The sequence below is a fragment of the Pseudomonas sp. WT-JTC genome, from assembly GCF_056711565.1.
This window is the reverse complement of record NZ_CM160042.1, coordinates 5,253,912-5,369,254: the sequence shown is the minus strand read 5'-3', so window position 1 is coordinate 5,369,254 and position 115,343 is coordinate 5,253,912. Positions and strand designations below refer to the sequence as shown.

The 115,343-nt window shown below is 59.8% G+C and carries 97 protein-coding genes, 1 tRNA gene and 3 pseudogenes (2 of these 101 cut by a window edge); 56 read left to right on the top strand and 45 right to left on the bottom strand.

The window, feature by feature from the left end; all coding sequences use genetic code 11:
- Both AC06G5_RS24330 and AC06G5_RS24325 read right to left on the bottom strand, forming a co-directional pair.
- Positions 1-4,522 carry the 5' portion of a SpvB/TcaC N-terminal domain-containing protein gene (locus AC06G5_RS24330; protein WP_480458483.1) on the bottom strand. Its footprint begins 113 nt before the window's first position, so only the first 4,522 of its 4,635 coding nucleotides appear in the window; it begins with the start codon at positions 4,520-4,522; the stop codon falls past the left edge of the window.
- 208 nt (positions 4,523-4,730) lie between these two features.
- Positions 4,731-6,254 carry a fumarate hydratase gene (locus AC06G5_RS24325; RefSeq protein WP_413425234.1) on the bottom strand — a complete coding sequence of 508 codons (1,524 nt, stop codon included), beginning with the start codon at positions 6,252-6,254 and terminating at the stop codon, positions 4,731-4,733.
- Positions 6,255-6,568: 314 nt separating this feature from the next.
- Here AC06G5_RS24325 and AC06G5_RS24320 point away from each other — a divergent pair, with 314 nt between their 5' ends.
- The 3 genes from AC06G5_RS24320 to AC06G5_RS24310 are packed head-to-tail and all read left to right on the top strand — an operon-like array spanning position 6,569 to position 9,381.
- Positions 6,569-7,675, top strand: coding sequence for a GGDEF domain-containing protein (locus tag AC06G5_RS24320; RefSeq protein ID WP_413425236.1), 1,107 nt, complete (start codon positions 6,569-6,571; stop codon positions 7,673-7,675).
- Complete coding sequence (locus tag AC06G5_RS24315; protein ID WP_413704091.1) at positions 7,668-8,603, top strand: iron-sulfur-binding ferredoxin reductase; 936 nt, start codon at positions 7,668-7,670, stop codon at positions 8,601-8,603. Before AC06G5_RS24320 ends, AC06G5_RS24315 begins: the two co-directional genes overlap by 8 nt.
- 28 nt (positions 8,604-8,631) lie before the next feature.
- Complete coding sequence (locus AC06G5_RS24310) at positions 8,632-9,381, top strand: enoyl-CoA hydratase-related protein (RefSeq protein ID WP_413425240.1); 750 nt, start codon at positions 8,632-8,634, stop codon at positions 9,379-9,381.
- Between the two features lie 208 nt (positions 9,382-9,589).
- On the opposite strand, the gene pyk is transcribed toward AC06G5_RS24310, so the two are convergent.
- A complete protein-coding gene (pyk, locus tag AC06G5_RS24305; protein WP_413425242.1) occupies positions 9,590-11,041 on the bottom strand; it encodes a pyruvate kinase in 1,452 nt (483 codons plus the stop codon).
- Positions 11,042-11,250: 209 nt separating this feature from the next.
- Here pyk and AC06G5_RS24300 point away from each other — a divergent pair, with 209 nt between their 5' ends.
- The 5 genes from AC06G5_RS24300 to AC06G5_RS24280 all read left to right on the top strand — a co-directional run bounded on the left by AC06G5_RS24300 (position 11,251) and on the right by AC06G5_RS24280 (position 15,828).
- Positions 11,251-11,634: a tetratricopeptide repeat protein gene (locus tag AC06G5_RS24300; protein ID WP_413425244.1), complete on the top strand. Its 384-nt coding sequence runs from the start codon at positions 11,251-11,253 to the stop codon at positions 11,632-11,634.
- Positions 11,635-11,866: 232 nt separating this feature from the next.
- A complete protein-coding gene (locus AC06G5_RS24295; RefSeq protein WP_413704092.1) occupies positions 11,867-12,226 on the top strand; it encodes a PilZ domain-containing protein in 360 nt (119 codons plus the stop codon).
- A 168-nt stretch (positions 12,227-12,394) separates the two neighbouring features.
- Positions 12,395-12,730, top strand: a complete 336-nt coding sequence (locus AC06G5_RS24290) for a hypothetical protein (protein WP_413425248.1) — start codon at positions 12,395-12,397, stop codon at positions 12,728-12,730.
- Between the two features lie 298 nt (positions 12,731-13,028).
- A complete protein-coding gene (locus AC06G5_RS24285) occupies positions 13,029-14,429 on the top strand; it encodes a Tc toxin subunit A (protein WP_480458480.1) in 1,401 nt (466 codons plus the stop codon).
- Positions 14,430-14,505: 76 nt separating this feature from the next.
- Positions 14,506-15,828, top strand: coding sequence for an Ig-like domain-containing protein (locus tag AC06G5_RS24280; RefSeq protein WP_480458479.1), 1,323 nt, complete (start codon positions 14,506-14,508; stop codon positions 15,826-15,828).
- A 113-nt stretch (positions 15,829-15,941) separates the two neighbouring features.
- Here AC06G5_RS24280 and AC06G5_RS24275 read toward each other — a convergent pair whose 3' ends face one another.
- On the bottom strand, positions 15,942-17,273 hold the full coding sequence (locus tag AC06G5_RS24275) for a DUF58 domain-containing protein (RefSeq protein WP_413425256.1): 1,332 nt from the start codon (positions 17,271-17,273) through the stop codon (positions 15,942-15,944).
- Complete coding sequence (locus tag AC06G5_RS24270; protein WP_413425258.1) at positions 17,270-18,271, bottom strand: AAA family ATPase; 1,002 nt, start codon at positions 18,269-18,271, stop codon at positions 17,270-17,272. The genes AC06G5_RS24275 and AC06G5_RS24270 overlap by 4 nt, the downstream gene beginning before the upstream one ends.
- 1,137 nt (positions 18,272-19,408) lie before the next feature.
- Here AC06G5_RS24270 and AC06G5_RS24265 point away from each other — a divergent pair.
- Entirely contained in the window at positions 19,409-21,919 is a 2,511-nt protein-coding gene (locus tag AC06G5_RS24265) for a putative bifunctional diguanylate cyclase/phosphodiesterase (protein WP_413425260.1), read from the top strand.
- Positions 21,920-22,207: 288 nt separating this feature from the next.
- Here the strand turns inward: AC06G5_RS24265 and AC06G5_RS24260 are convergent, their stop codons facing one another.
- From AC06G5_RS24260 to AC06G5_RS24245, 4 genes are read right to left on the bottom strand one after another with little or no spacing between them, the layout of a single operon-like run.
- Positions 22,208-23,371, bottom strand: coding sequence for a DUF4350 domain-containing protein (locus AC06G5_RS24260; protein ID WP_413425262.1), 1,164 nt, complete (start codon positions 23,369-23,371; stop codon positions 22,208-22,210).
- Positions 23,368-24,912 (bottom strand): DUF4129 domain-containing protein, encoded by a 1,545-nt coding sequence (locus tag AC06G5_RS24255; protein ID WP_480458476.1) that lies wholly within the window; start codon positions 24,910-24,912, stop codon positions 23,368-23,370. The genes AC06G5_RS24260 and AC06G5_RS24255 overlap by 4 nt, the downstream gene beginning before the upstream one ends.
- Positions 24,899-25,876: a stage II sporulation protein M gene (locus AC06G5_RS24250; RefSeq protein WP_413425266.1), complete on the bottom strand. Its 978-nt coding sequence runs from the start codon at positions 25,874-25,876 to the stop codon at positions 24,899-24,901. The genes AC06G5_RS24255 and AC06G5_RS24250 overlap by 14 nt, the downstream gene beginning before the upstream one ends.
- The gene (locus AC06G5_RS24245) at positions 25,873-26,598 is read right to left on the bottom strand and encodes an RDD family protein (protein WP_413704095.1); all 726 of its coding nucleotides are present in this window, start codon (positions 26,596-26,598) and stop codon (positions 25,873-25,875) included. Before AC06G5_RS24245 ends, AC06G5_RS24250 begins: the two co-directional genes overlap by 4 nt.
- Positions 26,599-26,796: 198 nt before the next feature.
- Between AC06G5_RS24245 and sbcB the strand changes: the two genes are divergently transcribed.
- The gene (gene sbcB / locus AC06G5_RS24240; protein ID WP_413428827.1) at positions 26,797-28,227 is read left to right on the top strand and encodes an exodeoxyribonuclease I; all 1,431 of its coding nucleotides are present in this window, start codon (positions 26,797-26,799) and stop codon (positions 28,225-28,227) included.
- Between the two features lie 98 nt (positions 28,228-28,325).
- Here sbcB and mvaT read toward each other — a convergent pair whose 3' ends face one another.
- Positions 28,326-28,703: a histone-like nucleoid-structuring protein MvaT gene (mvaT, locus tag AC06G5_RS24235; RefSeq protein ID WP_007933316.1), complete on the bottom strand. Its 378-nt coding sequence runs from the start codon at positions 28,701-28,703 to the stop codon at positions 28,326-28,328.
- A 336-nt stretch (positions 28,704-29,039) separates the two neighbouring features.
- Here mvaT and purU point away from each other — a divergent pair, with 336 nt between their 5' ends.
- Positions 29,040-29,888, top strand: a complete 849-nt coding sequence (purU, locus tag AC06G5_RS24230) for a formyltetrahydrofolate deformylase (protein WP_007993692.1) — start codon at positions 29,040-29,042, stop codon at positions 29,886-29,888.
- Positions 29,889-29,974: 86 nt separating this feature from the next.
- Complete coding sequence (locus AC06G5_RS24225; protein ID WP_413428828.1) at positions 29,975-30,151, top strand: hypothetical protein; 177 nt, start codon at positions 29,975-29,977, stop codon at positions 30,149-30,151.
- Between the two features lie 51 nt (positions 30,152-30,202).
- Here AC06G5_RS24225 and gpgD read toward each other — a convergent pair whose 3' ends face one another.
- From gpgD to AC06G5_RS24205, 4 genes and pseudogenes are all read right to left on the bottom strand, one after another.
- Complete coding sequence (gene gpgD, locus AC06G5_RS24220) at positions 30,203-30,979, bottom strand: N-acetylglucosaminyl phosphatidylglycerol deacetylase (protein WP_480458474.1); 777 nt, start codon at positions 30,977-30,979, stop codon at positions 30,203-30,205.
- Positions 30,972-32,084 carry an N-acetylglucosaminyl phosphatidylglycerol synthase gene (gpgS, locus tag AC06G5_RS24215; RefSeq protein WP_480458473.1) on the bottom strand — a complete coding sequence of 371 codons (1,113 nt, stop codon included), beginning with the start codon at positions 32,082-32,084 and terminating at the stop codon, positions 30,972-30,974. The genes gpgD and gpgS overlap by 8 nt, the downstream gene beginning before the upstream one ends.
- A gap of 198 nt (positions 32,085-32,282) precedes the next feature.
- Positions 32,283-33,047, bottom strand: a complete 765-nt coding sequence (locus AC06G5_RS24210; protein ID WP_480459926.1) for a methyl-accepting chemotaxis protein — start codon at positions 33,045-33,047, stop codon at positions 32,283-32,285.
- A gap of 93 nt (positions 33,048-33,140) precedes the next feature.
- A pseudogene (locus AC06G5_RS24205) lies at positions 33,141-34,172 on the bottom strand (HAMP domain-containing protein); the annotation flags it as partial.
- 188 nt (positions 34,173-34,360) lie between these two features.
- On the opposite strand from AC06G5_RS24205, the gene AC06G5_RS24200 reads away from it, so the two are divergent.
- A complete protein-coding gene (locus tag AC06G5_RS24200; protein ID WP_413425947.1) occupies positions 34,361-35,848 on the top strand; it encodes a helicase HerA-like domain-containing protein in 1,488 nt (495 codons plus the stop codon).
- A 133-nt stretch (positions 35,849-35,981) separates the two neighbouring features.
- On the opposite strand, the gene AC06G5_RS24195 is transcribed toward AC06G5_RS24200, so the two are convergent.
- Positions 35,982-36,437 (bottom strand): DUF721 domain-containing protein, encoded by a 456-nt coding sequence (locus AC06G5_RS24195; protein WP_057396259.1) that lies wholly within the window; start codon positions 36,435-36,437, stop codon positions 35,982-35,984.
- 306 nt (positions 36,438-36,743) lie between these two features.
- Here AC06G5_RS24195 and secA point away from each other — a divergent pair, with 306 nt between their 5' ends.
- From secA to AC06G5_RS24175, 4 genes are all read left to right on the top strand, one after another.
- Entirely contained in the window at positions 36,744-39,479 is a 2,736-nt protein-coding gene (gene secA, locus AC06G5_RS24190; protein WP_413425949.1) for a preprotein translocase subunit SecA, read from the top strand.
- Between the two features lie 120 nt (positions 39,480-39,599).
- Entirely contained in the window at positions 39,600-40,817 is a 1,218-nt protein-coding gene (argJ, locus tag AC06G5_RS24185) for a bifunctional glutamate N-acetyltransferase/amino-acid acetyltransferase ArgJ (RefSeq protein WP_413425951.1), read from the top strand.
- A gap of 160 nt (positions 40,818-40,977) precedes the next feature.
- On the top strand, positions 40,978-41,604 hold the full coding sequence (locus tag AC06G5_RS24180) for a glutathione S-transferase family protein (protein ID WP_413425953.1): 627 nt from the start codon (positions 40,978-40,980) through the stop codon (positions 41,602-41,604).
- Positions 41,601-42,545, top strand: coding sequence for a Nudix family hydrolase (locus AC06G5_RS24175; RefSeq protein ID WP_413425955.1), 945 nt, complete (start codon positions 41,601-41,603; stop codon positions 42,543-42,545). Before AC06G5_RS24180 ends, AC06G5_RS24175 begins: the two co-directional genes overlap by 4 nt.
- Positions 42,546-42,651: 106 nt before the next feature.
- Here AC06G5_RS24175 and AC06G5_RS24170 read toward each other — a convergent pair whose 3' ends face one another.
- From AC06G5_RS24170 to AC06G5_RS24160, 3 genes are read right to left on the bottom strand one after another with little or no spacing between them, the layout of a single operon-like run.
- Positions 42,652-43,233, bottom strand: coding sequence for a cob(I)yrinic acid a,c-diamide adenosyltransferase (locus AC06G5_RS24170; RefSeq protein WP_413425957.1), 582 nt, complete (start codon positions 43,231-43,233; stop codon positions 42,652-42,654).
- A gap of 2 nt (positions 43,234-43,235) precedes the next feature.
- Positions 43,236-45,272: a sensor histidine kinase gene (locus tag AC06G5_RS24165; protein ID WP_413425960.1), complete on the bottom strand. Its 2,037-nt coding sequence runs from the start codon at positions 45,270-45,272 to the stop codon at positions 43,236-43,238.
- A gap of 45 nt (positions 45,273-45,317) precedes the next feature.
- Complete coding sequence (locus AC06G5_RS24160; protein ID WP_413704098.1) at positions 45,318-46,235, bottom strand: putative 2-dehydropantoate 2-reductase; 918 nt, start codon at positions 46,233-46,235, stop codon at positions 45,318-45,320.
- Between the two features lie 135 nt (positions 46,236-46,370).
- Between AC06G5_RS24160 and AC06G5_RS24155 the strand changes: the two genes are divergently transcribed.
- Complete coding sequence (locus AC06G5_RS24155; protein WP_007977344.1) at positions 46,371-46,856, top strand: YajQ family cyclic di-GMP-binding protein; 486 nt, start codon at positions 46,371-46,373, stop codon at positions 46,854-46,856.
- A gap of 135 nt (positions 46,857-46,991) precedes the next feature.
- Entirely contained in the window at positions 46,992-47,834 is an 843-nt protein-coding gene (locus AC06G5_RS24150) for a mechanosensitive ion channel family protein (RefSeq protein ID WP_057398966.1), read from the top strand.
- Between the two features lie 144 nt (positions 47,835-47,978).
- On the opposite strand, the gene AC06G5_RS24145 is transcribed toward AC06G5_RS24150, so the two are convergent.
- Positions 47,979-49,307 carry an OprD family porin gene (locus tag AC06G5_RS24145; RefSeq protein ID WP_413425965.1) on the bottom strand — a complete coding sequence of 443 codons (1,329 nt, stop codon included), beginning with the start codon at positions 49,305-49,307 and terminating at the stop codon, positions 47,979-47,981.
- A 911-nt stretch (positions 49,308-50,218) separates the two neighbouring features.
- Between AC06G5_RS24145 and AC06G5_RS24140 the strand changes: the two genes are divergently transcribed.
- Positions 50,219-50,644, top strand: coding sequence for an HIT family protein (locus tag AC06G5_RS24140; RefSeq protein ID WP_413426002.1), 426 nt, complete (start codon positions 50,219-50,221; stop codon positions 50,642-50,644).
- A gap of 3 nt (positions 50,645-50,647) precedes the next feature.
- Positions 50,648-50,854 carry a SlyX family protein gene (locus AC06G5_RS24135; RefSeq protein ID WP_322614660.1) on the top strand — a complete coding sequence of 69 codons (207 nt, stop codon included), beginning with the start codon at positions 50,648-50,650 and terminating at the stop codon, positions 50,852-50,854.
- 64 nt (positions 50,855-50,918) lie between these two features.
- Here the strand turns inward: AC06G5_RS24135 and AC06G5_RS24130 are convergent, their stop codons facing one another.
- Positions 50,919-51,521, bottom strand: coding sequence for a cold shock domain-containing protein membrane protein (locus tag AC06G5_RS24130; protein ID WP_413425967.1), 603 nt, complete (start codon positions 51,519-51,521; stop codon positions 50,919-50,921).
- A 273-nt stretch (positions 51,522-51,794) separates the two neighbouring features.
- On the opposite strand from AC06G5_RS24130, the pseudogene AC06G5_RS24125 reads away from it, so the two are divergent.
- From AC06G5_RS24125 to AC06G5_RS24040, 18 genes and pseudogenes are all read left to right on the top strand, one after another.
- Positions 51,795-51,894: pseudogene (locus tag AC06G5_RS24125) on the top strand (DNA starvation/stationary phase protection protein); the annotation flags it as partial.
- A gap of 218 nt (positions 51,895-52,112) precedes the next feature.
- The gene (locus AC06G5_RS24120; protein ID WP_413425969.1) at positions 52,113-52,448 is read left to right on the top strand and encodes a ribbon-helix-helix domain-containing protein; all 336 of its coding nucleotides are present in this window, start codon (positions 52,113-52,115) and stop codon (positions 52,446-52,448) included.
- Between the two features lie 136 nt (positions 52,449-52,584).
- On the top strand, positions 52,585-52,806 hold the full coding sequence (locus AC06G5_RS24115; RefSeq protein ID WP_007977333.1) for an FmdB family zinc ribbon protein: 222 nt from the start codon (positions 52,585-52,587) through the stop codon (positions 52,804-52,806).
- A gap of 119 nt (positions 52,807-52,925) precedes the next feature.
- On the top strand, positions 52,926-54,701 hold the full coding sequence (aspS, locus tag AC06G5_RS24110; protein WP_413425971.1) for an aspartate--tRNA ligase: 1,776 nt from the start codon (positions 52,926-52,928) through the stop codon (positions 54,699-54,701).
- A 128-nt stretch (positions 54,702-54,829) separates the two neighbouring features.
- A complete protein-coding gene (locus tag AC06G5_RS24105; RefSeq protein ID WP_007995641.1) occupies positions 54,830-55,576 on the top strand; it encodes a YebC/PmpR family DNA-binding transcriptional regulator in 747 nt (248 codons plus the stop codon).
- Between the two features lie 158 nt (positions 55,577-55,734).
- Positions 55,735-56,259 carry a crossover junction endodeoxyribonuclease RuvC gene (gene ruvC, locus AC06G5_RS24100; protein ID WP_008015799.1) on the top strand — a complete coding sequence of 175 codons (525 nt, stop codon included), beginning with the start codon at positions 55,735-55,737 and terminating at the stop codon, positions 56,257-56,259.
- Positions 56,260-56,373: 114 nt separating this feature from the next.
- A complete protein-coding gene (gene ruvA / locus AC06G5_RS24095) occupies positions 56,374-56,982 on the top strand; it encodes a Holliday junction branch migration protein RuvA (RefSeq protein WP_007995640.1) in 609 nt (202 codons plus the stop codon).
- Positions 56,983-58,044 carry a Holliday junction branch migration DNA helicase RuvB gene (gene ruvB / locus AC06G5_RS24090; protein ID WP_057398972.1) on the top strand — a complete coding sequence of 354 codons (1,062 nt, stop codon included), beginning with the start codon at positions 56,983-56,985 and terminating at the stop codon, positions 58,042-58,044. It abuts the gene before it with no gap.
- A gap of 127 nt (positions 58,045-58,171) precedes the next feature.
- Entirely contained in the window at positions 58,172-58,639 is a 468-nt protein-coding gene (gene ybgC / locus AC06G5_RS24085; RefSeq protein WP_085714501.1) for a tol-pal system-associated acyl-CoA thioesterase, read from the top strand.
- Positions 58,629-59,324 carry a protein TolQ gene (gene tolQ, locus AC06G5_RS24080; RefSeq protein WP_007977321.1) on the top strand — a complete coding sequence of 232 codons (696 nt, stop codon included), beginning with the start codon at positions 58,629-58,631 and terminating at the stop codon, positions 59,322-59,324. The genes ybgC and tolQ overlap by 11 nt, the downstream gene beginning before the upstream one ends.
- 23 nt (positions 59,325-59,347) lie before the next feature.
- Positions 59,348-59,800 carry a protein TolR gene (gene tolR, locus AC06G5_RS24075; RefSeq protein WP_162130292.1) on the top strand — a complete coding sequence of 151 codons (453 nt, stop codon included), beginning with the start codon at positions 59,348-59,350 and terminating at the stop codon, positions 59,798-59,800.
- Positions 59,800-60,879, top strand: coding sequence for a cell envelope integrity protein TolA (tolA, locus tag AC06G5_RS24070; protein WP_008015803.1), 1,080 nt, complete (start codon positions 59,800-59,802; stop codon positions 60,877-60,879). The genes tolR and tolA overlap by 1 nt, the downstream gene beginning before the upstream one ends.
- 17 nt (positions 60,880-60,896) lie before the next feature.
- Positions 60,897-62,177, top strand: a complete 1,281-nt coding sequence (tolB, locus tag AC06G5_RS24065) for a Tol-Pal system beta propeller repeat protein TolB (RefSeq protein ID WP_177323544.1) — start codon at positions 60,897-60,899, stop codon at positions 62,175-62,177.
- Between the two features lie 52 nt (positions 62,178-62,229).
- The gene (gene pal / locus AC06G5_RS24060; protein WP_003178634.1) at positions 62,230-62,727 is read left to right on the top strand and encodes a peptidoglycan-associated lipoprotein Pal; all 498 of its coding nucleotides are present in this window, start codon (positions 62,230-62,232) and stop codon (positions 62,725-62,727) included.
- Positions 62,728-62,733: 6 nt separating this feature from the next.
- Entirely contained in the window at positions 62,734-63,573 is an 840-nt protein-coding gene (ybgF, locus tag AC06G5_RS24055) for a tol-pal system protein YbgF (RefSeq protein ID WP_413425977.1), read from the top strand.
- Between the two features lie 166 nt (positions 63,574-63,739).
- The gene (gene queE / locus AC06G5_RS24050) at positions 63,740-64,387 is read left to right on the top strand and encodes a 7-carboxy-7-deazaguanine synthase QueE (protein ID WP_413425979.1); all 648 of its coding nucleotides are present in this window, start codon (positions 63,740-63,742) and stop codon (positions 64,385-64,387) included.
- Position 64,388: 1 nt separating this feature from the next.
- On the top strand, positions 64,389-65,081 hold the full coding sequence (gene queC, locus AC06G5_RS24045; RefSeq protein ID WP_057398977.1) for a 7-cyano-7-deazaguanine synthase QueC: 693 nt from the start codon (positions 64,389-64,391) through the stop codon (positions 65,079-65,081).
- Positions 65,082-65,144: 63 nt separating this feature from the next.
- A tRNA-Lys gene (locus AC06G5_RS24040) sits at positions 65,145-65,220 on the top strand.
- A gap of 98 nt (positions 65,221-65,318) precedes the next feature.
- Here the strand turns inward: AC06G5_RS24040 and AC06G5_RS24035 are convergent.
- A complete protein-coding gene (locus tag AC06G5_RS24035; protein WP_413425980.1) occupies positions 65,319-66,275 on the bottom strand; it encodes an alpha/beta fold hydrolase in 957 nt (318 codons plus the stop codon).
- Between the two features lie 352 nt (positions 66,276-66,627).
- Here AC06G5_RS24035 and nadA point away from each other — a divergent pair, with 352 nt between their 5' ends.
- Entirely contained in the window at positions 66,628-67,686 is a 1,059-nt protein-coding gene (nadA, locus tag AC06G5_RS24030) for a quinolinate synthase NadA (protein ID WP_008019227.1), read from the top strand.
- 150 nt (positions 67,687-67,836) lie between these two features.
- Here nadA and AC06G5_RS24025 read toward each other — a convergent pair whose 3' ends face one another.
- The 12 genes from AC06G5_RS24025 to arcD (AC06G5_RS23970) form a co-directional block, all read right to left on the bottom strand.
- On the bottom strand, positions 67,837-68,325 hold the full coding sequence (locus AC06G5_RS24025) for an RDD family protein (RefSeq protein WP_413425982.1): 489 nt from the start codon (positions 68,323-68,325) through the stop codon (positions 67,837-67,839).
- A gap of 95 nt (positions 68,326-68,420) precedes the next feature.
- Positions 68,421-68,633, bottom strand: a complete 213-nt coding sequence (locus tag AC06G5_RS24020; RefSeq protein WP_007931076.1) for a cold-shock protein — start codon at positions 68,631-68,633, stop codon at positions 68,421-68,423.
- A gap of 402 nt (positions 68,634-69,035) precedes the next feature.
- Positions 69,036-70,160, bottom strand: a complete 1,125-nt coding sequence (gene gcvT / locus AC06G5_RS24015) for a glycine cleavage system aminomethyltransferase GcvT (RefSeq protein ID WP_413425984.1) — start codon at positions 70,158-70,160, stop codon at positions 69,036-69,038.
- Positions 70,161-70,196: 36 nt separating this feature from the next.
- On the bottom strand, positions 70,197-71,573 hold the full coding sequence (locus AC06G5_RS24010) for an L-serine ammonia-lyase (protein ID WP_413425986.1): 1,377 nt from the start codon (positions 71,571-71,573) through the stop codon (positions 70,197-70,199).
- A 202-nt stretch (positions 71,574-71,775) separates the two neighbouring features.
- Entirely contained in the window at positions 71,776-74,643 is a 2,868-nt protein-coding gene (gene gcvP / locus AC06G5_RS24005; protein WP_480458464.1) for an aminomethyl-transferring glycine dehydrogenase, read from the bottom strand.
- 11 nt (positions 74,644-74,654) lie between these two features.
- Positions 74,655-75,038 carry a glycine cleavage system protein GcvH gene (gcvH, locus tag AC06G5_RS24000; protein WP_480458463.1) on the bottom strand — a complete coding sequence of 128 codons (384 nt, stop codon included), beginning with the start codon at positions 75,036-75,038 and terminating at the stop codon, positions 74,655-74,657.
- A gap of 430 nt (positions 75,039-75,468) precedes the next feature.
- Positions 75,469-76,977 carry a sigma-54-dependent transcriptional regulator gene (locus tag AC06G5_RS23995; protein WP_413704101.1) on the bottom strand — a complete coding sequence of 503 codons (1,509 nt, stop codon included), beginning with the start codon at positions 76,975-76,977 and terminating at the stop codon, positions 75,469-75,471.
- 203 nt (positions 76,978-77,180) lie between these two features.
- Entirely contained in the window at positions 77,181-77,543 is a 363-nt protein-coding gene (locus tag AC06G5_RS23990) for a DUF5064 family protein (protein WP_008019233.1), read from the bottom strand.
- A 12-nt stretch (positions 77,544-77,555) separates the two neighbouring features.
- Positions 77,556-78,485, bottom strand: coding sequence for a carbamate kinase (arcC, locus tag AC06G5_RS23985; RefSeq protein WP_413425993.1), 930 nt, complete (start codon positions 78,483-78,485; stop codon positions 77,556-77,558).
- Positions 78,486-78,673: 188 nt separating this feature from the next.
- A complete protein-coding gene (locus tag AC06G5_RS23980; protein ID WP_413425995.1) occupies positions 78,674-79,684 on the bottom strand; it encodes an ornithine carbamoyltransferase in 1,011 nt (336 codons plus the stop codon).
- A 24-nt stretch (positions 79,685-79,708) separates the two neighbouring features.
- Positions 79,709-80,965, bottom strand: a complete 1,257-nt coding sequence (arcA, locus tag AC06G5_RS23975; RefSeq protein ID WP_480458461.1) for an arginine deiminase — start codon at positions 80,963-80,965, stop codon at positions 79,709-79,711.
- Positions 80,966-80,998: 33 nt separating this feature from the next.
- Entirely contained in the window at positions 80,999-82,426 is a 1,428-nt protein-coding gene (gene arcD, locus AC06G5_RS23970) for an arginine-ornithine antiporter (RefSeq protein WP_111279889.1), read from the bottom strand.
- A 440-nt stretch (positions 82,427-82,866) separates the two neighbouring features.
- On the opposite strand from arcD (AC06G5_RS23970), the gene arcD (AC06G5_RS23965) reads away from it, so the two are divergent.
- The gene (gene arcD, locus AC06G5_RS23965; protein WP_413426005.1) at positions 82,867-84,294 is read left to right on the top strand and encodes an arginine-ornithine antiporter; all 1,428 of its coding nucleotides are present in this window, start codon (positions 82,867-82,869) and stop codon (positions 84,292-84,294) included.
- Positions 84,291-85,157 carry a DNA-3-methyladenine glycosylase family protein gene (locus AC06G5_RS23960; RefSeq protein ID WP_480458458.1) on the top strand — a complete coding sequence of 289 codons (867 nt, stop codon included), beginning with the start codon at positions 84,291-84,293 and terminating at the stop codon, positions 85,155-85,157. Before arcD (AC06G5_RS23965) ends, AC06G5_RS23960 begins: the two co-directional genes overlap by 4 nt.
- A 129-nt stretch (positions 85,158-85,286) precedes the next feature.
- Here the strand turns inward: AC06G5_RS23960 and AC06G5_RS23955 are convergent, their stop codons facing one another.
- The 10 genes and pseudogenes from AC06G5_RS23955 to gap form a co-directional block, all read right to left on the bottom strand.
- Complete coding sequence (locus AC06G5_RS23955) at positions 85,287-86,636, bottom strand: CoA transferase (protein WP_480458457.1); 1,350 nt, start codon at positions 86,634-86,636, stop codon at positions 85,287-85,289.
- A gap of 171 nt (positions 86,637-86,807) precedes the next feature.
- Positions 86,808-87,563: a methyl-accepting chemotaxis protein gene (locus AC06G5_RS23950; RefSeq protein WP_413427435.1), complete on the bottom strand. Its 756-nt coding sequence runs from the start codon at positions 87,561-87,563 to the stop codon at positions 86,808-86,810.
- A 102-nt stretch (positions 87,564-87,665) separates the two neighbouring features.
- Positions 87,666-88,682 (bottom strand): annotated as a pseudogene (locus tag AC06G5_RS23945) (methyl-accepting chemotaxis protein); the annotation flags it as partial.
- Positions 88,683-89,146: 464 nt separating this feature from the next.
- On the bottom strand, positions 89,147-89,536 hold the full coding sequence (locus AC06G5_RS23940) for a YbaN family protein (protein WP_413427416.1): 390 nt from the start codon (positions 89,534-89,536) through the stop codon (positions 89,147-89,149).
- Positions 89,537-89,697: 161 nt separating this feature from the next.
- Positions 89,698-90,300, bottom strand: coding sequence for a biliverdin-producing heme oxygenase (locus AC06G5_RS23935; RefSeq protein ID WP_413427417.1), 603 nt, complete (start codon positions 90,298-90,300; stop codon positions 89,698-89,700).
- A gap of 113 nt (positions 90,301-90,413) precedes the next feature.
- Entirely contained in the window at positions 90,414-92,981 is a 2,568-nt protein-coding gene (locus tag AC06G5_RS23930; RefSeq protein WP_413427418.1) for a TonB-dependent receptor, read from the bottom strand.
- Positions 92,982-93,103: 122 nt separating this feature from the next.
- Positions 93,104-94,069 (bottom strand): FecR family protein, encoded by a 966-nt coding sequence (locus AC06G5_RS23925; protein ID WP_413427419.1) that lies wholly within the window; start codon positions 94,067-94,069, stop codon positions 93,104-93,106.
- Positions 94,070-94,155: 86 nt separating this feature from the next.
- Complete coding sequence (locus tag AC06G5_RS23920) at positions 94,156-94,683, bottom strand: RNA polymerase sigma factor (RefSeq protein ID WP_480458455.1); 528 nt, start codon at positions 94,681-94,683, stop codon at positions 94,156-94,158.
- Positions 94,684-94,760: 77 nt separating this feature from the next.
- Positions 94,761-95,225 (bottom strand): methylglyoxal synthase, encoded by a 465-nt coding sequence (locus AC06G5_RS23915; protein ID WP_057398999.1) that lies wholly within the window; start codon positions 95,223-95,225, stop codon positions 94,761-94,763.
- Positions 95,226-95,375: 150 nt separating this feature from the next.
- Positions 95,376-96,377 carry a type I glyceraldehyde-3-phosphate dehydrogenase gene (gene gap, locus AC06G5_RS23910; RefSeq protein ID WP_413427421.1) on the bottom strand — a complete coding sequence of 334 codons (1,002 nt, stop codon included), beginning with the start codon at positions 96,375-96,377 and terminating at the stop codon, positions 95,376-95,378.
- Positions 96,378-96,597: 220 nt separating this feature from the next.
- On the opposite strand from gap, the gene edd reads away from it, so the two are divergent.
- The 11 genes from edd to AC06G5_RS23855 all read left to right on the top strand — a co-directional run bounded on the left by edd (position 96,598) and on the right by AC06G5_RS23855 (position 110,242).
- Positions 96,598-98,424 (top strand): phosphogluconate dehydratase, encoded by a 1,827-nt coding sequence (gene edd / locus AC06G5_RS23905; protein ID WP_413427422.1) that lies wholly within the window; start codon positions 96,598-96,600, stop codon positions 98,422-98,424.
- On the top strand, positions 98,421-99,380 hold the full coding sequence (locus tag AC06G5_RS23900) for a glucokinase (protein WP_413427423.1): 960 nt from the start codon (positions 98,421-98,423) through the stop codon (positions 99,378-99,380). Before edd ends, AC06G5_RS23900 begins: the two co-directional genes overlap by 4 nt.
- 186 nt (positions 99,381-99,566) lie before the next feature.
- A complete protein-coding gene (locus AC06G5_RS23895) occupies positions 99,567-100,298 on the top strand; it encodes a response regulator (protein WP_007996002.1) in 732 nt (243 codons plus the stop codon).
- Between the two features lie 31 nt (positions 100,299-100,329).
- Positions 100,330-101,757, top strand: a complete 1,428-nt coding sequence (locus AC06G5_RS23890) for an ATP-binding protein (protein WP_413427436.1) — start codon at positions 100,330-100,332, stop codon at positions 101,755-101,757.
- A gap of 236 nt (positions 101,758-101,993) precedes the next feature.
- Positions 101,994-103,253, top strand: coding sequence for a D-mannose isomerase (locus tag AC06G5_RS23885; RefSeq protein WP_413427424.1), 1,260 nt, complete (start codon positions 101,994-101,996; stop codon positions 103,251-103,253).
- 117 nt (positions 103,254-103,370) lie between these two features.
- A complete protein-coding gene (locus AC06G5_RS23880) occupies positions 103,371-104,669 on the top strand; it encodes an ABC transporter substrate-binding protein (RefSeq protein ID WP_413427425.1) in 1,299 nt (432 codons plus the stop codon).
- Positions 104,670-104,826: 157 nt separating this feature from the next.
- Entirely contained in the window at positions 104,827-105,735 is a 909-nt protein-coding gene (locus AC06G5_RS23875) for a carbohydrate ABC transporter permease (RefSeq protein ID WP_413427426.1), read from the top strand.
- The gene (locus AC06G5_RS23870; RefSeq protein WP_480458451.1) at positions 105,728-106,573 is read left to right on the top strand and encodes a carbohydrate ABC transporter permease; all 846 of its coding nucleotides are present in this window, start codon (positions 105,728-105,730) and stop codon (positions 106,571-106,573) included. The genes AC06G5_RS23875 and AC06G5_RS23870 overlap by 8 nt, the downstream gene beginning before the upstream one ends.
- A 4-nt stretch (positions 106,574-106,577) precedes the next feature.
- Positions 106,578-107,738 (top strand): ABC transporter ATP-binding protein, encoded by a 1,161-nt coding sequence (locus tag AC06G5_RS23865; RefSeq protein ID WP_413427428.1) that lies wholly within the window; start codon positions 106,578-106,580, stop codon positions 107,736-107,738.
- Positions 107,739-107,926: 188 nt separating this feature from the next.
- Positions 107,927-109,273 (top strand): carbohydrate porin, encoded by a 1,347-nt coding sequence (locus tag AC06G5_RS23860; RefSeq protein ID WP_413427429.1) that lies wholly within the window; start codon positions 107,927-107,929, stop codon positions 109,271-109,273.
- A 114-nt stretch (positions 109,274-109,387) separates the two neighbouring features.
- On the top strand, positions 109,388-110,242 hold the full coding sequence (locus AC06G5_RS23855) for a D-hexose-6-phosphate mutarotase (protein ID WP_413427430.1): 855 nt from the start codon (positions 109,388-109,390) through the stop codon (positions 110,240-110,242).
- A gap of 141 nt (positions 110,243-110,383) precedes the next feature.
- On the opposite strand, the gene AC06G5_RS23850 is transcribed toward AC06G5_RS23855, so the two are convergent.
- Positions 110,384-111,244: a MurR/RpiR family transcriptional regulator gene (locus AC06G5_RS23850; RefSeq protein WP_170948639.1), complete on the bottom strand. Its 861-nt coding sequence runs from the start codon at positions 111,242-111,244 to the stop codon at positions 110,384-110,386.
- A 228-nt stretch (positions 111,245-111,472) separates the two neighbouring features.
- On the opposite strand from AC06G5_RS23850, the gene zwf reads away from it, so the two are divergent.
- From zwf to AC06G5_RS23835, 3 genes are read left to right on the top strand one after another with little or no spacing between them, the layout of a single operon-like run.
- Positions 111,473-112,942 carry a glucose-6-phosphate dehydrogenase gene (gene zwf, locus AC06G5_RS23845; RefSeq protein ID WP_413427431.1) on the top strand — a complete coding sequence of 490 codons (1,470 nt, stop codon included), beginning with the start codon at positions 111,473-111,475 and terminating at the stop codon, positions 112,940-112,942.
- Positions 112,929-113,642 carry a 6-phosphogluconolactonase gene (pgl, locus tag AC06G5_RS23840; RefSeq protein WP_413427432.1) on the top strand — a complete coding sequence of 238 codons (714 nt, stop codon included), beginning with the start codon at positions 112,929-112,931 and terminating at the stop codon, positions 113,640-113,642. Before zwf ends, pgl begins: the two co-directional genes overlap by 14 nt.
- A gap of 17 nt (positions 113,643-113,659) precedes the next feature.
- A complete protein-coding gene (locus AC06G5_RS23835) occupies positions 113,660-114,325 on the top strand; it encodes a bifunctional 4-hydroxy-2-oxoglutarate aldolase/2-dehydro-3-deoxy-phosphogluconate aldolase (RefSeq protein WP_008019264.1) in 666 nt (221 codons plus the stop codon).
- A 302-nt stretch (positions 114,326-114,627) separates the two neighbouring features.
- On the opposite strand, the gene AC06G5_RS23830 is transcribed toward AC06G5_RS23835, so the two are convergent.
- On the bottom strand, positions 114,628-115,343 hold the 3' portion of the coding sequence (locus AC06G5_RS23830) for an aminotransferase class V-fold PLP-dependent enzyme (protein WP_413704106.1). Its footprint extends 466 nt past the window's final position; the window shows 716 of its 1,182 coding nt (coding positions 467-1,182); its start codon lies beyond the right edge, outside the window; the stop codon is at positions 114,628-114,630.

The following is a 115,343-nucleotide window of genomic DNA, read 5'->3' as shown; positions in this document are numbered from 1 at the left end:
TTTCTTCTGGTGGATTGCCCTGCAGCATTTTTTTCGCCAGCACAGTGTGTGTCGGCCGGCCGGCGGCGTCGTAGAACTGCTGGTCGTGGTAGCCCGACTCGCGGATCGAGGCGTCGTTGATGTAGCGGTAGGCGCTGGCGAAGTAGGGGCGATAGATCCGCACGGTTTCGCCTTTATTGTTGTACTCGACCCGTTCGCTGACCCGCCAGCGCCGGGCCGCCTGTTCTTCCTTGGGGCGACCGTTTTCGTCGGGCTCAAGTTCGCCTTTGTCGTTGACCACCCAGGCCAGGCCGGGTTCGACCTCCTGTTTGGTTTGCAGGGAGCGTCCGAAGCCATCCCAGCAGGCGATGGCCGCGCGGATTTGCAGCTCCGGATCGCCGGGGTAGCGGTCGGCCTGCAAGGTGACGACATGCACGGGTTCGCGATGCGCGTTGTCGAGGTATTGCTGAAGCTGCCGTTCGTTCGCGGAAGGATTTTGCAGGCCTTCAAGGTGCACACGTGCCCGGCTGCAAAGATGGCCGTCGGGCAATACGAAACCTTCGGCGCGGGCCCAGGCCAGCCAGGGCGCGGGCGCTGCCGGGGGGATTTTGCCCATCCAGCTGAAGGGCGCGGAGAAGTTGGCCGTGGCGTAGTTGTCGATGGCTTTGTTCTTGTCGGCGATAGCGCCTGCCGGGGTGCGGTCCTCAGGTGGCTGGTAACCGCTGAGCGGATGGAAACCGACCTCGACGCCCAGTTCCGTGCCGTAGAAACTGGTCACCAGCACTTCGCCGAACGCGTTGTAGCGAGCCTCCTGGGTGTTTTGATTGGGGTCGATGATGCCTGCTGGCAGGAACGATCGGTAGTCGATATCGAGGATGCCTGTGGTGCAGCCATCCGGCAACGTGACGGCGGTACTCAGGCACCAGTGCTCGTCATACGCGACTGAGGTGATGCCATGGCTTTTGGTCTGCTGGAATTTTTCGACGTTATGGAACCCTTCCAGGCCGTGGTAAGTGGGGAAGCTCTTGCGCACGGACCACAGATAGTTCTTGGCATCGGTCGGGTCTACGGGGTCACCCGCGGGAGCATCCGGCAGGAACAGATCCATGATGTGGTAACCGACTTCGGGTGATTGGAGTTTCTCCTTGAGGTTGAACGGCATGTTGCCGTTTTCGTCCTTGAGCTTGTCGTAGGCGCTCAGGGCGGCGGCATCCAGTTCGGCGGTTTCCAGGTAGTCGGGCAGGGCGGTGAAAATCAGTCGGTCCGGGTCCAGCAATTGGCCGGTGGCCGGGTCCTGATAGCGTTGCAGCGACAAACCGGTCAGCACCGCTTTGCCTGCCCAGGCTCCTGCGTCGGCGGCCCACTCAAGGAGCTTCTCATGGTGGATGTCGACAGGTTTGAGTTCGTTTTTTTCCAGGACCAGCGCATTGCCGCGCTGACGATAGGGCAGGCCCAGGCGCCAGCCGTCAGTGTTTTCCAAATGGCAATGCTCGGCTTTCGCCTCGGTCAGATACCAGCATTGTTGCGCTTCGTCGTGGGCGTCCAGCCACCATTTGTTTTCGTAGTCTTCATCGCTTTCGTCGCCGGGCTGATCGACGTGGAAGGGCGGATTGTCCTTGTCGGTTTTACGCCGGGCGTAGTGCACGACAAAACCATGAGTCAGGCTGCCGAACTTGTCCCACTCCAGGTTGATCGTGTGCTGGACCAGCGGGTCGTCGGCGAGTGTTTTTTCGTACTGGTAAGCGATGCTTTCCAGCGCCAGTGACTGCAACACGGCATAGGGGTGATGTTTACCTTTGGGGCGCAACTGGCGAATGAGAAAGCGGTTCTCCTGCACTGTATAGGGCACAGCCGTTGCGGGATCATCGTCAGCGGCAAAAACCTCTGAGCGCAACACAGAGCCGCTGAGGGCGCGGGCCATCTCGCGGACGAGTTCTTCGTCGGGCTCGATCACTCGTCCCGCCGCGTCGCTGAGGTGATACTCGTGCAGCAGGGTTGCGCGCAAATCGACGGCGTTGGTGTCCCCCCGGTAGTAACTATCGTCACGCATGTCTATGGCTTTGCCCGTATGGAACCAGGTCTTGCTGAGAATCGGCGCAGTGAAGCCCAGGCTTGAACGTTCGGCCACCGAAGCCTCAGTATCGGTTTGCAGCAGCAGGCCAAAACCACGGAACTCACGTTCGAAACTGTCGTAGAAACCCTGGCGGTAAGTGAAGCCCTGGGTCAGTCGATTGCCGGTGATTTCATCGAGCTGGGTCTGCTGGCTGACCAGATGCATGGCAAACGGCAGGTGCGAAACCGGGGCTTTGCCGGCCGCGATCAGCTCGGCTTTTTCATCCAGCCATTCCTGGGCCGAACTGCGGTAGCTCACGCCCGTCACGGCGCCCATATTGTTGTGGCTGGCACTCACCAGATACGGCTTGGCGCTGACGAAATCGTAGCGCCAGTGCCGGGGCTCCATGTGCGGTACGGTCAGGATCAGGCTGGAACAACCCAGCCCTTGCAGGTCGGCGATGCTCACCTGGCAGAGGCGGTCGTAACGCACGCCTTGCGGCCACGGCATTGTCACCGAGGCTTCATCGAAGCCTTCGCCGCCGTGGTTCATGAACACCCGGAATCCGTCGGACTCCAGGTAGATCAGGTCAACGGCACCCGAGCCGTCCAGGTCTGCCAGTCGTACCCGCGATGCATCGAACTCGGCATAGTCGAAGGGCAGGTCGCAAAGCACGAAGCCTTTGCCGAACTTTCCATGACCCAGATTCGGCCAGCATTTGACTTCGTTGTGACGGATGCGCACCAAGTGCTGCGTGCCGCTGCCCAGTGGGTCGCTGAACGCCACCAGTTCGGTCTGGGCATTGCTCAGCAGCGGCAGTGAGTCTTCACCGTGAGGGACGTCGGCCCCTTGGCTGAACCCGACTTCACGACGGCTGGAGTACAACCGCACACTCCGCGGGCCGATCAACGCCAGGTCAGTCAGGCCGTCGCCCACCAGGTCGGCGAGTTGCGCCTTGGGATGAAAAAACTCCGTGGGAAATGCCGCGTAGGCCACGAAGTTCGACCAGGTTCGGTCGGGATTGAGGGTGAAGAAACCGGACAGACCGGGCTGGGCGATGACCCAGTCGAGCTTGCCGTCGCCCGTCAGGTCGCTGAGGGACTGGCGAACCGGTTTGCTGCTGTCGGCCACGGGAATGCCGGGCAATAGCGCCCAGTCGCCATAACTCACTTCATTGCCGCCACTGGCGGCGCGTAGCGGTTCGCGGTAATACCAGGCCTTGTCGCTGCTGAACAGCACGCCGGGCATGCCTTCGCCATACAAGTCCACCAGTTGATAACGCTGGCCATCATTGAGACCGGGCATCTGCGGGAACTCGCGGTAACCCTCGCGCTGCGGATCGAGTTCGAACGGGTTATAGAAGAACTCCATGGGCGGCCGGCTTTCCATCTGTCCCTGATTGTCATACGCCTGGATGTGGGCGGCGGTCAGATGGTTGTAGCCCAGCGGACTCTGGCGATGCTCGAGCAGCAGGCGCTGGACCAGTACCGGGTCGTTACCGAGCTCTTCGGCGAACTGATGAAACATCAGGACCTGACGGCACAGGCGCCGGGAGCCCAGTTCAAAACCGTAGGCGTAGTTCCAGAATGGATCCTTGCGTGGTTCGCCCCAGTCTCCGCGCTCTATACCGGGTAGATCGTACATCGGCACTTGCGTCAGGTCGGCACTGCGTTCGCCGTAATCGAACAGCAGGTGGAAATGCCAGGCCACGTCTTTCCAGCCATTGGCTTTCCATGCATACAGGTTGGCGCTGGCCTGGGCGTTGCCGTACAAGACCCGACGCAGGTAGCGCTGGGCACGGTAGTCACGCAACTGTGGGGCGGTCGGCACATCGACTTCTGCCTGGTACAGGTACACCACATGTTCGCCGCGCAGGTTCAGGCTTTCATCGATCAGCCACACACCGACGCGGGACTTGTCGTTCGAATCGGCCCGGCGTGACGCCTCGGTTTTGCCGTAGCAGTGCAGGCTGCCGTCGGCACCGTGGATCAGCCAGAAGCCCGCCGGATTGTCCGCATCGCCCTCTTTGGTCCAGTGCTCGATCAAATCGAAAGCGCCTTCGACCCGCGGCCAGTAGCGCACGACCTGATGCATGCCGATCTGGACGCCGTTGTACCCGGACACCGCCCTGGAGATCAGTTTGCCGTCATCACTCTTCTCGGGCATCCACACATCACCGCCGGGGCCAACCACCTGGTCGCTGCCATCGTACTTCGGCACGCCTTTGGTGGTGCGCAGGGTGATCGCATTGGTGGTCAGGCGCCAGCCGATGCCGAACGGACTGTTACCGACATCGCTGCTGTAACCCAGGCCCAGGGCCGGGACCATGTCACGATTGGGCGCCTTGCTGATGGGCAGTGGCAGCTCCAGCGACGCCGCACCGGTGGTGCCGACACCGCCCCAGCCCTTGCCGATGCTCTGGATGGCGCCGCCGCCTTTGGGCAGGGCGGGTGCGTTGATTTCGAGGGTGCCCTGCTGTTCAGTCGCCATGGGAGTGTCCGCCGTGACAGAGAATGCATCGAGTGCATTCAAGCTATCAGCGACACGGGCGGCTGTAACCTGTCAGATCTGACAGGTCAGCCGGGATTTATTAGAACAAACGATGCGTGAGCTTCAGCCTTCGATCGCTTTTTATCAGGCGTAAAAAAACCGGTCTGCCGTTGCCAGCAGACCGGTTCTTACTGTGCGCTGTCAGTGCTTACTGAACTTCCACCGCCAGGCTTTCACTGATCTTTTTCTGCCAGATGGCAGGACCGGTGATGTGTACGGACTCGCCCTTGCTGTCGACCGCAACGGTGACCGGCATGTCCTTGACCTCGAACTCGTAGATCGCTTCCATGCCCAGTTCGGCGAACGCCAGCACCTTGGACTTCTTGATCGCCTGGGCGACCAGGTAAGCGGCGCCGCCGACGGCCATCAGGTACACGGCCTTGCTGTCCTTGATCGCTTCGATCGCGGTCGGGCCGCGTTCGGATTTGCCGATCATGCCCAGCAGGCCGGTCTGCTCGAGGATCTGACGGGTGAACTTGTCCATCCGCGTCGCGGTGGTAGGGCCAGCCGGGCCAACCACTTCGTCACCGACCGGATCGACCGGGCCGACGTAGTAGATGAAGCGACCCTTGAGGTCAACCGGCAGGGTTTCGCCCTTGTTCAGCATCTCGACCATGCGCTTGTGCGCGGCGTCGCGACCGGTGAGCATCTTGCCGTTGAGCAGGACGGTTTCGCCCGGCTTCCAGCTCTGCACTTCTTCCGGGGTCAGGGTGTCGAGGTTGACGCGACGGGCCGACGGACCGGCTTCCCAGACGATTTCCGGGTAGGCGTCCAACGGTGGCGCTTCCAGCGAGGCCGGGCCGGAACCGTCGAGCACGAAGTGCGCGTGACGGGTGGCGGCGCAGTTGGGGATCATGCACACCGGCAGGGAGGCGGCGTGGGTCGGGTAGTCCATGATCTTCACGTCGAGCACGGTGGTCAGGCCACCGAGGCCCTGGGCGCCGATGCCCAGCTGGTTGACCTTCTCGAACAGCTCCAGGCGCATTTCTTCAATGCGGTTCTGCGGACCACGGGCTTTGAGCTCGTGAATGTCGATGGATTCCATCAACACTTCCTTGGCCATCACCGCGGCTTTCTCGGCGGTGCCGCCGATGCCGATGCCGAGCATGCCCGGTGGGCACCAGCCGGCGCCCATTTCCGGAACGGTTTTGAGCACCCAGTCGACGATCGAGTCGGACGGGTTGAGCATGGCCATCTTCGACTTGTTCTCGGAACCGCCGCCCTTGGCCGCCACGTCCACTTCCACGGTGTTACCCGGAACGATGGAGTAGTGGATAACGGCCGGGGTGTTGTCCTTGGTGTTCTTGCGAGCGCCCGCCGGGTCGGCGAGGATCGAGGCACGCAGGACGTTTTCCGGCAGGTTGTAGGCGCGACGCACGCCTTCGTTGATCATGTCGTCCAGGCCCATGGTGGCGCCATCCCAGCGCACGTCCATGCCGACACGGACAAACACGGTGACGATACCGGTGTCCTGGCAGATTGGGCGGTGGCCGGTGGCACACATGCGCGAGTTGATCAGGATCTGTGCCATCGAGTCGCGGGCCGCTGGCGATTCTTCGCGCAGGTAGGCCTCGTGCATCGCCTGGATGAAATCCACGGGGTGGTAGTAGGAAATGAACTGCAGGGCGTCGGCAACGCTCTGAATCAGGTCGTCTTGCTTGATCACGGTCATGAGTCGCGCTCCTCTAAAAGACGGGAACATTCAATTAAGGTGCTTGCAGCTTGGGTGCATCGGTCGGTTGCAAGCACCTTTCAAGGCACGCCGGGCATGCTGGCGCGACGCTAAAAAGGCGCGGCAGTATACCGCGCATCAAAGGCCTGCACACGCGCCGACAGTCAATCGTTGGTCGCATAAGCTCCTGCAACCGAGATGACCTTGCCCATGCCGAAAATTGAATGGTCATTTATCGGCCACGCCACTAAAGTGACATACGGTCTGTAGAGTAGGACGCTCTGTCAGTCTCCTTTCATTTGGTGAATCAACGATTGACCCATAACGCCATCCAGCGCCTGTTGCTTAAACGTTTCGCCCTGGCGGCCGGCACCTATGCCCTGGCATTGCTGTTGCTTTGGCTGGCGTTTTTTACTGGTCACTACGACGCGCCGCTTTCCAGTGTCGTCATCGGCAGCGTACTGGTAGTGACCAGTCAGGTCATCCTGTTCGCGGTGTTCTACAGCGGCTACAACCTGCGTCTCGCCGACCCCAGCCTGACCGAGGCGCAAGTGTTGCTGGGGCTGGGTTGGCAAACCTGGCTGATTGCCCATCTGGACGAAGCACGGGGCGCGTTTCTGGTGTTTTACGTGCTGATCCTGCTGTTCGGCCTGTTCCATCTGTCACGCCGGTCTTTTGTACGATGTGCGTTGCTGGTGTTTTGCAGTTTCAGCGCGATCACGTTGTGGGAGGGCTACCACTTCCAGCTGCCTGACCCGGCCATGGCGGTGTTGCAGGTCTGCGTGCTGTTCATCGTACTGGTGTGGCTGGTGCTGTATGCCCGCCATGTCCAGGCCTCGCGACAGCGTATGCGTCAGCGGCGTTTTGCGTTGCAGGCACACCAGGACACATTGCGCGGGATGATGCGTCAGCTCGAAGACCTGGTAGCCACCGACGAGCTGACCGGCCTGTTCAATCGCCGGCATTTCCTGCGCCTTGCTTCCCGCGAGTTGAAAGCCATGGATGCGGGTGTCATGCATGGCCTGGCGTTGATCGATCTTGACCATTTCAAACGCATCAACGACCTGCACGGCCATGCCGCCGGCGATCAGGTGCTGCAAGCCTTTGCCGGCGTAGCCACCGCGTGCCTGCGCGACGGTGATGTTCTGGCTCGCTACGGTGGCGAAGAGTTCGTGGTGCTGCTGCCCGATTGTGATGCCGACAGTCTGACTTCGTGCTGCGAACGACTGCGCATTGCATTCACCGATGTCGAATTGATCGGGCTGAATGTGCGTAACCTCAGCCTGTCCGCCGGCATGACCCTGCTGGAACTGGGCGACGACCTCGATGATGCCCTGCAACAGGCCGATCAGGCGCTCTATCGCGCCAAACGTGATGGCCGCAACCGATGCGCGGCAGCGTGGGAGAACGTCGATGCCTGAACTGCGGGTCGGCGAGCGCCACTGGTCGGTGGCGGCGGGCAGCAATCTGCTCGATGCGCTGAATCAGAACGGCGTGCCGGTGCCTTACAGTTGTCGCGCGGGCAGTTGCCATGCGTGCCTGGTGCAGTGTGTACAGGGGCTGCCGAGCGACAGCCGCCCGGATGCCCTGAGTGCACAGCAGCGTGAACAGGGCTGGCGGCTGGCGTGCCAGTGCCAGGTGGTCGAGGACTTGCAGGTGCATGCCTTCGACCCGCTAGAGGACGGACGCCCGGCCGAGGTTGCGGCCGTCGATTGGTTGAGCGACAGCGTGTTGCGCTTGCGCTTGACCCCGCAGCGACCGTTGCGCTACAGCGCCGGCCAGCATCTGGTGTTGTGGGCGGGCAGCGTTGCGCGGCCGTATTCCCTTGCCAGCCTGCCGGAAGACGACCGCTTTCTGGAGTTTCACCTCGATTGTCGCCTGCCGGGGGAGTTCAGCGATGCAGCCCGCCAGTTGAACATCGGCGATCCGATGCGTCTCGGCGAGTTGCGCGGCGGGGCGTTGCACTACGACCCTGACTGGCACACCCGACCGTTGTGGCTTATGGCGGCCGGCACCGGGTTGGGGCCGTTGTTTGGCGTATTGCGCGAAGCGCTGCGCCACGATCATCAGGGCGCCATCCGTGTCATTCACCTGGCCCATGATGCCGATGAGCACTACCTGGCAAAACCACTGCAAGCCATGGCCGCCAGCCGTCCTAACCTGAGTGTCGAACTGTGGACCCCGGCCGAGTTGCCAGCGGCTTTGGCGCAACTGCGGCTTGTTTCGCGGCAAACCCTGGCCTTACTCTGCGGAGCCCCCGACAGTGTCGACGCCTTCGCCCGGCGCCTGTACCTGGCGGGATTGCCGCGCAATCAACTGCTGGCCGATGTGTTCCTGCCCCGTGGTTGAGCGCTGACTTTCAGACGCGAGACCTGCCATGACCGATGCCATCCAAGTTGAACGCGAACGCGGCCTGTTGACCCTGCGCCTGAATCGCCCGGACAAGAAAAACGCCCTGACCCGCGCCATGTACAGCCACCTGGCCGAAGCGTTGAAACAGGCCGACAGCGACCCCGAGATTAACGCCGTGCTGATCACCGGCTCCGCCGAATGCTTCACCGCCGGCAACGACATCGCCGATTTCATCCAGCAACCGCCGAGTGGCCTCGACAGCCCGGTATTCCAGTTCATGCTCAGCCTGCTTGAATGCCGCAAACCGGTGATCGCCGCCGTGGCTGGAGCGGCGGTGGGCATTGGCACGACGATGTTGCTGCATTGCGATCTGGTCTACGTCAGCCGTGATGCGCGCTTGCGCATGCCGTTCGTCAACCTGGGTTTATGCCCTGAATTTGGTTCCAGCCTGCTCCTGCCGCGCTTGCTCGGGCATGCCAAAGCGGCGGAGTTATTGCTGCTCGGTGAGGGGTTCAATGGTGAACAGGCTGCTGCGTGGGGCATTGCGTCCGAGGCGCTGGGCAGTGGCGAAGAAGTCTTGGCCAAGGCGCGGGAAATGGCGCTGCGCTTCGAGACGCTGCCACCGGAAGCGGTGCGTATCAGCAAGCAATTGATGAAGGCGCCGGATCGCGAGTTGTTGCGCAGGGTGATCGAAGAGGAGGGGGCGTTGTTCACCCAGCGGTTGAGTTCGCCGGAAGCACTGGCTGCGTTGACCGGGTTCATCAAGCGGCATTGAGTCTTTCGCTGACTGTACCGGCCCCTTCGCGAGCAAGCCCGCTCCCACATTGACCGGAGTTGCTAACAAATCATGTGACCAATACAAAACCCTGTGGGAGCGGGCTTGCTCGCGAAGGGGCCCGATCAGTCAACACACCTGTTGGATCAGAAAACAAAAAGCCCCGCCATTCACATGGCGGGGCTTTCGTTTTTCAGCAACCGGTCACTCAGACCATCGGGTCGCCAACGTGCAGGATCTTCATGCCGTTGGTGCCGCCGGTGGTGTGGTAGCTGTCGCCCTTGGTCAGGATGACCCAGTCGCCTTTCTCCACGACGCCGCGCTTGACCAGCTCGTCGATTGCCTTCTGGCTGACTTCGTTCGGTGCCAGCGAAGCCGGATCGAACGGGATGGTGTACACGCCGCGGAACATGGCCGCGCGAGCCTGGGCTTCGCGGTGCGGGGTGAACGCGTAGATCGGCACCGAGGAACGGATGCGCGACATGATCAGCGGGGTGTAGCCACTTTCGGTCAGGGCGATGATCGCTTTCACGCCCGGGAAGTGGTTGGCGGTGTACATGGTCGCCAGTGCGATGCTTTCGTCGCAGCGCTCGAACTCTTTGCCGATGCGGTGGCTGGAGGTCTTGCTGGTCGGGTGCTTTTCGGCACCGACGCAGATACGCGCCATGGCCTGAACGGCTTCCAGCGGGTACAGGCCGGCGGCACTTTCGGCCGAGAGCATCACGGCATCGGTGTAGTCGAGCACGGCGTTGGCCACGTCGGACACTTCGGCGCGGGTCGGCATCGGGTTCTGGATCATCGACTCCATCATCTGGGTCGCAACGATCACAGCCTTGTTGTGGCGGCGTGCGTGCAGAATGATCTTCTTCTGGATGCCCACCAGCTCGGCGTCGCCGATTTCCACACCCAGGTCACCACGGGCAACCATTACCGCGTCGGACGCCTTGATCAGGCCGTCGAGGGTTTCGTCATCGGCCACGGCTTCGGCGCGTTCGATCTTCGCCACCAGCCAGGCAGTGCCGCCGGCCTCGTCGCGCAGTTGACGGGCGTATTCCATGTCGGCGGCGTCACGCGGGAAGGATACCGCGAGGTAGTCGACTTGCATTTCCGCAGCGAGCTTGATGTCAGCCTTGTCTTTTTCAGTCAGGGCCGGAGCGGTCAGGCCGCCACCGCGACGGTTGATGCCTTTGTGGTCGGACAGCGGGCCGCCGATGGTCACGGTGCAGTTCAGTTCGGTGGCAGTGGCGGTATCGACGCGCATCACCACGCGACCGTCGTCGAGCAGCAGCTCGTCGCCCACGCCGCAGTCCTTGACCAGGTCCGGGTAGTCGATGCCGACCACTTGCTGATTGCCTTCGGTCAGAGGATGGCTGGTGGAGAAGGTGAATTGATCACCGATCTTCAGCTCGATCTTCTTGTTGGCGAATTTGGCGATACGGATTTTCGGGCCTTGCAGGTCACCCAGCAGGGCGACGAAGCGACCGTGCTTGGCCGCGAGGTCACGCACCAGCTTCGCGCGAGCCTTGTGCTCGTCGGGAGTGCCGTGGGAGAAGTTCAGGCGGGCGACGTCCAGGCCAGCCAGGATCAGCTGTTCGAGAACTTCCGGCGAGTTACTGGCCGGGCCAAGGGTGGCGACGATTTTGGTACGACGGACGGACATGCAAAGACTCCTGAGTTCAAGCGCTGAGTGAGGCTACTATGCTCCGAAGGTGTAGTCATTGTTCGTTTGCACTACTTTTTCGTGAAGAGCCTGGTTTTTTTGAAGAACCTGGTTATTGCCTTCCTTATGGAGCCAGGCAACTTCTCGCTTCTACAGCCTGAAGATTTCCGACCACGGGTCGATACAGGGTTCAAGACAGGAGATCCCCCATGCGATTCGTGCTCATTGCCGCCCTTGCCATCAGCGTCCTCAGTGTCACGGGCTGCACCCGTTGGTCGATGAACCATCATTTGAACAATGCCTACAGCGCCTATGACCGGGGCAATTGCGAGCAAGTGATGCTCGAGCTATCCAAAGTCGAACGCGACAGCCGCGCGCGGCCTTACGTGTGGCCGGAAGTGTCGATGATGCGCGGCCAGTGCCTGGAACGGCAGAAGATGTTCATCGATGCGGCCCAGACCTACCAGTTCATGATTGACTCGTATCCGCAAAGCGAATACGCCTACCGCGCCCGCGCCCGCCTGGAAACCTTGCAGAGCCTGGGCCACTACCCGATGCGCAGTGCCGCAGCGGCAAAACCGACACAGTACTGATGGCAGGCATCATTCAATCGCTGGTTCCCCGGCGGTGGTGAGCTATAGTCGAATAAACCGGTTCTGGAGCCTTGCCTCTGAACCGGGGCAACACCTGTGACCGGCACAAGCAAGACTCTGCGCTTCAAGAACTGGCGCACCGGAAGCGGGGAGAGCGGGCAAAGACTTATGCGTACCCGTTCCGAAGCAGTAGTGCGGCTCTGCTTAAGAGCCTTGCATAGCGATATTGCACATGTTCACCGACCGCCGAATCGAGCGGCATCAACTGCCGTACTTCCTGAAAGTATTCAACGGCACCACCGACAAACCCATCGGTTTTCTGGGCAACGTCTCTGAAGACGGGCTGATGCTCATCAGCCAGCTGCCGATGATGATCGGCGCGGACTTCAACCTGCGCCTGAAAATTCCCGCCAGCGAAGGTGGCCAGCGGATAATCGACCTGCAAGCCTGTTGCCTGTGGTGCCACGAAGACGTGACCCCCCAACATTACGACGCCGGGTTCAGCCTGCAACGGGCACCGCCGGAGTATGGGCAACTGGTGGAGGCGTTGAAGCAGTATTTCAGTTTTCTGCCGTTGCCGGCTTCAGCCTGACAGCCGTGCTCAGGTCAATGTCGTCCGGAATATTCCCCAGTTCATCCAGTTGAAGACTTCTTTGCCATTCGTCTGAACTGTCATTTGTTACAGGTGCTCTCACGCCAGAAGATGGTGTAGCAATAGCACTGTGGAACAACTGACCGTTTTATGATCGGGGATTTGAAAATGACAACACTTCAAGACGACCAGCATCCGTTGATTGATATTCGTCCGCCCGTCGTTAACAGCCCTAAGGCCGGAGAGGTTTATCGCTCACCTTTTTACGTTGATATTACCCGTGGTGAAGGCGGGACTTACGCTGCGAAGAAGTTCAAAATCCACTTTTATTATGACGGCCCTTATGCAGAAAGAGACGCGCATTTGGGGCGCTATCAGATGGAAATGGATCCAGGCCCTCATGAATTGCATACGCTCGCGGTATGGTACAGCGGTTCACAAAATGAAGAGTCGGATTGGGTATTTATCAAATATTTTTATGTTTTAACCCCACCAGTCGATTGACTTCCACCCTTCGAAATCCTTTAAAAACTGTTCAAGTGCCTTTGGGGAAATGGGCACTCGTTCCTGGGTGCCTGGCATTTTCCAATCGCCTCTGATTACCCACTGCTGGTGAACGCTTTTATTGGAATCAAACGCCGTTCTCAAACTTCAATCCACTTTACCGTTCGTCTGAACTGTCATTTATGGCAGGTGATTTTCGGCGCAGGTAAAGCGTAAAAAAACCACGAAAGGGTAAATGCAAATATCTCCCTTCGTTGCCGCCCGGTGCTCGATCACCCAGACTTTCAGGAGATTTACAATGAGCAACGACTCGACCTCGCCTCTCAAGCAACTCCTGGATCTGACGCCGGGCACAGATGAGCCCGCCGTGCAAAGCAACTACGAGCGCTTCGTCGCGGAAGGCGGCTCGGTTTTCGACCTGCTGAAGTTGGGGCGTCAAGAAGTCGTGGAGACGTTCGGGCTGCACAGCCGCGCTGCCCAGGCATTGCTGGACAAGGCGCGGAGTCTTGCGGTGCATACCGCTCGCGAGTTCCGTGAGCAGCGCCTGGTGACTCATGCACCGCCCAATCCCTTGCATCGCACCGGAATCCGGGCGCTGGTGGATACGCCGACGTTCGACGATTTGTTCGATCCCGATTGGGAGGGTGCCAGCCCCTCGCAAAGTCCGGATTCGAGCATCTCGCCAGCGGCCTATTTCGTGAGGCTGGTCTTGCTGGCCCGGCAGCTGGAAGGTCGCGCGACGGGCGGGGCCGGATTCATCAAGCTGGATACTCGGCGGCCGGACCTGGACGACCTCATCATTGATTCGGTGAGCATGTTCCAGATCAAGCCGACGGTGACCCTGGTCAATGAGGTGCTGGAAAGCATCATCAAATCGTTCATCAGCAACAATTCCGCCCCCGTGAATGCAGACGACAAAGTGGTCGATGACCGCTTGCTGGAAACGCGTTTTCCATTTCGCACCATGCCGTTCGAGTGGTATGCCGAACAATGGAAGCAGGTTCTGGAGGAGAACAAGTTGTCGCTGGGGGAAGTGGTGCGGGCCATTGACCTGACGGCGCCGTATTTCAAGCAATTGGGGGTTCAGGGAAACCTTTCGGACATTGCCCTGCGTCAATCCTGCAATATCGGGCCCCAGGGCCAGCGGATGCTCCTGGAAAACTTTCTGTTTCCCAACAACCCGGACAAAGCAGCGTTCTACAAAAGAGACTTTGGCTCCACTGGGAAGGCATTGTTGGACTCGGTGCACTTCTGTGCCCAGACCTCGATCGATGCGCAGACGCTTACGTCCTTTTTATCGATCGAAGACTGTTTGCCCAAGCTATCGGACAACGTCGCCGCGGGCGTTGTACCCGCGGCCTCCCCCAAGGTTTTTGGCTCAGCGTTCATCAACGATGGTGCAACCGCTGCGATGGACCTCAGTACGCCGGCCAATGGCACGCGCGAATTCACAAACAGTACCGATAACCGCTTTGAACGCATGAGCCGGATGTTGCGTCTGAGCCGTTGGTTGAAATTGCCTGTGGAGCAAACTGATCGTCTGGTCATGGCCGCAATCCGGGCTGAGCAACGGGCCGACCTCGTCGATTCGCAAGACCTGGCAGATGCGCCGAAGCGGATCACCAACAATACCCTTCGGGCGATCGGTCTGTTCCAGGAGTTTCGTCTGCGCTTCAAGTGCACTGACCACCCGGCATAACTGGCAGTGGCTCGACCTCAGACACCCGGAGACGATATCCATCGGTTCCTTGTATTACTTGACACTGTTTCAGCGAATGGTGGCCTTTACCGGGCAGCCGGCGGAAAAACTGCTGCATTACCTGGAGTTGGTAAACACCTTGCCCACCTATCTGACGCCGGAAGACCTGCGCCTGATTCGTGATTCGGCAGCGAGCAAGCTGGCGGAAGTGGTGAAGTGGGGGGTAAGGGAAGTGTTGGAGTGCATTCTCTATATCAGCCCGTCAATGCCGGTCGTGCGTGATCTTTTAGCCCTCGACACATTGATTCGCATTCGAGGTTTGGCATCCAGCAGCGGGCTGGACGCCAAGGCCATTATCGGATTGGGCGCGCTCACCCCGGACAGCGACAAACATGCCTGCCGCAGTGCGGCCGAACATGTACTGGAATGCTTGTCCGAATCGGCGGTACACGGCCAGTCTCAGGTATTCGGTGAAATCGGCCAGAGCGTGACGCACGACATCAGGTGTCTCAACGACACCCTGATCGCTAATGTGAGTAATCAAGTCGCGCTGGTTGAATTGACGTTGCGTGACCTGACCAATCAGGTATTGCCGAATATCACCGTGACCTGGAGCAGTGATCGTCCAGGGCTGATGGAGTCGGTCTCTATCACCGATCATGAGGGGCGCGCGGTGATTCACTTCAAGCCGGAAAAAGGATCCTGGATGGGCGCCGTGCAAGTGAAAGGCACCTACGGTCTGGCTCAAACGGTGTATGCACCGAAAATCCTGATCGACTGCGATGAATTCTCCCTGGGCTTCAGCCTCGACAGTACTGAGGATCCGGGAAAAGACGAGACATTCCTTGCTGGCGGACAGGCGTTTTTCCCTGTGTATGTTCAGCTTGTCGATAGACACGGGAATCCGGGGCGCGGCCGTGCCGTGACATTCGCCGGGAAGGGTGTGGTTGCCGATCCGCTGGTGGTGGTGACCGACGATCAGGGCTATGCCCGAACCAAAGTCAGAAGTATGGAACCGGTGGAAAAGGCCAGTCTGGTGGCGAGCTACAGCACCAAGGATCCCCTCGTCATCAACAACATCACGTTTGTTGACAAGCCGTTCATCAAACTGCTGGAGGCAACCTCGATGGCTGTCGTCGGGCAACCACTTGTGTTGAGTTGTCACGTTATCGGTTTGACCAAGAAGCCGGCGCCTGGTGTGAAAGTCGAGTTCTTCAAAGGAGAAACGAAGCTTGGAGAGGGCACTACCTCGGCCGTGGGGATTGCGCAGTACACCGTGACCACGCCAACCGACGGAGATCAGACCTATATCGCCAAGGTCGAAATGGGCGAGCAACGGCTTGATGTCTACGTGGCTAAAACGGCAGTGATCCATGGTGAGTCTACTGACTTCCTGTAACCGACCTCGACGTTCAACTGCATCTCGCACCCCTGGAGTTGGCTTGGGCCAAGGTTGATGATCAGACTTATGAGCTTTAATCCATCGATGCGTGGGGGGATGCCGCCAGATGCCTACGCAGCTCCGGCCCGCTTCCAGCTTAAATACTGCGTCACCAGGGCCGGGCCCAACTCCCCGGGTCGCGCATCCATCACCAGTACTCCATGAGCGCTCAAGCGCTCATGGAGTTCGGCGCGTGCATTCAGGTAGTCCACGGTCCCGCAATAGGCCAGCGCTTCGGGCAAAGTCTGCACCGGTGACTGACGCTGGGTGTCGAGCACCTCTTCGCGCAGGCTCGCGACCAGCACCTGATGTTGCTGGCTCAGGCGTTTTACTGCCGAGAGCAACTCATCGTCGTCCTCATCCCGCAGGTTGGTCACCAACACCACCAGCGCCCGGCGTTTTTGCCGTGCCAGCAGTTGCGTTACCGCTGCTTGATAGTCGGCGCTGCGTTGGGTGCTGTTCAAGTCATAAACGCTGTTGAGCAGTGTGTTGAGATGGCTGGTGCCTTTTACTGGTGCAAGGTAGCGCGGCTGTTCGCTGGCAAAGGTACTCAGGCCCACCGCGTTGCCCTGGCGTAGCGCGACGTAGCTGAGCAACAGACAGGCGTTGAGGGCGTGATCGAAGTGCGACAGCTCATCATCCTGGCTGCGCATGTGCCGGCCGCAGTCGAGCATGAAGATGATCTGCTGGTCGCGCTCGTCCTGGTACTCCCGGGCAATCGGTGTGCGCTGGCGGGCGGTGGCTTTCCAGTCGATCTGGCGCAGGCTGTCGCCCTCGCGAAACTCGCGCAATTGATGAAATTCCAGGCCCAGGCCCCGTCGTTGTTTCTGGCGTACGCCAAGCTGGCTGAGCCAGTTATCCACCGCCAGCAACTGCCCTTCATAGAGACGGGCGAAGTCGGGGTAGACGCGGGTGGCGTCGGGCAGCTCGAGCAAGCGTCTGTCCGACCAGAGCCCCAAGGGACTTGGCAGGCTGATTTCACAGCGCTCGAAGCTGAAATGACCGCGTTTGAGCGGACGCAGGCGATAACCGGCCAGGCTGTGCTGGCCGGGTTGCAACTCGACTGACAGTGGCAGGTTTTCGAAGCTCAGGCCCGCTGGCACATGGTCGAAGACTTGTACGTTCAGCGGTTGGGCAAAGTCGTGCTCAAGGGTCAGTTGCACTTCGCCCCATCGGCCCAGCGCCAGGCTGCCGGGTAACTGGCGCTTCAGCCGGGGCGATGGCAGGTGCTTCACGCGAACAGCATCCAACAGGGCCAGGGCCAGCAGCGCCAGGAGCAACCCCCAGTTGATCGCCATGAGATTCGCCGGAACCGTGAACTCCAGTGCTTGCAATGTGCCCGACACAATGCCGCAGGCCAGCAGGATCAATAGCCAGACGAGCATCAGACGCGACGGTTTCACAGGCGCGGCGCCGGCACTTGGTCGAGCAACTGCCGGAGCACCTGATCGACATCCAGGCCCTCGATATCCAGCTCCGGTGCGATGCGCACACGATGACGCAGCACGGCCAGTGCGCAACCCTTGATGTCATCCGGAATCACGAACTCACCACCGCGCAGCAGCGCACGGGCCCGGGCACATCGCACCAGCGCGATGGACGCGCGTGGCCCGGCGCCGAGGATCAAGCCGGGCCAGTTGCGGGTGGAGCGGGCCAGGCGCACGGCGTAATCGAGCACCTGATCGTCCAGCGGCAGGTCGCTGGCGATACGTTGCAGGGCCAGTACATCCTTGGCCTGCAACAACGTGCGCATCGGTTGGACATCGAGCATGTCGGCCCGGGTCGAGCGGCTGACCTGACGGACCATGTTCAGCTCCTGTTCGGCGTCGGGGTAATCCATGCGCACCTTGAGCATGAAACGGTCGAGTTCGGCCTCCGGCAACGGGTAAGTGCCTTCCTGTTCGATCGGGTTCTGAGTGGCGAGCACCATGAACGGTTGTCCAATCGGCAATGGACGGCCTTCAAGGGTGACTTGCCGTTCCTGCATGGCTTCGAGCAGCGCCGCCTGGGTTTTCGCCGGGGCGCGGTTGATTTCGTCGGCCAACAACAGGTTGGTGAACAGCGGGCCTTTGCGCAGTTTGAATTGCTCGGTCTGCAAGTCGTACACCGCGTGCCCGGTGACGTCGCTGGGCATCAGGTCCGGGGTGAACTGGATGCGCGCAAACTCGCCGCCGAAGCAGCGGGCGAGGGCGCGCACCAACAGGGTCTTGCCCAAACCCGGTACGCCTTCGAGCAGCACGTGACCGCCGGCGATCAGCGCAGTCAGGACGTCGTCGATCACGCTGTCCTGGCCGATCAAGGCTTTTTGCAGTTCATTGCGTACGGCCTGCGCCAGGTGGCTGGCACGCTGACGTTGTTGAGCGGCATGGCTCGGTACGTCGGGCTCGATCGGTTGACTCATGGGTTCCGGAGCCTCGTTAACAGTTATATTTGTTTTATCTTCCATAAATCAGTCACTTATCTAATCTAACTTTTTTCACGTATTTTTTTTACGCGTGGAACGAGTGAGTGACTGCCAATCTGCCTCATTAAGATCCCTTGGCAACCCTCATTTGAGCGTTCGTCTGAAGTCGAGGTTAGGCCATGACGGCCAGTTATGTTTTGAGGTAGTGCATTCCATATGCACGTTGGGTGACATAGTTAGGAGAGTTTTTCATCGCAGAAGTCTGCTGTTGCCCGATATCAGCCCTTCTCGGAGGGCTGCTTTGGGTTGAAAAGCTGCCGACCATCAAGGGCTGCTACCGACCTGGAGCAGTCGGCGAACAGAATAATGGCAAATTAGTGGCTATGCTTGGTCTGCTGTCGAAACTGTTCAGGCAGTCCGGCAGGCTGCGCGGAAATGACCCGCAACGTGCCCTATGTCACCCGACTATGCTGCGTGAAGCATCCAGTTCAGGGGCGCAAATCCGCAACGGCACTCGGCAAGACATGGAGCAAACCCTGCACCTGCAGGCGCAGGGTTTGGACTGGATCTGTCGGGATCACTCAGGATCGAATCGACTTTCGCTACGGTGCGGCTGGGCACTGCGAAAGCGGGGATATGCTCACCCCAGACATGCTGGCCAAGGTCTGCACGCTCGCCAGAGGCGCAGAAAGAGGCTGAGGAAATTGAAAGGAACAGAACATCTGGCAAAAGTGATTGCCGACGTTCAGTTCTACAATGGAGAGCGAGGAGAATCGTTACCTGAAACGATGATCTCAAACACAGCAAATGAAGATGATTTCGTTTTATCGCTGAAATGTTAAGAGACTGCTTCCGAGGGTAAAAAATTTCACCATGAAATTAGCATCGCCAAATGCATTGCTTAGTGTCGAATGGTTGGTTGGCGTGACACTTAAGACGTATAGCTTCGGTAGCTAATGCTTGTCTCGGGAGCTTCGCTCACGAAAACCAGCGTGAATCCAGAACAGAGAAAAAATTTGGCTAATGCTACGTGCGGTGTGTTCTCAGGTTCAGGTGTCGGCACAAAAGGTTAATAGGTTTCCGAATACCGCTTCTATTGGCCAATTTAGAAGGATTATGTTTGGAGATTGTGAAATGGATTTTTTCAGGAATAAAAGCGCCGCAAAGCAAGACATACCCACCCGTTCAAATAAGCCGCGCTCGACCAAATGGCACCGCATGTACTTTTTTCTTGCGGGGTTCGACGTGCTGGTTGTTGTGCTGAGCGTGCTATTGAATCACCTGATCGTCGATACCTATCACCGCTCCATCAAGGCAAACCAGTCGTGGGTCCAACAGCTGTCGAGCTATTCAACGCTGGGCAGCCTGGCTTCCACAGTCAATGCGCCGGGCAATAATGTGTTCGATACACATAATGTTGAAGCCGAATCGCGGAACATGGATGAAGCCTTGCGCGCCTTCAACGAGCATTTGGCAATGGCCAAAAAACAGTTGGAGGTACGGATCGCCAATGAGGCTGAACACAGTGCAGATATACAAGCCTTTACCCTTGCATTGAAGGATGAGGTGGGTGCAATTGATGCTGCGATGGTCGAAATGGTGAACGAGGCCTTGCTGATCTTTTCCTACTTCAGGGAGGGGCAGTCGGATAATGCCGGCAAACGCATGGCAACGATGGACAGGAAGTTTGCCCTGTTGCTCGCCTCACTCAGTACTGTGCGGGATCGCGTTGGCCTGATTCAAAGCAAGCTCCTGGAGGAGGAGCTTGAGTCGGTCGAAGAACTGCGCCGGGTCGAATACGCGATCATGGTGTTCGTGCTACTGATGGTCAGTGCGGCCGTTATCTACGGGGGCAAGATCAGGCGCGAAATGGAGTCGCAAGCAGCCGAAAGGGAAGGTTATCTGGCAGTGCTGCGCGAAAGCGAGAAGCAGGCCCGCCAGCAAGCATCTCTGCTGGACAAGGCCCAGGACGCCATTGTCGTTCACGGGATGGATAACCGCATCCTGTACTGGAACAAAAGTGCCGAGCGTCTCTACGGTCTGTCAAAGGAGGAGGCACTTGGCAAATCGGCACAGGAGTTGATCTACCAGGGTAGCGCCGCTTTCAATGCGGCCACTAACAGCCTGATAGAAACGGGTGACTGGGCGGACGAAGTTACAATTCGACGCCGGGATGGCTGCACCATCACACTCGAAAGTCATCGAACCCTGGTGCGAGACGATGATGGCCAGCCGCAGTCCGTTCTGTCGATCAATACTGACATCACCCACCGTAAGACCGCAGAGCAAGAGGTCCAGCGTTTGGCCTTCTACGATCAGTTGACCGGGCTGGCCAACAGGCGGCTCATGTTGGACCGGTTACAGCATCTGCTGGCGGGCAGCTCCCGTAGCCTGCATACGAGCGGGATAATTCTCATTGACCTGGATAACTTCAAGGCACTGAACGACACGCTGGGGCATGACAGAGGCGACATGTTGCTGCAGCAAGTTGCTCTGCGCCTTTGCGGCTGCATACGCGAGAGCGACACCGTGGCTCGCCTGGGCGGAGACGAATTCGTCGTCCTGCTGGATGGCCTTAATGAGAATCCTCCAGAAGCGGCTATCCAGGCCAAGACTATTGGCGAAAAGATTCTCAACTCTCTGAATATTTCCTACCAGTTGGATGGATATGAGCACCACAGCACCCCTAGCCTCGGCATTGCGCTGTTCCAGGGGCAGCTGAGCACAGTGGACGATATTATGAAGCGCGCTGACCTGGCGATGTATCGCGCCAAGGCGGCGGGCCGCAATACCATGCGCTTCTTCGATCCGGAAATGCAGGCGGTTGCCACGGCACGCGCCAGGCTGGAAGTAGACTTGCGCCAAGGCTTGCAGGACAACGAATTCCTTCTTCATTACCAGCCGCAGGTGAATAGTGAGGGCCGTATCATTGGCGCAGAGGCACTGATGAGATGGCACAATCCTGAGCGCGGAGTCGTGTTTCCAGGCGAGTTCATTCCATTGGCAGAGGAAACGGGGTTGATTCTGCGGTTAGGCCGTTGGGCGCTGCAGACAGCCTGTACTCAGCTGGTTGCCTGGGCAAAGCATTCGGAAACCGCCCGACTGGGTATGGCTGTGAATGTCAGCGCCCGTCAGTTTCACCATCCGGACTTCGTCGAGGAGGTACTGCAAGTACTGAGACACACGGGGGCCGATCCGAAGAAATTGAAACTGGAACTGACCGAAGGCCTGCTGATAGAGGATATGGAAGGTACTGTCGCCAAAATGATCGAGTTGAAAGAGATTGGCATAGGCCTTTCGCTGGATGATTTCGGAACCGGCTACTCGTCACTGTCATACCTGAAGAGCCTTCCGCTGGATCAACTCAAGATTGACCAGTCCTTCATCAGAGATGTGCTGGTTGATCCCAACGACGCCGCCATCGCCTGCGCGATTGTGAGCCTGAGCCAGATATTGGGGCTTTCGGTGATTGCAGAAGGTGTGGAGACAGAAGCTCAGCGCACCTTTCTGGTCAAGCATGGCTGCCAGACCTACCAGGGCTTCCTGTTTTCCCCGCCACTGCCAGCCGAACAATTTGAGGAGTATGTTCACGAAAGATTAATGGCGAGCACTGATTTCCTACGGACCAAGACTAAATCGCCATAACTTCGCAGGTGCCTGGGAACGTCCGCTTTCGGCTGTGGACTCAACCCAATGCGGACGATGAGAGGTCAACTCAAATATGGCTCGCACCCGCAATTGCCGGAGGTAGCCTCGAACAACTGGCAGGAAGCTCCATCTGCCATCCCCTGCTTGACCAGACATTCCATCCCTTTAGTCTGCCTTAACAGATTCAGGGCCATTAGTTCGCTCCTTGAACAACATTTCAGGCTATGAGCTCGTAAGGGGCTGTCCTCTAAAACAATGGGAATCTAACGCTTGCAAGGTGTCAGATCATAAGGCGTTCCTCAAGGATTGCAGATGGGCGACCTGACGGCTGAATTCAACGCTGGAAAGCCGTTGCTGCGGTCGCGGGCTCATGGCCTGGCTGATAGCGCGTGTGGGTTGGCCGGTCAGGCGTGCGAGCACCAGCCATTGTTCGGCAACGCCGAGTTGTTCAAAGCCGGGATGGCGACGCCGCACACGCCGCAGGATGTCTTGCTGCAAGGCTTGCAGCAGGCCGGCCTGACCGTTGCATCGCAACAGGAAATCGGCACTGGCGCGCAGGTGCTCCTGCAGTTGCCGACGTGCTTTCGGTGCCGGCTCCTGCAATGGTCCCTGCCGCACGCCAAAGTGCCAGAACCCCAGGCCGATCAAGGCGAACAACGCGACCAGCGCCTGGGGAAAATAACGCAGCAGCAAGGTCGGCAGGCTGTCGTGATCGGTGTTGAAGATCAGTGTCACGCGGGTGTCGGCGGTCAGGTACCAGAGCAGCCAGGCGTTGTCGTACCGGTCGATGGCCGGGGTTTTCCACAAGTCGGCATCGGTGACCACGATGATCGAGCCAAGCCCGTGATCGAGCTGCATCATGTGCGTGGCCATGGCGCTGTTGGCCCAGGCCTGGGCAAGGTTTTTCGGGTCTTCGAGATGGAACGCCGTATCGAAACCGGCATAGGCCGGGGCGTCTTCGCCTTCCAGGTAGAGCTTGGTCAGTTGCGGGTACGGATCTTCGCCGACATTGGGTGGCGATGCCTTGAGGTCTTTGCTCAGTAACTGGTGCACTTGCACCCGATCGAGCAGCAGGTCGTTGCTGTGGCCGAGTTTTTCATCCCACAGTGATTCGGCGACGAACAGAAGCCGCCCGCCGGCCCGGGTCCAGTTCATCACCTGGTCGACCTGCCGTGGAGTCATGTTGTAGCGGTCACCGAGCAACAGCAGGCTGTGTTGAGTCGGGTCGAGGCTGGGCAGGATGTCGAGGCCATTGGCGTGGTCGACGCTCAGGCCTTGTTTGCGCAGAAAGAGTTCCGCCGCCAGATAAGGGTTGGCCTTGGCTTCGGGGGAGGGGCCGTGGTCGATTACGCTCTGGTAGGGGGTGGCCTTGAGGTACAGATAAACACTCAACGCAGCCAGCAGCACGGCGATCAACGCCCCGGCTATCGACCCCTGGCGCCGATTCAACGGACAGCCTCCGAGCCGAACAGAATACGCCAGCCGTTACACAGCTCCTGCTGCACCTGGGCGGGTGGCAGGCGATGACCGTAGGCCATGTTTTGCCAGTGCCCGGTGAGATCTTTGCTGTACGCCAGCAGGGCCGGTCGCTGTAACAGCTCAACGCGCTGAAGTACCTGGCCTTCGGTATCGGCGGCCTTGAGTGCGATGTTGAAATCGTGCATCAGGCGGCTGAGCAGGGCGCGATAAAGCAAGCCGAGGGCTTCGCGCGGATGGCTCTGCCAGAGACTTTCAGCGCTGGTGGCGATGTCGGCGGGCAGGGACTCGGGCTTGAGGTCCAGGCCGAACGCCCGCTGCGGTAACGGCCGCGCGGTTTTTATGTCGACGGGCGGTCGACGGCTGACAAAAGCTTGCAACCAGTCGCGATAGCGCCAGATCAACAGGCCGATGGCTCCGATGACGGTGCCCCACAGCACGATTTCAATCAGGCTCGCCAATGCCCCGAAGCGTTGCCCCTCAAGCAGCTTGAGCAGGGCCTTCAACCATTGCGGTGTCTTGCCGTCGTCCCGGGTTTCAGCGCTTGGCCGGTCTTCGCCAAAGCGGTAGCGCGTCACTGTTTCCCGGTTCTTGAAGGGCGGCTGTTCGAGGATCGTCTTGATGCCGTCCCTGGAGGCCTGACTGGTCAGGGGCTGGTCCAGCAAGCGTGGACTGTCGGGTGACATGGCCGGTTCGGCGGCCCATACGCTGTGTGTGCTCGGCATCAGCAAGATCACGGCGATCAACAGGGCCGCGCCTGCACTGGTGAGGCGTTGGCGCATGCGACGGAACACCAGTTCGATATCCCAGGCCTCCAGCACGGTGCGCCGGTTCAGGTAAAAGCTGAAACCGCAGGCGACATAAATCGGTTCCCAGACCACCAGCACCAGTGCATAAAAGGCGTTGGTCAGATGTTCCAGCCAACGCCAGTCCTGGCTGGCCGCAGAGATCAGCGACTGCCAACTCCAGTCGAGCGCGACCTGTTGTGGCAGCAGCAGATAGAACAACACCATCAAGCCGATCCACAGCGTGCCCTCCAGGTGCGCGCCGATGATCGTCAGCCAGCGCGCGGCGCCGGCGTCTCGCTGCAGCAGCACCTGTAAGCGCTGTTGCCGTTGCGCTCCATCGAGGCCTTCAAGTTGCATCACCGGCATCGCGAAGCTGCGATGCAGACTCAGGCGTCGCCAGGTCAGGCTGGCCAGCAATTGCGGTTTGAGCAGGCGTGGCCATTGCTGCAGGGCCTGCTTGAGCGAGGGTGTTTCAGCGAACATGGCTTTGGACAGGATGTACAAGGGCAGGCGTTCGAACGCCGGCTTCAGCCACCAGAAAATGAACACGGCGAGAGAGGGCGAATCCCAGAATCCCCAACTGAGCAGCGCGAAAACGGGCAAGGTGACCATGGCCCAACTGGTCATCAACAGGCGTCGGTGGCGCTGGCTCAGGAGCACGCCGAGGTCCATGGCTTCCCAGGTCGGGCGCGGGCGAATCACCACCGTGGCGTCACTCAGGCGCATGGCGGCGACGTCCGGCAAACACGAGATAAACCACCACCAGCAACCAGAGCGCGGCGCCAACCAGGTACTTGGTCTGGTGCGACGGGCCAGTCTTTGATGACCAGTAGGCTTCGATAAACGCCGCAATCAACAGGAACAGCATGACCCCGCAGACCAGCAGCACACTCTTGCGCGCAGCCAGGCGCAAGGCCTCGGCGCGTGGCAGGCGCCCCGGGGCGACCAACGCCCAGCCCAGCTTCAGGCCGGCGGCACCGGCCAGGGCGATGGCGCTGAGTTCGAAAGCGCCATGGCCGATCACGAATGACCAGAAGGTTTGCCCGTAGCCGACGTAGGTCAGGTGCCCGGCCACCGCACCGATCATCAGGCCGTTGAAGACCAGGTAAAACACACTGCCCAAACCCAACAGCAAACCACTGGCGAAGGTCTGAAAGGCGATGCCGATGTTGTGCATGATGTAGTAGCCGAACATCGCCCAGTCCTCGCTGGCGGCTCGTTGCGCCGTACGCCCGAGGTGCCCGGCAACGGGGTCGTACATGCTTTGCATCTCGCTGACCTGCTCGGCGGGGATCAGGTTGTAGACCAGGTCCGGGTACAGGTACACCAGCAGCGCGAAACCGGCCAGGCTGGCAAAGAACATCAGGCTGGCGGCGAGGACGAAACGCCACTGTTCGCGCACCAGTCGCGGAAAGTCGGCGAGGATGAATGCCAGCATGTTGGCGCCCGGACGGCTACGGTGACGGTAGAGTTGTTGGTGTCCGCGCAGCGCTTGTTGCTGCAGGGAGTCGATCAGAAAACTGCTGTAGCCTCGCTCCCTGGCCAGTGCCAGGTGTTGGCAAAGACGTCGGTAGTCCCTCGGGAAATTGCCGGCGCCGGTGGCTTTCCTGTCGTGCTCCAATTGCTCGAGCAGATGAGCGAACTGTTCCCATTCGGCCTTGTGCCGGTTTTCAAAGAGGCTTTGCTTCATGTCGGCCCCAACAAGCCGCGGGCAATGCCGTTGAGCTCGGTCACCGCCTGCGGGGTCGGGACTTGCAACGGTTGGGCGAGGATCGCAGCCAGTTCATCGGCCCGTGCCCGGGAGAGTTCGCCCTGGCGCTCGGCAAACCCGAGAATGGCCCGTTGTTCGGTGAGCGTCAGGGCAAAGGCCGGGCGGCGGGGCTGGGCCTCGGGGAGTTCGGGGCGGGTATGCGATTGTTCGCGGTAGATCACCAGGGTACCGGCGGCGATATCGCCCAGGCGCTTGAAGTGAGGGTGTTGCAGGCAACTGATGGCTCCGAGGAAGTAACCGAACGGCAACAGGTCGACAGCGCGCAACAGGTTGCGCAGCAGCGACGCGGACCAGCCGACCGGGGTGCCATCGTCATGCACCACCCGTAATCCCATCCATTGCTTGCCCGGCGAGCGGCCGTGGTTCAGCACCTCGAACAGCACCATGTACCACCAGCTCACCACGAACAGCAGGATCGAGCCGAGTCCGGCCCCCAGTTTACCGAGCATCGCCAGTGCAATGAACAGCACGCCCAGGACCAGGCCGCGCAAACCAAGGTCGATAGCGAACGCCAGCGCACGGACCATCAACCCGGCCGGGCGCAGTGGCAGGTCGACGCCCTCCGGCGTTTCGACCTGGTACCGCGTATCCAGCGGTGGTGACAGCGGCGCATTCCCTGGCAGTGCTGTGGTCTCGAGCATGGGCAACCTGACGATGTGGCCTGGATCGGGATTGTGTATCCATTCGATGCTAGCAGCCTATTCGAGGGGGCGGCGGGGGGAAACGACATGACTATGTAATGCATGGCGAGTCGCGCAAGGTGCTTGAATGACAAGACTACTGGCCGGGGCGGGAGGTGAACGCCTAGACTTTGCCGATCTTCTGTTCAGGAATCGCCCGTGACCTCCATCTTCTGGTACGACTACGAAACCACTGGCATCAATCCCCGTTGTGACCGTCCATTGCAAATGGCCGGCCTGCGCACCGATTTCGATCTCAATGAAATCGACGAGCCGGTCAATCTCTACTGCCAGCCCAGCGACGACATCCTGCCGCATCCGGCTGCCTGCGCGATCACGGGAATCACTCCCGGACAACTGCAGGCGCAAGGCTTGAGTGAAGCCGACTTCATGACCCGGGTGCATGCCCAGCTCGCGGCACCCGGTACCTGTGGCGCGGGGTATAACACTTTGCGTTTCGACGACGAAATGACCCGCTACAGCCTGTACCGAAACTTTTTCGACCCTTATGCGCGGGAGTGGCAGGGTGGTAACAGCCGCTGGGATCTGATCGATGTGGTGCGCGCTGCCTATGCCTTGCGCCCCGATGGCATCGTCTGGCCGACGGACGACGAGGGGCGGGTCACGCTCAAGCTTGAACGCCTGACCGCTGCCAACGGCATCGATCATGGCAATGCCCACGAAGCGCTGTCGGACGTTCGCGCGACGATCGCCCTTGCACGCCTGATAAGGGAAAAACAGCCAAAACTGTACGACTGGCTGTTTCAGTTGCGCAGCAAGCAAAAAGTCATGGACCAGATACGACTGCTGCAACCAATGGTGCATGTTTCCGGGCGTTTTTCCGCCGCGCGCAACTATGCAGGTGTGGTGTTGCCGCTGGCCTGGCACCCGCGCAACAAGAACGCCCTGATTGTCTGTGACCTGCACCTCGATCCCCAGGGCCTGCTCGACCTGGATGCCGAAAGTTTGCGCCAGCGCTTGTATACCCGCCGCGACGAACTGGCCGAAGACGAGTTACCGGTGCCGTTGAAGCTGATTCACATCAACAAGTGCCCGGTGGTGGCCCCGTTGTCGGTACTTCGCCAGGAAGATCAGCAGCGTCTGGGGCTGGATATGGCGCTTTATCAGCAGAGGGTGTTGCAGCTCAATGACGCCCGGAAAGTTTGGCAGGATAAAATCCTGGCGATTTATGCTCGCGAAGATTTTTCCCAGAGCAAGGATCCTGAGCAACAGTTATATGATGGATTTATCGGTGATCGGGATCGACGCTTGTGTGAACAAGTCAGAACCGTTGATCCGATGCAATTGGCACAAGAGCAGTGGCCTTTCGATGACGAACGTCTGCCGGAATTGCTGTTTCGATATCGCGCACGCAACTTTCCCGATACGTTGAGTTCCGAGGAGCAAGAACGCTGGCGAATATTCTGTCAGAAACGTTTGTCAGATCCCCAATGGGGGGCACCAAATACCCTTGAAGTTTTTGTAGAGACCGCGGCCCAATTGAGCGTAAGTGCTACTCCGTTTCAGCAGGGGGTGCTCAGTGAGTGGCAGGATTATGTCCAGGGACTACGCCTGCGTTTGAGTCTTTGAATTCGAACATGCCGGGGCTAAAACACCGCGCATAAATAACGCCAGCATTTGCTGGCGTTATTTTTTGTCACGGTTCCGTCTGCGACAAGCTCCGGGGCTTAGCCCAGCAGGGTAGCCCAGCCTTCTACCACGTCACCGCCCCACTTGGCTTTCCACTCTTTCAGAGTCTTGTGGTTGCCACCTTTGGTTTCGATGACTTCACCGTTGTGCGGGTTTTTGTATTGTTTAACTTTGCGAGCACGCTTGGTGCCGGTAGTTTTCACTGCACCGCCGCGTGGTGCCTTGGTTTTGGATTCTGGATCCAGCAGCGCGATGATGTCACGCAGGGACTTGGAGTATTCACCCATCAGGGTGCGCAGTTTGCCTTCGAATTCCAGCTCGGTTTGCAGTTTGTCGTCTTGGGACAGGTTCTTCAAACGGGCTTGCAGCTCTTTGATAGCTTCTTCGGTGGCGCGATATTCGTTGATCAAGGACATGTGGACTACCTTATGTTGTGCGCTGGATGGCAGGTGACAGTGCGGCAATAATAGTCACGGTGTTTCATCAAGTAAACATTTAGGCCAACTTTATTTAATTTAACTGCTGTGTCTTTGGCGTACATTGGTAATGCATTTATTAGTGTGGTCCGGGTCTGACAGATATACATAAATTAACAAATGACCGGTACCGCTAGAGCATCCGGGCGAACCGGCACTGGGGCTGTCCACCCTGCCGGACCGACCTTCGGGCAGGGCGAAACGTCAACAATACTGCAGTTTTGCTGCGCAATCGCTAGAATGGCGGCCTTTGCGAAGTTCTGGAGTTTCCCCCTCATGCGCACTTTTCGTCTGGTGATTTCTTGCCCGGACCGTGTTGGCATCGTTGCCAAAGTCAGTAACTTTCTGGCATCACACAACGGCTGGATCACTGAAGCGAGCCATCACTCGGACAATCTCAGTGGCTGGTTCTTCATGCGTCACGAAATCCGTGCCGACTCCCTGCCATTTGGTATCGAAGCGTTTCGCGAAGCCTTTGCCCCGATCGCCGAAGAGTTCTCGATGGACTGGCGCATCACCGATACCGAACAGAAGAAACGCGTGGTGCTGATGGCCAGCCGCGAGTCGCACTGCCTGGCCGACTTGCTGCACCGCTGGCACAGCGATGAACTGGACTGCGAAATTTCCTGTGTGATTTCCAACCATGATGACTTGCGCAGCATGGTGGAGTGGCACGGTATTCCGTACTACCACGTCCCGGTCAATCCGCAGGACAAGCAACCGGCGTTCGCCGAGGTTTCGCGCCTGGTCAAGCAGCACGATGCCGAAGTGGTGGTGCTTGCCCGTTACATGCAAATCCTGCCGCCGGAGTTGTGCAGCGAATACGCGCACAAGGTCATCAACATTCACCACAGCTTCCTGCCGTCGTTCGTCGGTGCCAAGCCGTACCACCAGGCCTCCCTGCGTGGCGTGAAACTGATCGGCGCGACCTGCCACTATGTGACCGAAGAGCTGGATGCCGGCCCGATCATCGAGCAGGACGTGGTGCGCGTCAGCCACAGCGACAGCATCGAAGACATGGTGCGTTTCGGCCGTGACGTCGAAAAAATGGTGCTGGCCCGTGGCTTGCGTTATCACCTGGAAGACCGGGTGCTGGTACACGGCAACAAAACCGTCGTCTTCTGACAGACCTGCGGCACTGTTGAAATTCGAAGGGCCTGGGCGTTCAATCGCTTCAGGCCCTTCGCCGTTTCTGCACCGAGGACAAAACCATGGCCGATCCACTGGACAAAGCCACATCCAAGGCTCCCGCCACGCTGGGCGAGGGTTGCCTGAGCCGCTACGACCCGGATGACATGGGGCCTGAAACCGGAACGGAGTTCCCTGACGCCGCGCAGTTGTGGGAAAAGTTGCAGCAGGAGTCCGAGGACAAACCCAAGCCAGCCTGAGTTTCATCAATTTCTTCAGCAGCGGCCTGCCCAACAACAGCAGCCCGTGAATCATGCGGCACGACCCGGTCGGTCGTTTTGCAATACCAGCCACTGGGCCTTGGTCATCGCAACCCTTCCGTTGTCGAGCAGGCGTTCCAGGGTTTGTAGCCAGTATCGGCGCGAGAATTCATGGCGCATGTCCACCGGGTGCAGGCCCAGGCGAATCACCGGGGCCTGCTGCCAGCGGTGCTCGCGGCGATCGCTGACGAGCTTCGATACGCCCCGGCGCCAGGCACTGCGCCCACTCCAGACCAGCCCGGGTGCCTCGATCGCGGTGAAATCCGGCAATCGGTATAAATGCTGCGAGTCGCTGGTGTAACTCAACGGCAATTGGCGCAATGCCTGGCGAGTACCTTGGCTCATCAGCCAGGCAGGGGCGACGAACCCTTCCAGCGGCCAGTCATGGCGGTGGAACATCTCGATTCCCGAACGCAGGCGGGCGAGGGCGGCTTCTGCTGACAAACGGTAAAACTCGCCTTCGTGGGTGTAGACCCGACGCATGAACCAGTCGCGGGGATTGCGGGTCATCGGCCCGTCATCGCAGTGGTAGTAGCCATGCAGTGCCAGTTCGTCGCCGCGGGCAACCCTGGCGCTGAGCTGGCGGCAAAATTGCGGATGGGCGTCCAGATCGTTGTGTTTGTGGAAATCCGGTACCACCAGCCAGGTGATCGGCACGTCACCCAGCGCGTCGATGGCTTTGAGGAACGGCTGGTAATCGGTCCAGGTTGGCGGTGCCACATCGTGCAGTACCAGTAGCAAACCGGGTTTGTTCATGGGCTCAACCATTGGCGGTTAGTGGCCATTGGCTGCCGAGCACGGCGTGGTAGTGGCGCAGCAAGCTGTTGACCACCGTGTCCCAGGCGTAATGCTGTTCGACATGTATCCGTGCCTGTCTACCCAGCGCTGTGGTGCCCGACCCGAACAAATCTCGAACGGCGGTGGCCATCGCGGCAGGATTGTTTGGTGCGCAGAGGCGGCCGCAGTCCTCGGTGACGATTTCCTCGAAAGCCCCGGCTGCCACGGCCACCACCGGAATGCCGCTGGCCATGGCCTCCAGAATGACCAGACCGAAGGTTTCCTGATCGCCGGCGTGCAGCAATGCATCGGCGCTGGCCATCAGGCGGGCCACCTGCGCCGCCGGACAGAACTCGTCGATCACCGTCACGTTGGACGGCACGGCTGTGGGCATCGACGAGCCGACCAGCAGCAGGTGATAGCGTCGACCCAGGCGTTGCATGCAGTCGAGCAGCACCGGCAGGTTTTTTTCCTTGGAGCCGCGCCCGGCGAAGATCAGCAACCGGGTGTTTTCGTCCAGGCCCAACCCGGCCCGCAGCCCGGGGTCCCTGGCTTCGGGATTGAAGGTTTGCAGGTCGACACCGAGCGGCTGCACGAAGACATTCCTGACCCCAAGCCCGGTAAGTTTGTCGGCCATGACCCGGCTGGGCGCCAGGACCCGGTCGAAGTTGCCATAGAGCTTGCTGACATAGGCCTCGACGTTGTTGGTCGCCCAGTTGCCCATGCGGTTGCGGACCAGTAGCGGCAGGTCCGAGTGATAAAAGCCGATGACCGGCACGTCGAGTTGGCGCCGCGCATCCAGCGCTGCCCATGCGGTGAGATAGGGGTCGCCGACTTCGATCAGATCGGGTTGCAGGTCTTGCAGGACATTGCGCCAGGGCGCGAGGCGCAGAGGGAAGCGATAGCCCTTGCCGAAGGGCAGGGCAGGGGCAGGAACGGTGAAGATGCCGTCCTGCTCACTCAAGGAGGGTCCAGGGATCAGCAAGCTATGGCGAATGCCCGGCTTGATGCCCAGGCGACGGTGCTTTGCATCCAGATAAGTACGCACGCCACCGCTGGCTGGGGCATAGAACATGGTGATGTCAGCGATATGCACGATGAACGGTCCTCCAGGCCCGGTACTCCCTTGGTTGACCTATATGAAGGATAGATGTTCGGTTGGGGGTGTGCGGGCGGGGGAGTCAGCGGGGTTTTGTAGTGTTTGGCAGGCCGCTATCGCGAGCAGGCTCGCTCCCACAGGTTCAGTGACAACTTTGTGGGAGCGAGCCTGCTCGTGAAGGGGCTGGTTCGATCGCTAAATACGGAAACTGCCTACCAACTGCTTCAGTCGTGCCGCCTGCTGCTCAAGGTCCGAGCACGCGCGCAGTGTCGATTGCAGGTTTTCCACACCTTCCTGGTTCAGCGTGTTGATCTCGGTGATGTCGACGTTGATCGACTCCACCACGGCGGTCTGCTCTTCGGTCGCGGTGGCGACCGACTGGTTCATGCCGTCGATTTCACCGATACGCAGCGTCACGCTGTTCAGGCGTTCGCCCGCGAGGTTGGCGATTTCCACGCTGTCCTGGCTGTGGCGCTGACTGTCGCTCATGGTGCTGACCGATTCACGGGCGCCGACTTGCAGCTCCTCGATCATGGTCTGCACCTGTTGCGCCGATTCCTGCGTGCGGTGTGCCAGGTTGCGCACCTCGTCCGCCACCACGGCAAAACCACGACCGGCTTCACCGGCGCGCGCGGCTTCAATCGCGGCGTTGAGCGCCAGCAGGTTGGTTTGCTGGGAAATGCTGGTGATCACTTCGAGAATCTGCCCGATGTTCACCGTTTTGCTGTTCAACGATTCGATATTGGTGCTGGAAGCGCTGAGCATGCTCGACAGCTTATTCATCGCGACAATGCTGCGATCCACCACTTGCTGGCCGTCTTCGGCCAGGCTGCGGGCATCGCTGGCCTGGCTCGAGGCCTGAGCGGCGTTGCGCGCGATTTCCTGAGCGGCGGCGCCGAGCTGGTTGATGGCGGCGGCGACGCTGCTGGTGCGCGAGGCTTGCTGGTCAGAGTTGAACATCGACGAGTTGGAAGCCGCGACCACGCGCAAGGCAACTTCGTTGACTTGCCCGGTGGCCGAAGACACTTCGCGGATCGAGCCGTGGATACGCTCCACAAAACGGTTGAACGCGGTGCCGAGGCTGCCGAATTCATCGTTGTTGACGATGGTCAGGCGCTTGGTCAGGTCGCCTTCGCCGTCAGCGATGTCGGCCATGGCGCGGGTCATGACGTGCAATGGCTGAATCAGGATGCGAATCAGCATGCCGAGCAGGGCGATGATGATGGCCACGGCAATGATGGTCGCGACAACCGCGGAGGTGCGGAATTCGCTGAGCTTCGAGAAGGCTTTGCCCTTGTCGACCGACAGGCCGATGTACCAGTTGACCGACGACAGGCCCTTGATCGGGGTGAAGGTCACGATGCGGGTTTTGCCGTCGACCTGGATTTCACTCAGGTCGCTGCTGATCGCGGGCGTATCTTGCGGGTAGACATCCTTGAGCGTCTTCATCGCCAGCGCTTTGTCGGGATGTACCAGGATCTTGCCATCGGCGCTGACCAGGAAGGCGTAGCCCATGCCATCGAAATCCAGCGCATTGAGGCTGTCGGCGATCACTTGCAAGCTCAGGTCGCCACCGACGACACCGATGTTCTGTCCATCCTTGATCACGCTATTGACGATGGAAATCACCAGTTGGCCGGAGGCCAGGTCCACATAGGGTTCAGTCAACGCCGAACCGCTGGTGCCTTGGGCGCTCTTGTACCAAGGGCGCGCACGAGGGTCATAGCCGTCGGGCATCTTGCTGTCCGGGCGAATGATGAAAGAACCGTCCTTGCTGCCCAGGTAGGCACCCATGAAAGTCGAAGTCACGGCTTTTTGCACCAGCAGACTGGATACGTTGCCCGCCTCGGGATTGAGTGCGACGGTTTGCGCCAGGTTTTCTATCAACAGGCTGCGCCCGTTCAACCAGGTCTGGATGTTGTTGGCAGTGACGCTGCCCATTTCCTGCAGGTAATTGTCCAGGTCCTCACGAATGGCATTGCGCTGCAAATAATCGTTGTACAGCGTGAATGAGGCGAAGGCGGCAATAACGATGAGAGCGGCGGCAAGCAGGATTTTATGGCTGAAACGCAGATTTTTGTTCATGGCTTGGGGTTCCGCTAAGGTCTTTATGTCCAGCGCGTGCTTTTATGAAGGGACGCGCAACGGGCAAGGTTGAAAGCAAGTGAATTTTCCGACTCTCCTTAGGGAAATTTCTGACCAGATCGTGTCTGTCTGCTTTGTCGTTATTTCTATCGGCCGTGTAGGACCAAAGATTAATCATGGGTGACCAAATGCCTGATTCATTGCAACTCGTTATCGGCGCCGATCCCAAGGGGCAGCCAATCGCCCAGGCCATGCGCCTGGCGAACCGCCACGGTTTGATCGCGGGCGCGACCGGCACCGGCAAAACCGTCACCTTGCAACGAATGGCCGAAGCCTTCAGCGATGCCGGCGTGGCGGTGTTCGCCGCCGACATCAAGGGTGACCTGTGCGGCCTCGGTGCCGCCGGTAACCCCCAGGGCAAGATCGCCGAGCGGATTGCCGGGATGCCGTGGCTCAACTACAAGCCTCAGGCTTATCCGGTGACGTTGTGGGACATACACGGTCAGTCCGGTCATCCTTTACGCACAACCTTGAGTGAAATGGGGCCGCTGCTGCTGGGCAGCCTGCTGGAACTGACCGACAGTCAGCAGTCGGCGCTGTATGCGGCGTTCAAGGTGGCGGACCGCGAAGGTTTGTTGTTGCTCGACCTCAAGGATCTGAAGGCCCTGCTCAATCACCTGCGGGACAACCCCCAGTTGCTGGGCGACGATGCGGCATTGATGACCACCGGCTCCAGCCAGGCGTTGCTGCGGCGACTGGCGACCCTGGAGCAACAGGGCGCCGAGGCCTTGTTCGGCGAGCCGGCGCTGCAACTCGAAGACATCCTTCAACCCACCGCGGATGGCCGCGGGCGCATTCATCTGCTGGATGCCAGCCGTCTGGTGCATGAAGCGCCGAAAGTCTACGCGACGTTCCTGCTGTGGCTGCTGGCCGAGCTGTTCGAGCAACTGCCTGAGCGGGGCGATGCTGACAAACCATTGCTGGCGCTGTTCTTCGACGAAGCCCACTTGTTGTTCAACGGTACGCCGCAGGCATTGCGTGACCGTCTGGAACAAGTCGTGAGGCTGATTCGTTCGAAAGGCGTGGGCGTGTATTTCGTTACCCAGTCACCGGGTGACCTGCCGGATGACGTGCTGGCTCAGTTGGGCTTGCGCATCCAGCATGGTTTGCGTGCGTTCACCGCCAAGGAGCAGAAATCCCTGCGGGCAGTAGCGGACGGCTTCCGGCCAAACCCGGAGTTCGATGCCTTGTCGGTGCTGACTGAACTAGGGATCGGCGAAGCACTGGTCGGCACCCTGCAAGAAAAAGGTACGCCGGAAATGGTCCAGCGGGTGCTGGTAGCACCGCCGCAATCGCGGATCGGGCCGTTGACCGGTACCGAGCGTACAGCGCTGATTGCCGCTTCGCCGTTGCAGGGGCGTTATGACAAGCCGATTGACCGTGAATCAGCCTATGAGGTGCTGATGGGGCGCAAGGGCCTGGCACCGGATCCTGAAGCGGTGCCGGGCAAACCAGTGGCTGAAGAACCGAGCTTCACCGAGCAGGCCGGGGAATTCCTTGGCACGGCGGCAGGGCAGGCGTTGAAATCGGCGATGCGCCAGGCGGCCAATCAGCTTGGGCGACAGCTGGTGCGCGGGTTGATGGGGTCATTACTGGGCGGCAGTAAACGCCGCTAGCTTGAGCGGAAACAGTCAATGTGGGAGCGGGCTTGCTCCGGGCGGCGTTCCGACGAATGCGGTGTGTCATTCAACGAAAATGTCGACTGGTAAACCCATTCGCGAGCAAGCCCGCTCCCACATTGGTCCGATGTCAGGTTCTGGTTTTGGCGTGCGCCGCCAGTCGCTCCAGCGCTGCCCGCAGGTTTGGGTCGCTGATTCCGTCGGCCGTGGCCTGAATGGTCGCGGCCGCATCGTTCGACAGGTCCATGGTGTGCCCGGCTGCGCCCCGCTGGACGGTAGGCGGCTGCACCTTGAACAGGATTCGCGTGAGATTGTTGAACTCGTCAAACATCTGCAATTGCCGCTGCAGGCGCTTTTGCTGGTAACGCAGGCGAGTTGCCCAATGGCCGTCAGTGACAATCAGCAACAAACTGCCTTCGCGCCAGGAAGCCACGTGGCAATGCTCGCGAGCGGCGGGTTGCAATTGGCTTTCGAGCAAACGTTGCAGATGACCCAGGCGTTGAGCGTGGCCGAGAATGGCTTTCAGCGGCTTGGCTTCGCGTAGTAGAACGGCAGGTACTTTGGCCGTAAGTGGGCGAAATGCCATGATCAGACACCTGAAGTAACAGAGACGCCATGGTAGCAGAAAGCACCGAATGCACCCGCCCTTGCTTTTGTGGACGCTTTACCCATTAAATCAACAACTAACTTCTGCCTTGAACGGCTTGAAGTTGAGCAAAACGCCCTTATTTTAAGTGAGCCCCGTCAAAGCGCTGTGCCAGCATCGTGGAATATCGCCACTTTCCTCTCCATCGTTTCCGGGTAGAATGCTCGTTCGCATGCGGCCATGAGGGCTGCACGGGCGACTCACGGGGCCGCCCTCCATCCCTTTAGTGTGGAAGATCCTGCCGATATGTTTGCGCCTTTGTTAAAGAAACTTTTTGGAAGCAAGAACGAGCGTGAAGTCAAACGCATGCTCAAGACGGTGCAACTCGTCAATGCCTTCGAAGAGCAAATGGTGGCCCTTTCGGACGATCAATTGCGTGCCAAGACCAGCGAGTTCAAGGCCCGCATCGCCAAAGGGGAAACCCTCGACAAACTGCTGCCAGAAGCCTTTGCGGTTGCCCGCGAAGCCGGCAAGCGTGTCATGGGCATGCGCCACTTCGATGTCCAGCTGATCGGCGGCATGACCTTGCATGAAGGCATGATCGCGGAAATGCGTACCGGTGAGGGCAAGACCCTGGTGGCAACACTGGGTGTTTACCTCAACGCGCTGTCCGGCAACGGCGTGCACGTTGTGACGGTGAACGACTACCTGGCCCGCCGTGACGCCAACTGGATGCGCCCGCTGTATGAATTCCTCGGCATGACGGTCGGCGTTGTCACGCCGTTCCAGCCACCGGAAGAGAAGCGCGCTGCCTACGCCGCCGACATCACCTACGGCACCAACAACGAATTCGGTTTCGATTACCTGCGCGACAACATGGCGTTCAGCATGGAAGAAAAATTCCAGCGCGAACTCAATTTTGCCGTGATCGACGAAGTCGACTCCATCCTCATCGACGAAGCCCGTACGCCGCTGATCATCTCCGGTCAGGCCGAGGACAGCTCCAAGCTGTACATCGAGGTCAACAAGCTGATCCCGCAGTTGAAGCTGCACGTCGAGGAAGTCGAAGGCGAAGTGACCCAGGCCGGTCACTACACCATCGACGAGAAGACCCGTCAGGTCGAACTCAACGAAGCCGGTCACCAGTACGTCGAGGAAACGCTGACGCGTATCGGCCTGCTGGCTGAAGGCGAGAGCCTGTATTCGGCGCATAACCTGAGCCTGTTGACTCACGTTTACGCCGGCCTGCGCGCGCACAAGCTGTTCCATCGCAACGTCGAATACATCGTGCAGGACGGTCAGGTGGTACTGGTCGACGAGCACACCGGTCGTACCATGCCGGGTCGCCGTTTGTCCGAAGGTCTGCACCAGGCCATCGAAGCCAAGGAAAACCTGAACATCCAGGCCGAAAGCCAGACGCTGGCGTCGACCACCTTCCAGAACTACTTCCGTCTGTACAACAAGCTGTCCGGCATGACCGGTACGGCCGACACCGAAGCGTTCGAGTTCCACCAGATCTATGGCCTGCAGGTCATGGTGATTCCACCGAACAAGCCGCTGGCCCGTAAAGACTACAACGACCTGGTGTTCCTGACTGCCGACGAGAAATACGCGGCAATCGTGGCCGACATCAAGGAAAGTATGGCCGCCGGTCGTCCGGTGCTGGTGGGTACCGCCACCATCGAAACCTCCGAGCACATGTCCAGCCTGCTCGTGAAGGAAGGCATCGAACACAAGGTTCTGAACGCCAAGTTCCACGAAAAGGAAGCCGAGATCATTGCCCAGGCCGGTCGCCCGGGCGCATTGACCATCGCCACCAACATGGCCGGTCGTGGTACCGACATCCTGTTGGGCGGTAACTGGGAAGTGGAAGTGGCTTCCCTGGAAAACCCGACCCCTGAGCAGATCGCCCAGATCAAGGCCGACTGGCAGAAGCGTCACCAGCAAGTGCTCGAATCGGGCGGCTTGCAGGTGATTGCGTCCGAGCGTCACGAATCGCGCCGTATCGACAACCAGCTGCGTGGTCGTGCCGGTCGTCAGGGCGACGCCGGTTCCAGCCGCTTCTACCTGTCGCTGGAAGACAGCCTGATGCGCATCTTCGCCTCTGACCGGGTGAAGAACTTCATGAAGGCCCTGGGCATGCAGCCTGGCGAAGCGATCGAGCACCGCATGGTGACCAACGCCATCGAAAAGGCCCAGCGCAAGGTCGAAGGCCGCAACTTCGACATTCGCAAGCAACTGCTCGAGTTCGACGACGTCAACAACGAACAGCGTAAAGTGATCTATCACATGCGTAACACGTTGCTGGCCGCCGACAACATCGGCGAGACCATCGCTGACTTCCGTCAGGACGTGCTCAGCGCTACCGTCAGCGCTCACATTCCTCCGCAATCGTTGCCTGAACAGTGGGACGTCGCCGGTCTGGAAGCTGCGCTGCAGAGCGATTTCGGTGTGACGCTGCCAATCCAGCAATGGCTCGACGAAGACGATCACCTGTACGAAGAAACCCTGCGCGAGAAGCTCATGAACGAGCTCATCGCGGCGTACAACGAGAAAGAAGACCAGGCGGGCGCCGAAGCGCTGCGCAGCTTCGAGAAGCAAATCGTTCTGCGCGTTCTGGACGACCTGTGGAAAGACCACCTGTCGACCATGGACCACCTGCGTCACGGTATCCACTTGCGTGGTTATGCCCAGAAGAACCCGAAGCAGGAATACAAGCGCGAGTCCTTCACCCTGTTCTCCGAGTTGCTGGATTCGATCAAGCGCGATTCGATCCGTGTGTTGTCCCACGTTCAGGTTCGCCGCGAAGACCCGATCGAGGAGGAGCAGCGCCTGCGCCAGGAAGCCGAGGCATTGGCCGCTCGCATGCAGTTCCTGCATGAAGAGGCTCCAGGCCTGGAGCAACCGGAAGTGTTGGGCGAAGAGATTGACGTTGCGCTCGCTGCTGCACCGGTTCGCAACGAGCAGAAGCTGGGTCGCAACGAGCTGTGCTACTGCGGTTCGGGCAAAAAGTTCAAGCATTGCCACGGGCAGATTCAGTAAAACCCGTATCAAACGCTGAAATACCCGCGCCGCGACCGGCTTCTGCCGTCGCGGCGTTTTACCATTCGAACCACCGTTTCCCTTGAGCGGTGCTGACATTATTTATAAAGGAGCGCATTCATGGCTGTTGGTCTTGGTCCTTTGCCAACGTTGCACCCGGTTGCCGGTTTTGAACTCGGTATCGCCTCGGCCGGCATCAAGCGCCCGGGGCGCAAGGATGTTGTGGTCATGCGCTGTGTTGAAGGCTCCACGGTTGCCGGCGTGTTCACCTTGAACGCCTTTTGCGCCGCACCGGTGATCCTGGCCAAGCAACGCGTACAAGGCCCTGTGCGTTACCTGCTGACCAACACTGGCAATGCCAACGCCGGCACGGGCGAGCCTGGCCTGGCCGCCGCCGAGCGTACCTGCGCCAAACTGGCTGAACTGACCGGTGTCGATGCCAGCCAGGTGCTGCCGTACTCCACCGGTGTGATCGGTGAGCCGCTGCCTGTGGAGAAGATCGAAGGTGCGCTGCAAGCTGCCCTCGATGATCTGTCGATCCACAACTGGGAAGCTGCCGCCACCGGCATCATGACCACCGACACCCTGCCAAAAGGTGCCAGCCGTCAGTTCCAGCACGACGGTGTGACCGTCACCGTTACCGGCATCAGCAAAGGCGCCGGCATGATTCGTCCGAACATGGCGACGATGCTCGGCTACATCGCCACTGACGCCAAGGTTTCCCGCGACGTGTTGCAAAACCTGATGCTCGATGGCGCCAACAAGTCGTTCAACCGCATCACCATCGACGGTGATACGTCGACCAACGATTGCTGCATGCTGATCGCCACGGGGCAGGCCGCGCTGCCGGAAATCACCCGCGCCGAAGGCGAGTTGTTCGCCAAGTTGAAACAAGCGGTGTTCGAAGTGTGCATGGACGTGGCCCAGGCCATCGTCCGCGATGGCGAAGGCGCGACCAAGTTCGTCACCGTTGAAGTCAACGGCGGCGGCAATCACCAGGAGTGCCTGGACGTCGGCTACACCGTGGCTCACTCGCCGCTGATCAAGACCGCACTGTTTGCTTCCGACCCGAACTGGGGCCGTATCCTGGCCGCTGTTGGCCGTGCCGGCGTTCCGGACCTGGACGTGAGCAAGATCGACGTATTCCTCGGTGAAGTGTGCATTGCCAGCCGTGGTGCGCGCGCGGCAACCTACACCGAAGCCCAGGGCGCGGCGGTGATGCAGCAGGAAGAAATCACCATCCGTATCGAGCTGGGGCGTGGCGATTGCAGCGAAACCATCTGGACCACCGACCTGTCCCACGAATACGTGAAGATCAACGCCGAGTACCGTACTTGATACACGGTTGAAGACCGAGTCGTCCCATTCGCGAGCAAGCCCGCTCCCACAGGTTTTGTGGGCGCCACAAATCTACTGTGGGAGCGGGCTTGCTCGCGAAGGCTGACGACCAGACGCTGGATATTCTTGCTTGTTACCCTGACGAGAAGGCACCCCGAACATGAGCCTGCACCTGATCATCGGCGACAAACTGCTTTCTTCCTGGTCCCTGCGCGGCGCCCTGGCTCTGGATCTGACCGGCGCGGCCTACACCGAAGAACTGATCAAGCTGAACCAGCCGGACACCCGCGAGCGTCTGCTCAAGCATTCGCCGACTGGCAAGGTCCCGCTGCTGAAAACCGGACACGGCACCATCGCCGACTCCCTGGCGATTGCCGAATACCTGGCAGAACAGTTCCCGGGACTCTGGCCGAAAGACATTGCCGCCCGCGCCCAGGCGCGCTCGGCGTGTGCGCAAATGCATAGCGGATTCTTCGCCATGCGCGGCAACATGCCGTTTGACCTGAGCCATGACGCCCCTTTGTCGCCGGTTCCGGCTGACGTTCAGGCCGACATCGAACGCATGTCGGCACTGTGGGCCGAGTGCCGCGCTGCCGCGACTGAAGCCGGGCCGTACCTGTTTGGTCGTATCAGTCTGGCTGACGTGTTCTTTGCACCGATTGCCGTGCGCCTGCGCACCTATCAGGTGAAACTGTCTGCCATCGACGAAGCCTATGTCGAGACCCTCTACCAATGGCCGGCGTTCAAGGCCTGGCAGAAGGCCGGACTGGAGGAGTTGCAAAGGTGAAACGAGTTCATGTCGCCGCTGCCGTCATCCGCGATGGCAGTGGCCAGATCCTGATCGCCCGACGTGCCGACTCACAGCACCAGGGCGGCCTGTGGGAGTTTCCCGGGGGCAAGGTCGAGGCCGACGAGTCGGTCGAAACCGCACTGGCCCGCGAACTCCATGAAGAACTGGGCATCGTGGTCGGCGCGGCGCGCCCGCTGATCAGGATTCGGCACGATTACCCGGACAAGCAGGTGTTGCTGGATGTCTGGGAGGTTTCGGCGTTTACCGGTGAGCCCCACGGTGCCGAGGGACAGCCGCTGGCCTGGGTTGCACCGCGTGATTTGTCGAATTACCAGTTCCCGGCGGCCAATCAGCCGATCGTCGCGGCTGCAAAATTACCGGCTCAGTACTTGATCACCCCGGAGGACCTGGAAACTCCAGCGTTGCTGCGTGGTATTCAGAAGGCCATTGCTGGCGGCATCAAGCTTATCCAATTGCGTGCACCAAACGGTTACGACCCGAAATATCGTGACCTGGCTGTCGATGCGGTGGGTTTGTGTGCCGGCAAGGCGCAATTGATGATCAAGGGGCCGTTCGAATGGCTGGGCGACTTTCCGGCTGCGGGTTGGCACATTACCTCGGCGCAGCTGCGCAAATACGCAGCGGCCGGGCGACCGCTACCGGCATCGCGCTGGCTGGCGGCGTCGTGCCATAACGCTGAAGAGCTGGCGCTGGCTGAACAGATGGGGGTGGATTTCGTGACCCTGTCGCCGGTTCAACCGACCCTGACTCACCCTGGCGCCGAGCCGTTGGGTTGGGAACAGGCCTCGAGCTTGATCGAGGGGTTCAGCAAACCGGTGTTCCTGCTTGGTGGTGTAGGCCCGTCGGAGGTCGAGAAAGCCTGGGCTGCGGGTGCGCAGGGGGTGGCAGGTATTCGGGCGTTTTGGCCTGAGGCCTGATTCTAGCGGCCCCTTCGCGGGAAGGCCCGCTCCCACAGGTTTTGTGAGCGCCACAGACCTACTGTGGGAGCGGGCTTGCTCGCGAAGGGGGCCTGGCAGGCGCCGACTAAACCTCAGGTTTCGCCGCAGGCTGCCAAAGAATCTCCGCCACTCCCTGTCGCTTGGCAATCAACCGCGCGGCAACAAACAACAAATCCGACAACCGATTGATGTACGCCAGGCCAACCCCGGCCAATGGCTCAATCGCATTGAGTTGCTGACACCGCCGCTCTGCGCTGCGCGCCAGGCTGCGGCAGACATGAGCCTGGGCAATCAGCGTCGAGCCGCCGGGCAGGATGAAATTTTCCAGCGGCCCCAACTCTTCATTCCACACATCGATCGCGGCTTCCAGGCGTTCGATTTCCGCTGCATTCAACGCCTGATACACCGGCATCGCCAGTTCGCCACCGAGGTCGAACAAACGGTGCTGGCAAGGCGCCAAAACATCGATCACTTCCTGCAAACCTGAAAAGTCATGCGTTTGCGCCGCCAACCCGGCCAGCAACACGCCCACCTGACTGTTCAGCGTATCGACTTCGCCAATGGCCTCGATCCGCGGGTGATCCTTGGGCACGCGACGGCCATCGCCCAGCCCGGTCTCGCCTTTGTCGCCAGTGCGGGTGTAAATCTTCGATAAACGAAAGCCCATGGTTACCTCGATAGCAGATTGAGTTCTTGCGAGACAGGCGGTGTGCTCGCCAGGGGCAGGCGCAAGGTGAAGCAAGTGCCTTGGCCCAGGGTCGATTGCACTTCCATCTGCCCTTTGTGGTTATTGGTGATGATGAAGTACGACACCGACAGCCCAAGTCCGGTGCCCTGGCCGATTTCCTTGGTGGTGAAGAAGGGTTCGAAGGTCCGTTTGCGCACGTTCTCGCTCATGCCGATGCCGTTGTCCTCGACCTGGATTTCCGCCCACGGCGGATTCAGCCTGGTGCGCAGGATGATCCGTCCCGGCTCGCTGTCGTCTTCGCGCTGGTGAATGGCTTGCGCGGCGTTTTTCAACAGGTTGAGCAGCACTTGCTCCAGTTCGTTGGCGGTGCCGGGAACCGGTCCCAGCGCCGGATCGAACTGACGAATGATGGCCTGGCCCTTGAAGTCGAAGCCTATTGCCAGGTCGAAATCGTTACCGGCGATCTCCACCGCCTGGTCGATCAGTGCGGGCAGATCGCAGGGGGCCATCTGGCGGGTGCTGCGACGGCTGAAGCTGAGCATGTGGGTCACGATTTTGGCGGCCCGGGCACCGGCCTGCTGGATGCCGTCGAGCAACTGTGGCACTTCACGGATTTGCAGATACTGATTGACCGTCGCCAGTTCGATTCCGGCCTGTTCGGCCACTTCAAGGTTCTTCGGCAGATCAGGGGACAGGCGTCGACGAATGTTTTGCACGTTGTGCAGGATCGCACCCAGCGGGTTGTTGATCTCGTGGGCCATGCCGGCGGCAAGCCCCCCGACCGAAAGCATTTTCTCCGATTGCACCATCATCTCTTCCAGGGACAGGCGCTGGGTGATGTCGTCGATCCGGATCACCACGCCGCGCCCGGCACCGCCCATCAATGGGTAGAAAGTCAGGGCGTAGTGGCGGGGTTCGTCGTCCTTGAGCCAGGTGACACGTTCGATTTTGGCCACCGTATGCTGCTCGACCGTCTGCTTGAGTTGCGGCAGAAACGGCTTCAGTGGTTCGAAGGCAAGGAAGATGGGCTGGTTCAGGGCTTCATCGAGGCGTGTGCCGGACAGGGCGCTGGCTTCCTGGTTCCATTGCGTCACGTAGAGCTGTTCGTCGAGGGCGATCAGCGCCGACGGCATGGAGTCGATGATGCTGTTGAGGTAGTTCTGGAAGCCGGTGAGCTTTTTCTCGATCTTGCTGCGCACCTGGACTTCGAGCTCCAGTTTGCGGTTGGTATGGCGAGTTTCTTCGGCCAGACCCTGGGCCTGGTCGTAGGCCGCCTGGGAGTCGTCCCGAGCCCGCTTGAGTTGCTGCTCCCTGGCCTCGATTCGCGAGAGCATGGTGTTGAACGCCTCGGCGAGGCTGCCGATTTCATCGTGGTTTCCTCGTGAAGCGCGCAGTGCGTAGTTTTCTTCACGGGTTACCTGGCGGGACAACTCTTCGAGCTGGTGGATCGGCCGGGTAATCAGGCGCTTGATCTGGCGGGCAATGATCAGCCACAGCAACACGCTGAAGATCAGAATGCCCAGGCTGGCCGTCAGGGTCCCGGTGTAGAACGCCATTGGCAGTTCGCTCGTGGCCACCAGCAGCAAGTGCCCTGGTGCAGTGCCGGGGCGGGGCAGGGTGATGACTTGATTGGTGCGAAACTCGGTGGCCTGCCAGTCTTCGACATGGCGGAAACGCTTCGGCAGTTCCAGGTTGTCGCCATGCTGCAATTGCGCCAGTTGCTCGCCCTTGCCGTCATACAGGGCTGCCGCACGCAGCGGCGAATAGCTGTTGAGTTCCTGTAGCAGGCGCTCGGCGCTTTGTGGTGACGCCAGGGCTTCGGAGGCCAGGCTCGGGTTGGATACCAGTCGGCCGATGGTCTGCAGGGCTTGGGGTGCCATGCTTTCCTGGGAGATGTAGTACGCGGCGCTGATAAAGGTCAGGTTGGCAACCAGCAGGACGGTGACCATCAGTACCAGCAGGGCGGCCAGCAGTTTCTGGCCGACGGGCAGGTTTTCAAGGCGCTGGCGCAATGGCATCGGATTCATCGCAAAAAAGGAACAAGTGGCCAGCGTAGCCGCTGCTCAGTCGCTGGGCAATCCAAGGCTGTGCAGGCGAGCAATCAACCTTGACTCAAGCTGATTGAGGTGAGGCAGGTTCAGTTGATGACGCCCGGCAACTTTACAGGCGTAACCCAGCAGGTAGCTGATTTCTGTGCGGCGCTGGCTGGTGACGTCCTGATGCATCGAGGAGTAGTTGGCAGCAGTGGCGTGGATCACCCGTTCGACTTCCTGCTGCAGGTTTTCGGCCGCTGCCGGCTGACCACAACGCTCAAGCAACTCCACCAGTTCGCCGCACAGGGTGGCGACTTCGCAGTGATGTTGCTGTAAACCACCGTTGCGGCAGTCGTGCAGCACCGTCAGCGGATTGATCGCACAGTTAAGCGCAAGTTTGCGCCACAGCCTGGTCAGGATTTCGGTGCTCCACTCGTGGGGGATGCCGGCAGTGCTCAGGTCATCGAGCCAGATCGGCGCGACGGGATGGCTCGCATCCCCCAGCCAGGTGAAGCCATGCCCGGCAAACACCACGCGCCAATCGCCATCGCGGAAGGCCCCTTCGGTGCTCGACGCATAGATGCAGCGTGCCTGAGGAACCTGTGCGGCCACCGCTTCCTGACTGCCCAGGCCATTTTGCAGCAGAATCAGTTCGGCGTCTGGGGCCAGGCGTGGCGCCAGTCGGGCCACCGCACCTTCGGTATCGTAGGCTTTGCATGCCACCAGCAGGCGGTTGATCGGTTGGCTGCTGTCGGCTGTCTCGGCGGGCACGGCATAGTGTTGCGCCTCGCCGTGTTCCACCAGTGTCAATCCACCGGCTGCCTCATAGGCCTGCAGTCTCGCGGTGTCCCGCAGGATCAACCTGACCGGCACTCCAGCCCGTGCCAGACGTGTTGCCCATAAAGTGCCAAGGCTGCCGGCGCCCAGAACATGCCAGGTGGTAGACATCAGCTTTTTGCTCTGTTTAAGGCGTGCATCGGCAGCTCACAGTGAATGATGGGAAAGACCCGTTATAATCAGCGCGGATTTTAACCGCAAGCCAGGCGTGCTCCATCAGCACGCCTTTAAATTTGGAGAGATTACATGCCGTCGTTCGACGTGGTATCCGAACTGGACAAACACGAAGTCACCAACGCGGTCGAGAACGCCGTCAAGGAACTCGATCGTCGTTATGACCTGAAAGGCAAAGGCAGCTTCGAGTTCAAGGAAAAAGACCTGACCGTCAACCTGACCGCCGAGGCGGATTTCCAGCTCGAAGCAATGATTGAGATCCTCAAGCTGGCGCTGGTCAAGCGCAAAATCGACGTGCAGTGCCTTGAAGTCAAGGACGCGTTCGCTTCGGGCAAGCTGATGAAGCAGGAAGCGGTCCTCAAGGAAGGCATCGACAAGGAACTGGCGAAGAAGATCGTCGCTCATGTTAAGGACGCCAAGCTCAAGGTCCAGGCTGCCATTCAGGGCGAGCAGGTACGTATTACCGGTAAAAAGCGCGATGACCTGCAAGAAGCCATTGCAGTGCTGCGGGCCAAGGAATTCGGTATGCCGCTGCAGTTCAACAACTTCCGCGACTGATCTTGTACGCGGGAACCTCTTGGCGTTTGCGACGTCGCAGGCCCAGGCAACGGCAGAAACGATTGAGCTCGTCGCGGTTCAATCTTTCTGCCGCTTTTTTTATGCATGCCGGATAGCCGGAAAAGGAGCAAGCAGATGGACTTAAATGCTGAGGTAGACAACCTGGTCAAGGTCTCCCAGACCTGGATCCCGATGATCATGGAGTACGGCAGTCGTGTACTGCTGGCGGTCATCACCCTGGCCATCGGCTGGTGGCTGATCAACAAAGTCACGAAAAAGCTCGGCGGCCTGATCGCATTGCGTAATGCCGACCTGGCGCTGCAAGGCTTTATCAGCAGCCTGGCGAACATCATCCTCAAGATCCTGCTGATCGTCAGCGTGGCCTCGATGATCGGTGTGGAAACCACTTCGTTTGTAGCGGCGATTGGTGCGGCGGGCCTGGCCATTGGCCTGGCCTTGCAGGGCAGCCTGGCGAACTTCGCGGGCGGCGTGCTGATTTTGCTGTTCCGTCCGTTTCGTATTGGTGACTGGATCGAGGCTCAAGGTGTCGCCGGTACTGTCGACAGCATCCAGATTTTCCATACCGTACTGCGTACCGGTGACAACAAAACCATCATCGTGCCCAACGGTAATCTGTCGAACGGCATTATCACCAATACCAATCGTCAGCCGACCCGCAAAGTGGTGTTTGATGTAGGCGTCGATTACGAAGCGGACTTGCAGAAAGCCAGAGAAGTGTTGCTGGAGTTGGCCAAGGATCCGCGTGTTTTGACTGACCCGGCACCTCAGGCAGTCATTTCGACATTGGGTGACAGTTCGATCACTGTTTCCCTGCGTGTCTGGGTGAAGACGGCGGATTATTGGGATGTGATGTTCATGTTCAACGAACTATCCCGTGATCGTCTGAGAGAGGCCGGCATCGATATTCCATTTCCACAGCGGGTTATTCGCGTGGTTCAGGAATCTGCTGCGCAGTGATTGGTTTTCTGGTCAATGCCTGACTATTCGGTCAGGCATGTTCTGCATGGATCTGATGTTTTAAACACACTGTTGTCACACCAACGAAAAAGGCCCATCCGAAGATGGGCCTTTTTTTGATTACCGCAAACTAACTTTCTGTGATTACAGAATGTTGAGCGGGTAGTCGGTGATCAGGCGGAACTCAGAGATATCGCCTTCGCCTTCGTCAGCATTGGCGGTGTGCCATGCTTGACGGATGCGGAACGACAGATCCTTGGCTGGGCCGGATTGAATGACGTACTTGGCTTCCACGTTGGTTTCGTGGTGTTTGCCGTCTGCACCGTACAGACCGGTGTAGGTGCTGTTCGATGGAGTGTTGGTACCGTCGATGTTCCAACCATTCACGTAACGGACCATGAAGCTCAGGCCAGGTACGCCGTACTCGGCCATTTTCAGGTCGTAACGGGCTTGTACCGACTTCTCGCCAGGGGCGTTGAAGTCAGAGTACTGAATGGAGTTGGCGAGGAAAATCGAGTCGCCACCACGGTTGTTGTCACCCACACCGATGTAGTCGAACGGGGTATCGCCGTTGACCTTCTGGAAGGCCAGGGTCAGGGTGTGTGCTTTCAGGAACGAGTAAGCAGCGGCCAGGGAGTAGGCGGTGTTGCTGATGTCGCCTGCTTTAGCGTTACCGGTATCCTTGGTGTTGTAGATGTTACCGTCGAAGTTGATCGAGTTGTCGCCGCCCAGTGCGAGGGTGTAGTTCGCGTTGGCGTAGTACTGGTTCCAGACGTCTTCGAGCTTGGCACCGTAAAGCGATACGCTCAGGTCCGGGGTAATGCCGTACTTGCCACCGAAGTAGTCGATGGAGTTGGCTGTCACGCCAGCGTAGGTAGCGAACAGTTCGCCGTCACGAGCGTTGCGGTCCTGGCTGGTTGCCGAGTAGAAGTGACCGGCTTCGAGGTCAAGGTCTTTGACTTCGCTGCTCTGCAGTTGGATACCGCTGGCAGTTTGGTGAAGGATACGGGAACCACCTACAGCGAACACTGGAGAGGTGCTTGGCTGCATGTCGCCGATTTTCAGCTCGGTCTTGGAGATGCGGAACTTGGCGGCAGCGCCGGCTTTGCCCTGGCTGTTGTTGACTTCGCCATCAGAGTCCACGGACATGTTGCCGGAACCTGCATATTTGTCGGAACCGTCCAGTTTGATGGCCAGTTGGCCCCAAGCTTCAACGCCAACACCGATCAGGCCTTGGGTGTAGCCCGAGCTGTACATGCCCTGGATGCCCTGGGTCCAGTCTTTGTCATCGACTGCGCCGTTTTTCTTGTTACGGTTGTAGTAGTAGTTGCGAACCAGCAAGTCGAGTTTGCTGTCTTCAACGAAACCTTTGGCTTCGGCCTGGTCGCTTACGAAAGGTGCGGCTACTGCCAACTGAGTACTGGCTGCTGCTGCAACTGCCAGTGCGATCATGCTCCACTTCATCACGCGCATCGTGATTTGCTCCTTTGGTTTTAGAAGAGTACTGCCGTCCCACCTGTTTTATTATCTGGGCGGCTCTTTCTTTTTGTGTCGGCGCAAACTTATATCACGCCGACAATGTTGGCGATACTTGCGTATCTAACCTTTCGCCTTCTTTACGACCCTGTCGCAAACAGCGAGATAGATGTCGCAAATTTCCAGCTCCAACGCAACCGGGCTGACAACTTTAATGCTGTTTTCTGAGCCTTGGCGCCAGTAAAAAGAGTCCTGGTGAAACGTTTGAATCTCCATCGGGCTACCTTGCCGCTGTCTTTTTTTACCTGAAGACCTCCGCTTCCAGCGGGTGTCACATCAGGTGATGTTGGGTATGAATGCAATAAGCATGCGCAAAATCCAGCTCTGTTGCATTTTTTTTCAAATTGACGGTCTGACGCTGTAAAAACCTCATAAAACCGGGGGTTCAAGCACGCTTGGTATGGGCTTGACGCCTTGCCTGGCATCATGTTGCACCCTTCTGGTCGACTGACTGACAACCAAAAATGTTACCGGTTCACCCCGCCAGTGAGTAAATGGCGGATGTCGAAGCGTTCAGCGTAGACCCACTGTGCGGTTTTGGTGCAAAAAATTTTTCGCCCCGTGCCGGGTTCATCCCGGTTGACCGCTTGTCTTGTGCGAACACTTCGTTGTGAATCAGTCATTTCGGCGTTTTTTGCCGGTTGATCGGTGCTGTCATGGTGCGCGGCAGCGAAAAATGTCTCATTCGGGAGCGGGCTGTCAGCTTTCGCTTGCGCCAGGGACCTCTGTGCAAGGTTCGCCGTGAAGCGTGCGCCGTTCGCAGGTATGCTGCCGTCCGGTCGCTTGGTGAGCTGTCCCTCCGGATGGGCGCTAAGCTGAAAAATGATGACCCGGCGGGAGTGCACGCGGTGTTTGCTTTAGATCCACGACTTCAACAAGACACGTTACCGATCGGGGACTTTCCGCTCTGCCGGTTGCTGTTGTCCAACGATTCGAACTATCCCTGGTTCATCCTGGTACCTCGCCGTGAGGCTATCAGTGAGATATTTCAGTTGGATGATGCAGATCAGCAACAGCTTTGGAAGGAGACGACGGAGCTTTCGCAAGTGCTCAAGGACTCGTTCGACGCGGACAAATTGAATGTTGCGGCGCTGGGCAATGTCGTCAGCCAGTTGCATATGCACGTGATTGTGCGCAAGCGCGAAGATGCCGCCTGGCCAGCACCGGTTTGGGGGAAACATCCGGCAAAGCCCTATGATTCGGAGCAGGTCGCCGCCATTCGCGAACGTTTGCGCCTGATATTGACCGATGATTTTACGTTTCTGGAGGGCTGAATCATGAGCCTGGAAGAACGCGTTACCGATCTGGAAAGCCGCCTGGCCTTTCAGGATGACACCGTCCAGGCATTGAATGATGTCCTGGTCGAGCAGCAACGGGTGGTCGAGCGTCTGCAACTGCAGATGGCTGCGCTGCTCAAGCGCCAGGAGGAAATGGTCGGCCAGTTCGAGTCGTTCGAAGAGGAAGCGCCGCCGCCGCACTATTGAGCGACGCACAGGCATGAAAAAACCGCGGACAGCTCGGCTGTGCGCGGTTTTTTTCAGCTTTGAATCAGCGACGTGGCAGTGCGGCGATCACGTCTTCGGCTTGCAGGCCCTTGTCACGATTCATGACAGAGAACTCCACGCGCTGGCCTTCTACCAGAACGCGGTGACCTTCACCGCGAATGGCCCGGAAGTGGACGAAGATATCGTCGCCGGAGTCGCGGGAAATGAAGCCGAAGCCTTTGGATGTGTTGAACCATTTTACGGTGCCGGTATCGCGGTTGCTCATGTCGTAGCTTGGCGAGGCGGTGGCTGGTGACGATTTGTAGAAGCTGATACCCAGATGCAGGGCAATAGCGATCAGGGCTGCGACCAGGCTGAACAGAACGGCGGGTTGACCGGCGATGACAGGCATCGGTGCGATCAGTGTCAGGGTTTGCAGGACTACCGCCAGGACCAGCAGGGCGCTGACCAGGTTTTGCAGTTGGTGGCGCGGACCTTTGTTCCAGTAAGGGATGACAGGTGCAAGTGTGAGATTGAGCAGGCCGAAAAAGGCCAGGTACAGCGCATCAGGTTGTTGCAGGTAAGGTAAGGCTTCGGATTGCAGGCTAGGGACAAAGGACAGCAGCAAGGCCGCAGCGCCTATCAGCAGATGGACGATTTTCAACATTTTGATTAACTCACGTTAAGACAGTTCACAAGGAAGAGCTGATGGCGCACGGTTCGCTTCAAAACAATAAAGAGGCGTTGGACACGTGCCCGATATCAGCCTATGCGCCATACCGGGAAAAATAGGTGCTGGCGACACGCCGTCTATTTAACAGCAAAGCGGCAGGCTACTCAAATCAGGGCGTCCGGCGGCTCTTTTGGAGCGAATGGCCGCAGGTTGCCCGAAGTTTCGCGGCTGCGGTAAGGCGGCAGGCTTGCCGGGGTGGTTCGGCACCCATTACTCGACAAGGTCAGTGACGAACTTGCGGTTGAGGTGTTGATCCAGTGCATGCAGGTGCATGAAAAAAACGGCCTGGATGCTTCGCACTCTACTTTCCTACACCATTCGATACTGTGCATCTGAAGGGGGCGTCACTTTGCTGTGTGGGAAATTGTCCGGAGTAGGACGTTCTCCACGGTCTGCCAAAAGTTGTTGGCTTATCCTACGTCGGCGGCCATAAAGTCGTCTGGATATACCTTTGCACCTGCGTTTTTATAAGTCGGCAGACAGTTGCTCTTAATCAAACCAGGATGGCAAAGGAGTGTCAGCGTTATGGTTTATGAAAGGCATGAAGAGGGGCGATACGGTTCGCGCAGGGATGTAAGGGTTGACCCGTTCGTTCGCGAGTTCGATATGGGGCTGGCCCAGCCTTTGTCCCGCTCCGTACGATTGAATGGCTTCGCCACCTGTTTGCGGCTTGAGCAGGTTTATTGGGATATTTTGGCGGAGATGGCCCGGGTCAACGGTTGCTCGGTCAGTAGCCTGTTATCTCATCTGGATCGCGAGGTTCACTTGCGCCACGGCGGAGTCAGGAATTTCAGCGGATTGGTGCGGGTTGTCTGTGTCGTGCACAGTCTCAAGGAAGGCGGGTGCATCGGCACGGCCTAGTCTGGACGGCGAAAGCAGCAGAGTGTCGGCCTGTGCAGTCTTACGGCTGCACAGGCCGCATTTAATGGATATAATCCCGCTCTTTGCCGCAAAACCCTGCGTGTGCGGTAGCAATCTGATCGCCGAGACAACCTCCATGCCGATGTACGATTATCAATGTGCTTCCTGTGGTCATCAGTTGGAAGCCATTCAAAAGATCAGCGATGCACCGCTGGTCGACTGCCCTGCCTGTCAGGCGCCAGAGCTTAAAAAAATGCTGTCCATGCCGGGCTTTCGCCTTAGCGGCACGGGTTGGTACGAAACCGATTTCAAGACCGGTTCCAAGAAGAACCTGGCCGGCGGCGACAAAGCTGACTAAGGTCCTGAGCCTGAGTTGAACAACACGCGTGCTCTTGCATCACCCGACGACTTTTTAAAGGCGGGGCTGCTGTAGGATCTCCAACCGAATTTCGAATTACGAGAAGTGAAACCACGACCATGATGCGCAGCCATTATTGCGGCCAACTGAACGAAAGCCTGGACGGCCAGGAAATTACCCTTTGCGGATGGGTCCATCGTCGCCGTGACCACGGTGGGGTGATTTTCCTCGATATCCGTGATCGTGATGGTCTGGCCCAGGTCGTGTTCGATCCGGACCGCGCTGAAACCTTCGCCGCAGCCGACCGCGTGCGCAGCGAATACGTCGTGAAGATCACCGGCAAGGTTCGCCTGCGTCCGGCCGGTGCGACCAACGCCAACATGGCGTCGGGCATGATCGAAGTCCTCGGCTATGAGCTGGAAGTGCTGAACGAATCGGAAACCCCGCCGTTCCCATTGAACGAGTTCTCCGACGTCGGCGAAGAAACCCGCCTGCGCTATCGTTTCCTCGACCTGCGTCGTCCGGAAATGGCCGAGAAGCTGCGTCTGCGTTCGCGCATGACCACCAGCATCCGCCGCTTCCTCGACGAGAACGGCTTCCTCGACGTAGAAACGCCGATCCTGACCCGCGCCACCCCTGAAGGCGCGCGCGACTACCTGGTGCCGAGCCGTACTCACGCCGGTTCGTTCTTCGCCTTGCCGCAATCGCCGCAGCTGTTCAAGCAACTGCTGATGGTGGCCGGCTTCGACCGTTACTACCAGATCGCCAAGTGCTTCCGTGACGAAGACCTGCGTGCCGACCGCCAGCCGGAATTCACCCAGATCGACATCGAGACCAGCTTCCTCGATGAAAAAGACATCATGGGCCTGACCGAAGCCATGATCCGCAACCTGTTCAAGGAAGTGCTGGATCTGGAATTCGGCGATTTCCCGCACATGACCTTCGAAGAAGCCATGCGCCGCTACGGTTCCGACAAGCCAGACCTGCGTAACCCGCTGGAACTGGTTGACGTTGCCGACCAGCTCAAGGAAGTCGACTTCAAGGTGTTCAGCGGCCCGGCCAATGACCCGAAATGCCGCATCGCTGCCTTGCGCGTTCCAGGCGGGGCAAGCATGCCGCGCAAGCAGATCGACGATTACACCAAGTTTGTCGGTATCTACGGTGCCAAGGGCCTGGCGTACATCAAGGTCAACGAGCGCGCCAATGGCGTCGAAGGCCTGCAGTCGCCAATCGTGAAGAACATTCCTGAAGCCAACCTGAACGTGATCCTCGATCGCGTCGGTGCGGTCGACGGCGATATCGTGTTCTTCGGCGCCGACAAGGCGAAGATCGTCAGCGAAGCCCTGGGCGCACTGCGGATCAAGCTTGGCCACGACCTGGACCTGCTGACCTGCAAGTGGGCACCAATGTGGGTCGTCGACTTCCCGATGTTCGAAGAGAACGACGACGGCAGCTTCACCGCCTTGCACCACCCGTTCACCGCACCGAAGTGCACCCCGCAAGAGCTGGAAGCCAATCCGGCTGGCGCACTGTCCCGTGCCTACGACATGGTGTTGAACGGCACCGAACTGGGTGGCGGATCGATCCGTATCCACCGCAAGGAGATGCAGCAGTCGGTGTTCCGCCTGCTGGGCATCAACGAAGCGGAACAGGAAGAGAAATTCGGCTTCCTGCTCGACGCCCTGAAATACGGCGCACCGCCGCACGGTGGCCTGGCCTTCGGTCTGGACCGTCTGGTGATGCTGATGACCGGCGCCCAGTCGATCCGTGAAGTGATCGCCTTCCCGAAAACCCAGAGCGCGGCAGATGTCATGACTCAGGCGCCGGGCCAGGTGGACGCCAAGGCATTGCGCGAACTGCACATTCGTCTGCGCGAAACGCCCAAGGCTGAGTAAGCTTGACCTGAAGGGCGCATCTCGGGATGCGCCCTTTCCTTTTAGGCAGAGTTGTTCAAGACTTTTGTTTGTCGGCTGGCGCAATGCAGCGTAGCGGGCAATGTTTCAAAGAGAATTCGGAGCGAGTTATGGCAGGTCATTCCAAGTGGGCGAACATCAAGCACCGCAAAGAACGTCAGGATGCCAAGAGGGGCAAGATCTTCACCAAGTGGATTCGTGAGCTGACCGTTGCTGCCCGTCAGGGCGGTGGCGACCCGGGCTCCAACCCACGCCTGCGTCTGGCCCTGGACAAGGCCCTGGGTGCCAACATGAGTCGCGACATCATCGACCGTGCTGTCGCCCGCGGTACCGGCGCAGCCGACACGGACGACGTGGTCGAACTGACCTACGAGGGTTACGGTCCGGGTGGCGTGGCGGTGATGGTCGAATGCATGACCGACAACCGTAACCGCACCGCAGCCGCTGTTCGTCACGCGTTCAGCAAGTGCGGTGGCAACCTCGGGACTGACGGTTCGGTGGCCTATCTGTTCGAACGCAAGGGGCAGATCTCCTTCGCTGCCGGCGTTGACGAAGACGCGCTGATGGAAGCGGCCATGGAAGCCGACGCCGATGACGTGGTGACCAATGAAGACGGTTCGATCGACGTTTTCACCTCGTTCGCCGGCTTCTATTCCGTGCGTAACGCACTGGAAGCGGCGGGTTTCAAGGGTGATGACGCGGAAATCGTCATGTTGCCGACCACCAGTGCCGAACTCGATCTGGAAGGTGCCGAGAAAGTCCTCAAGCTGATCGATATGCTCGAAGACCTGGATGACGTGCAAAACGTCTATTCCAATGCGGAAATTCCGGAATCGGTGGCCGCACAGCTAGGCTAAAGGGCAACAATGTCCCATGTGGGAGCGGGCTTGCTCGCGAACGCGGATTTGCAGGCAACGTTGTTGCTGAATATGAAACCGCTTTCGCGAGCAAGCCCGCTCCCACATTTGTTATTCGTTGTATTGAATATCGTGCTTTTACTGAGCCTGCAGGCGTTATGACTTTAATTCTTGGTATCGACCCCGGTTCGCGCATCACCGGTTACGGTGTGGTTCGTGATACCGGCCGTGGCTGTGAGTACGTCGCCTCCGGTTGTATCCGCACCGGTGCCGGCGAGCTGCATGAGCGACTGCAGATTGTCTATCGTGGGGTGCGGGAGATCATTCAGACTTACCATCCGGTGACCATGGGGATCGAAAAGGTGTTCATGGCCCGTAACGCCGATTCCGCCCTGAAGCTGGGGCAGGCCCGTGGTGCTGCGATCGTGGCAGGTGCCGAGGAAAGCCTGGAAATTGCCGAATACACCGCAACCCAGGTCAAGCAGGCCGTCGTCGGTACCGGTGCGGCCAATAAGGAGCAGGTGCAGATGATGGTCATGCACATGCTCAAGCTGACCAGCAAGCCGCAGATCGATGCTTCGGACGCCCTGGCCATTGCCATCTGCCATGCTCATACCCGTTCCAGTCTGTTGCCCCATGGCCTGGGAGCAGCACGCAGTCGTGGCGGGCGCCTGCGTCTCTGATAGCATCAGCAAGCATTTTTATGGAGTGGGGGCGTTTCGCCTGGGTTGTCGGCGATATTCCCTCGCTCTATCAGTCGCTGGCCCAGAGCTGGCCAACGCTCAAGGATTTGTAACGTGATTGGACGTTTGCGCGGCACCCTGGCTGAGAAGCAGCCTCCACATCTGATTCTGGATGTAAATGGCCTGGGCTATGAACTTGAAGTGCCCATGACGACTCTTTACCGCTTGCCGTCGGTCGGTGAACCGCTGACCTTGCACACCCATTTGGTCGTGCGCGAAGACGCACAGTTACTTTATGGTTTTGTCGGCAAGCGTGAGCGCGATTTCTTTCGCGAATTGATCCGCCTCAACGGTGTCGGGCCGAAACTGGCGCTGGCCTTGATGTCGAGCCTGGAAGTCGATGAACTGGTTCGTTGCGTACAGTCCCAGGACACTTCGGCGCTGACCAAGGTCCCGGGTGTCGGCAAGAAAACCGCCGAACGCTTGCTGGTCGAACTCAAGGATCGCTTCAAGGCCTGGGAAACCGTACCGGCCATGTTCGCCCTGGTGCCTAACCAGCCGGATGGACCCGCTCCGGTGAACACTGCCGAAAATGACGCCGTCAGCGCCTTGATTTCCCTGGGCTACAAACCCCAGGAAGCCAGCAAGGCAGTGTCTGCGATCAAGGAGAAAGGTTTGAGCAGTGAAGACATGATCCGCCGCGCCTTGAAGGGAATGATCTAAGTGATTGAAGCTGATCGTCTGATCGCTGCCACGCACAGCCCGCGTGAGCGCGAAGAAGTCCAGGACCGGGCGATTCGCCCGGTCAGCCTGGCCGAATACATTGGCCAGCCGACCGTTCGCGAGCAGATGGAGTTGTTCATTCAAGCTGCTCGCGGTCGTAACGAGTCCCTGGATCACACGCTGATCTTCGGGCCCCCCGGCCTTGGCAAGACCACCCTCGCCAACATCATCGCCCAGGAAATGGGGGTGTCGATCAAGAGCACCTCGGGGCCCGTGCTGGAGCGGCCGGGTGACCTCGCGGCGCTGTTGACCAACCTTGAGCCTCACGATGTGCTGTTCATCGATGAAATCCATCGTCTGTCGCCCATCGTCGAGGAGGTGTTGTACCCGGCCATGGAGGATTTCCAGCTCGACATCATGATCGGGGAGGGCCCGGCCGCGCGTTCGATCAAACTGGATCTGCCGCCTTTCACCCTGGTCGGCGCAACGACGCGGGCGGGGATGCTCACCAACCCCTTGCGTGACCGTTTCGGGATCGTCCAGCGCCTGGAGTTCTACAACAACGCCGATCTGTCGACCATTGTCAGCCGCTCGGCAAGCATCCTTGGTTTGCCGCTGGATCCGGAGGGCGCCTTCGAAATCGCCCGCCGCGCCCGTGGCACGCCACGGATTGCCAACCGACTGCTGCGCCGGGTGCGCGATTTCGCTGAAGTTCGCGCCAAGGGGCATATCACCAAGCCGATCGCCGACCTCGCGCTGAACCTGCTGGACGTCGACGAGCGCGGCTTCGATCACCAGGACCGGCGCCTGTTGCTGACCATGATCGAGAAGTTCGACGGCGGGCCGGTCGGGGTCGACAGCCTGGCCGCCGCCATCAGCGAAGAGCGTCACACCATTGAAGACGTGCTGGAGCCTTACCTGATCCAGCAGGGCTACATCATGCGCACGCCACGGGGACGGGTGGTGACGCGCCATGCCTACCTGCATTTCGGTTTAAACATTCCGTCACGATTGGGCGAAATGCCCGTGGCAGACGAGTTCCTCGATGCCAGTGACGATTAATTAACGTTGCGTGCTGATTTTTTCGGGCAATGTAGGGTCCCAGGACCGTACTTTCACGAGAAAGCCGCAGATCAATGAAAAACAGTTGCCTGGCCGGATTGGCAACCTGAGGAGTAAGCACTAGAGTATGCGCGCGCAAAACGGGCTTGAGCCTTTCGCACATCGTTGTCGCGTTTATTACGAGGACACCGATGCGGGCGGCATCGTGTATTACGTCAATTACCTCAAGTTTATGGAACGGGCTCGAACCGAGCGGCTACGAGATCTGGGCTTTGCCCAATCGCAGCTGGCAGGGGAGGACCTGTTGTTCGTCGTGCATTCCAGCGAAGCGCGCTACCACGCGCCGGCGCGACTGGATGACGAACTGCTGGTAAGCGCTGAAGTAATCGAATTGAACCGTGCCAGCCTGCGCTTCAAACAGCAGGTCAGGCGGGCAACGGATAATGCGCTGCTCTGCGAAGGGCAGTTTTTGGTGGCCTGTGTGCGCACCGACAGTTTGAAACCCCGGGCCATTCCCGAAGCTCTGCGAGCGGCCTTTGCCGACGTGAGCGGCGCGGGTACACACTCAAAGCAGGAGATAAAGCGTGGAAGCTAACGTCGTCGACCATTCCTCCATGTGGAGCCTGGTCAGCAATGCCAGTATCGTGGTGCAACTGGTAATGCTGACCCTGGTAGCCGCATCGGTGACCTCGTGGATCATGATCTTTCAGCGCAGCAACCTGCTGCGCGCCGGTCGACGTGCCCTGGAGAGCTTTGAAGAGCGCTTCTGGTCGGGTATCGACCTGTCCAAGCTGTACCGTCAGGCCGGCAGCAACCCGGACCCTGATTCGGGTGTCGAGCAAATCTTCCGTGCCGGCTTCAAGGAATTCTCCCGTCTGCGCCAGCAGTCAGGCGTTGATCCGGAAGCGGTCATGGAAGGCGTGGCCCGTGCCATGCGCGTCGCCATTTCCCGCGAAGAAGAAAAGCTCGAGCAGAGCCTGCCCTTCCTGGCCACCGTCGGTTCCGTCAGCCCGTACATCGGTCTGTTCGGTACCGTCTGGGGGATCATGAACTCCTTCCGTGGTCTGGCAACCGCCCAGCAAGCGACCCTGGCCACTGTGGCCCCGGGTATCGCCGAAGCACTGATCGCCACGGCCATCGGTCTGTTCGCTGCCATTCCAGCCGTTATCGCCTACAACCGTTTTGCTGCTCGCAGCGAAACCCTGCTGGGCCGCTACTACACCTTCGCCGACGAGTTCCAGGCGATCCTGCACCGCAAAGTGCACACCAGCGAAGAATAAGCAGGTAATTTCCAATGGCTTTAATCGCTCGAGCTCGCAAAAAGCGCAAGCCGGTCGCCGAGATGAACGTGGTGCCTTACATCGACGTGATGTTGGTGCTGCTGGTCATCTTCATGGTGACCGCGCCGATGCTCAATCAGGGCGTGAAAGTTGATCTGCCCAAGGTTTCCAGCGAAGCCTTGCCGCAGGACAACAACACCCAGGTCCTGACCATTTCCATCAAATCCGACAAGACCTACTACTGGAACCTTGGTAGCGAAGTCGACACGGACAAGCAGCAAGACCGGGCCATGACGTTGCCGCAGATGACTGACGCCGTGACCAAGATCATTCGCGTCGGCAATGAAAACGGCAAGCACACCCAAGTCTTCATTCGCGGTGACAAATCCGTCGATTACGGTTCTGTCATGGGGGCCATGGGCGGGTTGCAGAAAGCCGGGGTCGGTAATGTTGGCTTGATTACCGAGGCGCCCTGATGCAGCAACAGCGAGAGCCGTCCGCCTCGGAAAGCTACTTCTGGCCTAGTGTCTGGGCGATTGGCTTGCACGTGCTGGTGTTCGGCATGCTGTTCGTCAGTTTTGCCTTTACCCCGGAACTGCCGCCGGCCAAGCCGATTGTCCAGGCGACCTTGTACCAGCTGAAATCGAAAAGTCGGGCGACCACCCAGACCAATCAGAAGATTGCCGGTGAAGCGCAGAAATCTGCTGCGCGTCAGACCGAAGTCGAACAGTTGGAACAGAAAAAGGTCGAGCAGGAAGCGGTGAAGGCCGCGGAACAAAAGAAAGAAGAGGCGGCTCAAAAGGCCGAGGAAGCCAAGAAGGCCGACGAAGCCAAGAAAGCGGACGAGGCGAAAAAGGCTGATGAAGCCAAGAAAGCCGACGATGCGAAGAAAGCCGCGGAAGCCAAGAAGGCAGAAGAGAAACAATTGGCTGATATAGCCAAGAAGAAAGCTGAAGAAGAAGCCAAGAAAGCTGCTGAAGAAGAGGCCAAGAAAGCGGCCGCTGAAGAAGCCAAGAAGAAGATCGTCGAAGACGCGAAGAAGAAAGCCGCGGAAGACGCCAAGAAGAAAGCCGAGGCTGAAGAGGCGAAGAAGAAGGTCGCCGAGGAAGCGAAGAAGAAAGCTGCTGCCGATGCTGCGAAGAAGAAATCGCAGGATGCGGCACGTAAGTCCGCCGAAGACAAAAAGGCTCAGGCCCTGGCAGATTTGCTTTCCGACACGCCGCAGCGTCAGCAGGCCTTGGCCGATGAGCAGGGTGACGAAGTCGCCGGCAGTTTCGATGACCTGATTCGAATACGTGCAGCGGAAGGCTGGGCTCGTCCACCTTCGGCCCGCAAAGGCATGACGGTTCAGCTGCAAATCGGCATGTTGCCGGACGGTACGGTGACTTCGGTCAAGGTGCTCAAGTCCAGTGGCGACGGTCCGTTTGACGCTTCGGCCGTAGCGGCAGTGAAGAATATTGGACGATTGACAGAAATGCAGGGAATGAAGCCGAGTGATTTTGCTCCGTATCGTTCATTCAAGATGACATTCACACCTGAGGATCTAGCCCCGTGAGAAACCTCCTTCGAGGAATGCTCGTCGTGATCTGCTGCATGGCAGGGATCGCGATGGCAGATGAGAAAAACATTCTGGTCACCAGTGGCAGCGATCGGGCCACCCCGATCGCAGTTGTTCCGTTCGGCTTCCAGGGCGGTAGCGTGCTGCCGGACGACATGGCTGAAATCATCGGTAACGACCTGCGCAACTCGGGTTACTACTCGCCGATTCCAAAGCAGAACATGATCAGCCAGCCGAGCCAGGCCAGCGAGATCATCTTCCGTGACTTCAAGGCGCTGGGTGCCCAGTACGTCATGGTCGGCAGCATCGTTCCGGCGGGCGGTCGCCTGCAGGTGCAATACGCACTGTTCAACGTGGCCACCGAGCAGCAAGTGCTGACCGGCAGCGTATCGGGCGGCGTCGATCAGTTGCGCGACATGGCGCACTACATCTCTGACCAGTCGTTCGAAAAGCTCACGGGTATCAAGGGTGCCTTCTCGACTCGCCTGCTGTACGTGACGGCCGAGCGTTTCTCCGAGAACAACACTCGCTACACCCTGCAACGTTCGGACTACGACGGTGCCCGCGCCGTGACCCTGCTGCAATCGCGCGAGCCGATCCTGTCGCCGCGTTTCGCACCGGATGGCAAGCGCATCGCCTATGTCTCCTTCGAGCAGAAGCGTCCGCGGATCTTCATGCAGAACATCGACACCGGTCGCCGTGAGCAGATCACCAACTTTGAAGGCCTGAACGGTGCGCCAGCCTGGTCGCCGGATGGCAATCGCCTGGCGTTCGTGCTGTCGAAAGACGGCAACCCGGACATCTACGTGATGAACCTGGGTTCGCGTCAGATCAGCCGCGTCACCAACGGTCCTGGCATCAACACCGAACCGTTCTGGGGCAAGGATGGTTCGACCATCTACTTCACTTCCGACCGTGGCGGCAAACCGCAGATCTACAAGACCAGCGCGGGTGGTGGCGGTGCCGAACGCGTGACTTTCGTCGGCAACTACAACGCCAACCCTAAATTGTCGGCTGATGAAAAGACGCTTGTCATGATTCACCGTCAGGATGGCTTCACCAATTTCAAGGTGGCGGCCCAGGATTTGCAACGCGGTAGTGTAAAAATCCTCACTGATAGCACTCTGGACGAGTCGCCTACTGTCGCGCCCAACGGCACCATGGTAATCTACGCCACCCGCCAGCAGGGCCGGGGAGTCTTGATGCTCGTGTCCATCAATGGACGCGTAAGGCTCCCGCTTCCTACCGCACAAGGCGAAGTCAGAGAACCTTCCTGGTCCCCTTACCTGAACTGACGCGGCGCTATACGTTTTACTTAACACACTGGGGTTCATTAGGAGTTTCACGATGGAAATGCTGAAGTTTGGTAAATTTGCTGCGCTGGCACTGGCCATGGCTGTAGCTGTAGGTTGCTCGTCCAAAGGCGGCGACAATGCCGGTGAAGGCGCGGTAGATCCAAACGCTGGTTACGGCGCAAACACTGGTGCAGTTGACGGCTCCCTGAGCGAAGAAGCTGCTCTGCGCGCAATCACCACTTTCTACTTCGAATACGACAGCTCGGACCTGAAGCCAGAAGCCATGCGCGCTCTGGACGTTCACGCCAAAGACCTGAAAGCAAACGGCGCTCGCGTTGTTCTGGAAGGCAACACCGACGAACGTGGTACTCGTGAGTACAACATGGCACTGGGCGAGCGTCGTGCGAAAGCCGTTCAGCGCTACCTGGTACTGCAAGGTGTTTCCCCAGCTCAGCTGGAACTGGTTTCCTACGGCGAAGAGCGTCCAGTTGCTACCGGCAACGACGAGCAGTCCTGGGCTCAAAACCGTCGCGTCGAACTGCGTAAGTAATTCGTCATGCGAACGTGCCGTCGTGCTGTAACTGTTCTGGCTCTCAGCCTCGCGCCGCTTGCGGTGTGGGCTGCGGTTCCTGTGGTCGATGACAACTCCGGTTATAACAATAGCGGGAGCAGTTATCCGCCTGCAGGTTACGGTACGAACGGCGCCTATGCCGGGGGAGGGGTTTCGACCCCTGTCTCGGCACAGGGCGAGCTGTTCAACCAACTGCAATCAATGCAGCAACAGATCGAGCGCCAGCAAGGTGCAATTGAAGTTCTGCAAAACGATGTAGCGCGCATGAAGCAGGAAAACCTGGAGCGATACCAGGATCTTGATCGGCGCATAGGAACCGGCGTTGCACCAGCCGCGACTCCTGAAAATTCTTCCACCGGTGGTGATTTGAGCGCCGCCGGTGCAGCCGCAGGTGCGGCAGCAGGCGCAGCCGCCGCTCAAGCACCTGCTGCGGGTAGCGAGCCGGCAGATCCGGCGAAGGAAAAGCTCTATTACGATGCTGCCTTCGACCTGATCAAGGCCAAGGACTTCGACAAGGCCAGCCAGGCTTTCTCGGCGTTCCTGCGCAAATACCCGAACAGTCAGTACGCGGGCAACGCCCAATACTGGTTGGGCGAAGTGAACCTGGCCAAAGGCGATCTGCAAGGCGCAGGTCAAGCGTTTGCCAAGGTTTCGCAGCTGTATCCCAAGCACGCCAAAGTGCCGGACTCGCTGTACAAGCTCGCTGACGTAGAGCGTCGCCTGGGTCACACCGACCGGGTCAAGGGCATTCTGCAGCAGGTGGTGTCCCAGTATCCGGGCACGTCCGCCGCCCAGTTGGCCCAGCGCGATCTGCAGAAAATGTAAGGCTGCCTGGCCCGTTTTGAAGAAACCCGCGCTTGTCGCGGGTTTTTTCGTTAGAATTCATCCCCTTTTTCTGAAACACGCTTTTTGGGATCTGCGCATTGCCGGGGTTCCTTGAAGTGCCTGACGGAGGCGGACAGCCTGTTTAGCTGTTACGCCCGTGGCGACTATGCAAGACACATTGAGAATCACCGAAGTTTTCTACTCGTTGCAGGGTGAAACTCGGACCGCCGGCCTGCCCACTGTTTTTGTGCGCCTGACCGGTTGCCCGTTGCGTTGCCAATACTGCGACAGCGCCTACGCGTTCACAGGCGGAACCATTCGCACGCTCGACGACATCCTCGAGCAGGTCGCCGGTTTCCGTCCGCGATACGTCTGTGTCACGGGCGGCGAGCCCCTGGCGCAACCCAACGCCATTCCCTTGCTCAAGCGCTTGTGTGACGCCGGTTACGAAGTGTCGCTGGAAACCAGTGGCTCCATTGATATCTCGGCGGTAGATTCCCGGGTCAGTCGCGTTGTCGACCTGAAAACCCCGGGTTCGAAGGAAGCACACCGCAATCGCTACGAAAACATTGAGCTGCTCACGGCCAACGATCAGGTGAAGTTTGTCATCTGCTCGCGGGAGGACTATGACTGGTCCGTTTCCAAGCTGATCCAGTACGGTCTGGACCAGCGGGCCGGTGAGGTCCTGTTCTCGCCAAGTCACCACGATCTCAATGCGCGGGATCTGGCGGATTGGGTGGTGGCGGACAACCTGCCAGTGCGTTTGCAATTGCAGCTGCATAAATATCTATGGAATGACGAGCCGGGGCGCTGAAATGACTGAACAACTGAACACTCCTGAAAAACGTGCGGTCATCCTGCTGTCCGGTGGCCTGGACTCGGCGACCGTCGTGGCCATGGCGCGCGCCGAAGGCTATAGCTGCTACACCATGAGCTTCGACTATGGTCAGCGGTCCCACGCCGAATTGCACGCTGCCGAACGCGTGGCCCGAGACCTGGGGGTGGTCGAGCACAAGGTGATCGGTCTGAACCTGAACGGCATGGGCGGCTCGGCGCTGACCGACAGCAGTATCGACATTCCGGAAGAGTTGGGAGAGGGCATTCCGGTGACTTACGTGCCTGCGCGTAACACGGTGTTCCTGTCCCTGGCCCTGGGCTGGGCTGAAGTGCTCGGTGCGCGCGACATCTTCATCGGCGTCAATGCGGTGGATTACTCCGGTTACCCGGACTGTCGTCCCGAGTTCATCGAGTCGTTCGAGCGCATGGCCAACCTGGCAACCAAAGCCGGCGTGGAAGGCAATGGCTTCCGGATCCAGGCACCGCTGCAAAACCTCAGCAAGGCTCAGATCGTCCAGGCGGGCGTGAAGCTTGGCGTGAACTATGGGCTGACCGTTTCCTGCTATCAGGCAGACGATGATGGTCGTGCGTGCGGCAAGTGCGACAGCTGCCGACTGCGTGCAGAAGGCTTCGCGGCGGCCGGAATCAGCGATCCAACACCTTATTTTTGATTTATTTTAAAATAGGTGTTGAATAGTCCTTAAAAATCAGTATTATACGCGCCACCACACAGCGGGTCGTTAGCTCAGTTGGTAGAGCAGTTGGCTTTTAACCAATTGGTCGTAGGTTCGAATCCCACACGACCCACCATTTTTAGCTGTTTTAAAAGTCTGGAAGGCCCACGCAAGTGAGGATTTCCGGATTTTTTTTTGCCCGCAAAAAAGTGCCCGTGCCACCGCTGCATTGGGCTAGTCGCTCGTTGCAAGGAAAGCGTCCAGTGCTTGAAGCGTCTCGGCCGGGCGTTCGATCATCGGCAGGTGGTTGCACCCTTCAAGGATGGCCGAGTCGTTCGCTGAACCGGCAGGAAGACCGTTACGCAACGTGTCCAGTGCCGAGACATCAATCACTTTATCCTCGCGACACCAGATGCCGAGTACCGGCATGTTCAATTTTATCAGCCGGTGGTCGAGGGCGAGCCATTGCGAGGAGGGGCGAATCTGCGCCAGGGTGGATTCGATAATCGCTCGCTGTGCGCGGTTGGCAAGGATTGCTTCCTGCACTTGCCGGTCAGACATCTGTGGAGGGTTCAGATAGACGAGGCGGGCGGTGCGTTCAACGCCAGCGCGATCATCGTAGATAAATGGATTGCCTCCAGCATTCAACTCCCGCATGAAATCATTGTCTTTGAAGCTCAGCCCCAGTGCGCCTACCAATACCAGCCGGCTGACGCGCTGCGGTTGATCGGCTGCATACACGCCGGCGATGGCTCCACCCATTGAATGCCCGATGAGGGTGAAGTTCTCGGCTTCGAGCGCCAGGATAAACTCATGGAGCCGGGTCGCTTGCGCCTCGATGTTGTAGCTGGAATATTCATTGTCAGTGGAGGCTCCCCAGCCTGGGAGGTCGGGGATGATGACGTGGAAACGCGAACTCAATGCCTTGCCAAATTCGAACCAGGCTTGTTTGCTTGATGAAAAGCCGTGGATCAGGATCACCGTTGGCCCCTGCCGCTCGCTTTCGTAATACGACCAGGCGCTGTTGCCTGCCTGGATCAGGCGCGCGCAGAGGGGTGGGGTTTCACAATGCCGGGTTGTCGAGGCTGGATTCAGATCCTCACCCGCCAGGACGAGTGTTGAAGACATCAGCCATGCCGTGAGCAGCAAGGTTGAGGCGGTCATGATCTTGATCAGGCGTTGGATCGACATGAGTTCAGTCCTTTGGTTGTTCCAGTTTCGGTTGGCCGGTTTCCTTTAGCCGGCTTAACGCTTCTATCAGTCCTTGCGCAGGTTAGTGGCAAAGCCATTCAGGTTTTGTGCGATAACTGCAACGGCGAATGTTTTTCCTCAAGGATCAAGGCCATAGGCCTTGTATCAGGGCGCGTCTATTCATCACCCTGGTCAGAATCATCTTTTGCATCCGTCGGATATTCTGTAGCCTTGCGCAGCTTCAACGCTGTCCGTGCCTGATGAATACCCACTTTCCCGGCGGTACCCCGAAGGGTCCGGAGCCGGGTGTATACTCGACTTTCGCGCGAATGCGCCTGCAGGTCTTGCGAACATGACGCAAATTTCCGAACGCCTTCTGGTTCAAGCCCACCTCGACGCCAAACAGCCCAAGCCGCTGACCGCCGACGAAGAGGCTTATTACCGTGCTGCCATCGCTGCCGAGCTCAAGGCTCAGGACGCAGTGCTGGTAGCCCACTTCTATTGTGATCCTGTCATTCAGGCGCTGGCCGAAGAGACGGGCGGCTGTGTTTCCGATTCGCTGGAAATGGCCCGCTTCGGCAACGCCCATCCAGCCAGGACCGTGGTCGTCGCCGGCGTGAAGTTCATGGGCGAGACCGCCAAGATCCTCAACCCGGAAAAGCGCGTACTGATGCCGACGCTCGAAGCGACCTGTTCGCTCGACCTGGGGTGCCCGGTGGACGAGTTTTCCGCGTTCTGCGACCAACACCCGGAGCGCACGGTGGTGGTGTACGCCAACACTTCCGCTGCGGTAAAAGCCCGAGCGGATTGGGTTGTGACCTCAAGCTGTGCGCTGGAAATCGTCGAAAGCCTGATGGACAACGGCGAGACCATCATATGGGGCCCGGACAAGCACCTGGGAACCTACATCCAGCGTCAGACCGGTGCCGACATGCTGCTGTGGGACGGTGCCTGCATCGTTCACGAAGAGTTCAAGTCCAAGCAGCTTGAAGACATGAAGGCGCTGTACCCGGATGCGGCGATTCTGGTGCACCCTGAGTCGCCGACATCGGTGATCGAGTTGGCCGATGCCGTAGGCTCCACCAGTCAGTTGATTGCGGCGGCACAGAGCCTGCCGAACAAGACGCTGATCGTTGCGACCGACCGCGGCATCTTCTACAAGATGCAGCAGCTGTGCCCGGACAAGGTCTTTATCGAAGCCCCGACGGCGGGTAACGGCGCGGCATGCCGCAGTTGTGCGCATTGCCCGTGGATGGCCATGAACACCCTTGAGCGGACGCTGAAGGCGTTGAAAGAAGGGGCGAACGAGATCTTTGTTGATCCTGCGCTGATTCCACAGGCCATTCGGCCGCTCAAACGCATGCTTGATTTCACCGCCGCAGCGCGGATGAAATTGGCGGGTAACGCCTGAGATCTTTCAGGCAAGCCGCAAAAACTGTGGGAGCGGCGGTGCGGCGATCCGACTTGCTCGCGAAAGCGGTGTGTCAGACAACCTCGATGTCGACTGATACACCCTCTTCGCGAGCAAGCCCGCTCCCACATTGGTTTTTGTGTTCAGGGATTACTTGCTCTTCTTCGGAATCCGCACCAGCCTGGTGTTGGAATACATGTCATGCCAGCTGCGTTTCTGTTTGTCGAACAGCGACCAGATGAACCCAAGGCCAACACACAGCAGTGAAGCGATCGACACGACAAAGCGCAACAGCGCCTGCCACAGGCTGATGGACGAGCCATCGGCATTCTGCACCCGGATACACCAGACCTGCATGCCCAGGGTCTGACCGGACCAGGTCCAGAATTTGGCGAAAAAGCCGAACAGTACGAACAACAGAATTGTGGAGAGCAGGGGATCACCGTCCAGCGCACCCGCTTCGGTCAGGGTGCGCATCCTTTCTTCGCCGATGATCGCCATCTGGACCATCTTGTAGATGCCGCTGGTGACGATCAGCAGGGCGGTGCACAGCAGGAAGTCATAGAACATGGCTGCCAGACGACGACCCAGGCCAGCGGCAGGAAAGTCGCCCTGGGGGGTAAGCAGGTGTTTCGACATGACAGGCTCTCGGCGAAAAAAGAAGCCATTTTACGGATTTACGCGCACAAAAAAGCCCCTGATGTCAGCATCAGGGGCTTTTTCGTTACAGAAGATTAGCCTTCTGCTTGTACTTCGTCAGCCTGCATGCCTTTCTGGCCCTGCACGGCGATGAAGGTCACTTTCTGGCCTTCTTTCAGGCTCTTGAAACCGTTGCCCTGAATAGCGCGGAAATGCACGAACAGATCCGGACCGCTTTCTGGAGTGATAAAACCAAAACCTTTCTCGTCGTTAAACCACTTGACGGTACCGCTCTGACGTTGGGACATTTCTTATTTCCTTTGACGCAAAAATTAATGACAGTCTCTTTCTCATGAAAGAGTACTGGGGCTGGTTGCAGGAGAGTAAGAAGACGTCGAACGGGATGTAGCTAACTTGTAGGCTACTGCCCAGGTCACGATTCCAAGCGACCCATGCAAACACAGTGAACAAACTCTACGCCAACTACGGGAGAAAAAACAAGCCCTGTGAAGGCCCCGTATTTCCTCAGGTTGATGGCAAAGTCAGTCCACTAGCGAGGCCTTATACGCTAACGTTGTTCAAATGCTTTCGAACGTTATAAGCAAAGTTCATAATCGAAGCTTAGAGCCAAACAATGCACTATTTTATGGCGGTTGCGTTACACATTAGTGCGCTGTTAACGCAACCGCGTTACTTATAGGAACATTCAATCAGCCGCGATAGTAGCGTTGTGGAACAAATGGCATTTTGCTTACAAGCAAAGGCACCTTTTTCCCACGAACGATCGCCCAGACGGGGGTGTCCAGTGCGATATATGCGCTGTCGACATAACCCATGGCCAGCGGCCCGCCCAGGGTCGGCCCGAAACCGCCGCTGCAGACGCTACCGATGATGTCGCCGGCTTCGTTGACGATCTCGGCACCCTCACGCACCGGCGTGCGTTCTTGCGGTAACAGGCCGACGCGTTTGCGGCTGACACCTGCCTGTTGCTGGGCGAATACGCTTTCGGCGCCCGGGAAGCCGCCGGCACGAGCACCATCGGCACGACGTGGCTTGGAGATGGCCCACAGCAGGCTTGCTTCGATCGGGCTGGTCTCGGTGTTCATGTCATGGCCGTACAGGCACAGACCGGCTTCCAGGCGCAGGGAGTCGCGGGCGCCAAGGCCGATGGCAGCCACTTCCGCTTCAGCCAGCAGCGCACGAGCCAGGGTTTCGGCGTTGGCAGCGGGTACGGAAATTTCGAAACCGTCTTCACCGGTGTAACCCGAGCGGCTGACAAAGCAGTCCACGCCCAGCAGTTTCACGCGGGCGAACTGCATGAAGGTCATCTTCGCCACTTCCGGGGCCAGACGCGCCAGTACGGTAACCGCCGCCGGGCCTTGCAGGGCGAGCAGGGCGCGCTCTTCGAACAGCGGCTCGATCGTGCACTGGTCGCCAATGTGCTTGCGCAGATGCGCCAGGTCCTGGTCCTTGCAGGCGGCGTTGACCACCAGGAACAGTTCGTCGTTGCCCAGGTTGGCGACCATCAGGTCGTCGAGGATGCCGCCGGTGGCGTTGGTGAACATCGCGTAACGCTGCATGCCCACTGGCAGGTCGATGATGTCCACTGGCACCAGGGTTTCCAGAGCCTTGGCGGCATTGGCACCGGTCAGGCGGATCTGGCCCATGTGCGAGACATCGAACAGCCCGGCCTGGTCACGGGTGTGCTGGTGTTCTTTCATCACGCCCAGCGGGTATTGCACGGGCATGTCGTAGCCGGCGAACGGCACCATGCGCGCGCCGAGTTCGATGTGCAGTGCGTGCAGCGGGGTTTTCAACAGTTGTTCGGTGGACATATTCAGCTCCTGAAGAAGGGTGCAGATGAGCGCACATCAGCACTCGATAATGTTGACCGCCAAACCGCCACGGGCGGTTTCCTTGTATTTGCTTTTCATGTCGGCGCCGGTCTGGCGCATGGTGCGGATGACCTTGTCGAGGGAGACGAAGTGTTGCCCGTCGCCGCGCATGGCCATGCGCACGGCATTGATGGCTTTGACCGAACCCATGGCGTTGCGCTCGATGCAAGGCACTTGCACCAGCCCGCCAATCGGGTCGCAGGTCAGCCCGAGGTTGTGTTCCATGCCGATTTCCGCGGCGTTCTCCACTTGTTGCACGCTGCCGCCCAGCACTTCGCACAAGGCACCGGCGGCCATCGAACAGGCAACGCCGACTTCACCCTGGCAGCCGACTTCGGCGCCGGAAATCGAGGCGTTTTCCTTGTACAGAATGCCGATGGCGGCGGCAGTGAGCAGAAAGCGCACCACGCCGTCGTCAGTCGCGCCGGGGATGAAGCGCATGTAGTAATGCAGCACCGCCGGAATGATCCCGGCCGCGCCGTTGGTGGGCGCCGTTACGACGCGCCCGCCGTTGGCGTTCTCTTCGTTGACCGCCAGGGCGTAGAGGTTGACCCAGTCGAGCACCGACAGCGGATCGCGTAACGACGATTCCGGGTTCTTGCACAATTGCCGATGCAGCGCGGCGGCGCGGCGCTTGACCTTCAGCCCGCCGGGCAGGATGCCTTCATTGCGGCAACCGGCGGCTACACAGTCCTGCATCACTTGCCAGATGTTCAGCAGGCCGGCGCGGGTTTCCGCTTCCGGGCGCCAGGCACTTTCGTTGGTCAGCATCACCTGACTGATGGACAGCCCGTACTTGACGCAATGACCGAGAAGATCTTTGGCGCTTTTGAACGGGAAGGTCAGGGGCGTGGCGTCTTCGACAATGCGGTCGGCGCCGGCGGCGTCCTCGTCAACCACAAAACCGCCGCCGACCGAGTAATACTCGCGGCTGCGCACTTGCAGGCCGGCGGCGTCGAAGGCGCGGAAGATCATGCCGTTGGGGTGATAGGGCAACGGTTTGCGAATCATCGCCAGGTGTTCTTTCTCGTTGAACGCAATGCTGTGTTCGCCGAGCAGGTTCAAGCGACCGCTACCGCGAATGTCTTGCAGACGGGCGGCGACGGTTTCAGTGTCCACGGTGTCCGGGTGTTCGCCTTCCAGGCCGAGCAATACCGCCTTGTCGCTGCCGTGGCCCTTGCCGGTGGCGCCGAGCGAGCCGTAGAGCTCGACTTTGACGCAGGTGGTGGCCGTCAGCAGCCCTTCACGACGCAAACCTTCGACGAAACGCGCAGCGGCGCGCATCGGGCCGACGGTGTGGGAACTGGAGGGGCCGATGCCAATCTTGAACAGGTCGAACACGCTTAACGACATGGTGGTTCTCCGGTTTCTTGTTATAGGAATTGGCGGAAACAGGGGGGTATCGCAGATCCCCGTGGGAGCGGGCTTGCTCGCGAAAGCGGTGGATCAGTCACCATCAATGGTGTCTGACCCACCGCTTTCGCGAGCAAGCCCGCTCCCACAAGGGGATATGCGGTGTTCTTGAGAAGGCGAGCGAACCCGCCCCCTCATTGGTTTAAGCGTAGCTTTCGATCGACGGGCAGGCGCAGACCAGGTTGCGGTCGCCGAACACGTTGTCGACGCGACCGACCGGTGGCCAGTACTTGCCTTCGATCAGCGACGCAACCGGGTAAACCGCTTGCTCACGGCTGTACGGGTGCGACCACTCGCCGACCAGCTCCTTCGCGGTGTGCGGAGCGTTTTTCAGCGGGTTGTCGTCCTTGTCCAGGGTGCCGTTTTCCACTGCGCGGATTTCTTCGCGGATGCGGATCATGGCGTCGCAGAAGCGGTCCAGTTCTTCCTTGGATTCGCTTTCGGTCGGCTCGATCATCAGCGTGCCGGCTACCGGGAACGACATGGTCGGCGCGTGGAAGCCGAAGTCGATCAGGCGCTTGGCGACGTCATCGACGCTGATGCCGCTGCTGTCTTTGAGCGGACGCAGGTCGAGGATGCACTCGTGCGCCACCAGGCCGTTGCTGCCGGTGTACAGCACTGGGTAGTGCTCCTCGAGGCGACGGGAGATGTAGTTGGCATTGAGGATCGCCAGCTGCGATGCACGCTTGAGACCCGCGCCGCCCATCATGCGAATGTACATCCAGGTGATCGGCAGAATGCTTGCGCTGCCGAACGGTGCCGCGCAAACGGCGCCTTCCTTGCGCTCCATTTGTGCGTGGCCCGGCAGGAATGGCGCCAGGTGCGATTTCACGCCGATCGGGCCGACACCCGGGCCGCCACCGCCGTGCGGAATGCAGAAGGTCTTGTGCAGGTTCAGGTGCGAAACGTCGCCGCCGAACTTGCCCGGTGCGCAGAGGCCGACCATCGCGTTCATGTTGGCGCCGTCGATGTACACCTGGCCGCCGTTGTCATGAATGATGCCGCAGATTTCGCGGATGCCTTCTTCGAACACGCCGTGGGTCGACGGGTAGGTGATCATCAGCGCAGCGAGGTGTTCGCGGTGCTCGATGGCCTTGGCGCGCAGGTCTTCGATGTCAACGTTGCCACGGGCATCGCACGCGGTGACGACGACACGCATGCCGGCCATTTGTGCGGTGGCCGGGTTGGTGCCGTGGGCCGACGAAGGGATCAGGCAGATGTCGCGACGGTCTTCGCCACGGCTCTGGTGGTAGGCGCGAATCGCCAACAGACCGGCGTATTCGCCCTGGGAACCGGCGTTTGGTTGCAAGGACACCGAGTCATAGCCGGTCGCAGCGCAAAGCATGGCTTCCAGTTCGTCGGTCAGTTGCTGGTAGCCGGCGCTTTGCTCGGCCGGGGCGAACGGGTGCAGGGCACCGAACTCGGCCCAGGTCACCGGGATCATTTCGCTGGCGGCGTTGAGTTTCATGGTGCACGAACCCAGCGGGATCATGGTGCGGTCCAGCGCCAGGTCCTTGTCCGCCAGTTTGCGCAGGTAACGCATCAGCTCGGTTTCCGAGTGATAGCGGTTGAACACCGGGTGGCTGAGGATCGGCGACTGACGCACCAGCGCGGCCGGGATGGCGCTTTGCACCGAGGCGGCGAGGGCGGCGAAGTCCGGCAGGGCCTTGCCGTCGGACAGCAGGCTCCACAGGGTTTCAACGTCGGCCTGAGTGGTGGTTTCGTCCAGGGACAGGCCCAGGCGCTCGCCATCGACTACGCGCAGGTTGATGCGCTGGGCGTGCGCCTTGTCGTGCAGGGCGGCGGTTTGAGCGCCGGTCTTCACGGTCAGGGTGTCGAAGAAGCTCGCTTGCTCGACGTTCACACCCAGTGCGCTCAAGCCTTTGGCCAGGATTGCAGTCAGGTGATGCACGCGATTGGCGATTTGCGTCAGGCCTTTTGGACCGTGGTACACGGCATACATGCTGGCGATGTTGGCCAGTAGTACTTGCGCGGTGCAGATGTTGCTGGTGGCTTTCTCGCGACGGATGTGCTGCTCGCGGGTCTGCATGGCCAGGCGCAGGGCCGGGTTGCCGAAGCGGTCTACCGAAACACCGACCAGGCGGCCCGGCATGTCACGTTTGAATGCGTCTTTAGTGGAGAAGTACGCTGCGTGTGGGCCACCGAAGCCCAGCGGCACGCCGAAGCGTTGTGCGCTGCCGATGGCCACGTCGGCGCCGAATTCGCCAGGGGCGGTCAGCACGGTCAGGGCCAGCAGGTCCGCAGCCACGGCGACGAGGGCGTTGGCAGCGTGGAAGCGTTCGGTCAGCTCGCGGTAATCGAACACGTCACCGTTGCTCGCCGGGTATTGCAGCAGGGCGCCGAAGAATGGCGTCACGTCGCTCAGTTCACGCTCGTCGCCCACCACCACGTCGATGCCCAGAGGCTCGGCACGGGTGCGCAGTACGTCGAGGGTCTGCGGGTGGCAATGCACGGAGGCGAAGAAAGCGTGGCTGCTTTTGTTCTTGCTCAGGCGTTTGCAGAAGGTCATGGCTTCGGCAGCGGCGGTGGCTTCGTCGAGCAGGGAAGCGTTGGCGATCGGCAGGCCGGTGAGGTCGCTGATCAGGGTCTGGAAGTTCAGCAGCGCTTCGAGACGGCCCTGGGAGATTTCTGGCTGGTACGGGGTGTAGGCGGTGTACCAGGCCGGGTTTTCCAGCAGGTTGCGCAGGATCGGCGACGGCGTGTGGGTGCCGTAGTAGCCTTGGCCGATGTAGGTCTTGAACAGCTGGTTTTTAGTTGCGATGGACTTGATCAAGGCCAGGGCATCGGCTTCGCTCAGGCCGTCTTCCAGGCCGAGGACGCTGGTGCCCTTGATGCTGTCGGGAATCACGCTGGCGCTCAGGGCTTCCAGGGAGTCGAAACCGAGGCTGTTGAGCATCGCTTGCTCGTCACCGGCACGCGGGCCGATGTGACGGGCGATGAATTCGTTGGCGGTAGTCACATTTACAGAAACAGAAGGTACTTGAGTCATGTCGGTGCTCCTCAGGCTTCGGCGTTAGCTTTGATCAGGCGGTCGTAGGCGTCCTGATCCAGCAGTTGGCCGACGGCGGTGGCGTCGCTTGGTTTGAAACGGAAGAACCAGCCTTCACCCAGCGGATCTTCGTTGACCAGTTCCGGGCTGCTGTCCAGCGCCGGGTTCACTTCCAGCACTTCGCCGTCCAGCGGCATGTACACGCCGCTGGCGGCCTTCACCGATTCCACGGTGGCGGCTTCGGCGCCTTTGTCGTAGGACTGCAGCTCAGGCAGTTGAACGAAAACCACGTCGCCCAGGGCGTTCTGTGCGAAAGCGGTGATGCCGACGGTGACGCTGCCGTCAGCTTCGGTGCGCAGCCATTCGTGATCTTCAGTAAAACGCAACTCGCTCATGGAAACTCCTAAGGGGCCAGACTCGTCTGGTGGACGCGATTGAATGCTTGGGCGATGCCCTGGTTATGGAGGACTACATAGCAAGAACGCGGCCAACGTTGTTTTTATCGTTATTAATCAATTATTTAGCGGGTTGTGACAAACGCTGAAATTCATTCGCTGTAGCGAATTCGATACGGCGTATGACAAGGATAAAAGCCGAGGTGGATCAAAGCCTTGCACAGCCGTGATCGGAGAGGGGTGTAGCGATATCGTTCCGCTGTAGCGCTTTCAGTACAGGTGGAGGTCGTTTTTGAACCCGGTTTTGAATTTGACGAAGCTCATGTGGGAGCGGGCTTGCTCGCGAAAGCGTAGTGGCAGGCGACGATGTATTGACTGATGTACCGCCTTCGCGAGCAAGCCCGCTCCCACAGGGATCTGCGGTGAGGCCTCAAGCCTTGCCCGGAATCCCGTACTTGCGCAACCGATGGGCAATCGCGGTATGGGAGGTTTGCAGGCGGGTCGCGAGTTGCCGGGTCGAGGGATAGCTGACGTAGAGTTTTTCCAGCAGGGTTTTCTCGAATTCGTCCATGGCCTGCTCCAGGCTGTCGACGTCATGGTCGCTCTGGCGGGCCACCGAGGTGCCGGCGATGTCGAGGTCGCCAATGTCCACCAGGCTGCTTTCGCAGATCGCCGCGGCGCGGAAGATCACGTTCTGCAATTGCCGCACGTTGCCCGGCCAGCGGTTGCCCAGCAGCGCCGGGTAAGTGCCCGGCGCCAGGCGACAGACCGGGCGCTGGATCTGCGCGCAAGCCTGCTGCATGAAGTAGCGGGCCAGCAGCAGAATATCCTGGCCGCGCTCACGCAACGGCGGCACTTCAACGTTGAGGACGTTGAGGCGATAGAACAGGTCTTCGCGGAACAGGCCTTCGCTGACCATTTTTTCCAGGTCGCGGTGGGTCGCACTGAGAATCCGTACGTTGACCTTGACCTCACGGTCACCGCCGACCCGGCGAAAACTGCCGTCGTTGAGGAAACGCAGCAATTTGGCCTGCAGATACGGCGACATCTCGCCGATCTCATCGAGAAACACCGTGCCCTGGTTGGCCAGTTCCATCAGCCCTGGCTTGCCACCTCGTTGCGCGCCGGTAAAAGCGCCGGGGGCGTAGCCGAACAGTTCACTTTCGGCGAGGTTCTCCGGTAATGCCGCGCAGTTCAATGCCAGAAACGGCGCGCTGTGCCGGGCGCTGATGGCGTGGCAGGCGCGGGCCACCAGCTCCTTGCCGGTGCCGGTTTCGCCCTGGATCAACAGCGGTGCGTCGAGGGCCGCCACCCGCTGGGCGCGCGCCTTGAGGGTGCGGATCACCGGGGATTCGCCGAGCAGTGCATCGAAACCTTCGGCATGGTCATGGTGCAGCGCGGACAGGCGTTCGCCCAAGCGGTTCGGTTGGTACAGGGTCAGTAAGGCGCCGGCGTCGGTGATCGGTGTGGCGTCGAGCAACAAGGTCTGGCCGTTGACGGTGATTTCCCGCAGCGGCAGGCGAAAGCCGTGTTCGAGCAGGGTGTCGAGCAAGGCCGGGTCGGCAAACAGGTCGGCCACGCTTTCGCCGTCGGGTTCGCGGCCGTACAGGGCGATCAGGGCCGGGTTGGCCAGCAGCACCTTGCCGTCGCTGTCCAGCGCCAGCACCGGGTCGGTCATGGCAGCCAGCAACGCGTCGAGCTGCAGGTGCCGGCGCTGGCCGGGCAGGATGTCGACCACCGTCACCGCTTGCACGCCACGCACGCTGAACAGGGCATCACGCAGTTCCTCGAGGACTTGCGGGCTCAGGGTCGGAGCGTCGATGTAAACATTGGGCGGGACCATTTCCACCGCATCCAGGTTCAGATTGCGCCCGCCGAGCAGGGCCAGGACTTCCTGGGTGATACCGACGCGGTCGATGAAGCTGACGTGGATACGCATGGGGCGGTTTCGGGTTCTGCAGTGCGGAGGGTGGCAAGTATGCCTTGGGGCGGGCTAATGGTGAAATCCTGCGCGGATTTCAATGGGGCGATGATCCTCCTGTGGGAGCGGGCTTGCTCGCGAAAGCGGTGTATCAGTCGCCAAGGATGGTGTCTGACACGACGCCTTCGCGAGCAAGCCCGCTCCCACAGGGGAAATGTGGGTTACTCGAATTTCTCGAGATCTATCGGGTCGCCGGATTTCATATTCAGCTGTTTGCGTATGTCTTCAAACATCAGGTCGTAGTGCTTGTGTGTCGAACCGATCTGACTATGGGTCTTTGGAATACCGTACTTCTCGGCGATTTTCGTCACGTTGCTGGCGAAGTTGTAGGCCTCCTCCTTGGGCAGGAAGAAGGGCTCTGACATGACCTTGCCCTGAATGCTGCCGTGCATGGTGAACTGGATGCCTTTTTCGCCTTTGGCATTCTTGCTGACTTCATAGTCGAGGTGCACGTTGTAGCTGACATCGTCCGGTGTCAGCGCATGACGCTCGATGTGCAAGTGACCTGGCTCAAACTGTGCCATGGGCGTCTCTCCTTACAAGTAGGTAATGCCAGGTGTTGCCGTGCTGATGCGCGTGCCGGCCGTGCCCTGGACGATCGCTTCGATATCCGCGAGTGAGCCGATCACCGCGACCTTTCCAGTATGGCGTGCGAATTCGCAGGCTGCCTGCACCTTCGGTCCCATGGAGCCGGCGGCGAAGCCGAGTTTTTCCATTTCGTCGGGATGCGCCTGGGCGATGGCTTTCTGCGTGGGCTTGCCAAAGTCGATGAAAGCGGCGTTGACGTCAGTGGCGATCACCAGCAGGTCGGCTTCAAGCTGTTCGGCCAGCAGCGCCGAGCACAGGTCCTTGTCGATGACCGCTTCGACGCCTTCGAGTTTGCCGGGGGACGTATACATGGTCGGAATGCCGCCGCCACCGGCACAGATCACGATGCTGCTTTTTTCCAGCAGCCATTTGATCGGACGGATTTCGAAGATGCGTTTCGGTTTCGGGCTGGCGACCACACGGCGGTATTTGTCGCCGTCCGGGGCAATGGCCCAGCCTTTTTCGGCGGCGAGTTTTTCCGCATCGGCCTTGCTGTAGACCGGGCCGATGGGTTTGGTCGGGTTTTTGAAGGCCGGGTCATTGGCGTCGACTTCGACCTGGGTCAGCAGGGTCGCGAAGGGCACCTCGAAGTCCAGCAGGTTACCCAGTTCCTGTTCGATGATGTAGCCGATCATGCCTTCGGTTTCGGCGCCGAGCACGTCCAGCGGGTAAGGGGTGACGGAGGTGTAGGCCGCCGCCTGCAAAGACAGCAGGCCGACCTGGGGGCCATTGCCGTGGGCGATGACCAGTTGGTTGCCGGGATGAATCTTGGCGATCTGTTCGGTGGCGATCCGGATGTTGGCGCGCTGGTTGTCAGCGGTCATGGGTTCGCCCCGGCGGAGCAGGGCATTACCGCCCAGAGCAACGACGATACGCATGGTGCAGTCCTTCTAAAAGAGAAGTCACAATCAACCCGATCTCCCGGTTGGAATCGGACCAGTGTGGGAGCGGGCTCGCTCGCGAAGACGGAGTGTCAGTCGACATCATTGTTGCCTGATACACCGCTTTCGCGAGCAAGCCCGCTCCCACATTGACCGTGTTCCGTCTGTGGGAGTCGGGTGAGCCGTTAGAGATCCGCCAGCGTCGACACCAGAATCGCCTTGATGGTGTGCATGCGGTTTTCCGCTTGCTCGAAGGCGATGCAGGCCGGCGACTCGAATACGTCATCGGTCACTTCGATGCCGTTCTTCAGGTGCGGGTACTGCTCGGCAATCTGCTTGCCGATCTTGGTGTCGCTGTTGTGGAACGCCGGCAGGCAGTGCATGAACTTGGTGCGCGGGTTGCCGGTGGCTTTCATCAGTTCGGCGTTGACCTGGTACGGCAGCAGTTGCTGGATGCGTTCGGCCCAGGCTTCGACCGGCTCGCCCATCGACACCCATACGTCGGTGTGGATGAAATCCACGCCCTTGACAGCGGCTTTCGGGTCTTCGGTGAGGGTGATGCGCGCGCCGCTTTCTTCCCCGTATTGTTTGCAGCGAGCCACCAGGTCGTCTGCCGGCCACAGGGCTTTGGGCGCGCAGATGCGCACGTCCATGCCGAGCTTGGCGCCGATCAGCAGCAGCGAGTTGCCCATGTTGTTTCGCGCATCGCCGAGATAGGCATAGCTGATCTCGTGGATGGGCTTGTCGGCGTGCTCACGCATGGTCAGCACGTCGGCGATCATTTGCGTCGGGTGATACTCGTCGGTGAGGCCGTTGAACACCGGTACGCCGGCGTACTTTGCCAGCTCCTCGACGATTTCCTGCTTGAAGCCACGGTACTCGATGGCGTCGTACATGCGCCCGAGCACACGGGCGGTGTCCTTCATGCTTTCCTTGTGACCGATCTGCGAGGAGTTCGGGTCGATGTAGGTGACATTGGCGCCCTGGTCATAGGCTGCGACTTCGAACGCGCAGCGGGTGCGGGTCGAGGTCTTTTCAAAGATCAGCGCGATATTGTTGCCCTTGAGATGCTGCTGTTCGGTGCCGGTGTACTTGGCACGCTTGAGGTCGCGGGACAGGTCGAGCAGGTAGCGCAATTCGCGAGGGGTGTGGTGTTCCAGGCTCAGCAGATTGCGGTTATGGATATTGAACGCCATTTTGGATCTCCTAAGGTGAGCAGGTTAGTAGTCAATCGGATCGCGGATGATCGGGCAGGTCATGCAATGGCCGCCGCCCCGTCCCCGGCCGAGTTCGCCGGCGCTGATGGTGATCACTTCCACGCCTGCCTTGCGCAGCAGGGTATTGGTGTAGGTATTGCGGTCGTAGCCGATGACCACGCCTGGCTCCACGGCCACCACGTTGTTGCCGTCGTCCCATTGCTCGCGTTCGGCGGCAAAGCTGTTGCCGCCGGTTTCCACCACACGCAGGGCCTTGAGGTTGAGGGCCTGGGCCACGGTGTCGAGGAAGTTGATTTCTTCACGGCGGATGTCGATGCCGCCCGCTTTGCTTTCATCGGGACGCAGGGTGAAGGCGACGATCTGGTTCACCACTTCCGGGAAGATCGTGACGAGGTCGCGATCACAGAAGCTGAACACCGTGTCCAGGTGCATCGCCGCGCGGGATTTAGGCAGGCCGGCGACGATCACTTTCTCGACGGCCTTGTTTTTGAACAGGTTCACCGCCAGTTGGGCAATGGCCTGCCGCGACGAGCGTTCGCCCATGCCGATCAACACCACGCCGTTGCCGATCGGCATCACGTCACCGCCCTCGAGGGTGGAGTTGCCGTGGTCCTTGTCCGGGTCGCCGTACCAGATCTGGAAGTCGGCGTTGGTGAACTCGGGGTGGAATTTGTAGATGGCGGTGGTCAGCAGGGTTTCCTGGCGGCGTGCCGGCCAATACATCGGGTTGAGGGTGACGCCACCGTAGATCCAGCAGGTGGTATCGCGGGTGAACTGGGTGTTGGGCAGCGGCGGCAGGATGAAGCTGGAGTTGCCGAGGAAGTCGCGGAACATCTCGATGGCCTTGCCACCGAAACTGGTGGGCAAGTCATCGCCCGAAACGCCGCCGATCAGGAACTCGGCGATCTTGCGCGGCTCCAGGCTACGCAGCCACGAGGTGGTTTCGTTGATCAGGCCCAGGCCCACCGAATTGGCGGTGATCTTGCGTTCCAGGATCCAGTCCAGCGCTTCGGGAATGGCGACGATGTCGGTCAGCAGGTTGTGCATTTCCAGCACATCGATGTTGCGTTCGCGCATCTTGGTGACGAAGTCGAAGTGGTCGCGCTTGGCCTGGGCCACCCACAGCACGTCATCGAACAGCAGTTCATCGCAGTTGTTCGGGGTCAGCCGCTGATGGGCAAGTCCCGGGGAGCAAACCATGACTTTGCGCAGTTTGCCGGCTTCGGAATGGACGCCGTACTTAACTTTTTCCTTGGTCATTACAGTGATCCTCCAGATGTCAAAACAGGGTAGTTACAGAGTCAGGAAGCCGTCGTAGAGTCCGTAGGCCGCCACCACGGCGCCCACGACCACCGCAGCGAAAATCAGCTTCTCGACGTTGGTGAAAACCGGTTTGTTGATTTCCAGCTTGGCCTTGGCGAACAGGATCACGCCGGGGGCGTAGAGCAGGGCGGACAGCAGCAGGTATTTGATGCCGCCGGCGTACAGCAGCCAGATCGCGTAGATCAGGGCCACCGCGCCGATGATCAGATCCTTCTGCCGTTCGCCCGCCGCGCCTTCGTAGCTTTCGCCACGCACCGCCAACAGCAAGGCATAGGCTGCCGACCACAGGTAGGGCACCAGAATCATCGAGGTGGCGAGGTAGATCAGCGACAGGTAGGTGCTGGCCGAGAACAGTGTGATGATCAGGAAAATCTGCACCATGGCGTTGGTCAGCCACAGGGCGTTGACCGGTACATGGTTGGCGTTTTCCTTGCGCAGGAACTCCGGCATGGTGTGGTCCCTGGCGGCGGCGAACATGATCTCCGCGCACAGCAGCACCCACGACAGCAATGCCCCCAGCAACGAGATGATCAAACCGACGCTGATCAGCACCGCGCCCCAGTGACCGACCACATGCTCCAGCACGGCGGCCATTGACGGGTTCTGCAGTTTGGCCAGTTCCGGCTGGGTCATGATCCCCAGCGACAGCACGTTGACCAGGACCAGGAACAGCAGCACGGTGACGAAACCGATCACGGTGGCTTTACCCACATCGCTGCGTTTTTCCGCCCGGGCCGAAAAGATGCTCGCGCCTTCGATGCCGATGAACACCCATACGGTGACCAGCATCATTTTGCGCACCTGGTCCATCACGCTGCCCAGGTCCGGGTTCTTCAGGCCCCAGATGTCGGCGGTGAAGATGTCCAGCTTGAAGGCGAACAACGCGATCAACATGAACAGCAGCAGCGGCACAATCTTGGCGACGGTGGTCACCAGGTTGATGAACGCCGCTTCCTTGATGCCTCGCAGGACCAGGAAGTGTACGGCCCAGAGCAGCACCGAGGCGCCGATCACGGCAGCAGGGGTATTCCCCTCCCCAAATAGCGGAAAGAAATAGCCCAGGGTGCTGAACAAAAGTACGAAGTACCCCACGTTGCCCAGCCAGGCGCTGATCCAGTACCCCCAGGCGGACGAGAAGCCCATGTAGTCGCCGAAACCGGCCTTGGCGTAGGCGTAGACCCCACCATCCAGGTCGGGTTTGCGGTTGGCCAGGGTCTGGAACACGAACGCCAGGGTGAGCATGCCGACGGCGGTGATCGCCCAACCGATCAGAATGGCGCCGACGTCCGCACTCGCGGCCATGTTTTGTGGCAAGGAAAATATACCGCCACCAATCATTGAACCCACGACTAACGCAACCAGTGCGCCGAGTTTCAGTTTTCCGGGTGCTTCAGACATTGCATGACTCCAATGCAGGAGAAGAGAGGCAACAGACTAATTCTGTTGACTGTTCATTCAACTGATTTAGATCACTAAATGAGAGCGTTCCCAGGTTGTTGGCGGAGTGCCATCATTTACAATGCTTTTGCTTGTAATGCTTGTTTTAGAGCCTTTTCAAGATTATTTAAGTGTTTTTTGAGTTTGTTTCGAATTATGACGCTAGTTTGTTTTTCAGAATCTGCAAATTTTCTTCATGCATTTTTTGTACAGAATTGATGTATTAAAAAAACGTATAAAACAAATGATTATATCGACGTCCCTATAGCCGTTTTGTGCAAGTTAAAAGACGTTTATTGGCGTTATCCAATAAACGTTATTACTCTTCAGCAGTTTAGTTGAAGCCCGCCATGTGACGATCCCGCGGCAGGTGTCGCCCCCAAAGAAATGGAGATGCAATGATGTCGCAATCACCGAGCAAGCTTCGCCTGAGCGCGTTGATCGCGTTGGTGGTGGGGTCGATGATCGGCGGCGGGATTTTTTCCCTGCCGCAAAACATGGCGGCCAGGGCCGATGCGGGAGCGATCCTGATCGGTTGGGCAATCACTGCCGTCGGCATGCTCACCCTGGCGTTCGTGTTCCAGACCCTGGCCAATCGCAAGCCGGAGCTGGACTCCGGGGTGTATGCCTACGCCAAGGCCGGTTTTGGCGACTACATGGGCTTTTCTTCGGCCTGGGGGTACTGGATCAGCGCCTGGCTGGGCAACGTCGGCTACTTCGTGCTGCTGTTCAGCACCCTCGGGTATTTCTTTCCGGTCTTTGGCGAAGGCAACACACCGATAGCGATCGCCTGCGCTTCGCTGCTGCTGTGGACCGTGCATTTTGTGGTGATGCGCGGGATCAGGGAGGCTGCGTTCATCAATCAAGTGACCACCGTGGCCAAGATCGTGCCGCTGATCATGTTCATCGTGATCGCCGCCGTGGCGTTCAAGGCGGACGTCTTTACCCTCGATATCTGGGGCCGCAACAACCCGGAGTTTGGCAGCGTGATGGATCAGGTCCGGCACATGATGCTGGTCACCGTGTTCGTGTTCATCGGGATCGAGGGGGCCAGCGTCTATTCGGCCCGGGCGCAGAAACGTTCCGATGTAGGTCGCGCAACGGTGATCGGGTTCATTGGCGTGTTGGCGCTACTGGTGCTGGTGAACGTGCTGTCGCTGGGGATCATGACCCAGCCGGAGCTGGCGAAACTGCAGAACCCCTCGTTGGCGGCGGTGCTTGAACACATCGTCGGCCCCTGGGGGGCGTTGCTGATCAGCGTCGGCCTGGCGATCTCGTTGTTGGGTGCCTTGTTGTCCTGGGCGCTGTTGTGCGCCGAAATCCTGTTCGCCACGGCGAAAGACAAGACCATGCCGGCATTCCTGACCAGGGAAAACGCCAACCGTGTGCCAGTCAATGCGATGTGGCTGACCAACGCGATGATCCAGCTATTCCTGCTGATTACGCTGTTTTCCGCCGGTACTTACACCAGCCTGATTTATCTGGCGTCTTCCATGATTCTGGTGCCGTACCTGTGGTCGGCGGCCTATGCGGTGTTGTTGTGCGTACGCGGTGAAACCTACCAGCAGGCGCCGGCCGAGCGAAGCAAGGATCTGCTCATTGGCGCCATCGCCTTGAGTTACGCGGTGTGGTTGCTGTACGCCGGTGGCCTGAAATATTTGCTGCTGTCGGCGCTTCTGTATGCGCCGGGCGTGATCCTGTTTGCCAAGGCACGCCGTGAGCAGGGCATGCCATTGTTCACGGTCATCGAGAAAGGCATTTTCACCGCTGTCATTGGGGGCGCCGGGCTGGCGGCTTATGGGCTGTATAGCGGGGTGCTGAGTCTGTGAAGGTGTTGCTTGCGTATCAGCCACCCTATGACTGGCCGGCGATGCTGGGCTTTTTATCGGCACGGGCGATTGCGGGACTGGAAACGGTGGCCGATGGCGTTTACTCGCGCGGCATCGAACTGAAGGGTATGCACGGTACCCTTTCCATTCGGCCTGCTACGCCTGATGCCCTTGAGCTGACGCTGGATTTTCCCGACCCGAACGGTGTGCCCGAAATCGTCGCAAAAGTGCGGCGGATGTTCGACCTCGACGCTGATTTCGCCACGATCCATCGGCATTTAATATCCGTTGATCCGCTGATGGCCCGGTTGATTGCCCAGCGCCCCGGGCTGCGTGTACCGGGGGCGTGGGACGGTTTGGAGCTGGCGATCCGCGCGGTGCTGGGGCAGCAGATTACGGTGGTGGCGGCGATTCGCCTGGCAGGGAAACTGGTGGCGCAATATGGCGCACCGCTGGGTAGACCGTTGCCGGGATTGAGCCATGTGTTCCCCACGGCTGACGTGTTGGCGGGGGCCGATCTGGCTGCGTTGGGCATGCCGAAAAACCGGGGCCGGACGTTGTCGGGTGTGGCTCAGGCATTACTCGATGATCCGCGATTATTCGAGCCCGGTCGCGAGGGGGGCGTAGCGCGGTTGCTGGCGTTGCACGGGATTGGTGACTGGACGGCGCAATACATTGCGTTGCGACAGTTGCGGGAGATGGATGGGTTTCCCAATGGCGACGTGGGGTTGATCAATGCGTTGGCTGTATTGGAGGGGGGGCCGGTGACAGCGAAGCAGTTGCAGTTGCGGGCTGAAGGCTGGCGGCCCTATCGAGGGTATGCGGCGCAATTGCTGTGGACTTCGTTGAGTCGGGTGGACTGAGCTGATCCGGAATTTGTACTGGCAGTCCTGACGTCTTCGCGAGCAAGCCCGCTCCCACAGGGACTGCGTTTTTCCTGACTATCGCGATCAAATGTGGAAGCGGGCTTGCCCGCGAAGGCGATCTGGCCGTCACCACCAATGTGCGCGATGCGAACCCAGTTCCGTTGCCGGTAGCGCCCACTGCAACGGCGTCCCGGTTATCTTCAAAGGTGCGTGTAACCGATGTGCCGGCCCCCACGGTGTCTGCTCCACCATCAACCCCTGATCCTGCTCATCTTCCGCACGTAACGCTTCATTCGTCCCTGGTCCCTGCTCGATCAACAACTTCGCCGTACGCGCCAACGACAACCGCGCCGAGCCCCCCGTACCGTCGCTCAACCGCTGCGCCAACAACCTGATCGCACTGGCCGCCATCAAATACCCGGTGGCGTGATCGAGGGCCTGCACCGGCAACGGCGTCGGCTTGTCCACCTGCTTCCAGCGCATGCCCGCTTCGGCAATGCCACTGCTCATCTGCACCAGGCTGTCGAAGCCCCGGCGGTTTTGCCAAGGGCCACTCCAGCCATAGGCGTTCAGGCAAACATCAATCAGGTCCGGATTCAGTTGTCGGCGCTCATCCGTGCCGAAGCCAAGTCGCTGCAGCGCATCGGCACGATAGCCATGGAGCAGAATGTCGGCGTCCTTGAGCAGGCATTCGAATACGGCGCGGTCGGACTTGTCGTTCAGATCAAGACGCGCGCAACGTTTTCCCAACGTGACTTCCGGCACCACTCCCGGCTCGTTCCAGGTCGGCGGATCGATGCGCAAGACATCGGCGCCGAGGCCAGCCATGAAGCGACTGGCGATGGGGCCGGCGAGTACTCGGGTCAAGTCCAGCACCTTGATGCCCGCCAGTGGTTGAGTAACTGAACCAGTCCACGGTTTGCGGTTCTGGCCTGGGTCGTTGGCAAATAGAATCAAGGGCTCGGCATTGACCGCCTGTCCCTGAGGATGGGCCTGCCATTGATCCCAGGTACGCATTTGTGCGGCACAACCACCGGCATCGACCACCGCCTGTTCCAGCTCGTTCTTCGTCCATTGCGCCACTTTGCCGGCCATCGTTGCACGATCGGTACAGGCACCGAGCACGCTTTCAGCAGCGGCGCGGTGATGGGGCGCGTTGGTGTGCAGGCGAATCCAGTCATCGCGGGCGGCGTAGTCACCGGCCACCGGGTCCCACAGCGGTGGAACGTTCCAGCCGATCGGGCGAATCGAGGTGGCGAACCAGAAGGACGCCAGGCGTCGGTCAACTTCAAGGTCGGGCAGGCGTCCGGTTTGCTGGTGCAGCAGTTCGCTGGCGGCCTGGCCGGCGGCAGCAATGCTGGAGCAGGCCAGGTCAGTGACGGCAAACGCCGAGGGCAGGGCGCCGCTGGACGTGAATGGAATCCTGGTGTGAGGCAAACCGAGTGCGGATTGAATGGACGTGAGCAGATCAGTCATTGAAGAGCCCTCCGGAGCGAGAGCCCGATCTTAGTCCAAAACAGGTGACAAGCCAGATGAAACCTGTGGGAGCGGGCTTGCTCGCGAAGACGATCCATCATTCAACGATGATGGTGACGGTTACACCGCTTTCGCGAGCAAGCCCGCTCCCACATTTGACTGCATTGCTGCTTACACCCGGAACTGATCCATCAACTTCATCTGGTGGGTGGTCAGGGTGTTGAGCTGGCTGCTGATCTGCGCCGATTCGGTGGCCTGGCCGGTCAGGGTTTCGGTGACGGTGCGGATCGCCGAGACGTTGCGGTTGACCTCTTCGGCCACGGCGCTTTGCTGCTCGGCAGCGCTGGCGATTTGCAGGTTCATGTCGCTGATCACGGTGACCGCGTCGCTGATCTTGCTCAAGGCCTGGACCGCCTGCTGGATCTGCCCGGCATTGCTGTGGGCCTGGGTCTGGCTTGAATGCATGGTGGCGACCACGCCGCGGGTGCCGGACTGGATGCGTTCGATCACCAGGCGAATTTCTTCCACCGAATCCTGGGTACGCTTGGCCAGGTTGCGCACTTCATCGGCCACTACCGCAAAGCCGCGACCGCTCTCGCCGGCGCGGGCGGCTTCAATCGCCGCATTGAGGGCCAGCAGGTTGGTTTGTTCGGCGATGCTGCGAATCACCTCCAGCACGGAACCGATCTGTTCGCTGTTGACCGCGAGGGCTTCGACTTCGGTCACGGCCTTGCTGACTTCTTCGGCCAACTGATTGATATCGCGGGTGCTGCGCTCGATGATCGACATGCCGTCGCGGGCCGACTGGTCGGCGCCCTTGGCGGCATTGGCCGCGTTCGAGGCGCTGTTGGCGACATCGTGGGCGGTGGCGCTCATCTCGTTGGACGCCGTGGCGACCTGGTCGATTTCGCGGAACTGCACCTGCATGCCTTCGCTGGTCTGGCGGGCAATCTCCGACGACTGATCGGCCGTGCCGCGGGCGTCGGTGATGCTTTGCTTGATCTGCGCGATGGTCGGTTGCAGCTTGTCGAGGAAGCGGTTGAACCAGCTCACCAGTTCGCCGAGTTCGTCCTGCTTGCTGTAGTGCAGACGCTGAGTCAGGTCGCCGTCGCCGCTGGCAATCGCCTTGAGCATCTGCGCCACGCTGTTGATCGGCCGAGTGACGCCGGAAGCGGTGAGCCACATCAGCAGCAGACCGAGCACGCCTGCGATCACCGCCACCGACAAGGCCTTGATCGTGCCGCTTTGCTGGGCATCGTCAAGCACTGCCTGGAGTTTCACCGAGTCGGCCAGCAGCACTTGTCTGGGCAGGTCGATCACCACGGCCCAGGCCTTGGCATCGGCAATCGGGCTGACCGGGTACACCGCACGGATCAGGTCACCTTGCTGGAGAATCTTCGGTGCACCGCTGCCGAGCAATTGCAGGATGTCCTTGCCATCTGCACCCAGGGTATCGCCGATGCTTTTGCCGACTTTTGTTGCATCGACGCTAAAGGCCGCCATCACGCCAGTGCCGGAGACGATCAGCATGTGCCCGGCGCTGTTGAACAGCTCGCGTTGGGAATCGACCGCCGCCGCTTGCAGGGCGTCGAGGGCGATGTCGACGCCGACTACGCCGATGGACTTGCCATCCACCAGCAGCGGAACGGAAATGGTGGTCATCAACACTTCCTTGCCGCCGACAGTATCGGCGTACGGGTCGAGCAGGCAGGTGCGCTTGCTGTCCCGCGGGCAGGTGTACCAGACGTTGTACGGTGTGCCGCTGAGGTTCAGGGTGGTCTTGGTCATGTCCTCTTCGACCATGATCGTGTTCAGCGACTCACCCCCGGCGCGGCTCCAGTACGTGGCGAAACGCCCGGTCTCGTTGGATTGCCGGGCGGCGTCGCCGACGAACTCGCTGTCCTTGCCGTCCAGGCCGTCGGGTTCGAACGCCAGCCAGATGCCCAGCACTTTGCTGTTGCGCTCGAAGGCGGATTTCAGGCTCTGGTTCAACTCTTCACGCAAGGCGCCGGGCTCCAGCGAGCGCTTGGCGGCCAGGTTGCGCATGTCCTTGATCTGGTCCGCCAGGGCCGTGACCACCGTCAGGGTTTCACCGAATGTCTTCTGCACCCGCACCGCTTGCTCGGCGGCCTTGGCCTGTAGCAGGTCCTGCACACTGGCGGTGAGCATTCTGCTGCTGGAATCATTGACCAGGTCATCGTTCTGATTGGTCTGGTAAATGTTCATGCCCACTATCAATGCGACTACACCCAGCAGGCACAGACCGGACAGCAGGACGATTTTCAGGCGGATGGACACTGAGTCGAACATAAGGCGAACTCGCGAATGGATGAAGTGTTGGCTGTGGGCCGTTGCGGCTCACTCGCTAAGTCCGTTTAGCGCCGATCAATGCACATCGGCGTGGCGAAGAGGTTACATGAGGGGCAACCCGACGAGCGGTAGTGGTTGAACGTTTGCGCAGAAAAATGTGCCGAAAATCGCTTTAAAACGAGGAAAAATCGCGGAATTGTTCAGGAGGGTTCTGGCACCGATTCCGGCCGTGACCAGATCCACAGATTGCCCAGCCCCATCCCGGCAATCGCCAGGTAGACCGGCCAGCCGTGATCGAGCATCGCCAGCATCAGGCCGGCACATACCAGCATGCTGACAGTGGCGCTGACTTTTGCCCGGCGCGCGATGATCTTGCCATTGCGCCAGTTATGGAGGATGGGGCCGAACAGCCGGTGGTTTTCCAGCCAGGCACTCAGGCGCGGCGAACTGCGGGTCGCGGCCCAGGCGGCCAGCAGGATGAACTCGGTGGTGGGCAGACCGGGAATGACGATGGCGATCAGGCCGATACCCAGGCTGACATAGGCCAGCAGGCCGAAGAGGAGGCGGGAGAGTCTGGAGGAGGCAGGCATGGGCTCAAGGCAACATGTGAGGCTGATCGAAATCTTACGGATTTGCTTCGTCCCTTGTGGGAGCGGGCTTGCTCGCGAAGAGGTCATCAGCCTCAACATCAACGTTGACTGACACACCGCTTTCGCGAGCAAGCCCGCTCCCACAAGGGGAACGCGTTGGGTCAGGCGGCTTCGGTAGCGTAAGCCTGCTCCAGCAACACCGTAAAACGGTTGAAGGCGTTGATGGCGCCTTTTTCCACTTCGGCTTCTTCCCGGGCGCCGAATGCCAGGCCATCCAGGGTTTTGACGAAGCTCTTCCAGCCTTCAGCGCGGCCGCCGGCCGGTTCGCCGAGGTGGCGGGCGCCGAAGGTCTCGCTCAGCCCAAGGCCCACGGCACGCTTGATCAGGAAGGCTGCGCCGAGCTTCGAGCCTTCGGAGACGAAGAGCCAGCCCAGGGCTTCGGCTCTGGTCGGGTTCTTCAGGGCACCGGCGACGGGTGCCGGCACGTCGGTGTCCAGATCCGCCAGGTCTGCCCTGGCCGCATCGGCGCGGCAGCGGGCCGGCAGGTCCGGGACGATGGCGGTCAGTTCGGCATCGTTGTACAGCGACACCAGTTCCGACTGGAACAGGTACTGCGCCACCACGAAGCGGGCGAAACTGGCTTGGGTTTCAAACGGGGAGTGGGCCTTGACCAGGGCATCGAGCTTGCTGTGCGGCTCGTTGGTGATCTGGTTCAAGCGCTGGGAACGCAGGCTGGCGCGTTGCTCGGTGTCTTGGGTAGTCATGGCAATTCCTTGGGGGAAAAAGAGGCGCTTGGTAACGAGACGAACAAGCAAGCGCCTGACAGTAAAAAATCCTCGCCGGACGGTTTCAATCAACCGCCCGACGGGATGCCGGATCAGATATCCCAGATCAGGTTGACCGCAAAGTTGCGACCCGGCTGGGTCAGGCGGTCGAGGTTGGCCGGCTGGGTAACCGAGGCTTCGCCGACGCTGTCAAAGCCGCGCACGTCATCCCACAGCCAGTATTTCTTGTCGGTCAGGTTGTAGACGCCGCCACTGACGGTCACGTCGTCGGTCACCTTGTAGAACGCGCTCAGGTCCAGAATGCCGAAACCCGGGGTCTTGAACTGGGTGCTGGTGCCGTCCGGGGTCTTGAAGGTGGTGCTGTCGACGCGGTCCTTCTTCTTCACCAGCGTCCAGCTGAGCAAGCCACCGTAGGTGTCCTGGTCGTAACCGAGGCCGAATACGCCGGTCAGCGGGTTGACGCTGTTGAGCGGTTCGCCCGAGTCGTCGTTGCGACCGTAGGCATAAGCCACCGAGCCCCGGGTGTAGAGGCCTTGCGGCGCGCCGAAAGCGTCGAGGTTCAGGCGTCCCTTGACCTCGGCGCCCTTGATGGTGGCGTGTTTGATGTTGTTGCTTTGGAAGGTGGTCTCGGTGTAGCCCGGAGTGATGGCGTTCTCGTCAATGAAGTCGCGGTATTTGTTGTAGAACACGGCCACGTCAAACGAGCCCTGCTCGAAGTTGCCGCGCAAACCTGTCTCGTAGCTTTTGCTCTTTTCCGGTTCGAGGTCCGGGTTAGGCGCGACCCGATAGCCGCCGGCGAGGTTTTCGAAACGACCATACAAGGCCTTGGCGGTCGGGGTACGGAAGCCTTCGGCATATTGGCCGTACCAGGTGTAGTGGTCGTTGAAGCTGTAGGTGGTACCGAATTTTGGCGACAGACGATGCCAGGTCTTGGTCTCGTCGCTCACCACGCCGTTGCCGCTTTGGTCAGCGGTGGCCAGGAACTCTTCGGTGATGTGCGGCTTGAGCTCGGTGTAGTCGTAGCGAGCACCTGGCACAAAGGTCCAGTTGCCCCAGCTGATCAGATCCTGGGCGAACAGGCTGTAGCTGTTGACGGTCGGGTCCGGGAAATCACTGGCGGGTGTCAGTGTGTCGGTGGCGCTAGGGGCGCCGATGACCCGGCAGGATCCGGCCACGGTCAGGCAGGTGCCGGTACCGGTACGCAGGCCGGTGATTTTGTCCTGCTTGATGGTGGTGCCATAGGTGACGAGGTGGTCGGTGTCGGCGATGGCAAACGACTTGTCAGCCTGGGCATCGAATACCCATTGGCGGTCCTTGTAGGTGGTATCGCGGTTACGCAGCACGGTCCTTGACGGTGGCGCGTAGATTTCCTCGGTGCTCTGGTCGGTCTTGGCAATCTGGTAGTTCAGTGTCCACTTGATGTTGTCGGCCAGGGCGCTGTCCAGACCGAAGCTGTGTTCCAGGCCAAAGCGTTCGCGGGTGATCGTGTCGTTGCCGGTACGGGACTTGTAGTAGCCGAAACCGCGTCCGGCATTGAACGGGCCGCCCACGGCGCTCAATTGGTTGGTATCGCGGTCGTTCTTGTAATGCTCGTAGGTCAGGCCCAAACGTGCGTCGTCGGCGTAATCCCAGCCCAGTTTGGCCAGCACGTTGGTGGTGCGCGCATCCTCGGGGTTGGCTTCAGTGCGATTCAGGCCAGTGCCGCCGGTTTCTCCAAAGGAGTCGGTTTCATGACCGTTGCGCTGACTGAGATGCAACAGGCCATCGAACTCACCGGTTCGGCCGGCGACGGTGCCGGAAGTCAGCCAGCTGTCGTCGGCGGAGTTGTAGCCGGTTTTCAGGCGTGCGCCGACATCCTTGCCCGGTTTGATGATGTCGTCCGGGTCCAGCGTGTAATAGCTGACCGCACCGCCAATGGCATTGCTGCCGTACAAGACAGAGGCCGGGCCCCGGAGGATTTCCACTCGCTTGACGATTTCCGGGTCGACATAGTTGCGGTTGGTCTGGGCATACGGGCCGTTGAAGAAACCGTCGGGCACCTGCACGCCATCGATCTGGGTCAGCACGCGGTCGCCATCGATGCCGCGAATGTTGTAGCCCGTGATGCCTGCGCGTTGGCCTGCGCCGCCGACCGAAACACCGGGTTCGTAACGCACCAGTTCCTTGATGGTATTGACGTTGTTACGGTCCAGGTCTTCGCGGGTGTAGACAGAGACCGTGCTCGGCACGCTGTTCACATCCTGTTCGTTTCGGGTGGCGCTGATGGTCACCTGTTGCAGGTTGAGCGTACTGCTGGCGCTGCGCTTTTCCAGGACGATGCTGTTGCTGCCCAGTTTGCGATAGCTCAGGTTGGTCCCCACCAACAGCCGATCCAGGGCTTTCTCCGGCGACAGCGAACCACGGACGCCAGGCGAGGCCACACCTTGCGCCAGCTCCGACGACACGCCGACCTGCCAGCCCGTCACGGCGGTAAAGGCATTGAGTGCCGACACCAGGGATTGCTGGGGAATGGCGAACGGGTAGTCGCCCATTTTGCGAGCCGGCTGCTCGGTGGCGGTGGCTGCCATGAGCGGTGCGGCACCGGCCATCAGGATGGCAGCGGTCAGCAGCGACAGCACGCGGGAGGGTGAAGAGGCAGGGCGGGTAAGGCGAAGGGACATCGATAGCGCTCCGTGTCGCACGAATCTTTATAGGTGCTGATCGGCATGGTGAGATGCGAATCAATTGCATTGGCTATAACGAGACGTACGGGATTCGGCTATCGAGTAAAAATAATTCTCATTCAGTTCAATATGACCAGCGCCGGGAATTCCTGGAGGCGGGCCGAGGTGATGTGGGCCAGGGAGCGAACCACGTCCAGGGGCTGATCGAGGCGATAGTTGCCGGTCACGGCGACATCGGCCAGTTGTTCGTTGTTGTTGATGATCCAGCCCGGGTAGTAGCGGCGAAGTTCTGCCAGCACCTGGTTCAACGGGCAGTTTTCAAACACCAGTCGCCCCTGGACCCACGCCAGGTCGGTGGCGGCATCCAGCCTGGCAGGGCGGTCGAAGCCGTTGGGGCCGATGCGAATGCTTTCCCCGGCGGACAGGCGCACCCGCGCATCGTCACGGGTGGCTCGCAAGTCGACATCCCCGCGTTGCACCCGCACTTGCGCCACACCGTCGAGGTAACGCACGGCAAATGCGGTATCGCGAACGCTGGCCGTGACCGGGCCGGCGTCGATTTCCAGTGGTTGGCCGCGACTGGCCTGCACTTCGAAAAACGCTTCGCCCTGATACAGGCGGGCAACACGTTGCTGGTCGTTGATGGTGCTTGAGAAGGCCGAATTGGTATTGAGCAAGACCCTGGAGCCATCCTCCAGTTGCAGGCGCTGGCGCTCGCCGACCACGGTCAGGTGATCGGCCTGCAGGCGCATCGGCAAGTTGCTGAAATTGCACAGGCCGAGTAGCAGCACCGCAGCAGTGGCCAGTGGTCTCCAGTGCGGACGCAAGCGGGCGAGAACGGTGACTTTCGCGGGCCGCGCGGCCAGGCTTTGCGCGCATTGCGCCACTTGCGGACCGTCCCAGATCGCCTGGGCCTTGGTGAACGCCTGGGCATTCAACGGATCGGCCTCAAGCCATGCCTGGAATTGGCGGGTCTGCTCCTCGTCGGGACTGCCGAGCACGATCAACCAGTCCAGGGCCTGGTCCATCGCGCTTGCGGGATCCTGCGCCGGCGAAGGCTCAGGGGATCGGTGGTTGTCCGTCACGGTGTGTCCTCGGCAGGGGCTTGTGAAGAGCAGTTTCAAGCTACAAGCGGCAAGCTGCAAGCTCGGTTCGGAGTTTGTCTTACCGCTTATGGCTTGCCGCTGCTGTCATTGCGTTCTGCAACACCGATGCAGATCGACATGATCAACTTGAGTTCTTTCTGCACGGTACTGAGGGACACGTTCAGCTCGTCGGCGATTTCCTGGTAGCTGTGCCCGTGCAGGCGGCTGAGGATGAAAATCCGCTGTTGGCGGTCGCTGAGTTCACTGAGGCTCAAGTTCAGGCGCTCCAGCAATTGTTCGGCATGGGCGGCGTCTTCGGCGCTGCTGGCGGGGGCGGCGACGCTGTGCATCACCTCCTGCGGCACGTCGTCGACCATGGTGCGCGAATGGATGCGCCGCGCGCGCAAATGGTCCAGCGCCAGGTTGCGCGCCGTCTGGAAGACAAAAGGCTCAAGATGATCGATGGCCCGTTCGCTCAAGGCGCGGGTCACCCGCAGGTAGGTTTCCTGGAGGAGGTCTTCAGCGGTGCTGTGATTGTTGACCATCCGCTCCAGCGTGCGCAGCAGGGAGGTGCGCTGGGTGAGGAAAACGTGGTTGAAGCGCGACTGACTCACGGGAGAACCTGATCCATTTCGAGTTAATGATAATGCTTATCATCCGCTCGAATGGTCAAGTACTGATTTATCAAGGTTTAGGCACGACCCTGCAAATAGCTCGCGTAATCGGGTATTCGATGAGTGTGCGCCTGATCCATCAGCGGGCTGCTGAGCAGGTAGTCGGCGCTGCATTCGTTGCAGGCCACCGGGATGTTCCAGACTGCCGCGACCCGCAGCAACGCCTTGATATCCGGGTCGTGGGGCTGGGGTTCGAACGGGTCCCAGAAAAACACCAGCATATCGACCCGCTGCTCGGCGATTTGCGCACCGAGCTGTTGGTCGCCACCCAGTGGTCCGCTGATCATGCTTTGCACCGGCAGGTCGAGGCGTTGTTGCAACAGCAACCCCGTGGTGCCGGTGGCGACCAGATCATGTTGGGCCAGCTTGTCCTTTTGCCGTTCGGCCCAGTCCAGCAAGAACACCTTGCAATGGTCATGGGCGACCAGGGCGATACGCTTGCGCGCCGCCAGGGTCTTTTGCGTAAAGCTGATGCCGATCATCGGTGGTTGCTCCAGTAATGACACGTACCCTGTAGGAGCGAGCTTGCTCGCGATGGTCGTTAACGATGACAAGGGTTGCCTGAATGAACGCGGGGCCCTTACATCCATCGCGAGCAAGCTCGCTCCTACAAGAAGGGAGGGGCGTGCTGCTTACTCGGCGTTGCACAGCGCCAGGCAGTTATCGAGCATGCGGTTGGAGAAGCCCCACTCGTTGTCATACCACGCCAATACCTTGAGCAACTTGCCGCTGGATTTGGTGTGGTTGGCGTCGAAGATCGACGACAGCGGGTTGTGGTTGAAGTCGCTGGAGACCAGCGGCAGGGTGTTGTAGCCAAGGATCTTCGAGTGCTGGCTGGCTTCTTTCATCAGCGCATTGACCTCATCGGCCGACGCTTCGCGCTTGAGCTGCACCGTCAGGTCCACCAGCGACACGTTGATCACCGGTACGCGCACCGACATGCCGGTCAATTTGCCCGCCAGTTCCGGCAGCACCAGGCCGACGGCTTCGGCGGCACCGGTCTTGCTCGGGATCATGTTCTGGGTGGCCGAACGGGCGCGGTACGGATCGACGTGATAGACGTCGGTCAGGTGCTGGTCGTTGGTGTAGGCGTGAATGGTGGTCATCAAGCCATTTTCGATGCCCAGTTCGCGATGCAGCACCTGGGCCACTGGGGCCAGGCAGTTGGTGGTACACGACGCGTTGGAAATGATCTGGTGCGACTGGCGCAGAATATCGTGGTTCACCCCGTAGACGACGGTGGCGTCGGCGCCTTTGGCCGGTGCAGAGATAATGACTTTGCGCGCACCCGCCGTAATATGCGCGGCGGCTTTGGCCCGGTCGGTGAACAGACCGGTGCATTCGAATACCACATCAATCTTTTCCGCGGCCCAGGGCAGGTCGGCCGGGTTGCGGATGGCGCTGACCGAGATGCGGTCGCCGTTGACCGTCAGGCTCTCCTGGTCGTGCTGGACATCGGCATCGAATGTGCCGTGAACGGTGTCGTACTTGAGTAGATGAGCATTGATCGCGCTGTCGCCCAAATCGTTGATGGCGACAATCTGCAGATCCTGACGATAGCCCTGGGTATAGAGTGCACGCAGGACGTTACGGCCGATGCGGCCAAAACCATTGATTGCGATTCGAAGAGTCATATTGCGGCGCTACCGTCGTTTTGTTGTTGGAATTACAAGATTATTCGCAAAAAAATAGAAAACAAGCCTTTTTAATGGCAATATTTTGTTCAATCTACAACGAGTGACCTGAATCAACTGGTCCGAATGGTCAATTAAACCGTCCGTCATCCCATCGACACCGGCCTTTGATCAGCATAGACAATCAGGTCGCCACATCCGTTAGCCTGGAGTTCTACACATGCATCCCCGCGTCCTTGAGGTCACCGAACGGCTTATCGCCCGCAGCCGCGCCACGCGTGAGGCTTACCTTGCATTGATCCGCGGTGCGGCCAGCGACGGTCCGATGCGCGGCAAGCTGCAATGCGCCAACTTCGCCCATGGCGTGGCCGGTTGCGGCAGCGAAGACAAGAACAGCCTGCGGATGATGAACTCCGCGAACATCGCGATAGTTTCGTCATATAACGACATGCTCTCGGCGCACCAGCCGTACGAAGTCTTTCCGGAGATGATCAAAAAGGCCCTGCGCGAGATCGGCTCCGTCGGTCAGTTCGCCGGTGGCACGCCGGCCATGTGCGATGGCGTGACCCAGGGCGAGCCGGGCATGGAACTGAGCCTGCCGAGTCGCGAAGTGATCGCGTTGTCCACTGCCGTGGCGTTGTCCCACAACATGTTCGACGGCGCGCTGCTGCTCGGCATCTGCGACAAGATCGTGCCGGGCCTGATGATGGGCGCGCTGCGCTTCGGCCATCTGCCGATGATCTTCGTGCCGGGCGGGCCGATGGTGTCGGGCATTTCCAACAAGCAGAAAGCCGATGTGCGCCAGAAGTACGCCGAAGGCAAGGCCACCCGCGAAGAGCTGCTGGAATCGGAAATGAAGTCCTACCACAGCCCTGGCACCTGCACCTTCTACGGCACCGCCAACACCAACCAGTTGCTGATGGAAGTCATGGGCCTGCACCTGCCGGGCGCGTCCTTCGTCAACCCGAACACACCGTTGCGCGATGCCTTGACCCGCGAAGCCGCGCACCAGGTCACGCGCCTGACCAAACAGAACGGCGACTTCATGCCGATCGGCGAAATCGTCGACGAGCGTTCGCTGGTCAACTCCATCGTGGCGCTGCACGCCACGGGCGGCTCGACCAACCACACCTTGCACATGCCGGCCATCGCCATGGCGGCGGGCATTCAATTGACCTGGCAGGACATGGCCGACCTCTCCGAAGTCGTGCCGACCCTGAGCCACGTCTACCCGAACGGCAAAGCCGACATCAACCACTTCCAGGCCGCGGGCGGCATGTCGTTCCTGATCCGTGAACTGCTGGAAGCCGGGTTGCTCCACGAAAACGTCAACACCGTGATGGGCCACGGCCTGAGCCGCTACACCCAGGAGCCGTTCCTCGACAACGGCCAGCTGGTGTGGCGCGAAGGCGTGACCGACAGCCTCGATGAAAGCATCCTGCGTCCGGTTGCCCGCGCATTTTCGCCGGAAGGTGGCCTGCGGGTGATGGAAGGCAACCTGGGTCGCGGTGTGATGAAAGTCTCCGCCGTCGCCGTGGAAAACCAGATCGTCGAAGCGCCAGCCATGGTGTTCCAGGATCAGCAGGACCTGGCCGATGCATTCAAGGCCGGTTTGCTGGAAAAGGATTTTGTCGCTGTGATGCGCTTCCAGGGCCCTCGCTCCAACGGCATGCCGGAGCTGCACAAGATGACGCCGTTCCTCGGTGTATTGCAGGACCGCGGTTTCAAGGTGGCGCTGGTGACCGACGGACGCATGTCCGGCGCGTCGGGGAAAATTCCGGCGGCCATTCATGTCAGCCCCGAAGCCTATGTCGGTGGTGCTTTGGCGCGGGTGCAAGAGGGCGATATCATCCGCGTCGATGGCGTCAAAGGCACCCTGGAGCTTAAGGTGGACGCTGAAGAATTCGCAGCGCGCACGCCGGCCAAGGGCCTGTTGGGCAACAACATCGGCACCGGTCGCGAACTGTTTGGTTTCATGCGCATGGCCTTCAGCTCGGCGGAGCAGGGCGCCAGCGCCTTCACTTCTGCCCTGGAGACGCTTAATTGAAACTGGCTTTGGTCGGTGACATCGGTGGGACCAACGCACGTTTCGCGTTGTGGAAAAACCAGCAACTGGAATCGGTCCAGGTGCTGGCAACGGCAGATTTCCCCAGCCCTGAAGAGGCCATCAGCCTCTACCTGGATGGCCTGGGGCTGGCACCGGGGGCGATCGGTTCAGTGTGTCTGTCGGTGGCCGGTCCCGTCAGCGGCGACGAATTCAAATTCACCAACAATCACTGGCGCCTGAGCCGCAAGGGCTTTTGCCAGACCTTGCAGGTCGAGCAACTGTTGCTGGTCAACGACTTCTCGGCCATGGCCCTGGGCATGACCCGTTTGCAGCCCGGTGAATTCCGCGTGGTCTGCGAGGGCACGCCGGAGCCGCTGCGCCCGGCGGTGGTGATTGGCCCGGGCACCGGCCTGGGCGTCGGCACCTTGCTCGATTTGGGCGAGGGCCGGTTCGCCGCGTTGCCGGGGGAGGGCGGTCACGTCGACCTGCCATTGAGCAGCCCGCGTGAAACCCGACTCTGGCAGCACATCTTCAACGAGATCGGCCACGTCAGCGCTGAAACCGCATTGAGCGGCGGCGGCTTGCCGCGCGTCTACCGGGCGATCTGCGCGGTGGACGGGCATACGCCGGTGCTCGACACGCCGGAAGCCATCACCGCTGCCGGACTGGCGGGCGACCCGATTGCCGTGGAAGTGCTTGAACAGTTCTGCTGCTGGCTTGGTCGCGTGGCCGGCAACAACGTGCTGACCACTGGTGGACGCGCTGGTGTGTACATCGTTGGCGGGGTGATTCCACGCTTTGCCGATTTCTTCCTCCAGAGCGGTTTCGCCCGGTGCTTCGCCGACAAGGGTTGCATGAGCGACTACTTCAAAGGGATTCCGGTGTGGCTGGTGACGGCGCCGTATTCCGGTTTGATGGGTGCCGGAGTGGCACTGGAGCAATCCATCCCGGCTTGAAACCCGATTACCTGTAGGAGCGAGCTTGCTCGCGATGGACGTCAACGATAACGCGTGCTTTCTGAATGCACGCGGTGCCTTCAAGTCCATCGCGAGCAGGCTCGCTCCTACATTTTTTCTGTGGTGTTTGTAAGTTGAGTGCTTAAGGCATAATCCGCCCAATTCCAACAACAAGGACGCCTTCCCGTGAGCTCAGTCAACAAGTCGATTTTGTTGGTCGATGACGATCAAGAGATACGCGAGTTGCTGGACACCTACCTGACCCGCGCCGGTTTCCAGGTGCGTACCACGCCCGACGGCGCCGGTTTTCGCCAGGCGTTGAACGAGGCGCCGAGTGATCTGGTGATCCTTGATGTGATGCTGCCCGACGAAGACGGCTTCAGCCTGTGCCGCTGGATTCGCCAGCATCCACGCCAGGCGCAGGTGCCGATCATCATGCTCACCGCCAGTTCCGACGAGGCCGACCGCGTCATCGGCCTGGAGCTGGGCGCCGACGATTATCTGGGCAAGCCGTTCAGCCCACGGGAATTGCAGGCACGGATCAAGGCCTTGCTGCGCCGCGCGCAGTTCGGTCAGGAACGTAACGGTGGCGAGGTGCTGGCCTTCGATGACTGGCGTCTGGACATGGTCAGCCATCGGTTGTTTCACATCGATGGCGAAGAGGTGATCCTTTCGGGCGCCGACTTCGCACTGCTGAAACTGTTCCTCGATCACCCGCAGGAAATCCTCGATCGCGACACCATCGGCAACGCCACCCGTGGCCGCGACCTGATGCCCCTCGATCGCATCGTCGACATGGCGGTCAGTCGCTTGCGCCAGCGTCTGCGCGACACCGAAAAACCACCACGGCTGATCCGCACCGTGCGCGGCAGTGGCTACCAATTGGCAGCCAATGTGGTTGCCAGCAATGGCCACTAAGCTGTTTCGCAAGCTCGCGGCCAAGGTACCGATGCCGCGTTCGTTGCTCGGGCGGATGCTGCTGTTGACCTTGCTGGCCGTGTTGTTCGCCCAGACATTGTCGAGCGTGATCTGGGTGTCGCAACTGCGCGCCACGCAGCTCGAGGGCCTGGTCACCAGTGCCCGCAGCCTGGCTCATTCGATGACGGCCAGTGTCAGTTATTTCCGTTCGTTACCGGTGGCGTTTCGGCCCCTGGTGCTCGATCAGTTGCGCAGCATGGGTGGCACCCGGTTCGTGGTGACGCTCAACGACAAGCCACTGGGCATGGAAGTGCTGCCCATCACCCCGCGCAAAGAGGCGGTGCTCAAAGCGGTGGACGAGGTGCTGCGCCAGTCCCTCGGCCAGGACGCGGACATCTCGGTGACCTTCGTCAGCCCGGAAGACCTGCGCATCTTCAATGGCGGCCTGAAGCTCGATGAGTTGCCACGTTCCTGGGCGCACTATGCGCTGACCCTGGAACCGGTGAACCCGCCGGTGCTGGTCACGCAGATCCAGATGGCACCGGGCGAATGGCTGTACATCGCCTCGCTGTTGCCCGAGCCCTACACCAGTCTTGAAGAACAGGGCCTGCCGGCACAGCAGGTGTGGTTCATCGTCCTGACCAGCGGCTTTTTGCTGTTGTTCATCGGCCTGCTGGTGCACTGGCAGAGTCGTCCGCTCAAGCGTCTGGCGCGGGCGGCGCGGGACTTGTCGCTGGGTGCCGATGTCGAGCCGGTGGCCGAAGGTGGTGGCAGCGAAGTGGTGGAAGTCGGCCGTGCCTTCAACACCATGCGCGAGCGCATCAGCCGTTACCTGACCGAGCGCAGTCAGTTGTTCAGCGCGATTTCCCACGACCTGCGCACACCGATTACCCGCTTGCGACTGCGGGTCGAATTGCTCGAAGACGAAACACTGCAAACCAAGTTCGGTCGCGACCTGGACGAGCTGGAGCTGCTGGTCAAGGGCGCACTGCAATGCGTGAAAGACACCGACATCCACGAGAACATCGAGCCGGTGGATCTCAACCATGTGCTCGACTGCCTGGTGGAACCGTATCTGGCACCGAACGGTAACGGCCGCGTGACCCAGCAGGGGCGGGCGCTGGCGGCGTATCCGGGGAAACCGCTGGCGCTCAAGCGTTGCATCGGCAACCTGATCGACAACGCGTTGAAGTACGGGCAGAACGCGCATCTGTACATCGATGACGATGACAGCGCGTTCATCCTGCATGTCGATGATGAAGGGCCGGGCGTGCCGGAGCAGCGGCTGGAGCAGGTGTTCGAACCGCACTTCCGCCTGGCCGGGCAGCAGCAGGGCTATGGATTGGGGCTGGGGATTGCCCGCAACATTGCCCATAGCCATGGTGGTGAGGTGAGTTTGCAGAACTTGCGTGAGGGTGGGTTAAGGGTGACTTTGCAGTTACCCCGGAGCGTTGATTAGCGATACCGCGTTATCGTTCTTCGCGAGCAAGCCCGCTCCCACATTTGACCGAGTTCATCCAGATGGAATGCGATCAAGTGTGGGAGCGGGCTTGCTCGCGAAGGCGTTAGAAGATTCAACACATCCCTCAAGGTAAATGTCACAGCTCGGTGACATAACCCACCCCCTTCGTTACAAGCCCGCCTTCGTCCGTTGTTTATGCTGCCCAGCAGTCATAACAACAAAAAAGGTACGTCATGGACACCTTCCAACCTGCCTTCAGCAGTTGGCTGAATGCACCTGCCCATCAGCAATGGCTCGCTGCCGAAGGCTTGCGCCTGCTGGCGTTTGCCAAGGCTTCGAGGCTCCCTGAAGGCTTTGGCAATCTCGATGAAAAGGGCTGCCTCGCGGCCGACGCAAAAGCGCAAACCATGAACACCGCGCGCATGACCCACAGCTTTGCCATGGCCCACATACAGGGTTTGCCGGGGTTCGCCGAGCTGGTGGATCACGGTGTCGCCGCACTGCGCGGGCCACTGCGTGATGCGCTTCACGGCGGCTGGTTCGCGACCGCCGAACACCGCGACGGCAACACCGGCAAGAACGCCTACCTGCATGCCTTCGTCGCGCTGGCCGCGAGTTCCGCTGTAGTCGCACAGCGCCCCGGTGCGCAAGCCTTGCTCGATGATGCCGTCGACATCATCGACACGTACTTCTGGAGCGAAGAAGAGGGCGCCATGCGCGAATCCTTCAATCGCGACTGGAGCGAGGAGGAGACCTACCGAGGCGCCAACAGCAACATGCACGCCACCGAGGCCTTCCTCGCCCTGGCCGATGTCACTGATGACAATCGCTGGCTGAGCCGTGCCCAGCGTATCGTCGAGCGAGTGATCCATGGCCACGCCGCCGCCAACGATTACCTGGTGATCGAGCATTTCGACCGTGCCTGGCAACCACTGCGCGATTACAACCGCGACAATCCAGCCGACGGCTTCCGCCCCTACGGCACCACCCCGGGTCATGGTTTCGAGTGGGCGCGGCTGTTGCTGCACCTCGAAGCTTCGCGGGTGAGAGCGGGGATGCTCACGCCGGGCTGGCTGCTCACCGACGCGCAAAAACTCTTCGAGCACAACTGCCGTCATGGCTGGGACGTCGATGGTGCGCCGGGGATTGTCTACACCCTGGACTGGGACAACAAAGCGGTGGTCCGCCATCGCCTGCACTGGACCCATTGCGAAGCCAGTGCTGCCGCCAGTGCACTGCTCAAACGCACCGGTGATGAGCAGTACGAACACTGGTACCGACTGTTCTGGGAATTCTGTGACAGTCATTTCATCGACCGCGAAGGCGGCAGCTGGCATCACGAGCTCGACCCGCTGAACCGCCCGAGTGCCGATATCTGGCCCGGCAAGCCGGACCTTTACCACGCCTGGCAGGCCGTGCTGATTCCGCGCCTGGCGCTGGCGCCAAGCATGGCCACGGCGCTGGCGCAGTTGTCCCAGAGCGGTTCTATGTAACCATGCGGTGACATTCGCGCATCCCTTCGTTACCTGCGAGGGGATATCCCCTGTTTAGAATCTTATGCAGCGCAAGCAACAGACTTGCATGCATAACAACAAGAAAGGTGCTCCTAGATGAATGCGATTTCTCGCCTCGCTACTGTCATTTCTCTCGCTTCCCTGTCTGCGCTCCCCCTCAGTGTCCTCGCTGCCGAATCCAAAGGTTCCGTTGAAGTCGTTCACTGGTGGACTTCCGGTGGTGAAAAGGCAGCGGTCGATGTCCTGAAGGCTCAAGTCGAAAAAGACGGCTTCACCTGGAAGGACGGCGCAGTCGCCGGTGGTGGCGGCTCCACGGCCATGACCGTACTCAAAAGTCGCGCCGTAGCCGGCAACCCGCCGGGCGTTGCCCAGATCAAAGGCCCGGACATCCAGGAGTGGGGCAGCACCGGCCTGCTCAGCACCGACGCGCTGAAAGACGTTTCCAAGTCGGAAAACTGGGATGGCCTGCTGTCGAAGAAAGTCTCCGACACTGTGAAGTATGAAGGTGACTACGTCGCTGTGCCGGTGAACATCCACCGCGTCAACTGGCTGTGGATCAACCCGGAAGTGTTCAAGAAAGCCGGGATCGAAAAAGCCCCGACTACCCTCGAAGAATTCTATGCCGCCGGCGACAAGCTCAAGGCCGCAGGCTTCATCGCGCTCGCCCACGGCGGTCAGCCTTGGCAGGACAGCACCGTGTTTGAAGACGTGGTGCTCTCGGTCATGGGCGCCGACGGTTACAAGAAAGCCCTGGTCGACCTGGACCAGAAAACCCTGTCTGGCCCGGAGATGACCAAGTCGTTCGCCGAGCTGAAAAAGATCACCGGCTACATGGACCCGAACCGCGCCGGTCGTGACTGGAACATCGCCGCCGCCGACGTCATCAATGGCAAGGCCGGCATGCAGATGATGGGCGACTGGGCGAAAAGCGAGTGGACCGCCGCGAAGAAAATCGCCGGCAAGGACTACCAGTGCGTAGCGTTCCCTGGCACCGAAAAAGCCTTCACCTACAACATCGACTCGATGGCGGTGTTCAAGCTCAAGGCTGATCGCAAGGGTGACATCGCTGCCCAGCAAGACCTGGCCAAGGTCGCATTGGGTACCGACTTCCAGAAAGTCTTCAGCATGAACAAGGGTTCGATCCCGGTGCGTAACGACATGCTGAATGAAATGGACAAGCTCGGCTTCGACGAGTGTGCCCAGAAGTCGGCGAAGGACTTCATCGCGGACGACAAGACCGGCGGCCTGCAACCGAGCATGGCGCACAACATGGCCACCTCCCTGGCCGTGCAGGGTGCGATCTTCGACGTGGTCACCAACTTCATGAACGACAAGAACGCTGACCCGGCCAAGGCCAGCGCCCAACTGGCCTCGGCTGTCAAAGCGGCCCAGTAACTCCGGACACAGCCCATCCCAATGTGGGAGCGGGCTTGCTCGCGAATACGGACTGACATTCAACATGGATGTCGATTGACACACCGCATTCGCGAGCAAGCCCGCTCCCACAGGGGATCAGCGTGTCGATTCATTTCTCTAAACCTGGATTATCCCGATGAACTCTGTGGCGGTTTTCAGCAAAGCCTCACCGTTCGATGCGCTGCAACGCTGGCTACCCAAGTTGGTACTCGCGCCGAGCATGCTGATCGTGTTGGTTGGCTTCTACGGTTACATCATCTGGACGTTCATTCTGTCCTTCACCAACTCCAGCTTCATGCCGAGCTACAAGTGGGTCGGCCTGCAGCAATACATGCGTCTGATGGACAACGACCGCTGGTGGGTCGCGAGCAAGAACCTCGCGGTGTTCGGCGGCATGTTCATCGGCATCAGCCTGGTGCTGGGCGTGTTCCTCGCCGTGCTGCTGGACCAGCGCATTCGCAAGGAAGGCTTCATCCGCACCATCTATCTGTACCCGATGGCGCTGTCGATGATCGTCACCGGTACGGCGTGGAAATGGCTGCTCAACCCGGGCCTGGGCCTGGACAAAATGCTGCGTGACTGGGGCTGGGAAGGCTTCCGCCTCGACTGGCTGGTGGATCAGGATCGCGTGGTCTACTGCCTGGTGATCGCCGCCGTGTGGCAAGCCTCCGGGTTTGTCATGGCGATGTTCCTCGCCGGCCTGCGCGGTGTCGATCAGTCGATCATCCGTGCTGCGCAAGTCGATGGTGCGAGCCTGCCGACCATCTACCTGAAGATCGTTTTGCCGAGCCTGCGCCCGGTGTTCTTCAGTGCCTTCATGATCCTCGCGCACATCGCGATCAAGAGCTTCGACCTGGTCGCGGCGATGACCGCGGGCGGTCCGGGCTACTCGTCCGACCTGCCGGCAATGTTCATGTATTCCTTCACCTTCAGCCGTGGCCAGATGGGCATCGGTTCGGCCAGCGCCATGCTGATGCTCGGCGCCGTGCTGACCATCCTCGTGCCGTACCTGTACTCCGAGCTGCGAGGCAAACGCCATGACTAATCAAATCGGAAAACCAGGCATCAGCTTCAGCCGCATTGCGATCTACGCCATCTTGTTGCTGGCGGCGGCGGTGTACCTGATCCCGCTGGTGGTGATGCTGCTGACCAGCTTCAAGTCCCCTGAAGACATCCGCACCGGCAACCTGCTGAGCTGGCCGGCCGTGATTGACGGCATCGGCTGGATCAAGGCCTGGGACGTGGTCGGCGGCTACTTCTGGAACTCGGTGAAGATCACCGTGCCTGCGGTGCTGATCTCCACCTTCGTCGGGGCCATGAACGGCTACGTGCTGTCGATGTGGCGCTTCCGTGGCTCGCAGTTGTTCTTCGGCCTGTTGCTGTTCGGCTGCTTCCTGCCGTTCCAGACCGTGCTGCTGCCGGCTTCGTTCACCCTCGGCAAGTTCGGCCTGGCCAACACCACCTCGGGCCTGGTGCTGGTCCACGTGGTCTACGGCCTGGCGTTCACCACGCTGTTCTTCCGCAACTACTACGTGAGCATTCCGGATGCGCTGGTCAAGGCCGCGCGGCTCGATGGCGCAGGCTTCTTCACGATCTTCTGGAAGATCCTGCTGCCGATGTCGATCCCGATCGTGATGGTCTGCCTGATCTGGCAGTTCACCCAGATCTGGAACGACTTCCTGTTCGGCGTGGTTTTCGCCAGTGGCGATGCCCAGCCAATTACCGTGGCCCTGAACAACCTGGTCAACACCAGCACCGGGGTCAAGGAATACAACGTTGATATGGCCGCCGCGATGATCGCCGGGCTGCCGACACTGCTGGTCTACATATTCGCTGGCAAGTATTTCCTGCGTGGGCTGACGTCCGGCGCGGTCAAGGGGTAGAAACATGGCAACTCTCGAATTACGCAACGTCAACAAGACCTACGGCGCCGGTTTGCCGGACACCCTGAAAAACATCGAACTGAAGATCGATGACGGGGAATTCCTGATCCTGGTCGGCCCCTCGGGCTGCGGCAAATCGACCTTGATGAACTGCATCGCCGGCCTGGAAACCATCAGCGGCGGCGCGATCCTGGTGGACGACGCCGACATCAGCGGCATGAGCCCCAAGGATCGCGACATCGCCATGGTGTTCCAGTCCTACGCGCTGTACCCGACCATGAGCGTGCGCGACAACATCGCCTTCGGCCTGAAGATCCGCAAAATGCCGACTGCGGAAATCGACGAAGAAGTCGCTCGGGTTTCCAAGCTGCTGCAAATCGAACACCTGCTCAACCGCAAACCCGGCCAACTCTCCGGTGGTCAGCAACAGCGTGTGGCGATGGGCCGTGCCCTGGCGCGGCGGCCGAAGATTTACCTGTTCGACGAACCGCTGTCCAACCTCGACGCCAAGCTGCGGGTCGAGATGCGTACCGAAATGAAGCTGATGCACCAGCGCTTGAAGACCACCACGGTCTACGTGACCCACGACCAGATCGAGGCCATGACCCTGGGTGACAAGGTTGCGGTGATGAAGGACGGCATCATCCAGCAGTTCGGCACGCCGAAGGACATCTACAACAATCCGGCCAACCTGTTCGTGGCGAGCTTCATCGGTTCGCCGCCGATGAACTTCATCCCGCTGCGCTTGCAGCGCAAGGATGGTCGTCTGCTGGCGCTGCTCGACAGCGGCCAGGCCCGTTGCGAGTTGCCGCTGGGCATGCAGGACGCCGGTCTTGAAGATCGCGAAGTGATCCTCGGCATGCGCCCTGAGCAGATCGTTCTGGCCAACGGCGAAGCGAACGGATTGCCGACCATTCGTGCCGAAGTCCAGGTCACCGAACCGACCGGTCCCGACACCTTGGTCTTCGTCAACCTCAACGACACCAAGGTCTGCTGCCGCATGGCGCCAGACGTGGCGCCGGCGGTTGGCGAGACGCTGAACCTGCAGTTCGACCCGGCGAAAGTGCTGCTGTTCGATGCCAAGAGCGGGGAGCGGCTGGGGGTTGCCGGCGTGCCGAAAGCCGAGACTCACGCTGACAACGTAGCGCAATTCAAAGGCCGCTGAAGATCACGGCTGTAGGAGCGAGCTTGCTCGCGATGGAGTGTCAGTTGACACCGATGTAGCTGATACACCATCGCGAGCGAGCTCGCTCCTACAGGGGGGGGGATATGTGGCGGGTGGAGACATCCGTCGCAACTGATGTAACCGCGTTAAAGAAGAAAAGTTAATAACAATAAAACGAGGATGTAGGGATGAAAATGAAGAACAAGGCCCGGTTGATCTGCCAAGTGTCAGCAGCGGCAGCACTGGTTCTGGCCGGCAATGCGATGGCCGCTGAAGCGTTCAGCTCCGACTCCAAATGGATGACGGGCGATTGGGGTGGCGAGCGAACCAAACTGATCGAGCAGGGCATCGACATCAAGATGGATTACGTCGGTGAAGTCGGCGCCAACCTGCATGGCGGTTTCAACGATGACAAGACCGCGCGCTACGCCGACCAGTTCGGCCTGGGGGCAGCGCTGGACCTGGAAAAACTGCTGGGCTGGGACAACACCCAGGCCAAGATCCAGCTCACCAACCGTAACGGTGAGAACATCTCCAACGACCGTATCGGCGACCCGCGTGCCGGCACCCTGAGTTCCTCCCAGGAAGTCTTCGGGCGTGGCCATATGGTGCGTCTGACCCAGTTGTGGATCCAGCATCAGTTCTTCGACAACAAACTGGACGTCAAGGCCGGTTACTTCGGCGAAGGTGAAGACTTCAACACCTTCCCGTGCGAATTCCAGAACCTGGCGTTCTGCGGATCCCAGGTGGGTAACTGGGCCACCAACATCTGGTACAACTGGCCGGTGATGCAGGCGGCGATCCGCGTGAAGTACAACATCAATGACGAGCTCTACGCCCAGATCGGCGCGTACAACCAGAACACCTCGCAACTGGAGCACGGTAACGGCTTCAAGCTCAGCGGCAGTGGTACCAATGGCACCGTCCTGCCGGTCGAGCTGGTCTGGTCGCCGAAGGTCAACAACCTGCCTGGCGAATACCGTGTCGGTTACTACAAAAGTACCTCCGATGCCGCCGACGTTCGCGAAGACGACAACGGTCAGGACGCAGCGACCACCGGCAACCCTTTGCGCGTCCACGATAGCAAGCACGGCTACTGGTTCGTCGCGCAGCAGCAACTCACCAGCCACAACGGCGACGCTTCTCGCGGTCTGAACATCGCGGCCAACGCCACTTTCCACGACAAGGACACCAACTTCATCGACAACTACCAGTCGCTGATGTTTGTGTACAAGGGCCCGTTCGATGCGCGCCCGAAGGATGACGTGGGCATCGGTTTCGCCCGTATCCATGTCAACGATGACGTGAAGAAAAACGCCGAACTGACCAACGCGGCCAACGGTGTTTCGGACTTCGACAATCCGCTGTTCTCGCCTATTCGTGAAACCGAATACAACTACGAGATCAACTACGGCTTCCACGTGACCAACTGGCTGACCGTACGTCCCAACCTGCAATACGTCACGCACCCGGGTGGTGTGGATGAAGTCGACAACGCGCTGGTGGCCGGCCTGAAAATTCAGTCGGTGTTCTAACGCTGTTGCGATAAGCTCTCCTCAATGTGCGCATTTTTGCGGACAGCCCTGGCTGTCCGCTTTTTTTTGCGGGCCGCGCACCCCGGTGACAGATGATTTTCAGGACCGTGGCACATGCTTGAGCATCCGCTACAACGCTTCTTCAAATCCTTGCGCGAGCGTCCGGTGTTCGCGTGGGAGCGCTATCAGATGCGCGACGTGCTGGTGATCGATCATCCGCTGTGTCAGGCGGTGTTCAGCCGTCAGGGCGCGCAGTTGCTGCACTTCCAGCCACAGGGCCAGAAACCCTGGCTGTGGTGCGCGGCGAAGTGGCCGCAGGTCGGTGCCATTCGCGGTGGCGTGCCGGTGTGTTGGCCGTGGTATGGACGGCATCCGAGCGAAAACGCCTGGCCGTCCCATGGCTGGGCGCGGTTGCTCGACTGGAAGCTGCTCGACAGCAACAGTGACGACGATGGCGTGCGGTTGCACTGGCAACTGAAGTTGTGCGACTGGCAGGTGGATCTGCACGCGCATCTGGGCGAACGCATGGAATTGCGCCTGAGTACCGAGCATCAGGACGACATGCCGTGCCAGTTGAGCCAGGCTTTGCACGCTTACTGGCGTATTGGCGATGTCAGTGAGATAGCGCTGTCTGGGCTGGAGGGTGCTCAGGGTTATGACCAGTTGAGCCGACAGGTCTGTCAGCAGGAAGGCGAGTTGCGCGTGGACGGCGGTTGTCAGCGAGTGTTCCAGCATGATGGCGAATTGCAGCTCAACGACCATGCCTGGCAGCGGGCGCTGTGCATCGACACTGGCGAAACGGCCGACACAGTGGTTTGGCATCCCGGTTCACGGCCGTTGCTCGGCGTGACCTGGAACGAGATATCCGAATTCGTTTGCGTAGAGGCCGCAAGCGGCGGTACCGACAGCTTGTGCCTGAAACCTGGGGAGCGGGCGCATTTGAGTTTACAGGCGTGGGTGGGGGCTTGATTCTGCGGTGTTGCTGCTGGCCCCTTCGCGAGCAAGCCCGCTCCCACATTCGACCACATTCCAACTGAAGGAACCTGGTCACCTGTGGGAGCGGGCTTGCTCGCGAAGGCGCCCTTTCAAGCAGTAAAGATTCAGGATCGGTCAGTTGAACTCATCACCCACCGGATACCGGCTGGCATTCAGGCTCTCCTTGATCTTGCGCAAGTGCGGCTGGAAGTCCACGCCCCGGCGCAAGGTCATGCCGGTGGCGAGCACGTCCAGCACGGTGAGCTGGATGATCCGCGACGTCATCGGCATGTAGATGTCGGTGTCCTCCGGCAGCGGAATGTTCAGGCTCAGGGTGCTGGCCTTGGCCAGCGGCGAGTTCTCGGCGGTCAGGCCCAGCACTGAAGCGCCGTTTTCCCGGGCGATGCGCGCGACTTCCACCAGTTCGCGGGTGCGACCGGTGTAGGAAATGATCACGAACAACTCGCCGGTGTGGGCCACCGAGGCAATCATGCGCTGCATCAGCACGTCGGCGTGGGCCGTGACGGCGAGATTGAAGCGGAAGAACTTGTGCTGTGCATCCAGGGCCACCGGAGCCGAGGCACCGAGGCCGAAGAAGTGGATTTGCCGGGCCTGGATCAACAGGTCGACGGCGCGGCTGATCAGGTTCGGGTCCAGTGCCTGGCAAGCGCTGTCCAGCGAGGCAATGGCGCTGCCGAAGATCTTCTGGGTATAGGCTTCAGGATTGTCGTCGGCTTCCACTGCACGGCTGACGTACGCGGCGCCACTGGCCAGGCTCTGGGCCAGTTGCAGTTTGAGCTCGGGGTAGCCGCTGACGCCGAACGAACGGCAGAAACGGTTGACCGTCGGTTCGCTGACCGAAGCCGCCTGGGCGAGGGCAGCGATGCTGAACCGGGTGGCCTGCTGCGGGTTGAGCAGGATCACCTCGGCGACTTTGCGCTCGGCCTTGTTCAGCTCTTCAAGGCGATTCTGGATTTGTTCCAGTAAATTTCGCACGCGGTCCATATGGGATTCCTTGATTCACCGGCACCGATAAGCGCGCGGCTAATGCAAAAAGGGCCTTTGGTGAGGCCCGTAACGGTGGCCTATCCTACTGATGGCTCCGACCGACCACCACTCGGAATCTGTATTTTGCGAAAATGTTGTGGTTATTACTACATTTTCCCTTGAGTGATGCCTTGAAAAAAGGTATTTGTAGCTTAACTTGATAAAAGAACAAACATCATGCTCTCGATTACGGTTGAACCGTGCACCTTTGCCTTGTTCGGCGCCTTGGGCGATCTGGCCTTGCGCAAGCTGTTTCCTGCCCTCTATCAACTCGACGGCGCCGGCCTGCTGCACGAGGACACGCGTATTATCGCGCTGGCCCGTGAGCCAGGCAGCGAACAGGAACACCTGGCGTTCATTGCTTCCGAGCTGCGCCGCTATGTCGGTGCCAAAGAGCTGGACGACGCCGTGGTCGAGCGTTTTCTGGCGCGCCTGAGCTACCTGCACGTCGACTTCCTCAAAACCGAAGATTATGTGGCCCTGGCCGAAGTCGCCGGCACCGCGCAGCGAGTCATCGCTTATTTTGCGACCCCGGCCGCCGTATACGGCGCGATTTGCGAAAACCTGGCCAAGGTCGGCCTGGCGCAAAACACCCGTGTGGTGCTGGAAAAACCCATCGGTTCGGACCTGGAATCCTCGCGCAAGGTCAACGACGCCGTGGCGCAATTCTTCCCGGAGAACCGCACCTACCGCATCGACCACTACCTGGGCAAAGAGACCGTCCAGAACCTGATCGCCCTGCGTTTCGCCAACAGCCTGTTCGAAACCCAGTGGAACCAGAACTACATTTCCCACGTGGAAATCACCGTGGCCGAGAAGGTCGGTATCGAAGGCCGCTGGGGTTACTTCGACAAGGCCGGCCAGCTGCGCGACATGATCCAGAACCACCTGCTGCAACTGCTCTGCCTGATCGCCATGGACCCACCGGCCGACCTGTCCGCCGACAGCATCCGTGACGAGAAGGTCAAGGTGCTCAAGGCCCTGGCGCCGATCAGCCCGGAAGGCCTGACCACTCAAGTGGTGCGCGGCCAGTACATCGCCGGCTACAGCGAAGGCAAGGCGGTACCGGGGTACCTGGAAGAACCCAATTCCAACACCCAGAGCGACACCGAAACCTTCGTCGCCCTGCGTGCCGACATCCGTAACTGGCGCTGGGCCGGCGTGCCGTTTTACCTGCGTACCGGCAAGCGCATGCCGCAGAAGCTGTCGCAGATCGTCATCCACTTCAAGGAACCGTCGCACTACATCTTCGCTCCCGAGCAGCGCCTGCAAATCAGCAACAAGCTGATTATCCGCCTGCAACCGGACGAAGGCATTTCCTTGCGCGTGATGACCAAGGATCAAGGCCTGGATAAAGGCATGCAGCTGCGCAGCGGTCCGTTGCAGCTGAATTTTTCCGACACTTGGAGCAGCGCACGGATTCCCGATGCCTACGAGCGGTTGTTGCTGGAAGTGATGCGCGGCAATCAGAACCTGTTTGTCCGTAAAGATGAAATCGAAGCCGCGTGGAAGTGGTGTGACCAGTTGATCGCCGGGTGGAAAAAGTCCGGCGATGCGCCCAAGCCGTACGCGGCAGGGTCCTGGGGGCCGATGAGCTCCATTGCACTGATCACGCGGGACGGGAGGTCATGGTATGGCGATATCTGATTTGAAACTGCCGCAGGGCGTCAGCGCCCATGCGTTCAAGAGCCCGGTGCTGCTGGCCGAAAGCCTGGCGCTGAATGTGGCCAAGCAACTGAGCGATGCAATCGACGCCCAGGGTACAGCGACGCTGGTGGTGTCCGGTGGCCGCAGCCCGGTGGCGTTTTTCCAGCACCTGGCCAGGCAGGCGCTGGACTGGTCCAACGTGGTGGTCAGCCTGGCTGACGAGCGTTGGGTGCCGGTGGAGCACGCCGACAGTAACGCTGGCCTGCTCAAGAAATATCTCTTGCAAGGCCCGGCGGCCAAGGCGCAGTTCCTGAGCCTGTACAGCGCCAGTGCCAACCTCGAGCAGGCAGCCGAGCAGGCCGACCGTTTGTTGTCCGAGTTGCCGGTGATCGACGTGCTGATCCTCGGCATGGGCGATGACGGCCACACCGCGTCGCTGTTCCCCAACAGCCCGAACCTTGACGAGGCCTTGAAAGTCGACGGTACACGTCGTTGCTGGCCGATGCTGGCGCCGACCGTGCCGCGTCAGCGCCTGACCATGAGTCGCGCGCTGCTGGCTTCGGCCAAACACAAGATTCTGTCGATTTCCGGTCAGTCCAAGCTGACCACCTTGAGTTTCGCGCTGGCCGGTGACGATGTCGCCGAAATGCCGGTGCGCGCATTTCTGCAACCCACGTTAGAGATTTACTGGTGCCCATGAGCCAAGGAACAGCCGCTATGACAAACCCATCCCCGACCGTTTCCATGGCGGACAAAGTTGCCCTGATCGACAGCCTCTGCGCGAAGGCGCGGATTCTGCCGGTGATCACCATCGCCCGCGAGCAGGACGTTCTGCCGTTGGCCGACGCGCTCGCGGCCGGCGGCCTGACGGCCCTGGAAGTGACCCTGCGTTCGCAATTCGGCCTCAAGGCCATCCAGATTCTGCGCGAGCAGCGTCCTGAGCTGGTGACCGGTGCCGGCACCGTGCTCGATCGCCAGATGCTGGCTGCCGCCGAAGCGGCGGGCTCGCAATTCATCGTCACGCCGGGCATCACCCGCGACTTGCTGGAAGCCAGCGTCGCCAGCCCGATTCCACTGTTGCCAGGCATCAGCAATGCCTCGGGCATCATGGAAGGCTACGCTCTGGGTTACCGCCGATTCAAGTTGTTCCCGGCCGAAGTCAGCGGCGGCGTCGCGGCCATAAAGGCTTTGGGCGGCCCGTTCGGCGAAGTGAAATTCTGCCCGACCGGCGGCGTCGGCCCGGCCAATATCAAGAGCTACATGGCGTTGAAAAACGTCATGTGCGTGGGCGGTAGCTGGATGCTTGATCCGGAGTGGATCAAGAACGGCGACTGGGCCCGCATTCAGGAATGCACCGCCGAGGCCTTGGCGCTGCTGGACTGATCGCTTCACCCGACACTCGTTGTGTGTTCTACGGCTTTACGGTGCGCTTGGTCGGTGCACCGTTTTTTTTTGCCCTTAATACCTGTAGGAGCGAGCTCGCTCGCGAAAAACCTCCAGGCACCGCTGGCTACCGGGTTCCCGCGTCATCGTTCACGACCATCGCGAGCAAGCTCGCTCCTACAGGCACCGCTGGCTTCCGGGTTCCCGGGTCATCATTCACGACCATCGCGAGCAAGCTCGCTCCTACAGGTACCGTTGGTCATCGGGTTCCCGCGTTATCGTTCACGCCCATCGCGAGCAGGTCAGCACAACTCCGCCAGCGCTGTGGTCAGCCGCGTCATGTGCCCGGCGGTGGTGGTCAGCCCCGGAGTGATGCGGATGCACGGGCCGCACGCCGCGCCGGTGCGTACCACGGTGAACAGGTTGTAGTCCTTGAGCAGCCGCTCGACCATCGCCTGCTGATCGGTCTGTGCGATGAAACGCAGGGCCGTGATGCCGCAGTACAGTCGCGGGTCGTCCGGGGTCAGGACTTCGATGCCCGGCAGTTCGCGCACGGGGCGGACCCACAGGTTGCGCAGGTAGTTGAGCCGCGAACCTTTGGCCGCCGCGCCGCCCATGGCGTGATGCTCCTCGAGGACCAGCGGCAAGGTCAGCAGCGCCGGGATGTTCGGTGTGCTGTACGGCGTACGGGCACGAATGTCTGTAACCGGGAAGTGCATCTCGCCCATGTCCGGGTCGATGTCGGCCAGGCGTTCGGGGGCGATGTAGATGAAGCCGAGCGTCAGCGGGGCGCCGATCCACTTGTGCAGGTTGTAGCCGGCAAAGGCGATACCGAGCCCGGCCAGGTCAAATTCGAGTTGGCCGAGGGCATGGGCTCCATCGAGGATGACGTCGATGCCATGTTCCTTCGCAGCGGCTGCAATCGCCTGCACCGGCATCACCAGGCCCGTGCGATGGGTGACGTGGGTCAGGGCCATCAGCTTCAGCCGCGGATGCCGCGCGAAGGCTTCCCGATAGG

Coding starts and splice junctions, on each gene's coding strand:
- AC06G5_RS24160 (WP_413704098.1), bottom strand. CDS start 46,235: ATGTCTACCACCTGGCATGTTCTGGGCGCCGGCAGCCTTGGCACTTTA.
- AC06G5_RS23860 (WP_413427429.1), top strand. CDS start 107,927: ATGAAAATGAAGAACAAGGCCCGGTTGATCTGCCAAGTGTCAGCAGCG.
- pyk (WP_413425242.1), bottom strand. CDS start 11,041: ATGTCCGTCCGTCGTACCAAAATCGTCGCCACCCTTGGCCCGGCCAGT.
- AC06G5_RS24295 (WP_413704092.1), top strand. CDS start 11,867: ATGTTCACCGACCGCCGAATCGAGCGGCATCAACTGCCGTACTTCCTG.
- arcA (WP_480458461.1), bottom strand. CDS start 80,965: ATGACCAAGGAAAAAGTTAAGTACGGCGTCCATTCCGAAGCCGGCAAA.
- nadA (WP_008019227.1), top strand. CDS start 66,628: ATGACGCAAATTTCCGAACGCCTTCTGGTTCAAGCCCACCTCGACGCC.
- AC06G5_RS24315 (WP_413704091.1), top strand. CDS start 7,668: ATGCCTGAACTGCGGGTCGGCGAGCGCCACTGGTCGGTGGCGGCGGGC.
- arcD (WP_111279889.1), bottom strand. CDS start 82,426: ATGTCTGAAGCACCCGGAAAACTGAAACTCGGCGCACTGGTTGCGTTA.
- AC06G5_RS24120 (WP_413425969.1), top strand. CDS start 52,113: ATGGTTTATGAAAGGCATGAAGAGGGGCGATACGGTTCGCGCAGGGAT.
- gpgD (WP_480458474.1), bottom strand. CDS start 30,979: ATGGTTGAGCCCATGAACAAACCCGGTTTGCTACTGGTACTGCACGAT.
- AC06G5_RS24170 (WP_413425957.1), bottom strand. CDS start 43,233: ATGGGCTTTCGTTTATCGAAGATTTACACCCGCACTGGCGACAAAGGC.
- AC06G5_RS24020 (WP_007931076.1), bottom strand. CDS start 68,633: ATGTCCCAACGTCAGAGCGGTACCGTCAAGTGGTTTAACGACGAGAAA.
- AC06G5_RS23855 (WP_413427430.1), top strand. CDS start 109,388: ATGCTTGAGCATCCGCTACAACGCTTCTTCAAATCCTTGCGCGAGCGT.
- AC06G5_RS23940 (WP_413427416.1), bottom strand. CDS start 89,536: ATGCCTGCCTCCTCCAGACTCTCCCGCCTCCTCTTCGGCCTGCTGGCC.
- AC06G5_RS23875 (WP_413427426.1), top strand. CDS start 104,827: ATGAACTCTGTGGCGGTTTTCAGCAAAGCCTCACCGTTCGATGCGCTG.
- AC06G5_RS24025 (WP_413425982.1), bottom strand. CDS start 68,325: ATGTCGAAACACCTGCTTACCCCCCAGGGCGACTTTCCTGCCGCTGGC.
- AC06G5_RS24145 (WP_413425965.1), bottom strand. CDS start 49,307: ATGCGCGTGATGAAGTGGAGCATGATCGCACTGGCAGTTGCAGCAGCA.
- tolB (WP_177323544.1), top strand. CDS start 60,897: ATGCTCGTCGTGATCTGCTGCATGGCAGGGATCGCGATGGCAGATGAG.
- AC06G5_RS23885 (WP_413427424.1), top strand. CDS start 101,994: ATGGACACCTTCCAACCTGCCTTCAGCAGTTGGCTGAATGCACCTGCC.
- queC (WP_057398977.1), top strand. CDS start 64,389: ATGACTGAACAACTGAACACTCCTGAAAAACGTGCGGTCATCCTGCTG.
- tolA (WP_008015803.1), top strand. CDS start 59,800: ATGCAGCAACAGCGAGAGCCGTCCGCCTCGGAAAGCTACTTCTGGCCT.
- AC06G5_RS24010 (WP_413425986.1), bottom strand. CDS start 71,573: ATGTCGTTAAGCGTGTTCGACCTGTTCAAGATTGGCATCGGCCCCTCC.
- argJ (WP_413425951.1), top strand. CDS start 39,600: ATGGCTGTTGGTCTTGGTCCTTTGCCAACGTTGCACCCGGTTGCCGGT.
- AC06G5_RS24195 (WP_057396259.1), bottom strand. CDS start 36,437: ATGGCATTTCGCCCACTTACGGCCAAAGTACCTGCCGTTCTACTACGC.
- AC06G5_RS24115 (WP_007977333.1), top strand. CDS start 52,585: ATGCCGATGTACGATTATCAATGTGCTTCCTGTGGTCATCAGTTGGAA.
- edd (WP_413427422.1), top strand. CDS start 96,598: ATGCATCCCCGCGTCCTTGAGGTCACCGAACGGCTTATCGCCCGCAGC.
- gcvT (WP_413425984.1), bottom strand. CDS start 70,160: ATGTCCACCGAACAACTGTTGAAAACCCCGCTGCACGCACTGCACATC.
- AC06G5_RS24105 (WP_007995641.1), top strand. CDS start 54,830: ATGGCAGGTCATTCCAAGTGGGCGAACATCAAGCACCGCAAAGAACGT.
- AC06G5_RS23890 (WP_413427436.1), top strand. CDS start 100,330: ATGCCGCGTTCGTTGCTCGGGCGGATGCTGCTGTTGACCTTGCTGGCC.
- AC06G5_RS24270 (WP_413425258.1), bottom strand. CDS start 18,271: ATGAGTCAACCGATCGAGCCCGACGTACCGAGCCATGCCGCTCAACAA.
- AC06G5_RS23935 (WP_413427417.1), bottom strand. CDS start 90,300: ATGACTACCCAAGACACCGAGCAACGCGCCAGCCTGCGTTCCCAGCGC.
- AC06G5_RS24245 (WP_413704095.1), bottom strand. CDS start 26,598: ATGCTCGAGACCACAGCACTGCCAGGGAATGCGCCGCTGTCACCACCG.
- AC06G5_RS24250 (WP_413425266.1), bottom strand. CDS start 25,876: ATGAAGCAAAGCCTCTTTGAAAACCGGCACAAGGCCGAATGGGAACAG.
- AC06G5_RS23955 (WP_480458457.1), bottom strand. CDS start 86,636: ATGACTGATCTGCTCACGTCCATTCAATCCGCACTCGGTTTGCCTCAC.
- secA (WP_413425949.1), top strand. CDS start 36,744: ATGTTTGCGCCTTTGTTAAAGAAACTTTTTGGAAGCAAGAACGAGCGT.
- mvaT (WP_007933316.1), bottom strand. CDS start 28,703: ATGTCCTTGATCAACGAATATCGCGCCACCGAAGAAGCTATCAAAGAG.
- aspS (WP_413425971.1), top strand. CDS start 52,926: ATGATGCGCAGCCATTATTGCGGCCAACTGAACGAAAGCCTGGACGGC.
- ruvC (WP_008015799.1), top strand. CDS start 55,735: ATGACTTTAATTCTTGGTATCGACCCCGGTTCGCGCATCACCGGTTAC.
- AC06G5_RS24300 (WP_413425244.1), top strand. CDS start 11,251: ATGCGATTCGTGCTCATTGCCGCCCTTGCCATCAGCGTCCTCAGTGTC.
- ybgC (WP_085714501.1), top strand. CDS start 58,172: ATGCGCGCGCAAAACGGGCTTGAGCCTTTCGCACATCGTTGTCGCGTT.
- AC06G5_RS24165 (WP_413425960.1), bottom strand. CDS start 45,272: ATGCCATTGCGCCAGCGCCTTGAAAACCTGCCCGTCGGCCAGAAACTG.
- AC06G5_RS23865 (WP_413427428.1), top strand. CDS start 106,578: ATGGCAACTCTCGAATTACGCAACGTCAACAAGACCTACGGCGCCGGT.
- AC06G5_RS23835 (WP_008019264.1), top strand. CDS start 113,660: ATGACAAACCCATCCCCGACCGTTTCCATGGCGGACAAAGTTGCCCTG.
- pal (WP_003178634.1), top strand. CDS start 62,230: ATGGAAATGCTGAAGTTTGGTAAATTTGCTGCGCTGGCACTGGCCATG.
- AC06G5_RS24265 (WP_413425260.1), top strand. CDS start 19,409: ATGGATTTTTTCAGGAATAAAAGCGCCGCAAAGCAAGACATACCCACC.
- AC06G5_RS23990 (WP_008019233.1), bottom strand. CDS start 77,543: ATGGCACAGTTTGAGCCAGGTCACTTGCACATCGAGCGTCATGCGCTG.
- gcvH (WP_480458463.1), bottom strand. CDS start 75,038: ATGAGCGAGTTGCGTTTTACTGAAGATCACGAATGGCTGCGCACCGAA.
- AC06G5_RS23980 (WP_413425995.1), bottom strand. CDS start 79,684: ATGGCGTTCAATATCCATAACCGCAATCTGCTGAGCCTGGAACACCAC.
- AC06G5_RS24285 (WP_480458480.1), top strand. CDS start 13,029: ATGAGCAACGACTCGACCTCGCCTCTCAAGCAACTCCTGGATCTGACG.
- AC06G5_RS24155 (WP_007977344.1), top strand. CDS start 46,371: ATGCCGTCGTTCGACGTGGTATCCGAACTGGACAAACACGAAGTCACC.
- AC06G5_RS24180 (WP_413425953.1), top strand. CDS start 40,978: ATGAGCCTGCACCTGATCATCGGCGACAAACTGCTTTCTTCCTGGTCC.
- gap (WP_413427421.1), bottom strand. CDS start 96,377: ATGACTCTTCGAATCGCAATCAATGGTTTTGGCCGCATCGGCCGTAAC.
- AC06G5_RS24035 (WP_413425980.1), bottom strand. CDS start 66,275: ATGTCGATCCAACGCCTGATCAAGATCATGACCGCCTCAACCTTGCTG.
- AC06G5_RS24200 (WP_413425947.1), top strand. CDS start 34,361: ATGCCTGATTCATTGCAACTCGTTATCGGCGCCGATCCCAAGGGGCAG.
- queE (WP_413425979.1), top strand. CDS start 63,740: ATGCAAGACACATTGAGAATCACCGAAGTTTTCTACTCGTTGCAGGGT.
- zwf (WP_413427431.1), top strand. CDS start 111,473: ATGCTCTCGATTACGGTTGAACCGTGCACCTTTGCCTTGTTCGGCGCC.
- AC06G5_RS24210 (WP_480459926.1), bottom strand. CDS start 33,047: ATGTTCAACTCTGACCAGCAAGCCTCGCGCACCAGCAGCGTCGCCGCC.
- AC06G5_RS23950 (WP_413427435.1), bottom strand. CDS start 87,563: ATGCAGGTGCAGTTCCGCGAAATCGACCAGGTCGCCACGGCGTCCAAC.
- AC06G5_RS24310 (WP_413425240.1), top strand. CDS start 8,632: ATGACCGATGCCATCCAAGTTGAACGCGAACGCGGCCTGTTGACCCTG.
- AC06G5_RS24255 (WP_480458476.1), bottom strand. CDS start 24,912: ATGCGCCTGAGTGACGCCACGGTGGTGATTCGCCCGCGCCCGACCTGG.
- AC06G5_RS24150 (WP_057398966.1), top strand. CDS start 46,992: ATGGACTTAAATGCTGAGGTAGACAACCTGGTCAAGGTCTCCCAGACC.
- ybgF (WP_413425977.1), top strand. CDS start 62,734: ATGCGAACGTGCCGTCGTGCTGTAACTGTTCTGGCTCTCAGCCTCGCG.
- AC06G5_RS24290 (WP_413425248.1), top strand. CDS start 12,395: ATGACAACACTTCAAGACGACCAGCATCCGTTGATTGATATTCGTCCG.
- AC06G5_RS23915 (WP_057398999.1), bottom strand. CDS start 95,225: ATGATCGGCATCAGCTTTACGCAAAAGACCCTGGCGGCGCGCAAGCGT.
- AC06G5_RS23880 (WP_413427425.1), top strand. CDS start 103,371: ATGAATGCGATTTCTCGCCTCGCTACTGTCATTTCTCTCGCTTCCCTG.
- AC06G5_RS23995 (WP_413704101.1), bottom strand. CDS start 76,977: ATGCGTATCCACGTCAGCTTCATCGACCGCGTCGGTATCACCCAGGAA.
- pgl (WP_413427432.1), top strand. CDS start 112,929: ATGGCGATATCTGATTTGAAACTGCCGCAGGGCGTCAGCGCCCATGCG.
- AC06G5_RS24225 (WP_413428828.1), top strand. CDS start 29,975: ATGGCCGATCCACTGGACAAAGCCACATCCAAGGCTCCCGCCACGCTG.
- AC06G5_RS24130 (WP_413425967.1), bottom strand. CDS start 51,521: ATGTTGAAAATCGTCCATCTGCTGATAGGCGCTGCGGCCTTGCTGCTG.
- arcD (WP_413426005.1), top strand. CDS start 82,867: ATGTCGCAATCACCGAGCAAGCTTCGCCTGAGCGCGTTGATCGCGTTG.
- AC06G5_RS24135 (WP_322614660.1), top strand. CDS start 50,648: ATGAGCCTGGAAGAACGCGTTACCGATCTGGAAAGCCGCCTGGCCTTT.
- AC06G5_RS23870 (WP_480458451.1), top strand. CDS start 105,728: ATGACTAATCAAATCGGAAAACCAGGCATCAGCTTCAGCCGCATTGCG.
- arcC (WP_413425993.1), bottom strand. CDS start 78,485: ATGCGTATCGTCGTTGCTCTGGGCGGTAATGCCCTGCTCCGCCGGGGC.
- AC06G5_RS24280 (WP_480458479.1), top strand. CDS start 14,506: ATGGTGGCCTTTACCGGGCAGCCGGCGGAAAAACTGCTGCATTACCTG.
- AC06G5_RS24325 (WP_413425234.1), bottom strand. CDS start 6,254: ATGACCGTGATCAAGCAAGACGACCTGATTCAGAGCGTTGCCGACGCC.
- gcvP (WP_480458464.1), bottom strand. CDS start 74,643: ATGACTCAAGTACCTTCTGTTTCTGTAAATGTGACTACCGCCAACGAA.
- AC06G5_RS23930 (WP_413427418.1), bottom strand. CDS start 92,981: ATGTCCCTTCGCCTTACCCGCCCTGCCTCTTCACCCTCCCGCGTGCTG.
- purU (WP_007993692.1), top strand. CDS start 29,040: ATGCGCACTTTTCGTCTGGTGATTTCTTGCCCGGACCGTGTTGGCATC.